Genomic DNA, 115343 nt, shown 5'->3' with positions numbered 1-115343 from the left:
TATGAGGCTTCCACACCACTATGGAAAAATCCTGTCATTCTTATCATCATACTTGTCGTTGGTGTCCTTGGTGCACTCGCTACCTTGAAATACCAATCGCAAAAATCTGACGGTGCGATCCTGGCAACTGAAGAAGTGTTAGAACAAGATGCTATTGATGAGCGTCAACAGCAAGATGTGGCCATTGTAATGGTAGATGAAGACGAACCTGACGCTGCAAATACAGAAAAATCTGAGTAAAGCGTTTTACTTTTGAAATAGCTACCCTCAAAGCAACCGTTTTAGCAACCATTTACTAGCCATAAAAAAAGAGACCCTATCAACATAGAGTCTCTTTTTTGTTGTGCGATCTAAGTTACGAATTGACTATAAGCAGCCCAAAAACTTACTTAGATAAATCGCGACCACGGCTAGCTTCGATAGCTAAACGTAGGCCATTTAGACGGATAAAGCCTTCTGCGTCTTTTTGATCATAAGCGCCCGCATCATCTTCGAAAGTGGCGATTTTTTCATCAAATAATGAATCGTCAGATTTACGGCCGACGACGCTCACGCTACCTTTATAGAGTTTTACGCGTACCGTACCGTTGACGTATTCTTGTGATTTGTCAATCAATGCTTGTAGCATCATACGTTCAGGGCTGAACCAATAGCCATTGTAGATGATTTTTGCATAGCGTGGCATTAGCTCATCTTTTAGATGGGCAGCTTCACGATCAAGCGTTAACGACTCAATACCTCGATGCGCTTTTAACATAATAGTACCCGCTGGCGTCTCATAGCAACCACGTGACTTCATGCCTACGTAACGGTTTTCAACGATATCTAAACGGCCGATACCGTGTTTGCCACCGATTTCGTTCAGCTTAATCATGACTTCATAAGGCTTAAGCGCTTCGCCATCGATAGCAACGATGTCGCCTTTTTCGTATTCTAGTTCTAGATACTGTGCTTCATCAGGTGCTTCTTCTGGGCTGACAGACCAGCGCCACATGTCATCTTCTGCTTCGGTATACGGTTCTTCTAGAACACCGCCTTCATAAGAGATATGCAGTAAGTTAGCATCCATTGAGTAAGGAGACTTTTTCTTATTGCCCGCATAATCGATTGCGATATCATGCTCTTCAGCATACTTCATCAAGCTTTCGCGGCTTGATAGATCCCACTCGCGCCAAGGAGCAATAGTTACTACGTCTGGTGATAAGGCGACTGCACCTAGCTCAAAACGAACTTGGTCATTGCCTTTACCAGTCGCACCATGACTGATAGCATCGGCGTTATGCTCTTTAGCAATCTCAACCAAACGCTTGGCAATCAATGGACGAGCAATAGACGTACCTAGCAAGTACTCACCTTCGTAAATGGCGTTAGCACGGAACATAGGGAATACATAATCACGAGCGAACTCTTCGCGCAAATCTTCGATATGGATATGCTTGATACCCATTGCTTGAGCTTTGGCTCGTGCTGGCTCAACTTCTTCGCCTTGACCGATATCAGCGGTAAAGGTGATTACTTCCGCATCATAAGTTTCTTGTAGCCATTTAGCGATGATTGAGGTATCAAGACCACCTGAATAAGCCAAGACGATTTTATTGATATTTTTTGGATCAAGTTGAGCCATGAAGAACTCCCATTATGAAATATAGTTTTAGAAAAGGCGACGATCAAATCGAAAGCAAGTCGAACGATAATTACCTGCTCAGTGTACATCATATTTACTATGGGCAAAAGTCTAACTGCCATAAGGCGTGCGCTTTTGACTTAAATTCTAGTCAACCTCATTTTTGCCACTAGGATTTAAACATCGTTTAAAGATAAGATATTAATCTTAGCTCGATGAATTATGTACAGATATCTAGCCTTATATTTAGTCAAGTGGGCAAATCTGTTATGATAGACCCACAGTATCACTCCCTTTTGTTTCCTTTATTTGACGATATAGAGCGCTTTGACACTATGACTGATTCGATTAGAGAATTGACCATCCTTCAGCCAGATGACTGGCACATTCATTTGCGTGAGGATCTCGCTTTGAGCACGACCGTACCTCATGCAGCAAGCAGTTTTAACCGTGTCATCTGTATGCCTAACCTGGTGCCTCCAGTCAAAAATGCACAAGAGGCTATTGCCTACCGCGCACGTATCATGGAGCAATTAGCAGCAAGTAACTTAAGTCTTGAGCGCAAGTCAGCTTTCGATCCGCGTATGACTCTATATTTAACGGATAATACCACTGCCCAAGATATCGAGTTGGCAGCGCAGTCAGGTATCGTACAAGCTGTCAAACTCTACCCTGCTGGAGCGACTACCAACTCCGCAGATGGCGTCACCAATATCAATGCCTGCGTCGATGTCTTTGAAGCATTAGAAAAGTACAACTTGCCACTACTGATACATGGCGAAGTGACACAAGACCATATAGATATATTTGATCGCGAAAAGCGTTTCTTAGATGAAGTGCTGGCACAAATTATCGTGAAATTCCCTACGTTGAAAATAGTAGTAGAGCACATCACTACCAGCGATGCGGCAGATTTTGTATTGTCACAAGGTAACCATGTTGCTGCCACTATTACGCCGCAGCATTTGATGTTTAACCGCAATCATTTATTGGTTGGTGGCATCAAACCACATTTTTATTGCCTACCTATTTTGAAGCGTGAAAGCCACCAAAAAGTGCTATTAGATGTGGCCACTAGTGGTAATCCAAAGTTCTTCTTAGGTACTGACTCTGCGCCACATGCGACAGACAAAAAAGAAGCCGCTTGTGGCTGTGCCGGTTGCTATAGTGCAGCCACGGCGCTGCCGTTATATGCGACTGCTTTTGATAGTGTTGGAAAAATAGATAAGTTAGAGGGCTTTGCTAGTCGTTTTGGTGCCCAGTTCTACGGTTTACCTCTGAATGAAAGTACTATCACGCTTGTTAACACGCCTATGCAAGTACCGACCGACTATCCTTATTTTGATGGTGCATCATTGACGCCCTTGATGGCAGGTGAGACGCTACCTTGGTCGATTAAGGCTTAATGCTCACAAAGCTTAGTATTCAAAAATGACCTATTATTTTATCCTATGATACTAATGATACCTTTGTAGTAAATTTCTTTGTACTAAAGGTTCAGTTAGTATCATAGGATGCTTATTTCTTATTCAATATATTAGTACGACTGATAAAAGTGATTTAACTTTATATGACCAATCAAAACATAGCGACCTTGCCTGACAAAGACCTATCAAACCCTAAATCTGCCAGTCTTGATGCTACTCTAAGCACTTCCGCTGAAGATGCAGCTTCAGCGACAGATGAGCAAGCGCCTATGGCCTTAAAAGACCGCTTTCGTAAGTTCTTGCCTGTCGTCGTCGACGTGGAAACAGCAGGTTTCAATGCCCAGACAGATGCCCTGTTAGAAATTGCATGTATTCCCGTCTTACTTAATGAGCAAGGTGTATTTTATCCAGGTGAAGCTTTTAATGCTCATATCGAGCCTTTTGAAGGCGCAAACTTAGAACCAAGTGCGCTTGCCTTTACGGGTATTGATCCTAAAAACCCAATGCGTAAAGCCATTGCAGAAGATGAAAAGACAGCATTGCGCCGCATCTTTAAAGGGTTAAAAGACGTACGCCGTGACGAAGAATGCCGTCAATGTGTCTTAATTGGACACAATGCCCATTTTGACTTGGCTTTTTTAAATGCAGCTGTGCTACGAACCAATAGCAAAAACCACAATCCATTTCATAACTTTTCAGTATTCGATACCGTAACCTTATCAGCATTAGCCTTTGGTCAAACTGTCCTAGCACGCGCTTGTAAAGCAGCAGGGTTAGAGTTTGATGGTAAGAATGCTCACTCAGCCTTGTATGACACTCAAAAGACTGCTGAGCTATTCTGTCATATACTGAATAACTACCCTATGTTGGCCAATGCGCTGCATAATGAAGACGCGAAAGAAGAGTCAACTGATAGCGACAGTCAATAAGTCACATATCCTATATTGCCAATCATACATAATAGTGTTATTTGTAATACTTGATGACTTTAACATCTTGATTTGGCAATCAATAGGGATATGATTGATATCATAATAAATAGACGGAACTATTTATTGATTACAGAAAGGTTGTTTTATTCGATATGAATAACGGTCTGATGATAAAATATCACTCTTAAGCGATGTAGTTATATCCTATAGATGGTTTAAGTTGCTCACACTGTCTTGATAGCAAGCACTATCAAGATTAATAGGAGGGACTTTATTATGGATCCACAGCTCAAGTTATGGGGCACCATTCTCGGTTATATGCTGCTTGCATTGACGATTAGTGCCTGTACTTCTTTATGGATTCGCTATCATTTAAAGCGAAATGACCTACATCCTCGTCGCGCAATTAAAAAAAGATATTTAATTTTAAAAAGACGTAGAAAAAGGCTTGACAGGAAGCGCCGTCGCTATTAAAATACGCACCACTTCAGCATAAATGGTGAAAGCAGTTGAAGTGTTGTTACTAGTCCCCATCGTCTAGAGGCCTAGGACACCGCCCTTTCACGGCGGTAACGGGGGTTCGAATCCCCCTGGGGACGCCACTATTTGGCGTCACTTGTTAGCACTATTGCTTAGCATTAGATTAGACTAACAAGCGTACCACCAAAAACCCAGTTCATGATTTATTATGAACTGGGTTTTTTTATGTCTGTCATTAAAAGCCAACTTATTCCTTTAAATAAAAAAGCCAGCATCAATTGAATGCTGGCTTTTTTATTTGGTTGTCTTATTAATTATAAATATAGCTTGGCTCAATGGGAAATTTATTCATATCTATCGATTACAAGAGTAACCATAGCAACGTAGCCACTATCATCAATCCCAATATCGTCTGGATTAAAAAGAACGCCTGATGCTGCCCTACAACTTTACTTAGAGTCACCCCTAGCGTGCTGTATTTGACAGGAGGCGTATCAACGTTACCTGTTCTCGTTTGCTCTTCATAGTAGCCTTGCAATATGTCTAAGAACTTCTGCCACTCATTAGAATCCCATTCATACGGCTTAAATGGCATTAACTTTTTAAGCTCAGGCTCTTTAGTCATCCAACGCTCAAGGGTAATCGAACGTAATGACCAACCGGCAAAACGGCGTTTGGTAATTTCAGAAAAATCTAAAATCTTTAATTCTTTATGTCGATCATCTACCAACAAACGATTTTTTAGATTGGTTAGTGCCTGCTCTGATCCTTCGACACACTGTAAAAAGTAGCCATTGCCATAGCAAAGAATACCCGTGACATTATCTATTTTATTGCGTTCAACCGCGGTCTCTGAGATATCATTAAGCGTGCTAGGACTTGAAAGACCAGTAGAGGTAATCCGGCTTATATATACAAGCTGGCAGAGATCTGTCGTTACTGGATTTGTTGAATCGTTGATTGTTGACAATCAGCTTCTCCCTATTATCAGGTAAATGTCGCTAAAACAATCATACTAACTTCAGAAAAAATATAGAGACAACATAACTAAGCGTAATTAATCGGTCTAATATATTATTGATTTTATAAGTTTTTATATTAATTGTATTAAGTTAGTTACATCATAGGTTAGTTTGGTCATTAAAGCAACCTATTACTGGACATAGGCCCGCTCAGACACAAAAAACATATGTAATAACCATATTATATTTCAAAGTAGATTATATATATTCTTGGTATAGGCTTTAGTAATAGTTAATTTTTTAGAATAGTACAGAAAAGTATAACGAGGATATAGTGGCTACTGAAGCCATAATACTTATCATGACCATTATTAAGCATAAAAGGAGTAAAACTGATGCTCGTTAACAGAAGTAGGATTGAGGCTAAGACTGAAGCCCCATAATCGCTGTTAACAGTACCGCATCATCAGGATAGGTCAGTTTTATATTCTGGCGACTACCAGAGACTAAGCGTATTGGTAAATCTAGTTGTTCAAAAGCACTGGCTTCATCTGTGATGCTTAGCTGATGTTCAAACACATGTTTTAAGACTTTTTTTAATTGACCTAAGCGGAATACTTGCGGGGTTTGTGCTTGCCACATGTTGCTACGATCAATGGTAGATTTGGTATAAGAATGTGGACGACTCTCTTCTACGGAGGTAGCTTGCTGATAGGAAGCTTTTAACGTATCGGCCACTGGTGTCGCTAGAATAGCGCCGTAAGGCTCCAACATCGCTGCTTCAATCACTTGATCGATATCTACATTCGGTACAGCGGGACGTGCTGCATCATGTATAAGCACCAAATCCGAATCATCAGCACCTGTCTGACTAATCGCTTCAACACCTGCCTGTACTGACTGCCAACGCTCTGCTCCGCCGACTGCATAGCGTACAGGAAGTGCAAACTCTAATTGTTGAGCCGTGCTGTCATCGGCTGATATGACCAATAGACACCTATCGATGTAATCACTACAAGCAAGTCGTGCCACGCTATGCTGCAACAGCGTCTGACCTTCTAGCATTGTATATTGCTTGGCAATAGACGCACCAAAACGGCTACCGCGACCAGCTGCGACGATCATGGCATGTATATTAGGGGTTGTATTCATAGTGGTGTACTCATGGTTTGAGCCCATGACAGTATATGTAAAGAGGAATAAAGCAGGTGTTAAGTATGATGAATGATGTCAGATAACAACATTATGATGCTGCATCATGAAAATTAATTCATGTCGTGAAAAATAGTGTATTCGTGAAAGCTAGTGTATTTATAAAGCTAATAGTTGCTGTGCGTGGTTGGTGCGGTGGATACTTGGACAAAAGTCTCATTGGGTTTGATTAAACCCAAATCTAAGCGAGCATGCTCTTCTACAGCCTCAAGTCCCGTTTTTAAATCTTGAACATCGGTGCGTAGTAAGTTGTTTGCTGCAACTTGATTGTCATTCAAACGTTGTTGCTCTTCGATTTGAGCTGTCAACTTATTGTGTTCAAAACGGCCATTTTCACCCAACCAATACTGATATTGCAATCCTAAAAGCACTGCAACGGCTAAAGCAAGTAGTATAAATTGGCTAAAATATTTCATAAGGTGATAACGCCAAACGGTATAAAAGAGGATAGTAAAATTTAAGCTGATTAGGCGATATACAAATGATTATATATCGCCCAAATATTGACTTCAGCTGATGAGTTTAGGCTTTTTAGCGTACATTACTTAACATATATTGCACGCCAAAGGGCCTTTCAGACTCTTAGCCACGTAGACCGATAAATTCTTCACGGCCACGATAGCTTGCGCGTACTTGCTGCTCAATACGTAGCAATTGGTTGTACTTCGCTACGCGGTCTGAACGGCATAGTGAGCCAGTTTTAATTTGGCCTGCAGCAGTACCAACTGCCAAATCTGCAATGGTGCTGTCTTCAGTTTCACCTGAACGATGTGAAATGATAGTTGCATAGCCATTTTTCTTAGCCATATAAATCGCATCTAGCGTTTCTGACAAGGTACCAATTTGGTTAAATTTAATCAAAATAGCATTGGCAATATGCTTATCAATACCTTCTTGCAAGATTGCAGGATTGGTTACAAACAAATCATCACCAACCAATTGGACTTTATCGCCAATCTGCTCGGTCAGATATTTCCAGCCATCCCAATCCGACTCATCAAGACCATCTTCGATAGAGATAATAGGATACTGACGTGCCAGCCCAACTAGATAGTCTGAGAACCCTTGGCTATCAAAGGCCTTGTTACCTTCGCCTGCCAAAACGTATTGACCGTTTTTGTAAAACTCACTAGCTGCACAATCTAGCGCAAGGTGGATATCTTCGCCAGCTTTGTAGCCGACTTGTTCTATCGCTTGCATGATAACCGTAATGGCTTCTTCGTTGCTACGTAGGTTTGGTGCAAAACCACCTTCGTCACCAACGGCAGTGTTGAGACCTTGTGATTTCAACACAGACTTTAAGCTATGGAAAATCTCTGCACCAGCACGTAGTGCTTCTGAGAAGCTTGTGAAGCCTACAGGCTCAATCATAAACTCTTGGATATCAACCGTGTTGTCCGCGTGCTCGCCACCGTTCAAGATGTTCATCATCGGTACAGGCATGGTCAACGACGTTTGATTGCGTAGATTAGCGATGTATTGATGTAATGGCAGATTCTGTGATTTGGCTGCCGCTTTGGCCGTAGCAAGTGACACAGCTAGCATAGCATTAGCACCCAAGCTTTCTTTGTTTTCTGTACCATCTAGCACAATCATGGCATCATCAATCGCCTGTTGCTCAGTCACATCTTTGTCAATCAAGGCACTGCGGATTTGACTGTTGACATTAGAAACGGCTTTTTTGACGCCTTTACCCATAAAGCGGGTCTTGTCGCCATCACGTAGCTCAAGCGCTTCACGTGAGCCTGTTGATGCGCCACTTGGAGCAGCAGCACGGCCGACAGTACCGTCAGCTAAGATAACATCAGCTTCGATAGTTGGGTTGCCGCGCGAGTCTAAAATTTCACGAGCGCGAATGTCTTTAATTGCGGTGACGTTGTTGGTTTCTTCAGCGTACATAATGTCTGTTAATTCCTTTGGTCATGCCAAGTTTGTGAGATAAATAACGGCAGCTAGCATACAAAAAAGATAAAGCAAAATATCATATAGCGCGTAGTCCTAAAAACCCTTTATACCTTTCTATTTTTTGGCTATCGTTACTTAGCAATTAGAGGGATATAAAGCAGATTAATAGTCGGCTATAGTGCTTGGCATCATAGCATATATTTTACCAAACTTCTCTTATCTTACACCGACTTGCCGTCATAAAAACAATCTTATAGATACATATATGCGATGGTCGCCTCTTTTATATTTGTAGAATACCTAAGCAAATATGATAGCTACTATTTCGCTATGCGCTTATTATCCGTATGAGAGGTTGATACCGTATTATCTAGCTCAACCTCTGTCTTAAACCGTGTCAATCGTAGTGCATTCATGAGTACTGAGATGGAGCTAAGCGCCATAGCAGCGGCTGCAATCATCGGATTTAAAAACCCAAATGCCGCAAGCGGAATACCAAGACAGTTATAAATGAAGGCAAAAAATAGATTTTGTTTAATATTGCGTAGCGTTGCTTGAGCGATTTTTTGTGCCGCATCGATATGCATGAGCGACTCACCCATTAGACGTGCAGAGGCACTATGCTGAGCGACATCAGTCCCCTCAAACATCGCAAAACTGGCATCGGCAGTAGCCATCGCTGGCGCATCGTTGACGCCGTCTCCTGCCATCGCTACCTTATGACCAGCAGTTTGCAATAGTGCAATTTGACTGGCCTTGTCACGCGGGCTCATTTTGCCATAAGCCTTATCAATGCCCAACTGCCCTGCTACATGATCGACGACGGACTGCTTATCACCACTCATCAAAATGACATTGATACCCACATCTTGTAGCGCAGTGATTGCTTGCGGCGTATCTGCCTTTAAGTCATCAGCTAGGGCAAACGCACCTAATGGCTCATCATTGATACTAATCGCAACGGTACTGGCAATTTGCCATACTTTTGGCATGAATCTTGGCAACGTCAAGTTCGCAAACTCTGCCGTACCCACTTTTACTAATCCAAGCCCTTCGATATTTGCTTGTATACCAGCGCCTTTTGTCACACTGATGTCAGTCACATTAAATAGAGACAGTTGACGTTCTTTAGCTGTGTTTACCAGAGCAGTTGCTAATGGATGACTGCCATGCGCCTCGACACTGGCCGCAATCTGCAATACATCGTCCACAGCAAGCGATTTATCCACCATGACATGATCGACGATAGTAGGCTTGCCAATGGTCAATGTACCTGTTTTATCGAGTACTACCGTATCTATATTACCTGCTGCCTCAAGACTTTGTGCATCCTTGAACCACACACCATGACGCGCGGCAACGCCCATACCAGCCATGATCGCCGCTGGCGTGGCCAAACCAAGCGCACAAGGACAAGCAATAACCAACACCGATACTGCGTGCATTAGTGCAGTATCAACCATACCTGTCAGCCACCATGTGACTCCAAAGGTAACCAACGCAATCGTTACCACTACAGGGACAAAAATAGCCGTTACTCGATCCGCGAGACGCGCTAGATTGGCTTTTGAACCTTGTGCATCACTCAATGCTTGCACCATATCACCCAGCTTAGTATCACCGCCCTTCGCACTGACACGGTATAGCAGACTGCCATTCTCTACCAAAGCGCCTGCCAGCAACCCATCGCCTTGCTCTTTTTTGAGGGCTACCGACTCACCAGTTAAATGACTCTCCACGCACCAACCGCTGCCTTCTATGACGGTACCATCTGTAGCGACGCGGCTTCCTTGCTTCGCACGTAGGACGTCACCTACTTGTACATCAGATAACGCAATATTATGAAATTCACCATTTGGCTGCTGCTGCTCTACTTCATCAGGTGTCAATGACAATAATAAATCAATACTGTTTAGGCTGTGCTTCTTGGTACGTTCCTCAAGATATTTACCTGTACGTACAAAGGCAATGACCATCACCCCTGCTTCAAAATATACGGCTGGGCTATTACTCGCACCGTGTTCGCCCAAATGCCCACTTTGCAATAGACTGTTTAAAGTACCATCGCCATGCGTGAGCCAAAGATAAGTCGAATACGCCCATATCGTCACTGTACCAATGACCACCAACACATCCATATTGGCAAGGCCGCCCTTTATAGATGCCCATGCGCTCTTATAAAATGGTAACGCTAAACCAAACTGTACTACAGTCGCTAAAATAAATTGAACCCAGACTGGCGGCATCCACGCCATGCCAAAACCCGTCAACATACCTGCCATACCCACTAAAAATGGCACCAAACAAACCCATAATCCGATCAAACGCCATGGGTATTGAGTGGCGGTATCTTCGTCAGTCTGAGCAAATAAGCTATCGGCTGCCTGCACATTAGCGACAAAGCCTGTTTTATTCACCCACTCCGTCACCTGTTCGGGCGTCGTTTGGGTCGGATCATAATCGACATTGGCAGTCTCGCCAGCAAAACTTACACTTACCTCGTACACCGAAGGCTTTTTGTTAAGTACTTTCTCGATTCTCGAGGCGCAGGCCTGACAAGTCATGCCATCAATCGCCAATTGCAAATGCGCGCGTTGCGGTGTCAGTGGCGTGTTGGACTCAACATCAGTTTCGACATCATAAGACTCATCTTTGGTAGTACGGGTGGTATCGTTCATAAATAAAACTCGTCATGGTGCCTATAAATTTGTAGGAACCACGATAAAATATCAGTGGGTGGGCAAACAATTCAAATAAAGCAATTGGGTTATATTGTATTCAGTATGAGTATTTTAGACAAAGTAGCAATGTAGCAATGTAGCAATGTAGCAAAATATTGAGGCTGAATACTCATAATCGTTAATCATTAAAAAACCAGCTATCATGCTTGTAATAACATGTTAGCTGGTTCTGTAAATAAGTGATGAGATTTATGAGTTAGCAACTGTCGCCTCAAATCCCGCATCTTCAATAACTGAAGCAATAGCCTCTGCACTGGTTTTGCTATCATCAAAGGTTATCGTCGCTAGGTTATCGGCAAGGTCAACAGTAATAGTCTCTAATCCATCAATATCGGCTGTTGCCGTATGTACGCTTGCTACGCATCCGCCACAAGTCATACCGTCAATTTTAATAATACGTGTTTGATCTGCCATATTGGGCTCCTTATTTTTATTAGTAATGAGCAACTCTAATAGTGATTCTGTTAATACTTACTTTGACACCTTTTAAGTTATCAAAGTAAGAGCAACTATCAAAGCTACATTAAATAAGCATAAGCCCTATTATCCTCGACAACAAGACTGTTTGGTTGTTGCTTTATTAACGAGATGCTATTAACGAGACAGTAACTTATTAATAAAAATGTAAAAGAGCGCATCAACAAATTTATAGCAATAGCTATTTTTAATTATAAATCGTTATGGTGCGGGTTCGGGTTCTGTGGTGAATCAATCGGAAATGGCTGAGTCACATAGTCCACCATACTAATCGCTGCCGTTAAGGCATGGATACTAGTATCTGTATCATCATAGCTTACCGTTGCAACATTATGCTTAGGATCCAAATTAATAGCCGTCACGCCTGAGATGTTCTTAAGCACAGTCATTATGCTATTTAAGCCTTCTACATCATCGATATTTTCTATGCTTACTTGCGCCATCTGAATTGCCATTGTATAGCCCTCTTATCACGTACCGTATCAATGAGTATCCAATACTTCAAAACCTTTGACCAAATCATCAATTTGCTTAAGCTGACGTAAGAACGGCTCTAGTTGACTCATACGCAACGCACATGGACCATCACATTTTGCAGTTTCTGGGTTTGGATGCGCTTCTAAAAATAAACCTGCCAACCCTGTGGCCATACCTGCACGGGCAAGCGTTGTAATCTGCTCACGACGTCCACCAGCACTATCACTACGTGCACCTGGTTGTTGTAAGCTATGCGTCACGTCAAAGAATACGGGGATATCCATCTGCTTCATGGTATCAAAACCAAGCATATCCACGACCAGATTATTATAGCCAAAAGCACTACCACGCTCACAAAGTATCAATTTATCATTACCACCCTCTAGGCACTTATTGACGATATGACGCATCTCATGAGGGGCCAAAAACTGCGCCTTTTTGATATTAATAATGGCATCTGTTTTTGCCATCGCATGCACTAGGTCTGTCTGACGTGACAAAAATGCAGGTAGCTGAATAATATCAGCCACTTCAGCAACTGGTGCTGCTTGATGTGGCTCATGCACATCAGTGATAATCGGTACTTGGAATTTTTCTTTGATCTGACCTAACCAATCGATACCCTGCTCTAAACCAGGACCACGATACGAATGCAGACTTGAACGATTGGCTTTATCAAAGCTCGCTTTAAAAACATAGCCGATACCCAAGCGCTTGCAAATATCAACATACTGTTCAGCGATCTCAAATGCCAATTCTTTAGACTCTAAAACATTCATACCACCGAACAATACAAACGGCTGGTCGTTACCAATGTTAATCGTATCGTTGTTAGGAGTGTTGAGCGTGATATGTGATTGTGCGGTCAATAAATTTTCCATGAAGCCACTACCTCTTATTTTGTTATTAATATCTCTATCCCATATTGTAACCGATAGGCTGATTAAAAAAAGTATACAAGCGTAATTAGAGATTATTAATGAGGATATTGACTGTTTAATAATGTCCAGCAGCTTGGATTAAGCAAAAAAAAGACCAATCCGAAGATCAGTCTTTTTTATAATAAACGCTTTCAATATAGATTACATTTTGAGAGCTATTTTGCTTCGCTATGGTTCTTCGCGGCTTTTACAAAGCTATTAAACAATGGATGACCACCACGTGGTGAGCTAGTGAACTCAGGATGGAACTGTACAGCAACAAACCATGGGTGCTCAGAAATCTCAACCGATTCTACCAAATGCTGCTTGGCAGAATAACCAGATATGGTCATACCTGCTTGCTCTAGCGGCTCGATATAACGGTTATTCATCTCATAGCGATGGCGATGACGCTCAGTGATATTACTCGCACCGTAAATTTGGCTTAGCTTACTGCCAGAAACCAGCTCTGCTTGCTGTGCGCCTAGACGCATCGTGCCACCCAAGTCTGAATCATCACTACGAATCTGTAGCTCGCCGCGCTCATCTAACCACTCAGTGATCAGACCAATGATAGGCTCAGCTGTCTTACGATCAAACTCAGAAGAGTTGGCGTTAATATTAAGTACGTTACGTGCATACTCAATCACAGCCAACTGCATACCAAGACAAATGCCCAAATACGGAACGTTGTTTTCACGAGCATAAGTGATGGCTTTTATCTTACCCATCGTACCGCGCTCACCGAAACCACCTGGCACTAATACCGCATTGGCATTGTTTAACTGTGCCAATAAGCTATCATCACTCTCTAGACGCTCCGCATCGATATAATCAATCTTGACGTCTACTTTATGAGTGATACCTGCGTGAAGCAATGCTTCGTTAATAGACTTATAAGCGTCTGGAAGCTCGACGTATTTGCCAACCATCGCAACAGTAACTGTTCCTTCTGGATTCAACTGTGCTTCAACCACTTTGTCCCAATCGCTCAAATCAGCTTCAGGCACATCAAGACCGAAACGCTCACAAATTAGATCATCAAGATCTTGCTCGTGTAATGTACGCGGTATCTGATAGATACTTTGTGCATCTTCACACATAATGACCGCACGCTCTTCAACGTTGGTAAATAGTGCGATCTTGCGACGGTTGTCTTGTGAGATATGATGATCAGAGCGGCAGATCAGGATATCAGGCTGTAGGCCGATAGAACGTAGCTCTTTTACCGAATGCTGCGTTGGCTTGGTTTTGGTCTCACCCGCACTAGCAATATAAGGTACTAAAGTAAGATGCATTAGCATGGCTCTATTACGGCCAAGCTCTACTTGCATCTGACGTACGGCTTCCATAAATGGAAGTGATTCGATATCACCAACGGTACCGCCAATTTCGATAATAGCGATGTCATACCCTTCGCCACTGGCAAGGATTTTGTTTTTAATTTCATCAGTAATATGCGGAATAACCTGTACAGTACCACCTAGATATTCACCACGGCGTTCTTTATTCAACACATTCTGATAAATACGGCCACTGGTAAAGTTATTACTCTTACTCATTTTTGAGTGACGCAAGAAGCGCTCGTAATAACCCAGATCTAAATCGGTCTCTGCGCCATCTTCAGTGACGAATACTTCACCATGCTGAAACGGGCTCATCGTACCTGGATCAACGTTAATATACGGATCCATTTTGGTCATCGTGACAGTCACGCCACGTGCTTCTAAGACCGCTGCAAGAGAAGCTGCGGTGATACCTTTTCCTAGTGAGGACACTACCCCACCGGTCACGAATATAAACTTGGTCATAGTACTCTGTCGGTAATTGGTAAAGAAGGATTTTACTAAAAATACGCCATAAAATATAGGGCAAAAATGCAAACTGTCTGAAACTCTTATGTTTTCGTGCTGGTAGCAAACATTTTTCTATTATTAAAACGCTGCACAACAAAAAACTCACCCCGAAGGATGAGTCTTTATGAATAACTTTACAACAATCTAATTTAGAATTTGTATTCTAAACCGCCGCCGATAGCGAGTAGATCGTAGTCAGCACCACCAAGGTCAGCTGAGTTTTGACCAACATAAGCATGAGCAATCATATTAGGCTTATAAGCATATTCACCACCAACTACGATTTGATCAGAATCAGCGTCATCAAAGCCAAGCAAGTTGTCAGTGTTATTGTATTGAATATAAACAGCAGCTGGCTTAGCGAAGTTATTTAGGCCCATCTTAGCACTAACAACTAGACCTTTTTCTTTATCATCGCCTCTGTTAGCTGCATCACTATCAAAATCAGCTACTTGATATAGAGCGCCAAGTACTACAGGAGCTGCCATATACTTGCCTAGATCAACAGTAGCCGTACCACGGATTAAGTCGCCAGAAAGGTTAACATCTTTATCATAAGCAACACCAAATGTAACACCAGTACCAGCATCATACATTGCTGCAGCAGCAAAGCCATTGTCACGATCACCGCTATCAGAGACAAAAGACTCATCAGCTTTATACATAAGTGCAACATCTAACGGTAGGTTGTTATATTTAGGCGCTTTCCAGATAACTGAATTATTACGGCGACCGCTATCAACCATGTTATAGCCGTTTTCGTTTTCTTCAAGCTGATTTGAGCCTAGGTTATCCCAAAAACCACTACCAGCAGTCACAACGTTATTTACGTAATCAACAACTGATGTATTACGACCAACGCGGATTTCACCATAGTTATCATTATTCAAGCCTAAGAAAGTATCACGGCTTTTGAATGCAATATTGTTATCATCACCATCATTACCATCAATATTGATACCCACTTCGTACTGATAGATTACATCAGTATTAGCAGTAATTGCTTCAGAACCCTTGAAACCAAGACGTGAAGAATATGAGTTGACTTGGACGGCGTCCATATCGTCATCAGTACGAGACTCATCATCTAAATTAACGTAGTCCATACCGACAAATGCTTTACCATAAACGGTTGGTGCGGCATTGGCTGCTGATACAGATAGGGCTGCGATTGCTGTAGCTAAAAGTAGTTTTTTCATGGGGTATCTCCACTTTACAATTGTAGTAATGAGCAAGCTGTTATTAGCTGGCGCCCATAATGGTATCGTCACAAATCCTCAAAGATATAATGTGTAACTGGCTACCGAGATTAGTCAGAAACAAGTGTGGCGAAGTTCTATTACAGTAAGATGAAAAAAACCATGATTTACATAACTGGGATTAAAAAAGTAACTGCCATGTAATCTTTAGTTTTTATCCTTCCATTGCGTAACATCCGTTACCAAACTCATACTTCGAATACAAGCATAACAACTTTGACATAATTTGCAACATATTTTTTTGCCTTTTCGATACAACTATTATCAAATAACAGATACTTTATTTTATTTGAACGATTGTTAAAAAACTTCCGCTTACTCAATTAGATACGAATAATATTGGTTAATATGATTACTAATATTCTTAAATTTTTATAATAAACATCGAATAATAGTCCAAAATAAAGCGCTATTTACTAAAAAATAAATAGCGCTAATTAAGAAGTTAATAATCTATTTGAACAAATATATCAGTTACAAATGAGCGAGACTGAGTGGCATACTTGCTCATCAAGTATGCTCAAATGCCTGTCATATTTAGTCTATTGTTCTAAGCGTTTGCTTTAAGATCCAAACGTGCTTGATGCAACAATGGCTCAGTATAACCACTAGGCTGTGCGCGGCCTTTGAATACTAAATCACAGGCTGCTTTGAACGCGTAAGAGCTATCAAAGCTATCTGCCATTGATTGATAGTCATCATCGCCTGCATTTTGCTCATCGACGACCTTGGCCATGCGTTTCATCGTATCCATCACTTGCTGCTCACTAACCACGCCATGATGCAACCAGTTGGCAATATGTTGGCTTGAGATACGCAAAGTAGCACGATCTTCCATGAGACCGACATCGTTGATATCAGGCACCTTGGAGCAACCAACGCCTTGATTTACCCAACGTACGACATAACCCAATATACCTTGAGCATTGTTTTCAAGCTCTTGCTGCTTCTCTTCATCAGTCCAGTCGGTATTTTTCGCTAATGGGATGGTCAAGATGTCATCCAAGCTAGCACGCTCGCGTGATTTTAGCGTGTCTTGTACATCAGCTACGCTCACTTGATGATAGTGTATGCTATGCAAGGTAGCGCCCGTTGGTGATGGTACCCATGCAGTGCTAGCACCAGACTTAGGATGAGCGGCCTTAGTATCCATCATCTCTTTCATTTCATCAGGCTTGGCCCACATACCCTTACCTATTTGCGCACGACCTTGTAGGCCTGTCTCTAGACCGATATCGACGTTCCACTGCTCGTAAGCAGGCTGCCATGCTTGCGACTTCATCTCGCCTTTTGGTACAAATGGACCTGCATTCATGCTGGTATGCATCTCATCACCAGTACGGTCTAAGAAACCTGTGTTAATAAAGATAACGCGCTCTTTGGCTTGGCGGATTGCTTCTTTTAAGTTCACCGTCATACGGCGCTCTTCGTCCATGATGCCGATTTTAAGCGTATTGCGCTCTAGACCTAATAGATCCTCTGATGCATTAAATAAGTCATTGGCCATTTTAACTTCTTCAGGGCCATGCATTTTTGGCTTCACAATATACATTGAGCCTTGACGCGAGTTTGATAGCTCGTTTTTGCCTTTGATATCATTAAGTGATAATAGTGGCGTGATTAAACCATCCATTAAGCCTTCAAATATCTGCTCTTGACCATCGCCCAAATCGACTAAGATCGCAGGGTTCTGCATTAAGTGACCGACGTTACGAATTAATAATAACGAACGACCTGGCAAGATCAGCTTGCCACCGTCTGGTGTGTTATATTCACGATCTGGGTTTTGCTTACGTGTACGCGTTTTGCCGCCTTTTTCAAAGGTTTCTTGTAGGTCGCTATTCATTAAGCCAAGCCAGTTACGATAGACTTCGACTTTTTCTTCTGCATCTACAGCAGCGACTGAATCTTCACAATCCTGAATGGCTGTCATGGCTGACTCAAGCAGTACGTCCTTGATGTTTGCTGGATCGTCTTTACCCACTGGATGATTACTGTCGATTTGAATCTCAGCATGCAAGCCGTTGTTCTTCAACAGTACACCTGTAGGAGCTTCAGCGTCACCGACAAAGCCGACAAACTTAGCCGTATCTTTTAACTCGGTACTGCTATCACCTTGTACGACCTCGAGCTTGCCATCGACTACTTTAAAGCCAGTCACATCATTGTAAGAACCTGATGCTAGTGTGAAGTGCTCATCTAAAAACGCTTTGGCGTAAGCGACAACAGCAGCACCGCGAGTAGGATTATAGCTACCACCCGCTTCTTGGCCATTATCACTGCTAATAACATCGGTACCATACAACGCATCGTATAAGCTACCCCAACGTGCGTTGGTCGCGTTAAGCGCATAACGAGCATTACGAACTGGTACAACTAGCTGCGGCCCTGCGATGTGCGCGATTTCATCATCAACGTTTTTGGTATCAACCGTAAACGCTTCGCCTTCAGGTAGCAAATAACCAATTTCTTGTAGAAATGTCTTATAAGCTGGATAGTCGATTTCGCCATCTTTTGCAGGATTATCTAGATGCCATTGGTCAATTTGCGCTTGAATCTTGTCACGAGTCGCAAGTAACGCTTTATTGCGCGGGGTAAACTCTTTAATAACCTTTTCGAAACCTGACCAATAATCGTCTGAATCCACACCGACTTTCGGTAGTACTTCGTTTTCAATAAAGTCATATAACTGCTGATCGATGGCAAGACTGCCTTTTTGAATACGATTGGTGTTAGAAGACTGGCTCATATTGTTATCCTTATCTGTTCGTGAGGGGTACTAATACTGAGTTGTGACAGTAACTGTTTAAGAGTTTTTAATCTTGTGAGGTTTAAACGTTCATATCTCATTCGTTGTGGAATCTTTGATTCTCTAATTTTTCTAAGAAGATATATCTACAAATTTGATGTTCTAGTAAAAGGCAATCTATTGATATTAGACTTACCCTTTACTAATAGTGAATCATAAAAATAAGACGAAATGCTTAAAGAGCAAAATCTCATCCTACTATCAAATAATAAAATTAACAAGGAAACACCATTCACTAAGTAAATACTTAGGCTGTTTAATAATGATAATGTATAAGTGGCCTGCTCTAGGAGCTATAATCATTATCTAGGAATTAGATGCAGCAAAATTAATATAAACAGTAAGTAATCATTGACACCTTTAATTATGCTTAAACGTTATCTATTAATAAACACTTATTGATGACTGTCAGTTATTTAGCATCGTATCTAGGTCAGACTAACGATATAATTACTCGTAACACCATTCATAAATAAAGCTTCCTTAAACTATGACTATCAATCAACAAGACCTCGCAACATTACAATCAATAGCAAATACTATAGATAACGATAGTATCGAAAAAAAATCTGTCGAAGAAAATGTTTCTCAAACTGTAAATAATAGTACTAGAACAGATTTAATCGAAAAAGAGCTGCCTGAAGAAGACAGTATCGATATTACGCATCTGCGCACTCCTATAAAGGTAGACTTATCTCCTGTTTATAACTTTTTAGGTGCTCGAACCACGCAATCTTGGGTAGATGCCGCGATTGCAAACCTACCTATGATCATTCAAGACCACGCTAACTGCGAAAAAAAGGCCGCTGGCACTGCCATGAATTTGATATTTCGTTATGAGTTCTCGTATGACTTGCAACGTAAACTGGCGCAGCTGATACGTGAAGAGATGCTGCACTACGAGCAAGTACTAGGTATCATGAATGAGCGCGGTCAAGAGTGGAAATATCTGAGTGCTGGGCGCTATGCTAAGGGTATGTTGAAGCACAAACGCACTTACGAGCCAGCAGCGATGGTTGATGTATTAATAATTGGGGCATTTATTGAGGCACGCTCTTGTGAACGTTTTGCCGCGTTGGCCGAAGTCATTGATGATGAACGCTTAGCGAAGTATTATCGTTATCTACTCAAGTCAGAGAGTCGTCATTTCGAAGATTATCTTGCACTCGCTCAATCATTATCAGATGAGAATATCGATGAGCGAGTTGCTTTCTTTAAGGAAGTAGAGGCTGAATTAATAAGTAGCCCAGATGCTGAGCTACGTTTTCATAGTGGTACACCTGCTTAAAACCCACGCCTTACCTAAATATGTCTACCTATATAATGTCGAAAGTAAAAATATAGTAAGCAAAAAAGGCACTGTGTTTGATACGAGTTATATACTCTTACCAAACACAGTGCCTTTCTGTTTATGTACAAATGCGTATTTATGTACAAATACTAATAGCTATTGATGTAGTGAGTTTTTACTTTTTATCTTCCATCAATGGACTGTCATACTGTTTATTACTTTTAGCGACATTATGCGGATCATGATCTTCCGTAGCCTTTTCTGCTGCGGCTGGATTTGCTTTTTGTAACGCATCATCAGGGACAATACCATTATTGTCATCTGCATCTTTTAAGTTATGATCACTATTGACGCTTTCATTATGTGAGTTATTCATTGGTACTCCCTACTATAATAATTACTCGTCTAACCCAAGAAACGCTATATATCTTTCGAAATTTAAACCTATCTAATCTTTTTCATCAGGATTTAAAATACGTGTTTGCGCATTATCAATATTGGCATAACGATTTAAATCATTAATACCTTCACTCTTGGGTGCTGCACTACCGACAGTATCTTCATTAATATTGTCATCGAATGCGGTACTACCTTCTTGATCACGACGATCTGGTTGGCGCGCTGGATTGTCATTATCATTCACGTGTTCTGAGTCAACCACAGATTCATCAAAAGTATCAGTTCCTTTGTTCTCAGTGGTATTTTTCTCAATTGCCCTATGATCGTCAGATCCTAGTACTTTTTTCTTGTCTATTGCTGAGTCTTTGGCTTGCATTATCATATCCTCTTTTTATATTTATAATTTTGTCGATTTGGTTAGCCCGCTATTATCTATAGTCCTTTACTCGTTACCTTTTTGGCTCAGGTCGTAGGCACTTAGTTCTGCTGCATTCTTGCCACCAGCTGGAAGATTCTCTTCTTTACGTGGATCAGCATAAACTTCGTCGGTCTCTTGTGAGTCTTGCTCAGGGCCATCGATTTCAGGCTTGTGCTTACGGCCTGCGTAGCTATCTTTAGGGTTTTCTAATTCGTTAGCAGCAGGGTCATCCACGATTACCTTTTCTTCTATTTCCGTTGCTTCTGTTGCTATAGGTTCTTGCATAGTCATGGCGCGTCCCTCGCTTTATTATTTATTATTGTCGTATATTAGGTCGGTGATTAATATTAGAAATTACTTATCAGTACGTAAGTCATCATCGATAAAAGGTGTTTGCTCTTCTTCGCTTAATGATTCAGGATCGTCGACTTTTTTATTCTCTGCTAAGTTCTTCTCAATTTCCTGACCATTTACCTGTTCTGCAGCTTGCTTGATATCTGAATTGTCATCGTTAGTAGTACTCATGGTTTATTTCCTATTCTTGTGATTTGATTAGACGGCTTTAGACAGTCAAATAGATATACATTTTGAACTTATACTAACGCCCAAATGAGTAACCAATACTTATCAAGTAGCGTCATAATTGATATTAATTATAGGTATGACCTTGGGTAATGCACCAGTGTACTGCCGTATCAATATGTGAATAATTGTGAGGTTGCAAGTCAGTTTGTAACTTTTGCAATTGGTGAGCACAAAAAACCAAGCACCAGTATTTACCAGTGCTTGGTCAGATAGATAATTGAATAGTTGATTATCACCTAAAGGTATCTTTGCAAATTAACTAGACTCTTCGACACGATTAATCGTTTTTAATAAATGCTCTTGTGCGACATGTGGCTCCTCACCTGCTGCTGGCTGTAGCTGCTGCCAAACGCCAGTGCCATCAAGTGTCCACGCTTGCGTATTATCCTGTAAGTAGTTAATCAAGCCATCTTGATAAATTTGCTTAAACAGTTTCTTGTTCTCAATCGGGAACGCCACTTCTACGCGATGGAATAGGTTACGATCCATCCAGTCTGCACTACCGCAGTATAAACGCTCATCGCCATCGTTATAGAAATAATAAACGCGCGTATGCTCCAAAAACCGTCCGATAACAGAGCGTACCGTAATATTTTCGGAGAGTCCTTTTACTTGCGGACGTAGACAACACATCGACCGAAGAATCAATTCAATCTTAACGCCTGCCTGCGAGGCATCATATAACTTATCAATGAGGCGGCGCTCAGTGAGCGCATTGGCTTTGATAATAATATGAGAACGTTTGCCCGCTTTGGCATGAGCGATTTCATCATCGATAAAGCTCATCAATTTCTCATGCAAAGTAAAGGGTGCATGTAATAGTTTTTTGAGGTTGGCAGGCTTACCCATGCCGGTTAGCTCTTGGAATATTTTGTGGACGTCTTCTGAGATATCAGGATCAGCGCTAAACAGACCATAATCTGTGTAGACCTTGGCATTGGCTGCGTGATAGTTACCAGTACCTAGATGGACATAACGACGGATTCGATCGTCCTCGCGGCGTACGATTAGCATGAGCTTGGCATGGGTCTTGTAACCAACGATACCGTAGACCACGACCGCGCCTGCTTCTTGTAGATAGTTGGCAACTGCGATATTAGACGCTTCATCAAAACGCGCACGCAGCTCGATGACGGCCGTGACTTCTTTACCATTGCGAGCTGCGGCTGCAAGTGCTTTGACGATTTCCGAATTGGTGCCTGAGCGATATAAAGTCTGTTTAATAGCCAATACTTTGGGATCGCTTGCTGCTTGCCAAAGTAAATTAATAATCGGAGAAAAGGCATGAAAAGGATGATGAACCAACACATCGCTTTTACGCATGGCAGCAAACATACTGGTCGATTTATCGGACTTATCCATTTCTCGGCGAAATGCCTTTGGCACGACATGAGTAAATGGCTGGTAGCGTAGCGCAGGAATATTAAAGTCAAATAGCAAACGCGTTAGATTGACAGGACCATTGACACGGTATAGCTGATTGTCATGCAACTCAAACTCATTAAGCAGATACTCACTGATATGTGTTGGGCAATCGGTTGTGACCTCAAGGCGTACCTTATCACCAAAGCGACGGTTTTCAAGCTCGCCTTCTAGTGCTTTGGCAATGTCTTCGACATCATCAGCCAAGTCTAAATCGGCATTACGTGTCAGCCTAAATTGATGACAGCCTGTCACACTCATCCCAGGGAATAGCTCACCGATATGCTCATGAATAATAGCGGATAGCATCACATGATGCTCTTTACCACCAGTTAGCTCATCTGGCAGACGAATCACACGCGGTAGACTGCGCGGCGCAGGCACAATCGCCAAGTTGATATCACGTCCAAAGGCGTCTTTGCCTTCTAATGTAGCGATAAAGTTTAAGCTTTTATTTACAAGACGCGGGAATGGATGCGCAGGATCAATACTAATCGGCGTCAATACGGGTACGACTTGCTCCGTAAAATAACGCTTCATCCATGCAGACTGCTCAGCGTTTAGCTCATCACGTTTCAAATAACGAATATCTTCGAGCGCAAGTGCTGGCAGGATATCCTCATTGAGAATACGGTACTGCTCACTGATAGCCGCATGAGTAATAATAGATATCTCGTTTAACACTTCGCTAGGACGCATGCCGTGAGCACTGGTCGATACATCACCGATGTTAAGCTTTTGCATGATACCAGCGACACGAATCTCAAAAAACTCATCAAGATTGGATGAAAAAATAATCAAGAAAAATAAGCGCTCAAGCAGTGGGTGACGCGAACTGGAGGCCTGCGCCAATACACGCAGATGAAACTGTAGTAAAGACAAATCACGATTGATATAACTGCTCGGTGAATAGCTGCCATCTGCTGAGCGTTGCCATTCAATTTCGGCCAAGTCATTCTGGCTATTATCTACACTAATCTCTTCACTAATATTGTCATTAGCGCCATCTTCAACATTATTAACGTCAATCATATCGTTAACATCACTACTGCCCTGATTACTAGTCATTTCTACCACGTCACTACTCCTTTTGCGTTATCGATACGCCGTCGTCTTTATACTATCGTCTTAAAGGTTATTAACTATTATTCTTTCCCGTTATTCTTGTTGTTAAGGCTTCTTTTAAAAGATTAAGACGCTTGCGGTAATACCGCATTTTTCATGCGTTTTTTGATAATACGTTGCTTGTTGCGCAAGCCTCTGTCACCTTGATTGTCTTCGTAATACTTCGGATTGGTAAGCATCCCAATGAGGAGCGCTGATTCGTCTCGGTTCAGATTGGCCGCAGATTTATCAAAATAATGATGCGCGGCGGCATCGATACCATAGATACCATTACCAAATTCTGCCACATTAAGATAAGCGGTCAAGATACGCTGCTTGTCCCACAAGGTCTCAATCATCACAGTAATGACAGCCTCTTCAGCTTTACGCACATAAGAACGATGCGAAGTTAGGAACAAGTTCTTTGCCAATTGCTGAGTAATCGTTGAGCCACCAGCAGACATTTTGCCTGTCTCTTCATTTTTCTTTTGCGCCGCTTTGATACCTTTAAAATCAAAACCACTGTGCTGACTAAACGTCGAGTCTTCACTTACAATCGCCGCTTGCTTGGCAGATTTGGCGATGGCATCGTACTCAGCCCATGTCTGCGTGACCGTGCCACCCGTTAGGCGATGCGTCAACATAAACATGCTGTTGTTAATCGGCTGCGTTTTCCAAATTAATAGTAGCCCAACGACCAATATATGGAATGCGACAACCAATAGCATAATTGCCAATAACAGACGTTTGATAAATGTGCCAAAACTTGCCATGCGCGATATCCGATTGGTTAAAAGGTAATAAGGTAAAATAGGTGACCTGTTGGCAAGTGTGAATCCGTGACCCTAAGCCCGTCATCAGTAATCACCAACAGCAGGTCATCTTACCTAATCTCACAATCGCTGTCATTATTTACCCCACTTCTTTATCATGTAATGAGCTATAAACAGTATTCACTTTTTATTTAAGGGTTTAAGATAAGTACTTTATAACAAGCATAAAAATAAGAGAATAAATATGCATAATGGTAATAATATAAAAGCACTGCGCGCACGTATTATTGAAGCGAGCCCAAATCTTTGCAGCGCTGAAAGTTCTGATAAGTGGTGGCTACTAGGGACCTCTGGTTGTCATTTGTGTGATATCGCTGAGCAAATACTTGCACAGTTTCAGTCGGTACAGCCAATCACTTACCAAAATGTCGATATTGCAGAATTTGATGAGGCGCTTATGATGGATTTTGCCACGTCTATCCCTGTGATTTTGACTCCATCAAAACGATTAGACTATCCATTTTCAGTCATGGATTTACAGCAACTGTTAGCTCACAACTAACGGCACTTTGTTTTGATGTTATAGAGCTTTTAAATTTCTTATATTAGAATATCTACCGCTAATTTTAGCTAGTATGGTATTTCAATATTTGCTAGACTACTTTTATATTCTGTTTGGTAAACTGATTATACTAATGCTAATGATTTACTGATCAATAATCTCAACTCTCTAACCTTGCACTCTGTTAAATCATATACATACAATTCTCAGCGAAAGCACCTAAGAGCAACTATTAGGGCGTGTTTAACACGCCTTAATAAATATAGTTAGCTGAATGTAAAACTGTTATGGATTTAAACGCGCTACTGGTATAAATTTTACTTGCGTGCTGCGTTCCCAGAGGCTGCGCAAAATTCATCCCAGTAGCGCTATGACATTTTTAGAGTGTATCGACTATAGTAATAACTTAGTATGACTTTAAAACCAGTAAAAAATAAGCTGGTATACACAACAATAAGGACTGTTAATAACAATAAGGACTGTTAATTATGTACACTTTCTTAGCCTTAGCGCCAATTCTCGTTGTATTCATACTACTCATAGTTATGCGCCTGCCAGCTAAGATAGCTATGAGTATTGCCTATTTGGTGACAGCTCTGCTAGCCTTTTTCATTTGGCACGCTAGTGGTGCTCAGGTAGCGGCTGCTACTGTTAATGGGATTATTGTGGCACTTACTATTTTATTCATTGTATTCGCAGCTATTTTACTGCTGAATACGCTGAAAGAAAGCGGCGCTCTTGTCGCCATACGTAAGGGCTTTATGGATATTTCACCTGATAGGCGCGTCCAAGCGATCATTGTGGCATGGTTGTTCTGCTCTTTAGTAGAAGGTTCATCAGGATTCGGAACACCATCTGCAGTGGGTGCTCCGCTGTTGTTGGCTTTAGGCTTTCCAGCGATGGCATCGGTCATGGTTATTCTTATCATTCAATCTACACCCGTATCATTCGGTGCAGTTGGTACGCCTCTACTACTTGGCGTTTGGTCTGGTATTACTGATAAACAAGATTTAGCACAGTCCATTGCCCCTACTACTGCCGAAAATTATTTATTACAGATTACAGCTAACGTAGGCCTTGTACATGCGCTTATTGGGTTTTTGATACCTTTAATTTTAAGTGCTTTTTTGACAAGGTTCTTTGGTGAAAAACGCTCCTTCATAGAAGGGCTTAAAGTATGGCCATTTGCCATTTTTGCAGGTCTTTGCTTTACTATTCCTTATTTTTTGGTTGCTAAATTTCTAGGGCCTGAGTTCCCTTCACTCATTGGCGGTTTCATTGGGTTGTTAATTGTACTTCCCGCTGCTAAGCGTGGTTTTTTGATGCCTAAAGATACTTTTGATTTTGCCCCTCGCGCAAAATGGGACAAAGACTGGCTGGGTACTTTAGACGAGGTAAAATATGATGATTCAGCAACCCCAAAGTTCTCTTTAATTCGTGCATTTTCGCCCTATTTCATTGTGATTGCCTTATTGGTCATAACTCGAGTGATTGCACCACTCAAAGCTTTTCTGGTAGGGGATTTAACAACCATTAGCCTTACTAATCTTTTTGGTACAACAATCTCTAGTAAGATACAGCTCGCCTATTCTCCTGGTAGCATTCTAATTATTACTTCTTTATTATGTATTTTACTGTTCAAAATGAATAGCCAAGCGGTAAAGCGCAGTTGGAGTAACTCGGCAAAGACCATGGTTGCTGCCGCACCAGCTTTGCTATTCTCGGTGCCTATGGTACAAGTATTCATTAATTCAGGCTCAGCCGCTGAAGTCGCTACTGCGCTACCGGCTATGCCAATATTACTGGCTGAAAGTGCTGCCGATGCTTTTCAAAATGCGTGGCCGCTAGTGTCTCCATGGATTGGGGCAATGGGTGCTTTCATCGCCGGTTCAAATACTATTAGCAATATGATGTTTTCATATTTTCAATGGTCAACAGCCAATCAGATCGGACTCAATAGCGACCTTGCAGCACAAGTAATAGCCTTGCAAGCTGTGGGTGGTGCGGCTGGTAACATGATTTCGGTGCATAATGTGGTAGCTGCTTGCGCAGTAGTCGGCTTGGTGGATAAAGAAGGCTATGTGATTCGCAAAACACTGCTAGCGATGATTTATTATGTCGTGCAAGCAGGTTTGATCGGTATGGCTATCATCTTCGGTCAAATATGGTGGTGGGCTTTAGCCGTTCTCTGGCCCATAACATTCTTTGGACTGATGTCTTTTTGTGGCAAATTTTCCCGTAGAAAACTGAATGGGCGATAATCAGGCAAACTGACGCTATTAAACTAGATCTAGTAGCGTTAGGTTAAGGTTGCCTTCTAGTTAAAACATAACAGCAATAAGAGATAAACCTATGAAAGACTTAACTAAAATCACCGAAATCGAAGATCTGCGCCGCGTTGCTGAGCGTAAAGTGCCGCGTATGTTCTATGACTATGTCGATTCAGGCTCGTGGACTGAGACCACCTATCGTAATAACGAGACTGACTTTGACCGTATCAAGCTGCGCCAGCGCGTATTGGTCGATATGGATAACCGCAGTCTGGCAACGAGTATGATCGGTGAGCCAGTCAAGATGCCTGTAGCCATCGCCCCAACGGGTTTTACCGGCATGATGTGGGCAGATGGTGAGATACATGCCGCACGCGCCGCTGAAAAATTCGGCGTGCCCTTTTCACTATCGACCATGAGCATTTGCTCTATCGAAGACGTCGCTGAAAATACCAGTGCGCCGTTTTGGTTTCAGCTTTATGTCATGCGTGATCAGGACTTTATGGCCAATTTGATTCGCCGTGCCAAAGCAGCAAACTGTTCTGCGTTGATTTTGACTGCGGACTTACAGGTGCTGGGACAACGTCATAAAGACATCAAAAACGGTCTATCCGCACCGCCAAAACCCACATTGGCTAATATTTTAAATTTAATGACCAAGCCAGAATGGTGTCTTAATATGCTCGGCACCAAGCGCCGCACCTTTGGCAACATCGTCGGTCACGCCAAAAATGTTGAAGATATCTCATCGCTGTCAGCGTGGACTGCAGAACAGTTTGACCCTCGCCTAAGTTGGGATGATGTGGCACGTATCAAAGACATGTGGGGCGGTAAACTTATCATAAAAGGTATCATGGAGCCTGAAGATGCTATTATGGCAGCTCGCAGTGGCGCGGATGCCTTAGTCGTCTCAAACCATGGCGGTCGTCAATTGGATGGCGCGTTATCTTCTATCTCTGCCCTCGCAGACATCGTACAGGCAGTACAAGCCGAAAACAGCGATATCGAGGTATGGCTAGACAGTGGCGTTCGCTCTGGTCAAGATGTACTAAAGGCTATCGCATTGGGCGCAAAAGGCACGATGATCGGTCGCGCTTTTCTCTACGGATTGGGAGCGTATGGTGAAGACGGGGTGCGCCGCGCGCTTGAGATTATCTATAAAGAGTGTGATATATCTATGGCATTCTGTGGTCATACCGATATCAATACTGTCACGGATAATATCTTGGTAAAAGGCACGTATGAAAACCTCAAAGTGGGTCGTTTTTAGAGCGGCTGATTGTAGAACAATCAACGTTTAAAACCGGCTACACATAACATAATTTGCTCATACCCTTTATACTGTCTCTATAACTTTTTGATGACAGTTAGCCTTTATGACCATTCAACAATTATTAAAAACAGCGCCCGTCACTACCCTGCTATTAGCCAGCTTTATCGGGCTATTTGTCATGCAGCTAGTCACGGGCGTCGATGCCAATAACCCGTCAACTGAAGCGTTAGTTAAATGGGGTGCCAACGCCTTACCCTTAACGATGATGGATGACCCATGGCGCTTGGCCAGTAGTGCGTTTTTGCACATTGGTCTCATGCATCTACTATTTAATGGCTTTGCCATGTATTTCTTTGGGCAGATTGCCGAGCCGCTGTTTGGCTCAGCCAAGTTTTTGGCATTGTTTTTGTTGGCAGCCATCGGTGGCAACTTGCTCAATAACTATGTCACATGGCAAAGTATATTAGATGGTACAGGACAGCCCGGCCTATCAGCGGGAGCTTCTGGTGGTATCATGGGCATTGGCGCGGCATTATTAATTGCGGCACTGTTTAAAATATCGGTCAATGGCATGGTGCTTAACCTCAAAAGCCTGATATTTATTATGGGCATCAATCTCGTCTATGGGTTTGCTGTACCGGGTATTGATAATGCTGGTCATATCGGTGGCGCAATCACGGGTCTAATAATTGCATTGGCTTTTGCCATTGGCTACCGTCAGCGATTGGCAGTCGCTATACAAAACGCAGCGATTCAGCAGCAGCGCACGTTTAACGCTTATCAAACCAACTACTCATATAGTGCTCACGACAACCCATCATTTAATAGTCAGTATAGTGGCCAACACGATAATCAAAGTCCGTATGATGCCACTTCTATCGACCAATCGCCTCATCTTAATTCTGATTCGACTGAGCAAGATACTGTGCTTGCTAACAATGAAACGAATGTGTCTGATATAAATGCTAACAATAGTGCTGAAAGCGTTACTGCTAACAATTCACCGTTAAGTAATGAAGCTGTTCATAATAGTATTGAACCCAAAGCACTTAAAAAACCTTCTATTATTTGGCAGCTATTACCATGGCTTGCGATGTTACTTATAAGCATTGGTTTCGTCTGGTGGTGGCAAGATATTCATCAGCAATTACTGCAAGTACTAAAAGCCATTGAGTAAATGCTCATACTTATCTATCATTGCTATATAAACTCCAAAAACAGCATACTGACCGACATTACTGATTCGTTTTATCGCTTGTCCTTTTGAACACGTTTTGCCTAATCGCACCACTCAGTTATTTATACTCACTTACGAGATCCAATTATGTTAAAACTTGCAGCGCTACCTAATATCTCTACACGTACTATGTTTAGCGCGTTCACCGCTACTGCACTATTTAGTGTGGCTAGCATGTCTAACGCCGCACTTTTTAATGACAACTTGCCGACTGACAAAGATGCTGAGCTCAGCGTTGGGGTCAATGTCATGGCAGTCAAATCGGCCTATGATCTCGAAGACAGCACTGAAGTGCGCGTGCTACCAGGTGCATTTTATGACAACAACAAAGTCTATGTACGCGGTGCGCAAGCTGGTGCGTATCTGATCAATGATGGTGTCAATCAGCTGTCTGCTTATGCCAAGCTTGCGGGTTCTGAGTTTGATCCTGATGATGCCAATGGCGCACTACAAGGTTTGGATGAGCGTAAATCATCAGCAGAAGCAGGTCTAAGCTATCAGCGTCGTACGGCTATTGGTGGCATCCGCGCACAGATAGGTGCTGATGTATTAGATCGTAGTGGTGGTAATACAGCTCGCTTGACCTACCTTTCTAGAATCACTAAAGGCAAGCTAACGGTCTATCCAAGCATTGGCTTTGAATATCATGATGCTGACTACAATGAATACTACTATGGTGTTAGTGAAAAAGAGGCTGCTAAAACAGGCGTTGATGCGTATAAATCTAACTCAAGCTTGAACCCATATATCAATATCAGTGCCAACTATGACTTTAATGAACGCTGGGCAGGATTTGCCAATCAAAGCGTGAGCTATGTACCAAATGAGCAATACGATAGCCCAATGGTTGACTCACGTACTGAAGCAGCGACGACACTTGGTTTGCTTTATAAGTTTTAATTAAGCCTAAATTGTCATAAAAAAGACCTTGTCATATAACGTGACAAGGTCTTTTTATTCAATAAATTTATAGATTTGCGGGTTACCACCCACACTACAAACTCAATGGAATCTAAGCGTTACTTTTTAAATACGCTAACATAGTGTCCGCATCTGATACTTCAAATGGGTCTATTGGACAGTTGTCGCCAAAGTCAGCTTCCTTAAACACTTTCTTAACTTCTTTATTATCGACAACCATCGAATAACGCCATGAGCGCATACCAAAGCCAACATTGCTTTTGTCAACAAGCATGCCCATTTTGCGCGTAAACTCACCATTACCATCAGGAAGTAAGAAAACGTTTTCACGGTTTTGCTTTAGACCCCATTGGTACATGACGAACGCATCATTGACAGAAATACAAACTACTTCATCTACGCCCAATGCCTTAAACTCATTATAAAGCTCTTCATAACGAGGGAGATGGCTGTTTGAACAAGTTGGTGTAAAGGCACCTGGTAGAGAAAACACAACCACTTTTTTATTGGCAAATAACTCATCTGTGGTTAGATCATACCATGTGAACGGGTTGTCTCCGCCAATAGAGTCATCACGAACACGAGTTTTAAAAGTCATATCAGGAACATGGGTAATCATTATTTACTCCGATTTAGGTTATTGTCTTTTTTTCTAAAATCCTGCAGGTATATGATAATAGTTATACTGGTCCATAAGCAATCTTTGAGATTATGTCCCCTAGATAAAATATAGCGCTAACTTGAAAAATATAGACAAAAAGACCTTGCCACATTCTCTTATAACTCTTATAAGAAGTGACAAGGTCTTTTTATCTCTAAATTCTCAGTCGAACAAATATGACGCTGCTACCAGAAAGACGAGTGTAAATGGTACTTATCGTACATTAAGCGAGCCTGAAGCCGTAGCAGGTCACTACTTGATCTACTGCTTACTTAGGATGTACCATATCAGCAGGAATTACCCACTCATCAAACTGCGCTTCAGTTAGTAGCTCTAGCTCAACCGCCACTTGCTTCAAAGTTTTGTTTTCTTTATAAGCAGTCTTAGCGATTTTAGCCGCATTTTCATAACCAACATGACGGTTCAATGAAGTCACTAGCATCAATGAGTTATGCAAGAAGTCATCGATTTTGTCTTTTACTGGCTCGATACCCACTGCACAGTTTTCGTTGAAGCTGTTGCAAGCATCGCCAAGCAGCTTGATAGATTGTAACAAGTTAAACGCGATAACTGGCTTATACACGTTTAGCTCAAAGTTACCTGATGCGCCAGCCATGCTAATAGTCGTGTCGTTACCCATGACCTGAGCGACAACCATGGTCATTGCTTCTGACTGAGTTGGGTTTACTTTGCCTGGCATGATAGAAGAGCCTGGCTCATTTTCAGGAATCGTCAATTCACCCAGACCACAACGAGGGCCAGATGCCAACCAACGTACGTCGTTAGCGATTTTATTTAAGCTGCCCGCTAGCGTTTTTAATGCGCCTGACGCAAATACTTCTGCATCACGAGCGGCTAGTGCTTCGAATTTGTTCGGTGACGTGACGAATGGCAAGCCAGTCAAAGTCGCTAGTTGCTCAGCTGATTTTACCGCATAATCAGGGTGGGCATTTAGACCAGTACCAACCGCAGTACCGCCTAGTGGCAACTCATATAGACCTTGTAGCGCGTTGTCGATACGAGTCAATGAATGGTCAAGTTGGCTCACATAGCCACTAAACTCTTGGCCTAAAGTCAAAGGCGTCGCATCTTGCAAATGCGTACGACCGATTTTTACAATGCTATCGAATTCTTTGGCTTTTGCCGCTAGCGTATCGCGTAGTGCTGTTACCGCTGGAATCAACAAGCTGTTGATTTGACGCGCAGCCGCCACACGAATCGCCGTTGGGAAGCTGTCGTTGGTAGACTGTGCATGGTTTACATGGTCATTTGGGTGAATCGGCGTGTAGCTGCCACGCTCAGAACCAGCGATTTCGTTAGCACGGTTGGCCAATACTTCGTTCATGTTCATGTTTGACTGGGTGCCAGAACCTGTCTGCCATACAACCAATGGAAACTGATCGACCAGACCACCATTGATGATTTCGTCAGCGGCTTGTACGATGAGATCACGCTTGTCGCCTTCGATACGCTCTAGGCTTGCATTGGTAATCGCAGCGGCTTTTTTGACCAGTGCCATCGCTTCAATCATTGGACGCGGCAACGTCTCGCCACCGATTTTAAAGTTTTCGCGGCTACGCTGAGTTTGCGCACCCCAATAAGCATCAGCTGGGACTTCTACGTTGCCCATGGTGTCTTTTTCGGTACGAGTTGCCTGATTCTGTGTCGACATAACTACCCTCTTTACTGGTTTGTTGTTAGAGAACTGAACGATAAAAAGTGCAACAGCTGCTGCACATAAACGGAAATACGATGTAAAGTGGCGTTATGATAGCATGACTAAGGCGTGTTGAATATTCACAAATAGCCTTGAGCAATACCTAAAAACGAATGTCTAAAAACGCCTGTCATCACCAATCTGATACTTCATTGGATAAGATACCTATGCACTCTAAAATTATGCACCCTAAACCAATACGCCCTGAGCCAAATAACTTTGATTCAAACAACCTTGTTCCAAATAATTCGGACTCAAAAAACGCTGAAACATCTGAATCTGTCATCAGCAATCCGCCTAGACGACACTTTACTCGCCAACGCCGTCAGTTGAGCGATGGAGAACGTAGACAACTTGCTCAGTCTGCGAGCTTACATCTAACCAAACTACAGCAGCGATTGCCAACGAATGCACGCATTGGCTTATATTACGATGGCTTTGGTGAGCTACCTACTCAGCCAATTTTAGATTGGTGTCAACGCTTAGGCTATTTTCCTTATTTGCCAGTTGTTGGTTCACTTGGTCGTACTAGCAATGGCAATGATGATAAACACCTGCGCTTTGTACCTGTTTATCACTCAAAACTGATCAATATCCCCACTCGCATTCACCAATTAGGCATGAAGCAAAACCACAGCCGCGCTCTGCTATGGGCATCAGAACTAGACGTGATTATTTGTCCACTCGTGGCGGTCGATGAACATGGCAACCGCATGGGCATGGGTGGCGGCTTTTATGATACGACGCTTGGAAAAATCTATCGGTCAGGGGCCAAGAAACCTTTAAAGATAGGCTGGTGTTATGACTTTCAAGTGGTTGAGCAATTAGCGCGTCAACCGTGGGATGTACCATTAGACGGCTTAATTACCCCAAGCAGCATAAGGTGGTTTTAATGAAAGACGATAAACAATTTGAAAAAGACTCTAGCGCTGCTGATTCCAGTGCAGACAGTGTGGATGAGTATTTGCAGACATTAGGCAATGAGGACGCTAGAGAGCAACGCTACTACAGTCAAGAGCAACCGTTTAGCGCTGAAGAAATGACACAGCTCGTCAATGAAGAACGCTTAAATGAGCTGCTTGCGCAAAGTGATGCATTTTTGAGTAGTTTGAATAGTGAGATTGGGGATTTTGATGAATAACATCTATAAATGATAGAGCACAATTTGAATAAACGCGGTTATATGTTAGTTTGATTTGATCGACGTTTTCTTTTTATTGCCAAACTATTGTTTCTATATAACCTATAAACTATACTTATCGCAAATAATTATCATTACAGTATAGGTCGTTGATCGTGGACAAAGTAAAAAAAGAGTTTATGTCGCCCGCTTCGCTACAAGTTTGTTTTTATTTGTTCGTGCTATTACTACTGGCCACGCCTGCGGCTTATATTTATGATTACGACGGCTTTGATTTTGCTGAACTAAGAACCTTTTTGCTAGCGCTTGCAGCATTTTATACCTTCGCGCTTAGCACTCACATTGAAATGCGTCATATAAAGTCCTCTAGCAGCACATCTTTTCTACATTTTTTGATCCCTATATCTCAATGCTTTTCTTTGATTCTACTATCTTTGTTTGCGTTGGCCACTATTGAATACATCAACGGTGATTTGAGGCTAGATCGTGTTTATGACCCATTCATTACACTGTTTTTCGTATACCTGTTGCGCAAAAATATAGAAAGTATAAAGCAAGATATCGGTACTTAAGATAACCGTCTAATTTAATTATTCTAACAATCCTATAACTAATGCAAAAAAAAGACGCTTACCGATAAGCGTCTTTTTTGTTAGATACTTGGATTGAGTTAAAGGGCTGACCAAATCACTTATAACACCATCGCTGCAATCCAACCAAATGCGAGTAGCGGAATGTTGTAGTGTAAGAAAGTCGGTATCACACTATCTTTGATATGGTCATGCTGTCCATCGATGTTTAGACCAGAGGTTGGCCCCAATGTCGAATCTGACGCAGGCGAACCCGCATCACCCAGCGCGCCAGCCGTACCGATAATCGCCACAGTAGCCAACGGCGAAAACCCTAAAGAGATACACAGCGGCACATAAATCGCAGCCAAAATAGGAATGGTCGAAAATGAAGAACCAATGCCCATGGTCACAATCAAACCGATTAGTAGCATAATAAATGCCGCCATCGCTTTGTTACCAGCGAACAGTGACGCTGCCCCATCGACCAATGGCTGAATTTGCTCAGTGGCTTTCATCACTTCAGCGAAGCCTTGCGCGGTAATCATAATAAAGCCAATCATCGCCATCAGCTTAATACCGTCATTAAAGACGCCGTCAGCATCACGCCACTTCACCACGCCAGTCGCCATAAACACACCAAAGCCAAACATTGAGCCAAGTAGTAGCGAATCAGTATATAACTGCACCACAAAAGCAGTCACGATAGCAGCCAGTGCAACCAGCGTCTTTAGCTTGCTTTGCGACTGTGCGCCAGCAGCCGTTTTGCTTAATGCATCACCTTCTACTACTGCATCATGCGCTTGCTGATCTAACGCAATCTGCTGATACGCACGTGGCTTACGGTAGCTGATAAATACAGCAACCAGCAAACCAATTAGCATACCCAACGCAGGAATTGCCATGGCTTGCACCACAGAGATATTGGCAACATCAATACCCGCTTCACCCACGTTTTTTAGCATAATCTGATTCAGATAAATATCACCAAAACCATAAGGAATAAACATATAGGTGGTGACCAGTCCAAACGTAATCAGACAAGCAATTAGGCGTCTATCAATCTGCATGCGATTGAATGCTAACAGTAGTGGCGGTACCAGTAGCGGAATAAAGGCAATATGAATAGGGATTAAGTTTTGGCTAAAGCAGCTCATGGTAATGAGGCCTGCAAACAGCATATATTTAATCATGCCACTCGTGCCCGCGGCATCAATGCGTCTAATCACCGCCCCTGCCAATGACTGCGGCAATCCCGAGTGCGCGATCGCCACGGCAAACGCCCCTAGCAAGGCATAAGACAGCGCAATCTGTGCGCCATTACGGATACCTTCTTGGAAGGCATTTAACGTATCGGTAATACCAAGCCCTGCCAGCAGTCCACCTGCCAGCGCGCCGATTAATAAACTGAGCACCACGTGCACTCGCGAAAGTGACAGTCCTAGCATGATAATAACTGCTAGCAATACTGCATTGATGGCCATGTGTTGCCCCTTGTTCTTTATACTTTAGTCTTAATGAGACCTATGAATATTGAAACTAATGAATATCGCCCTGTTGTCTAAAACGTCTCAATATGAGAGCCTGTTTTAGACGCGCGCCAGTTTACCTTATTTTGGGTATAAAGCCTACGCATAGAACCGATTAGCCATCAATACAGACAGCCAAATGCTACCTATACATCCAAACCCTCTTCTATAATTTCTGACTGTCTTTATCACTCATAGACCAGTCACACTATTGACGACACATCGTTATCCACATTAATTGCATTAATAACTGGACGCTCAGATAACTATTTAACAAAGATAAGCAGACGACTTCACCAATCAGCCTTGCAATTTTTTTCCTGAGCACCATTTATCTAAACATGAACCACGAACTTGACTTTACAAGTCTGGGGAACGAGGAAAAACATATGAGTGAACATAATATTGATAAAGACAACATCGACATCGATGTATCATCTGCCCTGAACACTGACACGACGTCTGATGCAAATACTGACACTGACGCTAACATCAGTGCTGACGCGAATAATGAGACAGAAAGCTCATCTACGGATGCGTTAAATGCCTCATCCAACGTTGTCAAAGACGATGAAGATGAAAGCTATCTGCCACTGCTGGCATTACGCGACGTCGTCGTCTATCCACATATGCAAATTGCATTGTTTGTGGGACGTGCGCCATCGGTGAAAGCGGTCGAGTTGGCACAGGCTGAGTATGGCAACAAAGTACTGGTAGTCGCGCAAAAAGACTCACTGACCGAAGATATTGATCAAGATAACTTGTATCAGTACGGTACGGTGTGTCGCATCGTCAGCACTATGCCACACGATAGCGATGAGAACTGCATTAAAGTATTGATCGAAGGTCAATACCGCGCTCGTGTCGATAATATAGAAGGCCATGATGATTTATTGATGGCGAGATTTGAGCGTGCCGATCTTGACGTCAGCATGGATGAGAGTCAACAGAAAAACACCATTCAAGCATTAACTACATTATTCGAAAGCTATGCAGATGCGCGACTTCGTAATGCACGTGAGCTGACTCGTGTGGCCAAACGTATTGACGACTTGCTTGAGTTGGTTTATTTCATCTCAACTCGTGTGTCGATGGATCTTGATATCAAGCAGTCTTTCCTAGAAGAAGACGATATCAAAACGCATATCAATACTTTGACTGAATATCTAGTCAAGCAAAGTGCTGAGCAAAACATCGAACAAGATATCCAAGATGCTGTCCGTCAGCAAATGGAAGACAATCAGCGCGAATACTTCTTAAATGAGAAGATGAAAGCCATCAAAAATGAACTGTCAGATATGAATGATGGCGCGTTCGACGGTGAAGATGATGTGGCTGAGCTAGAGCAGCGTTTAGAAGATGCTGACTTGCCAGAAGATGTGCGCAAGAAAGCGGAACAAGAATTCAAAAAGCTCAAAATGATGCCACCTGCATCAAGCGAATCGTCAGTGGTGCGCAACTATATTGAATGGATTTTGGACACGCCGTGGAATGCGACGACCAAAGTATCTATCAATCTAGACAAAGCCAAAACAGTATTAGACGAAGACCATTATGGTTTGCAAGATGTAAAAGACCGCATCTTAGAGTACCTCGCCGTGCAATCACGCGTGAAGAAACTTCGTGGTCCAATTCTATGTCTCGTCGGTCCTCCAGGTGTTGGTAAAACTTCATTAGGCGAATCTATCGCCCGTGCCACGGGTCGCAAGTTTGTACGTATGGCGCTTGGCGGCGTACGTGATGAAGCCGAGATTCGTGGTCATCGCCGTACTTATATCGGTGCAATGCCAGGTAAAATCGTTCAGTCACTTGCAAAAGTAGAAGTCAAAAACCCACTATTCTTATTGGATGAAATCGATAAGATGGCGCAAGACTTCCGCGGTGATCCAGCGTCAGCATTGCTTGAAGTATTGGATCCCTCACAGAACGATACATTTAACGACCATTATTTAGATATGGACTTAGATTTGTCGCAAGTGATGTTTATCTGTACCGCCAACAGCATGGATATTCCGCCTGCGCTGCTTGACCGTATGGAAGTTATTCGTCTTCCAGGTTATACCGAAGAAGAAAAGGTCAATATCGCACAGAAATACCTAGTGCCAAAAGCAATTAAGCAAAATGGTCTTAAAGAAGGTGAAATTGAGATTGTTGAAGCGGCATTGCACAGCATCGTGCGTAGTTATACTCGTGAAGCAGGTGTGCGTAACCTTGAGCGTGAAGTGAATAAAATCTGCCGTAAAGTGGTTCGCGGTTCGGTTGAAACTCATGGTGCTCGCGCTCCGAAAAAAGCAGAACGTCAGCTAGTGACAGTCGATGACAAAAACATCGATGACTATCTAGGTGTGCATCAGTATGACTACGGTCTGGCTGAAGAAGAGCCTGAGATTGGTCGTATTACTGGTCTTGCATGGACTCAGGTCGGCGGTGAGCTATTGACCATCGAAGCGGTCGGCATGAAAGGTAAAGGCGAGCTTAGCTTTACCGGTTCACTAGGCGATGTGATGAAAGAGTCAATTCGCGCAGCCATGAGCGTGGTTCGTGCTCGCGGTGATAGCTTAGGTATCGACTACGAAACGTTTAAAACAACAGACGTCCATGTGCATATGCCAGAAGGCGCCACGCCAAAAGACGGCCCATCTGCTGGTGGTGCACTGACGACAGCGCTAGTCTCTGCGTTGACAGGTATTGCTATTCGTCCAGATATTGCGATGACAGGTGAGATTACCTTACGCGGTAAAATCCTACGTATCGGCGGTCTCAAAGAGAAGTTGCTGGCGGCACATCGCGGTGGTATCAAGCATGTCTTGATCCCAGCGACTAATGAGCGAGATTTGGCTGATATTCCTGATAACGTGAAAGAAGGCTTAACCATTCAGCCAGTCGCGACGATTGAAGAAATCTTAAAGGTTGCTTTGGTCAGTATGCCAACACCAATTAAGCCTGCCAAAGTGACTGTTGATAAAACCTCTGGTAAAGCACTGCACAATTAATTGAACCTTTATTAAGCCAGTTCTATAGATTAGGAAGCCGCTCATCACTATGGTGAGCGGCTTTTTTATGCCTGTTTGTTATTCATTTGCTTGCAGTTCGTAGCCTTCTTAATAAGGTTCTCACACATTTAAAGCCATTTAATTTCAAAATTATTTATGCTACTTCGTTTTTCAAATCCATACGATACTTACATTTATTAACTGATTGTTGCGCATTTGATGAATAACTATAGAGTTAGCTTGGCTATACTGACTCCGATGTTAACGAATATTGACGCCGATTTTTATAGAACAATAACGAAATATATTCGTGGCTTTAATGAAGATTAAAAATAACAACTCAAACAATTGGAGATAACAATGAATAAGACCTTACTTGCAAGTACCCTATTATGCGGTTCAGCGTTAGCAATGACTGGTTGCCAAACCGTAGAAAGCCAAATGCAAACAGGCAATCCTTTAGCACAGCCAACGCTAAAATCAACCATACAAACAGTAGATGGTGAGAAGAAAGAAGTTGGCCAAGTTTTCTTACGTCCAGTCGATGGCGGCGTCCAAGTTTACGGTAAACTCACTAACTTACAGCCAGGCAGAACTGTCTCATTACATATCCATGAAACGGGTAGCTGTGACGTTATGGGTAAAGCAGCAGGCGGTCACTTCAACCCAGACAACAAGCCACACTCTAATCCAGATGATATGAATGGCCATGCTGGTGACTTGCCAAACTTAACTGCTAATGAAGATGGTGTTGCTACTATTAACTATGTGAATAAGAAAATCGCAGCGACTGAAGCAGGTAAATATAGCGTAAATCGTTTGGCCTTTATCGTACATGCTGGCGTTGACGACTATACCAGTCAGCCTTCAGGTAATGCAGGCGATCGTATTGGTTGCGGTATCATCGTAAAAAACTAATACTGTCCAAACCTATGAACTTAGGCTAAGTCTATAGACGTAAAAATAGCTTAAAAGAAATATTATAAGTACAAAAAAAACCCTCTTAAATTATAAGAGGGTTTTTTATTGGAAGTAACTATTATGTTTGTTTAAGCCAATACAAGAAAGACCAATGCAAATTGTACCTGTAGTACATTAGATGAGTCTGACGCTATAAAAGCACTATATTGGATTTAACAATAGTTACTCCTCTACCCATTCACCTTTACGCCAGTAAACACCCCAACGTGTGGCCTTGCCGTTTTTTTCAGAGCCAATATACTGCTCTTTTTTCTTACGTGACCAGCGCAAGATGGTTGGGTTACCTTCAGGATCTTCATCTGGCCCTGCAAACAGATACTGGAACTTGTCTTCCATTTTATCTTTGATTTCTCGTAGCTCAGCCAGCTTTGGCGGACGTGTCTCGCGCACTTTCGGGAACTTAGACGCTGCCAAGAACATCCCAGCCGCCCCTTCACGCAAAATGAAATAATCGTCATGCTTGGTCGACTTTAGCTCTGGCAGATGGATTGGATCCATACGTGGCGGCGCAGCTTCACCTGTTTTTAGTACCTTGCGCGTATTATCGCAGTTTTGACAAGCAAAGTACGGACCAAAGCGTCCCGTTTTAAGCTCCATCTGCCCATCGCACTTGTTACAGTCAATGGTTGGTGCATCTGAGCCCGGTACTTCAAATTTGCCTTCTTCTAGGATATAACCATCGCAATCAGGGTTGTTACCGCAAATGTGTAGTTTGAGGCCACCATCTACGATGTAACCATTCATCGCCGTGCCACATTTCGGACAGCGTTTTTTCTCCATCAAATCTTTAACTTCTGCCGCTTCGTCATCACCTTCCGCATCATCTAGATTGGCGAATGCTTCGACTGGCATTAGATTTTTGGTGCCTTTACAACGCTCTTTTGGCGGTAGATTGTAGCCAGTACAGCCTAAGAATACACCTGTTGACCCTGTACGCAATTGCATCGGACGATCACAGATATCACAATGGACATCTGGCACGTCAGTTGGATCGTTTGGACGCATACCATCTTTTTCTTTGGCACGCTCTAGAGTGGTTTTGAACTCGCCATAGAAATTATCAAGCACATCTTTCCAGTCTTGCTCACCTTCTGCCACATGATCGAGTTTGTCTTCAAGCGCAGCAGTAAAGGTATAATCCATTAAGTCTGGGAAGCTAGCTGTCAATCTATCCGTAACGATATCACCCATCTTTTCAGCAAATAAACGCTTGTTCTCTAACTTCACATAACCACGATCTTGAATGGTTGAGATAATGGATGCATACGTCGATGGGCGACCAATGCCTTTCTTCTCAAGCTCTTTTACTAGACTGGCTTCAGTATAGCGAGGCGCAGGCTTAGTAAAGTGCTGACTTGGATCCAGCTTATCTAGATTTAACTTATCGCCTTTTTTGACATCAGGCAGTAAAGTGTCGTCAGTCTTGGCCGGTGGCATAACTCTTGTGTAGCCATCAAACACCATGGTACGGCCACGGGCTTTTAGCTCGATATCATCTGCGCCTACAAACAGGTTCACTGATAAATATTTGGCAGGTAACATCTGACACGCTACAAATTGACGCCAGATTAGCTCGTATAGACGTATTGCATCACGCTCAACACCTTTGAGCTGCGTTGACTTCATATTGACATTAGAAGGACGAATCGCTTCATGCGCCTCTTGTGCGCCTTGCTTGTTACCATAGAAGTTTGGTTTTTCTGGCACGTATTTTGCGCCATAGCTGTCTTCGATATGACCACGGACAGCTGCAAGCGCGTCGCCTGATAAGAACGTCGAATCAGTACGCATATAAGTAATATGACCCGCTTCGTATAGACGCTGCGCCAAAATCATGGTTTTCTTAACAGAGAAACCTAAGCGCGTACTAGCAGCCTGTTGCAAGGTCGAAGTAATAAATGGTGCGCTTGGACGTGATTGTGTTGGTTTTTCTTCACGCTCTTTAACGATAAAATCGCTTGCCTTGAGCACTTCTAGAACTTTATCGGTCTGCTCTTTATTACCAAGCTTTAGGGTTTTGCCGCCTTGTTTGGTCGCCTCTAAGCGTATACCGATTTGCTCAGCGTCTTTTTTTCCATTAGCAATGTGCGTATCAGCATGAATCTGCCAGTACTCTTCTGGAATGAACGCGCGAATCTCATGCTCACGCTCAACGACCAAGCGCATAGCGACTGACTGTACACGGCCTGCAGACAGTCCGCGAGCAATCTTTTGCCACAATAATGGCGATACCATAAAGCCAACAACACGGTCCAAGAACCGACGAGCTTGCTGCGCGTTCACGCGGTCAATGTCTAATTTCGAAGGCTGCTTAAATGCACTTTGAATAGCTGACTTGGTAATCTCGTTAAAGACCACACGTTGATACTTGCTATCCGGGCCACCGATGACTTCTTTTAGATGCCAAGCAATCGCTTCCCCTTCTCTATCCATATCCGTTGCTAGATAGATTTTGTCAGCGTCTTTGGCTAATGCTTTAAGCTCTTTGATGACTTTGGTTTTGTTGGGTAATACTTCATAGACTGCCGCCCAGTCATGCTCTGGATCTACGCCCATGCGGCGTACCAGTGCTTGCTGCGCTTTTTCTTCTTTGGTCAGACTGTCATCTTTTTTAGCGGTTGTTGCTTTTTTTGCGCTTTTGCTCGCACTGACCGGCAAATCACGGACGTGACCGATACTTGAGCGTACGATAAAGTCATCACCAAGGTATTTATTAATCGTTTTTGCCTTGGCTGGCGATTCTACAATCACCAAAGACTTACCCTTTGGGCTGTCCGCAGCTGGTGCTGGACTTTTTTTGGTTGTGGTTTTTGCCATGTTTGACGACACCATAATATAAGTAAATTAAAAGTAAGGTTAAATTCAGCAGCACGGCAATTTATGGAAGCTAATACTCATGGTTTGACCATGGTTCAGCTATTTATAGTAATAATCGCTGCTGATAAAAAAGGTTATAAAACAAATAATAACCATAAAATAAAGATATAGTTATAAAGACGTTACACTGCTAAGCGTTAAACTGTCAACTTTAAATAATTTGAATATGACAAACCGCTTGCATATTGCCCTTTAATGGAGACGAAAAAACGCTTTACTAGGTTTATGCTTGTTTTTGCATCTGTAGCGCCCACTTCTCAAGGTTTTCTTTGAGCACTAATAAGTCCGCTTCGATCCGTTTTTGATGATACGTAGGATTAGATGCTGGACGTACATAAGCAATATCTTCCCAATAAATAATAATGCTATTTGCCTTGGTCAATAGACCTTTAACAAACGGCTCGATACTTACTGGCAGCTCTAACGGCACTTGATCCAAGCTAAAATCAGTCTTTTTGACCGTCGGATTATTGCTGATTTGACTAGAACGAATCGCACTGGGAATAGTAAGCGTCTTATCGTCTGTACTGGTATCGACAAAACTGCTGTCTGGTCGCCACTGTCCATCAATCACTTGATAACGGGTATGCGGCAGTTTAGTGTCTTCAAATATCAGGCAGTACTGTCCAAGCATACCGCGGCCATACTCATTGTCACGGCCTTTGATCCAATCAGGGCACGAAACGAGTTTTGGATTGAGCTGTAAACGACGCGCGGTCATACGCAGCTTATCCAAACGCTGATCGATACCGTTCGGTTTGAGCGCCATCATACTCCCTAATACGAATAGTACAATGATAACGCCAATCAATGTTCCCATGATGGTCTGGCCTTTTGACTAAATGAAAAAGATACTAAGAGATATAGAGTGAAATATCGCTAATGAACCGTTATTTATACATATAGATTTGCGGTTAGCACGATAATAAACAACGATATATAAGGGCTTATAATGAGCACGAACCATTAAAAATCAAGCGTTGTCGTCCAATCGAGGTGCAACAGGTGCTTTTAAAGCATATGACAATTTAGCAAGTTACGCTATTAAATCAGCTATTTAGCGTATATAAACTTACCGAGTACAGTACGCTATAAAAACCAGATACGAAAAGTGGTCAGCGCAAAAAAGTGCTATGATAAACCATAATTTTAAACGCGCGCAGGTTTATTATGAATTATCTTATTGAGTCAAACTCATCGGGCGCTTATCACGCTCGCAAGCTGATGAGTAAAGTCATGAGCAAAACAGGCATGAGCCTATCGCTACTTGGCGCGGTCGTACTGACATTATCAGGCTGTGCCACGACTCAGAGCCTAACCCCGCAGCAGTGTCAAAGCAGCAACTGGCAAGAAGTCGGCTACGCTGATGGCTCGCAAGGACGTTCAGGTGCCTACTTCGGTCACTATACCAATAGCTGCGCCAGTATAGGCGGTGCTAGCCCTAACCGTATCCAATGGGAGCAAGGCCGTCAAAAAGGTCTCAAAAACTACTGTACCGAGCTGAGCGCTTATAAGCTCGGTCGCGAAGGCTATGACTGGCAACCTGTTTGTCCGTTAGAAGGTATTGAGAAGTTAGAAGAAGCTTACTCTCAAGGGCGCTACTACTATATCCGTCAGCGCGATCTCGACTACTTACGCTCACCTTACCCATTTGGCTACAGACATGCAGGCTTCGGTTACGGCTATCGTCCGTTTGGCTATGGCTGGTAAAAAAAGAAAACCTCACTAACGACTTAATTTGAGGTTTAAGTAGTTAATGAGGTTGGAGAAAATTTTATTATTTTAATTGTTTTTATTATAGTGGTGCTAATTGTCTTGCTGGTTGGGCTATTGATTTATCTAGCCAGTTTTCTCATCTAAAGCCAAAGCTACTAGCACTGACTCACAGTGCTTAAACTATTCAGTGCTTAAACTATTCAGTGCTTAAGTTATTCAGTATTTAGCTACTAAGCTACTCATTCACAAACGCGATTTTGGTCAGTCCAGCGTTACTTGCCGCTGCTAAGACTTGAGCAACCGTATCGTACTTGCCTTCTTTATCCGCACGTAACTGTACCGCTGGGTTCTTACCAGTCGCGCCTTGTTGCTGCAAGCGTGTCTCCAACTCTTCCATACTGATTGGATCACTATCCCAGAATATCCCCGCATCTTTATCAATACTGACTTGAATCGCTTCTGGCGGCGTTTCATTGAGCGCGGCACTAGTCTCTGGCAAATCTAAAGGCACCGTCGGATTCAGCACGGTCGCTGTCAATAAAAATATAATCATCAATACCAGCATGATATCGATCAGCGGAATGAGGTTCATCTCATTCATACCTTGAACGTCATCATCACCCAGTTGAAATGCCATAATTATTCTCAATACTTGTGTTTATTGTCATGCCGCCAAGAGTTGCTTTTTTATTCTGCCACAGAGCTGCTGTAGTGGCGCGTTTGCTGTGTGTCTACTGCTGCATCAATAGCATTTGAGCGATTGCCTTTAACCGCCTGCACCGATGTTGCGCCCGCATTCGGGCTGGTAGACGATGGCACAGGCTCAGCAGACCCGGACAACAGATCATGTGCTCTATCATTGGCTTGGTACATCACACGGCGATTGATACGTACCGCAAGGTTGTAAAACACCACGGCTGGAATCGCTACCGCAATACCAAGACCTGTCATAATCAATGCTTCACCGACTGGCCCTGCAACCTGCCCCAATCCTGCCTGACCACTCATACCGATATTGTGCAAGGCATGGAAAATACCCCATACCGTACCAAACAAGCCGATGAACGGTGCAATCGCTGCCGTCGTACCAAGAATCGGCAGACCGCGCTCACTAGCAAAGCGATAGCGACCGATATGCTTGAGCAAAGTCTGCTCAGTCACCAAGCGGCGAGTGGCAGCATCAGTACCAGCCAAGTCAGACTGTTTGGCTTGTAATTGCTGACTCAAATCATCTGCTACATTGGTCGCCAGCTTACGGCTTTGCAATACGCGGACGATACCTGTCACCCAAGAGAGAATAGATAACGCAAGCAACAAAAAGAACAACGTTTTTGTCACCATGTCGCTGATCTGCCAGTATTGCATAAAGTCCATGTCAGACTCCTTAATGTGTAATGCCATTACATGATACTGAGGTAAATATCATGTTTAGTTTTATAATGAAAAATGATTAATAAATACGTTGTTATAAAGTATGAGCTATCAAGGAACCGCGTAACTGATCGGTAGAGTTACATCACCTACCACGGGTACGCCATTCTTAGTAAAGGGTTTGAACTTGCCAGATCGAACTTGACGTCGGGCTTCTTTGTCTAGTAGCGGATTACCTGATGATTGAGCAACTCGCACGTTATCGATGCCGCCTTGTTTGTTGACTCGTAATACCAAGACAACGTTGAGCGTATCACCAGAACGAGCTCTACGGGCAGCGCGCTCAGGAAAACTAAAGTTTGGCGCAGATGCCCAGTTGGCTGAGCTAGCAGTAAAGCTCACAGGCTCATTACTCTGTGCTAAAGCAGCTGCTGCTTCTGCCTCAGCTCTTGCTTGTGCAGCGGCGGCCTCTGCGGCAGCCTTCGCTTGAGCGGCAGCTCTGACATCAGCGACTCTTTTGGCTTCTTGTTCTGCCCTAGCTTGCGCTTCTTGCTCAGCTTTTCTGGCTTGACGCTCTGATTCAGCTTGGGCAGCTGCTTGACGTTGTGCTTCAGCTGCTGAGTTATCAACCTTTGGTTTCGGTAGCGGCTCTTTTGGGGCTACTTTTTGACTGGTATCAGGACGAGGCTTTTCTGACGCTATCACAGGCGTCACTTTCGGCTCTGTATTTTTTACAACAGGCTCTTTTGGTTTTACAGGTGTCTCTGTTGGTTGTTTAACCGACTCTTTAGGCTTTGGTTCAGGTTGCGGCGCTGGCTGAACTTGCACCTCAGGCTGTACTTCTTTTTTGGCTGTGACTGTTTGTTTTTCTACTTCAGTTGAGACCGTTTTTGCCGGTAATGACACAAACTTTATCTCAAGTGGTGACATCTCTTTTTTTGGCTCAGGTTTGAGTTCAGGCGTTTTTATTGCCACTAGTGCAATTGCGGCAAGCACATGGAGTCCTAGTACTGCAACAATAGCTAGCAATAACGACTTAAGTGGTGGCGCGTCTAAATCCGTTGAACTCATAAAAGCCTAATGTTTATTACTCAGAGTAGAATGGCGTAGATAATAATGCAAACGATAATTATTATCAATAATAATTTACAATATTTTCGCTATTTAATACATCTCTGACACATGGCATTGCTTAGTAGTTTTACCTCTCAGAACGCTCATTTCTATGAACATTCACTACTTCACTACTTCACTACTTCACTACTTCACTACTTCACTACTTCACTACTATGAATCTTATCTTTACATCAAATGATACGTTGCGTTTAATATAACAAGTGCTGTTAATAAAAACCATTATCATTTATATTGATAATGAGTCTCAACTACTTTATTATAACCGCTGTACTGTCTATCCATACTATTTTTATAAAAACTATTCGTATAAAAAATTAGTGAGTGGTACTAGAGCGTGTCCTCATTTTAAAAATGGTGATAAAAATGAGATAAATTGCCGTCAAACGAGGAAAATAGTGCAGATAATATCGAGATATTGACCAACTATTTGACGATGTTTGGCAAAATTTAGCTGTTTTTAGCCCATTTAGAGGATACTCGTTTGAATTGAGGACACGCCCTAAGTAGACTATTTATTTTATGCTTTTATCTCAGCATCTTTCAGACTTAATATTTTTAGCGTCATTCATTTGCAATTATTTTAGACAATTGCTTAAACATTTTTTTATAGACCGAGTTCATTATGCCGACACCCTTATTATCTAGCAGATCTACCGCCTCTTCTTTCAAACGTCCATTACTGACTGCTGCCATGACAGCATTGTTAGCTACCGTAGTGGCAGGATGTAGCTCGCCTGAATCTAATGACTCTGAGCCAGCAGACGCCAAAACCGAAAACCCAACGGCTAATGAATCACAGAACGTTGCTAATAACGACGCTGTATCTGCTGAAAAAATCATGGTTAATACCGTAAAAGGTGATGTTGAGCTGGCTATGAACCCATCGCCACTTGTCGTTTATGACATGACATTGATGCAAGATTTGGCTGCACTAGATGTGGCGGTCGATGGTATGCCTGGTGGTCTATTACTAAAGAATCTACATTCAGAAACACAGCCTGATCCAAAATCGGTAGGTACTGTGTTTGAGCCGGATCTTGAAGCGTTGAATGCAATGCAGCCACAAACTATTTTGGTCGGTTCACGCATGGCAGAAAAATACGACGAGCTATCAAGTATCGCGCCGACATTGGACATGAGTATTGATACAGCCAATATCTATGAGTCAAGCAAGCAGCGCCTGCATGATCTAGGTGCATTGTTCGGTAAAAGCGATCAAGCCGCAAAGTTACAACAGAACATCGATGGACTCATCACTGAGACCAAGAGTCTAACAAAAGAAAATAAAGGTACTGGCCTAGTCGTCATGGTCAATGGCAATAAAATGTCAGCCTATGGTGACAAGTCTCGCTATGGCTTTATCCACACTGTGTTAGGTGTACCAATGGCAGATGACAAAATTGCCGATGCGCCTCATGGTCAGCCGATATCATTTGAATATATCCAAAAAGCCAATCCTGATTGGTTATTTGTCATCGACCGTAGTGCCGCAATTGGTGAAGATGGTATTGGTGCCAAGGCCGTATTGGACAATCCACTGGTTGCCCAGAGCAATGCATGGAGCAAGCAGCAAGTGGTTTATCTTAGCCCAGATTCTTACTTAGCATTTGGCGGTTACTACCAGTGGATGCAGGATCTAACGACGATTAAAGATGCTTTTACTAACGCTAAATAATGTCGTTAGTGATAAAAACGATTGTTGTACAAGTAGGTAATTATTACCGTTAACCCTGCTCATTTTTAAGCCAGTAGAGATTATGTCGTTATTTTCACCCCGTACTCATGCTAGGCTCAAATCCAGTACTGCTCCATCAGCGTCAAGCTGGCAGAGCGGTACTGGCAATGCGTTACATCGACGTACTGTCATACCACCATGGTTCATCAATATAGCAAGCCTCATTCTTATGGGGCTTTTGGTGTTATTAAGCTTATCTATTGGTGTGGCTGACTTTTCGTGGTCAGGCATCTTGCAGAGTTTGCTGACTCAGAGTACCAACTCCGATAGCTCATTGCTATTGGTTAGCCGTATACCGCGTACCATCGCCATTATTTTGACTGGTATTGCGATGGCAGTGGCTGGGATGATTATCCAAGTAGTGCTAAAAAACCGCTTTGTAGAGCCATCTATGGTTGGTGCAACTCAGAGTGCTGCACTTGGTTTGCTAGTGGTCAGTCTGCTGTTCCCTGCCAGTGCGCTTATTGTCAAAATGGGCGTGGCAACCATAGCTGCCGTTTTTGGCATGATGCTATTTATGCTGCTCATTCACCGCATTCCGCCCACTGATTTTTTGATGATTCCACTGATTGGCATTGTTTTCGGCGGCATTATTGAAGCAGTCACTACCTTTATCGCCTATCAAACCGAATCGCTACAGATGCTCAGTGTTTGGCAGTTTGGGGATTTTTCGGGCGTATTGGCAGGGCGCTATGAGCTGTTGTGGCTCACGGGCGCGCTGTGCGTATTGGCTTATATTATTGCTGACAAGCTGACCATCGTTGGTTTGGGTGACAATATCGCCTTAAACTTAGGTATTAGTAAGCGTCAGGTCACTTGGATTGGCGTAGGTATGGTAGCCATGATGAGCGCTGTCGTGGTCGTGACTGTAGGCATGATTCCTTTTATTGGGCTGGTCGTGCCAAACATTGTGAGCCGTCTAATGGGAGATAAGTTACGTCGTAGCTTGCCAGCAGTTGCCCTACTTGGTGCTTCAGCGGTGTTGCTATGCGATATTATCGGGCGCTCTATTCGCTATCCATTTGAAGTGCCGGTCGCTACTATCTTTGGTGTGGTTGGTACGGTGCTGTTTTTATGGCTGTTATTACGTGCGCCAGCTGAGCAGTAGCACTATGTTCACTAACTGTGTATTAGTTTTCAACACTCACTTACCGTCGTTCATTTTTTGCCTTATTAGATAAGCTTGGCACCATAGGATTTTTGTATGTTCTCATCAACTAAGCTTACTTCCACCAAGACTGATGCTACCAACACTAGCACAGCGATAGATAACTCATTTTCAGCAGACGGTCAGTATTCAGCCGCTGCACAAGGTCATTTGGCAAAGCTTTGGGCATGGATAGCTGCGCATCCAAAATCCATAGCAGCTATTATTCTACTTATCTCGATGACCTTGTTTATGACACTCAATGTCAATGGCTATTGGGACTTTGCACTACCATTACGCGGCAAGAAACTGCTGGCACTAATGGTGGTTGGCTATGCGATTGGCGTGTCGACGTTACTGTTTCAGACGTTGACTCACAATCCAATTCTAACGCCCTCCCTACTCGGATTTGATTCACTCTATGTTCTGTTGCAGAGCTTACTGGTTTTCTTTTTAGGTGCGATTAGCTTTACCAGTCTCGATCCTATTGCCAAGTTCACGCTAGAGATTGTCCTGATGTTTGGGGCATCTTTATTATTGTTTAAGCTATTATTTTCTAAAAGCAGTCAGGATCTGACGCGCTTGATACTGGTGGGCGTTATCTTTGGCGTGTTATTTCGCAGCTTATCAGCACTCATTGCACGGCTAATAAACCCTGATGATTTTGTGGTCGTACAGTCTGCTAGCTATGCGCAGTTCAATACGGTCAACCCTCAGCTGCTGGGCATCAGCTTATTTATCTGTGCCATCACCGCGATATTTGTATGGCGCTGGCGTTATCAATGCGATGTGTTGATGCTCGGACAAGCACAGGCCGTCAACCTTGGTATCAACTATCAGCGTCTAGCATTTGGTCTATTAACTGTCATCGCTGTACTGGTTGCCACGGCCACCGCCCTGGTCGGTCCAGTGACTTTCTTTGGTCTATTGGTTTGCGCATTGACCAATCGTATCGCGCGACATATGTATCACACTGAGCGGCTGATATTGGTCAGCTTGGTCGCTATGATTTGCTTAGTACTGGGTCAGACTATCTTTGAGCAAGTGCTAGATATGGCAGGCGTGTTGTCCGTCGTGATAGAGCTAGCAGGTGGATTGATGTTCTTAGCATTGATATTTATGTCTCAACGTCGTTCTTTATGATTACTTAGCCGACATTGTTTATTTAGCTGATTCTGTTGATAGAGAAAACCCTAAGACTTTTTAAATAAGACTGACTATGATTAAACTGAATAATATCTCTCACCATATTGGCAAACAAAAAATCTTGCATGACATTACGTTGTCCCTACCAACGGCGCAGGTGATTGCTTTGATTGGGCCTAATGGCGCTGGGAAGTCTACGTTGTTTTCTGTCATGGCTCGCTTGCAGCCGCTACAATCTGGGCAGGTGAGCTTCGCTGTAGATAATGAGGAACGTGACATTGTCAGCTGTCAGGCGCGCACACTGGCCAAAACTGTCGCTATGCTTGGGCAGGACAATCATGTGCAAGGACGTCTGCGCGTACATGAGCTACTGATGTTTGGGCGTTACCCTTATCATCAAGGACAACCGACCGCTGACGATCAGCAAAAAGTGCAAGAAATCCTCGAGCGCTTTGAGCTGGAGCCACTTGCCGAGCGTTTCTTGTCAACGCTATCGGGTGGACAGCGACAGCGCGTGCTGATCGCTATGATTGTCTGCCAAGATACACCCTATCTATTGCTCGATGAGCCACTAAATAACCTAGACATGTATCATGCTGGTCGGCTGATGCGTGAGCTACGTCAGCTTAGCCACAATCAGCAAAAAACCGTGGTGATCGTCCTGCATGATATCAACCAAGCGGCACAGTTTGCAGATACAGTAGTTACGATGAAAGCAGGAGAAGTGATGGCTGTTGGTCGCCCTGCTGATGTTATTACTCAAGAGACAATGAAAGATTTATACAATGTCGACGTCACTGTGCTCAATCATCAGGGTCGTCCTGTGATTGTGGATACGGTTTAAGTAAAGTATTTTGCTAATAACAAAAAGGAGAATAGATGCACAAAATGCTATTAAACAGTCGATGGATAAACTACAAGAACTTATCTCTACTCATTTTAGTAATTAGCTTTTGCTTATTCATTTTTAATGCTTTAAATAAGGAGATATCAAATACCTTTTTTTGGTTAGGAATCACTTTATATGCTTTAAGATTGGTGGTTATTCCTATGGATTTTACTCAAAACATCTCTTCAGTAGACTACATAAAGAACTACGATGAAAATAATACATGGCATAGATGGGTGATGCTAGGTGAGAGATTTTCTTCCTTTATTTTTACTGTCTTGATAGCATACACAATATTTTTGCAATTCAAGTGATAACTAGGGCATGCCTTTAATGCAGTACATAGCTATTTACCGAATTAAAAGCCTACCTTAGAAATCTGGCAATATTACCTACCCTTTTGCAACGCCTTCAATCGACTTTGACGCCCTTTCCACCATAGATAAACACCAGTAATAGACAACACTGTCACAGCCAAACCTATCAATGCTAAAAATATTTGATACAGCAAATGGCCAATACCTTGACTGATATGCCCCATATGTAAGGTCGATAGCCATTGATCGGCTTTGCTGCCAAATGATGAACTTTGATAGCCAAAATTTACACGCTCGATGCTACCAGTCCTTGCATTGACCGTGATGGATGATGCACCGCCTTTTTTACCAATATCCTTATCTGTCTTAAAGCGCAACTGCCATTGACCCTCGTCCTCAATCCAACGTATGCCTAAAAACTCTCGCACTAGCATACCCTTGCTTTGGGCAGCGATGTTTGCTTGCTCACTTAAATAAGCAATGCTATTGGCTTTGTTGACCACATCAACAGCCTCGACAGCGACAACCTCATTGTTTACAGCCTCAACCCTAGTCCCTGTTTCTGCACCAGGCACCTGCTCCGTTTTTTCTGATGGTTTTCTTGAGTTCTCCTGTCTCTCACCTCTTCCTTCAAGCCCTACGACAGCGTGCATCACAGGTTGATAGACCTCTCTTAGGTTAAAACCAACACTAGACCACGCGATGACAAATAAGATCCCCCAAAGCCATAATCCAAAAGCATGGTGTAGATCATAATTCAATTTGAACATATTACTTTTAGTACGGATTTTCCACGCTGGTAACCAACGTTTAAAAAAGGAGGCACGTTTTTTAGGCGAGGTTTTATTCTGTGCTTTTTTCTTTTTGATCGCTCTAGGAAACGTTAAGTAAAAGCCAATAAAGCAATTAATCGTCCACACGAGCGCGACAACCCCTAGTAGCAATTTTCCAATATCACCCAGTAATAAATCGCGATGTAACCAAAACACTTTCCACATGGTGTTGTGCCATGCCCACTCATTTCTATCACGAGTACCAATGATATCGCCAGTATAAGGATGGACATAAACTTGTTGAAACGGTGCTTTTGGCTGGTTTTGGGCGGCTTTTCCTCGTGCTCTATCTACCGAAAATACGGCTGATCTCTCTGCTGCTATCGAAGTTGGCATGCTAGAAAAGTTATATTGAGGGTACGCACTGATGACCTTATCATGAAGCTCAGCAATAGGCAGATGTGATGCGTTCTGCTTCTCAACCTGAGCCAGTTTATGGTTGAAGATATCATCTAGCTCGTCATGAAATGCCAATAATGTGCCAGTAATACCAGTGATAATTAAAAAAGCTGCCATGGCAAGCCCAGTATAACGGTGAATCCAAAGACAGCTATAGCGAAAATTAAATGACATAAATAAATCTGCTGTTATATTGTGATAGTAAGTTATTGAATTATTAAAAATATTTACGGGGGCATGGGCTTATTTTAAAAATGAAAACCTGCCCTAACAACGCAAAAGGTCTAAGCAAATAGCTCAGACCTTTTTCTAACTTAACAAACCCTGTGTCTACCTCCTAAAAATCAACGCTAACGTCGAACACATAAGTACGACCAGGTTCATTGAACGTACGTGCACCTGCGTTCGTAGCGGTACCCTCACGATAAACACCCTCATCAAACAAGTTTTTGATACCAGCTCCAACAGTAATCGCTTTTGTCAAATCATAGCGAGTGCTCACGTTGGCAATGGCATACGGTTCGCGATCAAGCAACGGGTCACCACTATCTTCTCCAGTCGTAACTGAAATCGTAGGGGCTTCAATCGTGCCGTAGTAGCTCACATCAAAGTCGGCATTCCAGCGAGGCGTAATATCCCAATCCACACCCGTGTTCACAGTGAACTTAGGAATGAGTGATAATGGCTCGCCATTGTCTTTTCGCTCTGAGCGGATGTTACTGGTGATATTGGTAGACCACGAAACCTTGTCAGTGACTGGTACTTGTACAAAACCTTCTAAACCTTCGACAATTGCTTCACCTTGATTGTCCCATTGAAAGATAGAACGATTTGTCGCTGTATCTACCGCCACACGATCCGTACCAGCGCCAATGCGGTTATCATAGGCATTATGGTAATAAGTCAAGCCTGCATTCAGTCCAGTACCATCATCATAAGTAAAGGTGATCTCTTTATTCCAAGATGTCTCATTTTCTAGGTCAGGGTTCCCTAATACGTGGCAACCTCTTTCATCAAGAGGTACCCAAGATGGACAACCATTGCCACCAGTATAGTAAATATAGTTTGGATCAAGCTGATATAACGATGGGGCTTTAAACGCACGACTGACGCCGCCTTTCACTGACCAATCAGGACTAAAATGCCAAGTAGTATTGATACTAGGCGACCAATTACTACCAGCCTCGCTATGATAGTCGAAGCGTAGACCTGGAGTCACATACCAGTCAGGTGTGATCTCGTAGTTATCTTCTAGATATACACCAATAAGATAAGCATCTGAAGTTGGATCACGCTGTTCAGGATCGGTCTCTACATCACCAAAATCAAAACCATCTGCAAATGCCAAATCAGATACCACGGGGTTATCTAGCTTTTCGCCGCGAAACTCTGCACCAGCAGTCAAGGTATGACGATCAAAGTAAATATCCCATTCTGATTTGGCATTTAGCGTATCGTAAGTCGCCTCTGTCCACTCAAAATCTTCGCCATCGTCAGGTATGACAATCTGTCCTTCGCCACCACCCGCACTACCTTCACCCAAACGCTCATTAACTGTCCGAGTATACTCAATGAAACTGTTACTACTAGCGTCATCATACTCACCGCGATGTGTGATCGCCGCGCCATAGCGTTGCATTTTGCTCGTTGTTTCACCTTCTAACTCATCTAACAAATTTTGGTTCACGGTTTGGAACAATGAATCACCCGCCCAGCGGTTTTCTTGACGGCTATAATTCACTTCAAAACCGACCGTATTCATCGCATCCATCGCGTATTCAAACAATTGGCGCACATCGATATTTTCGACACCTTCAGTACCTGCCGCTACCGAGGCAGCCGGACCACTGCGCCCGTCAACAATCTGTGCATCTTTGGCATTGATATAAGGATCATCGCCTTCACTATCGTGATAACCAAGAGTGGTACGCGAGGACAGTTTATCCGTCAATGCACCTGCCATATTGATATTGGTACGCCAGCTACTGCCTTCTAGATCGCTCTCTGGTGCCTCATAGTGACCACTGATAGAAAACTCTGGCTCAGTCGGACTCTTAGTAATGATATTTACCACACCGCCCATACTACCAGAGCCATAACGGGCTGCTGCTGGACCACGCAATACTTCGATGCTTTCGATAGCGCCTGGTGGTACCCACTGCGAGTCACCACGCGTGTCTTGCTCACTCCCACGACTAGGTCGTGAGGAATTACGAGAAGTCACAGGACGACCATCGATCAAGATAAGCGTGTTGTTTGGCCCCATACCACGCAAATCGATTTGGCGCTGGTTACCACGTTGACCTGACGTCGATGAACCCGACAAATTCACACCTGGCATCTTACGTACAATCTCTGAAATATCATTAGAAACTGATGCTTTTTCGATGGCTTCTTCACTAATAATAGACAGCCCTGCTGCTTGTTCTAGCTCGTCCCTTGCTGCCCGCACCACAATTGTATCCAATGTAGCTGTAGGCACAGCTTCTTGGTCGGTCGCCCCTTGCACAGCTACCTCATCACCCTCGGCAGCAAAAGCGGTACTACTAAGAATAGAAGTCACAGCGATACTTAGTAAAAGCTTACCAGTCACGACGCGTTGAAGTTTTTTTGGAGAAGTGATGACTGAGAAATCAGAGCAACCTGATTGGTTTGACATAAGTAATATTCCTTGAAGCGCACAATTTCGTTAATACCTGTTTATCTCATCGTCAGTGAATGGTTTTAGCCACTTTTTATGCAATGCTTCGGATGCATTCTCGGTGCAAGTACACATAAATAAACGTCTAAAATTGACATACGATTGTCGGATAGACGTGTCCGTAAATATATGTGTTATAAAAACATGACTAAAATATCGCCAAGAGGCTTAGCTATTGAGAGTAAACGAATAAGGGTATGTACTGAGTAGGGTTAAAAGTTTGATGACGCTGTAACTGTCATTAGTCAACGAATTAAATATTTAGTTTAAAAAGTCTCTATAAATGGAATAGAGCAAAGAGCCATTAACTGTTCTGTAATGAACGAAACACACTTTAGCAAGATACATATAAGAATGCAAACATTAATGATAATTATTATCATTAATGTTTGCATTCTTATTTCTAGTTCAGTTAACGGTTTAATTAATGCTTAATATATTTATAGAAATGCCTGATAGTTTCAGTTGTATAAGCGCTACCCTGTCAAACCTTGTCGATATTCCAATATGATAGTTCGGCCAGTTAGAAACATTATGCGTCAGATTCAAAATTTCGACGTTTGATTACTCTATGCCCATATTCATTCACACTTATTTCCTGATAATTTGAGATATATAAATGAGCTTCGATGATAGCTCGCTGTTGTTTAGAGTATTGGCATAGTGCTCGCATACGACTCGCATACGATTTAACTCATATGCTATTTATACGGTAGCCTCACCTTCTACCAAACGAGCAACTTAACATCTACTCTTAAATAAACTGCACTCTCAAAAATCTCGTAAAAAAAGCCAGCTCCCGTATAAGACAGCTGACTTTATAAGTACGATTAGACTGAAATTCGATAAGCTAGATTAGAACTGATAAGTTAAAGACGTTTTAATATTACGTCCCATTTCAAAATCAGTATAGTCATCATCGATAGAGTTACGTGATGCATGGCTTGCATAAGTCTCATCAAAGATATTGTATACACCTAGCGTGGCCTTCAAACCTTCGATTTGAGTTGGCGTGTAAGTCATGAAGATATCGTGCACGTCATAGCCTGGTTTTTCGTTGTCATCACCAGCGGTATTCGGTGTCACATCGGCGACATAAGTACTGCGCCAGCCAAGCTCAGTAGTATTGGTTGGAGCGTAACCTAGGTTGACCATGTACTTATCGCCAGACTCAGAGCCACTACCACTGACAGAAGAGATATTATAACCCGTATCCTCGCCTTTGCTACGCGCACGAGCATAGCTTAGACCCATGTTGAAGTTATCTGCGCGATAATCGGCTGATAGCTCTACGCCTTTGATTTTGAAATCTTCGTCATTATTAATGACACCTTGGCAGCTACCGTTTAATTGTCCAGTTGCACAATCTAAACCAACTCTACCATTGCCTGCACGTACGAACTCAATATAGTTTTCGATATTGGTTTCAAAGTACTTAGCACTTAATTTTAAAGAGTCATCAGCCATAGTCAGACCACGCAGCGTTGTAGCAATACCGACTTCTGCATTGTCACCTTCTTCTGCTTTTAGGTCATTGTTCACATACGTATCAGCGCCATCAGTGTTAAAAATCGTTTGGCTAAGATCTGGACCATTAAATAACTGAGTATAGCTTGCAAATAGCTGGGTGCGCGGTGCAATCTCATAGCTAGCAGCTAATGCGCCAACGACATTGTCGTAAGTCTTGCCAGCCGATACATACTCTGGAGATTCATAACGGTCATAACGGACGCCTGGCGTTAAACTAAGCTTGCCCATTTGCCATTGGTCTTCCAGATAGACTGAAGTGTTGGTCGCCTCATCGGTGCTCGCCTTGCCAAAATCGCGCGCCATCTCAGATTCTTTTTTGTAATGCTCAACCCCAGCGATTAACTTATGAACCCCTGGCACACCGTTGATAATAGTGCTATCAACGATACTGGTGTTCTGTACTTTGCCGCCTATGGTTTTGACTTCTGCATCAAACTCAAACCCAGGTACGCCATCAGAGTTACGCAAAATCTGCGTGCTGGTCTGATATACATTGGCGTCTACATTGACCAATTGGTTGGCAGGACTGTAAGCGTAGTCAAGCGCATAGGTATCGCGTTTGACTTCCTGCGGGATGATTGGGTTCCAGCCACCAGCAGGAAAATCTGGACGTAATGGGAACTTGCCTTTGTTTTCGGTACGGCTAAAGCTAGCGCCTACATGATGGTCACTACCGACATAAGCACCGGCTTTTAATAGAATGTTTTCGCCTTCGCTATCTTCCGTTTGGATTTTACGGCCTTTACCGTCTTCACCAGCGTCCGCATTGCGTTTGCCATAATAAGCCAGTAAATCAATATTTTCTGTTGGCGCACCATACACAGTGGCTGAAGTTAGCAGTTCATCATTGTTGCTAGCATAACCTGTATGCAGCTTAGCACCTACCTTTTGACCTGGCTTAAGTAAATCTGCCGCGTCGACTGTCTCAAAAGCAACCGCACCGCCGATAGCATCATTGCCTAGCGTCACTGAGTTATTGCCGACTGATACTTCTGCTTGTTTTAGCAGATCTGGATCAATAGTGACATCACCCATATGGTAGAACAATGCGCCTTCTTGACGTGCGCCATCAATTGTTACTTTTAGGTTGGTATCATCAAGACCACGTACACGAATACGTTGGTTGACCGATGAAGTACCGCCCACGCTTACCCCTGGTACAACGTCCAGAAAATCACTCAAATGGCTGGCTTGTGCAGCTGGGGTGTAGTCATCTATGTAGACAGAGTCTTCTTGTACAGCGTCACGTACTGAGCTATTCGCTGTTACAGTGATAGTCTGTAATGTCGTGTTTGGCATATCTGCTGCCGTTGCAGCGCTGGCAGCTTGCGTCCACAATACAGCGGCGACACCGATAGACAATACTGTCAATTGACTAGATAACTTTACTTCGCGCATAACACATTTACTCACTTTGTTTACTGTCAGAAATTAGAATGTTTAGAATTATTTTTAAAGGCTGTCGTCAAACAACCCTTAAAATAGTGCCTACCAGAAGATGGAATATCTTGAAAACGCTTAAGCCTATTGTGCGAATAACATGATTAATATTAATGATAATGATTAGCGTTTAAATAATGAGAGGCATAATAACGAAGTATTAACAATTTGGCAATAATTAATATAATAAATCCTCAATTTTAGCTTTTAATATGCTGACAAAGCGCAAAAATGCTTCGATACTGGTTATAAGATAATCCTTCAATATAATTCTAGCTATGCATTAAGGCTATATGTAGTCAAGCATAGGAACTCATCACGTTTATAGCAGTCTGTTATTAACTTAGCTCATGACTTGTTTTTCTTGTACTACTGTACTAGAATACTGAAACAAGATAGTTCTCAGCGAAAAATTGCTCGATGAGCGAGCTATCTATTTTCTTTGGCTAAGATTACCTATTATGACTACCGATCCTTATCAGAGCTTAGTGAAACATTTGACCAACTGTACTGATAGCGCAGATATCGAAAAGCTGCTCAGTGCCCTGCTGACGGATAAAGAACAGCATGACATTGCCAATCGTATTCGCATTTTTGACTTGCTAGATCGTGGCATCACCCAACGTGATATCTCAGAGCAACTAGGTGTTGGTATTGCCACTGTCTCTCGTGGTGCCAAGGCCAAGCAAAGCCACGATGTCAGCGCGTTACTGGCTACTCATAGAGACTGCTCTTAGACTCTAACGACGATACTATCTAGCTTTTTACTGACGAAACCTATACTTATTAATCGACACTTATTAGTCAACGCTTATTAATCAACACATATTTGAACCATTTCGGACTTTGTTATGACCTCTAGCACTCGCACACAGACCAAACCTGCTCCTATCGATATCCCGAGCAAACCACAACGCATCAAACTGACGCAAGATATCGATTTTTTTGCATTATTCAAACGTATTGAAAGCGCGTTTGATACCTGCTATTTGCTCGAATCATTAGGTGAAGACAGCCACATCTCGCGCCATCATGCGATTGGCTTTGATCCTGTGACGACTATCGCCGCATTAGACCGCAACACGCTTGCGATTACCGATAATAAAACTGCTGAAACCAACCATTATCAGACCGACAACCCTTATCAGCTACTGCGTGATATAACGCCGCAGCATGTCATCGCTCGTGATCAAAGCGGTGGTCTGGTCGGGTATTTAGGTTATGACTGCGTGAACTTCTTTGAACCTAGCCTTAATGCAAAAGCCAGTGAAGACTTTGAGCCATTTAAGTTTGGCGTGTATTTAGATGGGTTGACCCTAGATAAGATGACTGGGGAAATCTTTTATTTTTATTACCCAACTGCTCAACAAGAAAACCGCATCGAGCAAATCAAAGCCCTACTCGATGAGCCAACGCCTAGCTATGAAGCGCCTAAAGTTGAATTTTTAGGTGATGGTATGAGCCAAGAAGAGCATGCCAATGTCGTCATGCAAGTCAAAGAAGACATCATCGCTGGGCGTATTTTTCAGTGCGAGGTAGGCTTTAAATCTAAATATCGTATTGCCGGTGACAAAATGCCGATTTATGAAAAGCTACGTGCCGTCAATCCATCACCGCATATGTATTTTATGAAATTTGCTCAGCAGTGCATCATTGGCGCTTCTCCTGAGCTGCTATTCCGCTTGCGTCAGGGTGAAATGGAAACCTATCCGCTCGCAGGGACTGCCAAGCGCGGTGCGGACGTAATCGAAGACCGTAAGCTTGCCCGCGCCTTGCTCAACGATGACAAAGAGATTGCCGAGCACAACATGCTAGTCGACCTACATCGTAATGATATTGGCCGTGTGGCTCGATTTGGTACAGTAAAAGTACGTAGCTTAATGGATATCAAACGCTTCTCTCACGTGCAGCATATCTCTTCTGAAATCGTTGGTATCTTGCATCCTAACGAAGATATGTTTAGTGCCCTTGCCAGTAACTTCCCTGCTGGGACACTATCAGGCGCGCCCAAGGTAGAAGCCATCAAAGTCATCAACGAGCTAGAGCCTGATGGTCGCGGTGCTTATGGCGGTGCATTAGGCTCGTTCAATTTTAATGGTGATTGTATCTTTGCCATTCCTATTCGCAGTCTGTTTATCAATGGCGAGTCTGCCTACGCTCAAACTTGCGGTGGTAACGTTTACGACTCAAACCCAGCCGATGAGTACTTAGAGATTCAGCGTAAACTGTCGGCGATGAAAGTTGTGTTGGACAGCTTTATGCAATCATAATTGCTACCAGAAGTACTGTGTACATTGACCATATTTTACCTAGCACTATTTTTACAAAAGAGTTTATGACCCATGAATGTTTTAATTATCGATAACTACGACTCGTTTACCTTCAATCTCTACCAATATGTGGGTGAGATTTTGCAAACCTTAGACAGTGATAAAGAGGCCAGCGTCATCGTTAAACGCAATAACGAAATCACCCTAGCAGATGTGCAAGCGATGAATCTTGATAGAATTATCATTTCACCTGGCCCTGGCTCCCCTGACGATCCCGCGTACTTTGGTATCTGTAGCGAGGTCATTGAAACACTAGGCAAAACTGTGCCGCTACTAGGCGTTTGCTTGGGTATGCAAGGTATTGCTCATGTATTTGGCGGTGATGTGGTACGCGCTAGTGTGCCGATGCATGGCAAAGTCTCATCGATTCGCCATGATAATTCAGGTATCTATCAAGGCTTACCACAAGAGCTTGAGATCATGCGCTATCACTCACTGGTGGTAAAAGCCGACACCATCCCAAGCTGTCTGACGATTACCTCAGTAGTCGCCAATGATAGCTGTGCTGAATTGAGCTTTGCTGAGTCAGCATTGACTGGTGATGAGATTATGGGACTGGCGCATAAAGAGTACCCAATCCAAGGCGTACAGTTTCATCCTGAGTCGTTTGCCACTGAAGGCGCTAAGCGATTGCTAGGTAACTTTTTGCTACAGGTATAAACCTATATGGCCGTCTCCATGTCTAGCTCAAGCCTAAATACCTCCAGCTTACTCAGACGTACTACATTGCTCTCAAGCTTAATGCTAATGACCTCTGTCAGTTCGGCTGTAGCACCTGTACAGGCAAACTTTACCATGGGCATGGACATCCAAGGTCAACGTCTTAACCTTTATGAGAGATGTGCAGAAGGAAGCGTTACTTGCAACAATATGCTACTGGTCGCTCCCGATTTAGGACGACTATTGCAGACAACACCAGAATCTAGTAAGTCGCCCTACGCTGTCAAATACTACTCTGCGGAAACCAAGCATAGCTTATGTAAAGATGGCGTGACCCCGTGTCGATTTCAGGGTTATACCTTTGAGGGCGAAGATTTTGATGGGTTTATAGATACCTCGAACCATGAGATATCTATAAGAAGTAAATGGACAGTCGATACCTATAGTGCCACCTACAAAGAAAACGAGACTTATCTGCCATTAGCCTCACAAGCTGATTTGGTTGATCAGATATATAACACGTCTGATAAAGCATTGAATGAAAGCTACAGAGTAACGCGAAATGAAGTCAGACGCCTGTACGGTGAGGATATGGCGGCTAATCTTCAAAAAGAGCAGACTCAGTGGATAAAACAGCGCTCAAAAAACTGCGGGGCTGATACGGATCATTTACCAAGAACCCAATTGGAAAAAGTGTGCTTTATTCAGCGAAATGCTCTCCGAGAGCAAACATTCTTTTTATGGATTGATTAACAGAGACTGTAGAAAGAAAAAATGACGCGAACACGAATATGATATGAGTTAATAATTCGATATTACTTAGGTTATTTAGCAAACGCTAGCCATTTTTTAGCCATTTGAATAACTATTGATTGAATTTATCATACGACCTAGTAGCCACTTATTATCTTTTAGTGATAGACTCAAAAGAACAAACAAAAGACAGCCTTTAATCAGGTTGTCTTTTCTTATTTCAGTATTGTTTGGAGAGATTGTATCAACAGCAATCTTACAACATCTTGTGTCACTTAGATCGTAAGAAGAAAACAGTATGGCAAATATCGACAACGGAATGACGAACCATTCGCATCAATCATGGCTAGGCACCATTCAAATCATTACGGCTGCTATTTGCTGGGGCACGTTGGGTATATTCTCGACTTACCTAAACCAAATTGGATTTAGTGGTTGGCAGGTAACGATATTACGCATCGTCACGGCAGCCTTTATCATCTTAGCCATGCTACCAAAACTATGGCCACACCTTATCAAATTACAGCCAAAACAGTGGTTTGGTTTGGCGATGCAGTCGTTGATAGGTGTCCTTGGCATGTCGGTCTGCTATTTTTTTGCGGTAAGCTACGTTGGTGCCGGCCCTGCCGTTGCCTTACTCTATACCGCACCCGTATTTAGCTTATTGTTCTCAAAATTCTTACTGAGTGAGTCCATTACTCGCAAATCAGTTTTACTAGCATTGATGGCGGTGTTTGGCGTAGGCTTAACCATGTTAGGTGAGCAAGCAAAAGTTAACTGGGGAATTTTACTCGGTCTGTCAGCAGGGATGTGCTATTCGTTATATGGTGTACTGGGCAAGCGCGCGATGCATTACGCTCACCCTGCCCCTCTGGTATTTTTCACTTCCATTATCATTAGTGCTGGCGTACTACTGCTCTTGCCTGAGACCTATAACACTTATGATCAGCTATTGAGTCTGCCCTTAATGACTTGGGGCTATGTTTTAGGATTATCATTATTGGGAACCGTCGTGCCATTTGGGCTATATATGAAGGCACTAGAGAAACTGCCCGCCACTCGTGCATCGGTATTTACGATTTTCGAGCCATTGACTGCGATTGCGCTCGCGATGCTATTACTGCATCAATCTTTGTCTTGGATTCAATATTTGGGCGTGGCGCTTATTTTGCTGGCGGCTTTGTTAAATGCTGTATTAAATGGTACTGCTACTCGTGTACCTCGCTGGTTAAAGCAACGACAAAGGGCATAGTTTACTGTCTGTCCATTTAAGATACGTCCCATTTATTTCGATAAAAAAAGCCCCAACCATAGCATCATGATTGGGGCTTTTTTTATCGCTTACGCAAAAACAAACGTTTTTACTGCTCAATACGTTGCAGAAATGCCTGTGTACGAGGATGTTTTGAGTCCTCAAACAGCTGCTTGGCACTGCCTTCTTCAACCACATGACCATCTTCAATCAGTACAACATGATCGGCAACGTCGCGGGCAAAGTTGATTTCGTGAGTCACTACGACCATCGTCCAACCTTCGGAGGCGAGCTGCTTCATTGTCTCTAGCACATCTTGCACCAACTCTGGATCAAGCGCAGAGGTTGGCTCATCAAATAGTAACAATGACGGTTCAATAGCAAGCGCACGAGCAATACCAATACGCTGCTGTTGACCACCAGATAGCTGAAACGGATACAGATCTGCTTTGTCCGACAGTCCAACTTTCTCCAGTAGTACCAATGCCTGCTCACGGGCTTGCGCTTTGCTCTGCCCTTGTACGACCGTAGGCCCAAGCATCAAGTTTTCAATGGCTGTCTTATGTGGAAACAAGTTATAAGACTGAAACACCATACCTGACTTACGCTGTAAAGCTAGTAGCGTTTTTTTGCTTGGCTTAGTTGCAAAGTCGACACTTAAGCTATCGTCATCAAAAGCAATCACACCTTGGTCAGGAATCTCTAACGCATTTAAACAACGCAAAAAGGTGGTTTTACCCGATCCTGAAGGTCCTAATATTACGACTACTTTGCCTTTATTAATGGTCAAGTCGATGCCTTTTAGCACCTGATTGCCACCGAAGGCTTTATGAATATTAGTGACTTTGATCATAAAAATTCCTGTTGGGCTAGGGCGTGTCTATTGAGCCATAATTTATTTTACTACGTAGCTTATTTTGCCACATAACGATCTAGCCTAGTTTCAAGCTTGCCTTGGATAAAGGTCAAGAACAGACAGATACCCCAGTAGATAATTGCCGCTTCGGTATAGACCAGCATAAACTCATAGTTACGAGCTGTGATAATCTGCGCTTGTTTGAATAGCTCAGTGACCAGTACCAGTGAGGCAAGTGAGGTATCTTTTACCAGACTGATAAAGGTATTAGACAACGGCGGCACCGATACTCGAAGCGCCTGCGGTAAAATCACATGACGAAAAGTCTGTAGATACGTCAAACCAACCGTCGAGCCTGCTTCCCACTGCCCTTTTGGTATTGACAAAATCGAAGCACGCACTGTCTCCGATGCATAAGCACCGATGTTCAGTGAGAACGCGATAATCGCTGAGGGAAAGGGATCAAGCTTCACCCCGACACTTGGCAGACCATAGAAAATAATAAACAGCTGAACCAGCATCGGTGTACCGCGAATCGCGGACACATAGACGCGAGCGAGCCGATAGATGATTTCATGGAACCAAGTGGCACGCGGAATGATACGAATCAATGCCACTGTCAGTGCAATGGCCATACCAATCGCAAATGAGATCAATGCCAGCGGTATCGAATAATAGATACCGCCTTTGAGCATTGGCCAAAACGACGAGATGACAATCTGCGCTCGATCAGGACTCATAAATGGCAATACTGCCAATAAGTCTGCGAACCATGATGTAGACATTACAGAAGCTGACATGATAGAAACTGACATTATTTTTGTTGACTTATATCAGCACCAAAGAACTGTTCGCTAAGCTTGGTTAGCGTGCCTTCAGCCGCCAATTCAGCCATTGCTTCATCCAGTTTCGCTACAACTTCATCATCACCTTTGATAAGCACTAGGCCTGAACCACGTAACTCACTAGCAGGTGCAGTCAGTTTGATCTCAAGATCAGAATCTGGGAATTTCTTTAGATAATCCAATACCGCCAGATTGTCATTCATCGTAAAGTCAGCACGATCTTGCTTTACTAATTGAATCGCTTGCGCCATACCATCGACAGGAACGATCTCTGCACCGTAACGCTCTGCAAGCTCACCGTAGTTACTGCTAAGTGATTGCGCAGTACGTAGACCTTTTAGACCTTCCCACGAGCTATAACGGTTGTCATCAGTAGGTGCCAATACAACCGCACCTGACCAGCTATAAGCCATTGCTTTGTCATACTTTGCTTTACGCTCAGGCGTGGTCAAACTAACTTGGTTAGCCACCATATCAAAACGTTTTGAATCCAAACCAGCCAGCATCGCATCCCATTGGGTTTCTTTAAACTCAACGTCTACGCCCAGTTTATCAGCTACTGCACGCGTTACTTCAACATCATAACCCGTTAGTTTGCCGCTCTCATCATGGTATGTGAACGGAGGATAAGTACCCTCTGTACCAACGTTGATGGTGCCGCCGTTGTTGATACGTTGTAGCAAATCAGAACCGCCTGTTGCAGCGCTGTCAGTTGCACTGGTATCGGCTTCGTTGGTAGTAGATTGACCACAAGCGGCAAGGAACATAGTGCTGGCGGCAAGGGCTAAAAGAGTACGACGTTTCATAAGACGTCCTTATAAGAGTGAATGAATAAAGTAAAAACGCATAATGCTAATAAGACACACAGCACTAATAAAATATACGGTGCTAATGAATAGGACAAGCCGATACAGAAGAACAATATAAGCTCCTCTATGATATTCGGCTTTGGTTGCCCGATTTGAGGCTATTTGGGCTATTTTTCAATACTGTTTCTATATTATATTTTAATTTTTAACGATTGTTCAAATATTCTGACAAGTTTAATTAACACCAATTGCTATCTTATTAAATAGCAACTTATGGATATAGTATCTCACTTTAGACAGAAAAACGTACACAATCAGTGAGCATACGTAAGCTTAAGCTATAGTCAGTTCAATATAATTTCGATACAAGGAAACCGAGTGCAAGTTATACATTGGTATGCTTAGCGAGGATGACGATGTAGCGGATTTATATAGGCTTGACTATATCTGCTACAACTCGCCTGAGAACTGATAGCGATCACCCGCATGCCACATTTTTACAAAGGTAACGACCTGACCAGCCGAATAGGTCTGTCGACGCAACACAAGCGTTGGTGACTGCGGCGCAATTTGCAAAAACTCAGCAATCTCATCTGGCGCTGCCAATGCTCGGATGGTATAGCTGCCACTCTCTAGAGGACTTTTGGCAATCAAGTAATCACTGGTATTGACCACACTAAAATCCTGGTCGATAAACTTCGGCACTTTTTTAGCATCGACCCAACGTTCTTCAAACTGTATGGGCTGACCATCGGCAAAGTGAATAATTTTTACTTCATACAGGACAGCTTCATCACTAGCATCTGTCTGAGCGCTTGTATTAGCAGGCACAGACTCTTCATCAATACCAAACTTACGACGCAACTCATTATCGAGCATAGCAGCAGTCACGGCGCGCTTGCTGACGACCTGTGCCTCATAATCACGATTGGCAGACTTTAAATCCTCAGCGATGTTGCGTACCTCAACAAAGGTATGATTAAACTGCTGCTGCGCGACAAACGTGCCCGACCCTTGTCGACGCTCTAACACCCGCTCCTCGCTCAGCTCTTTTAGCGCACGGTTGACCGTCATTCGTGACACACCAAATTCTTCAGCCAGTGCCATTTCTGTCGAAATCGCATTACCCGCTTGCCACTTACCAGAATGAATATTGTCTAGTATGGCGTTTTTTATGCGTTGATACGCCGGAATCGTCTTTGTCATATCCGCCTTTGACCGTCAGTTTTGCTAATAGGAATGACCACATAATATCACGAGACCACCGTGCAAGCCTTAGTCAAAATGTCTGAGCGTTCAGTATTGACTAGGGGATTGTTCAACTCACTCGATGTTATCTAAATTGGCTAAATGAATAACAAAAATAATCAGCTCATGAAAAAAAACCTTGCATGAAAAAAGCATCTTTGATAATTTGTATATACAACTTTACAGCGGTGCTAGAAAATTTGTTTTATCGATTCGATATTTCTATGAATTTAGATGAATGCTTAGTAGATAAATACTTAGTAAATGAATATCTAGACTGACTGTAAGACACTTACTTTGATGACTTTATCGCCCTATTCGCTATCACAAGGATATGATCATGACTACTGACAACGGAACCAACAAAGAAACTAAGCTGACTCGCCGCGATGAGAGCCGTAATATTGCTGCGCCTACCGGTAGCACGCTACATTGCAAAAACTGGCTGACCGAAGCCCCTTATCGCATGCTGCAAAACAACCTGCATCCTGATGTGGCAGAAAACCCAAAAAGTCTGGTCGTCTACGGTGGTATCGGACGCGCAGCCCGTAACTGGGAAAGCTATGATCAAATCTTAGAGTCATTAAAAGAATTAGAAGATGATGAGACGTTGCTAGTACAGTCTGGTAAGCCAGTCGGCGTGTTTCAAACACACGAAAACGCACCACGCGTATTGATTGCCAACTCCAACCTTGTACCGCGTTGGGCAACGTGGGAGCACTTCAACGAGTTGGATCGCAAAGACCTGTTTATGTACGGTCAAATGACTGCTGGTAGCTGGATTTATATCGGCACGCAAGGCATCGTCCAAGGTACGTATGAGACTTTTGTGGAAGCGGGTCGTCAGCATTATGACGGTAGCTGGGCGGGTCGTTGGATTTTAACCGCTGGTCTGGGCGGTATGGGCGGCGCGCAGCCACTAGCCGCGACTTTTGCGGGGGCGACTTCATTAAACATCGAGTGTCAGCAGTCTAGCATCGATTTCCGTTTGCGCACGGGTTATGTCGATAAGCAAGCGGACAATCTTGACCACGCTTATGAGTTAATCAAACAACATACGGACGCTGGTGAAGCCGTCTCTATCGCCCTACTTGGTAATGCCGCAGATACCTTGCCTGAGATGGTCAAGCGTGCTAACGCTGGCGGTATGAAGCCTGATTTGGTCACCGATCAAACCTCAGCGCATGACTTAATCAATGGCTATCTACCAAGCGGCTGGACGGTAGAGGAATGGAAAGCCGCCCAAGAAGATCCAGAGCAACATGCAGCACTGACCAAAGCCGCTGCTCAATCTTGTGCGGTACATGTACAAGCGATTTTAGACTTGCAAGCGATGGACATTCCAGCGACTGATTACGGTAATAACATCCGTCAGGTCGCTTTTGATGAAGGGGTCAAAGATGCCTTTAACTTCCCAGGTTTTGTCCCTGCGTATATTCGTCCGCTATTTTGCCAAGGTAAAGGCCCATTCCGCTGGGTAGCGTTATCAGGTGATCCAGAAGATATCTATAAGACTGATCAAAAAATTAAAGAGCTATTCCCTGAAAATAAACATATCCATCGCTGGTTAGATATGGCAAAGGAACGTATTCAATTCCAAGGTTTGCCTGCCCGTATCTGCTGGTTAGGGCTTGGTGAACGTGACAAAGCAGGTTTGGCATTTAATGAAATGGTCAAAAACGGCGAGCTAAAAGGCCCGATCGTTATTGGTCGTGATCACTTAGACACGGGTTCTGTTGCCAGTCCAAACCGCGAAACAGAAAGCATGAAAGACGGCTCAGATGCGGTATCTGACTGGGCATTATTAAACGGCATGCTCAATGTCGCTGGTGGCGCGACGTGGGTATCACTGCATCATGGCGGAGGTGTCGGCATGGGCTACTCGCAGCACTCAGGCATGGTCATCGTCGCGGATGGTACTGACGCCGCAGCCAAAAGATTGTCACGCGTGCTTGTCAATGATTGCGGCTCAGGCGTCATGCGTCATGCAGATGCAGGTTATGAGTTGGCGATTAAAACAGCGAAAGACTATGGTCTAAATTTGCCAATGATCAAATAATTCGAATCATTTTACTTTATAAAAATAAATAGCCAGATAACTATGCAACTAGGATTACCCTTATGAGCAACATCAAACAACTAACCCTACACCCTCGCCAGCTTAGCTTTGAGATGCTACGTAATATCTACGAGCAGCCTGTCGTATTGACACTGCCTGAGAGTGCTTATGAAGCGATAGATGCATCGCACGAAGATGTACGTACCATCATTGCACGAGACAAAAGCGCTTATGGTATCAATACTGGTTTTGGCCTACTTGCTAAGACACGTATCAGTGATGATCAGCTTGAGCTACTTCAGCGTAACCTAATCGTTTCTCACTCAGTGGGCACTGGTGAAGCGTTGCCAGACGGTGTAGTTCGATTAATTATGGTCATGAAAGTCGCCAGTCTGGCGCAAGGTGTCTCTGGTGTACGCCGCGAGGTGGTAGACAGCCTACTGGCCTTAATCAACAATCAAATCACACCCAATATCCCAGCCAAAGGTTCAGTTGGCGCATCTGGTGACTTAGCGCCATTATCACATATGACACTTGCGATGATGGGTGAAGGCGATGTGTTTGTTGCTGGCAAAAAAGTACCTGCTGCTGACGCTCTAGCACAGCATGGACTTGAGCCTATTACTCTTGCAGCCAAAGAAGGCCTTGCACTGATTAACGGTACGCAAGTCTCAACTGCTCTAGCATTACGTGGTTATTTCTTAGCGCGTGATTTACTTGAGACCGCCACTATTGTCGGCTCACTATCAATTGATGCTGCCAAAGGATCAGACTCACCATTTGATGCGCGTATTCACGAAGTACGTGGCCATCATGGTCAAATCGAAATCGCCAAAGCACACCGTCAATTAATCAAAGGTAGCGCTATTCGTGCCTCACATGATGGTGAGCAAGACGATAGAGTGCAAGACCCTTACTGCCTGCGTTGTCAGCCGCAAGTCATGGGTGCCTGTCTTGATATCATCAACCAAGCAGGAAAAACCTTATTAATTGAATCCAATGCAGTAACTGACAATCCACTTATCTTTAATAATGAGGATGGCCCTGTCGCCATATCGGGTGGTAACTTCCATGCTGAGCCAGTCGCTTTTGCCGCGGATATTTTAGCCTTGGCAATCGCTGAGATTGGCTCGATGTCTGAGCGCCGTGTCGCTTTGTTGATCGACGCGACTCTATCAGGTGGCTTACCGCCATTCTTAGTGGATAATGCTGGGGTAAACTCAGGCTTCATGATTGCTCATGTGACCGCCGCAGCACTGGCCTCAGAAAATAAATCTATCGCTCATCCCGGTAGCGTCGATAGCATTCCAACTTCTGCCAACCAAGAAGACCATGTATCTATGGCCACCTATTGCGCACGCCGCCTATACGAGATGGCGCAAAACACCGCCACCATCATTGGCATTGAGCTATTGGCTGCTGGTCAAGGCATTGACTTCCATCGAGGACTCGAGACATCAGAGCCTCTGTCAGTAGCGCATCAAAAACTACGTGAAAAAGTGACTTTCTATGATAAAGATCGCTACCTCGCACCTGATATTGAAGCAGCTAAGCAGTTGGTATTAAACGGTACGCTTGCTGAACATTGGCAGTCACTACGCATCGATTGGTACGAGTCTAAATAAAGATTAGTGTGCGAACGGAGAAAAGCGATGACAATAGCGAGAACAACAACGACTACCACTCACATTAGCCATACACCTGCTGATATGACCCAGTGGATAGGACGTGAAGAGCCATTTGAGACTACGCGCGCCCGTTATTGGTATCAGCTTGCTCAGCCTTATGAGGCTCAACATATTGGGCTAATTGGCTTTGCCTGTGATCAAGGCGTCAGACGCAATCAAGGCCGCGTGGGTGCTAGAGCTGCACCGTCATTGATTCGTCGAGCATTTGCTACGCTGCCAGTCATCGCTGATTTACAACAACGTTCTGATAGTCAATTATCAACCTTATTGGGTGATGCTGGTGACATTCATTGTGATGATAATGACGACTTTGCCGAGAGCACCCTTGAGCAAGCTCAGCTCAAATATGCTGATGCAGTGAGTACTATTGTCAAGCAAGGTGGTTTGCCCATCGGACTTGGTGGCGGTCATGCCATCGCTTATGGTAGCTTTTTAGGATTATGGCAGGCTCTAGAAAGTCAAAAAAATGCAGATGTCACGCCTACTATCGGAATTATTAATTTTGATGCTCATCTTGATATTCGTCAGTCTGATGTAGCGACCTCTGGTACACCGTTTCGCCAGATTGCCGAGCATCTTGACGCACACGATCAGCCTTTTCACTATTGCTGTATTGGCGTCAGTCGCTTTTCTAATACGGCGGCGCTTTTCGATCGTGCCGAGCAGTTGGGCGTACAGGTCATTAGTGATGAAGACTGTCATTATCAGCCTTGGGATATACTTGCTGAGCGGGTCAAAAGCTTTGTAGGTCAGGTCGATATCGTATATTTAACCGTCGATATGGACTGCTTGCCATCTAGTGTCGTGCCGGGTGTGAGCGCACCTGCCGCTTACGGCATTGAACTAGGTTTCGTTGAGCGCATGGTCAAAACCATCATGGCATCAGGCAAAGTAAAAACGGTCGACATTGCTGAGATTAACCCTACTTTTGACGTTGATAGTCGTAGCTGCAAAGTTGCTGCTCGCTTACTAGCGACTATTGTAGAGCAGCATTTACTTAGCGCTTAAAAACATTAGCCTCCCAATAATTAGGAGCATATTATGAATGAATTAAAGAACTCCGTATCGAAAAACTCTACAGAACAGATGCTAGACGAGTCTACTATGACATCGTTTGATCAACTCATTATCAATGCCAACATTGCGACGTTTTCAGCGAACTATGGTTTCGATATTTACGATAATTCAGATGCTAATAATATCCCATACGGTCAGTTAGAGAACGCGGCTATCGGTATTAAAAACGGCAAGATTGCTTGGATTGGGGCACAGGAGCAAACCGCTACTCATCTGCCTCATTATCAAGAAAATCAAGTCATAGACGTCGATGGTAAATGGATAACGCCTGGGCTCATCGATTGTCATACGCATATCGTTTATGGCGGCAACCGCAGCAATGAATTCGAAGCGCGTTTGCAAGGTGCCAGTTATCAAGACATTGCTACGCAAGGCGGCGGTATTGTCGCAACCGTGAGCGCGACCCGCGCGGCCAGTATTGAATCGCTATTTTCCCAAAGTGAAAAACGCCTAGTCGCACTTATGAAAGAAGGAGTTACCAGTATCGAAATCAAGTCTGGCTATGGCTTGGACTTAGACACGGAGCGCAAAATGCTTAGGGTCGCTCGTCAACTGGGAGAAAAATACGACATTCATGTGAGCACCACTTATCTAGCAGCGCATGCCCTACCCACTGATTACAAAGACCATGCAGATGACTATATTGAGCAAGTCTGCGAGTGGCTACCCATTCTGCATGCAGAGGGCTTGGTCGATGCGGTCGATGGGTTTTGTGAAAACATCGCCTTTAGCACAGAGCAAATCAGACGAGTGTTTGAGGTCGCGCGCTCATTAGATCTACCAGTCAAACTGCACTCTGAGCAGCTGTCCGATATAGGTGGTAGTGCCTTAGTTGCTGAATATAAAGGGCTATCGAGCGATCATCTAGAGCATTTGTCAGAAGAAGACATCAAAAAAATGGCCGCTAGCAATACGGTTGCCGTGATATTACCTGGGGCGTTTTATACACTACGTGACACTAAGTTGCCGCCAATTAAAGCCTTGCGCAAACACAAAGTTCCTATGGCAATTTCAACCGATTGTAATCCTGGCACCTCACCGTTGACGTCGCTGTTATTGACGATGAATATGGGCTGCACACTGTTTTACCTCACGCCTGAAGAAGTACTGGCAGGCTCAACCGTTTATGCAGCACAAGCGTTAGGGCTGTCCAACAAAGGAAAAGTGGAAGTGGGCTGTGATGCTGATTTAGCGCTATGGGATATCGCTCGTCCTGCTGACTTGGCCTATCAGATGGGACTAAATCCTACCCAAGGCATTATGGTTCAAGGACAATGGCGCGAGACACTGTAATCAACCTACCTTTGTTTATCTCAATTAAAAAAGCCCCAATCATTCAGTGACTGGAGCTTTGCTATTTGTCCGTATGAACCAACCGCTAAGGCTTGTTTACCACTTATAAGTAAGACTAGTTCAAAATACCAAAAGCAACCAACGCATCAGCCACACGTTTGAAGCCAACCATATTGGCACCAGCCATATAATCGATATACCCATTGTCAGTTTGACCATATTGTTCTGAAGCATTCGCAGCACTGTCGTGGATATCTTTCATAATACCTTTTAGACGCTCATCGACTTGCTCAAAGGTTTGATATTGACGGACAGAGTTTTGCGACATTTCAAGCGCAGATACCGCAACCCCGCCCGCATTAGCAGCTTTACCAGGTGCATAATGAACACGGTGCAAACGGATACAATCAATTGCTTCCGCAGTGAGCGGCATATTAGCGCCTTCCACCACATACTTCACGCCATTTTCGACCAATAATTTGGCATCAGCTTCATTGACTTCATTTTGAGTAGCGCATGGAATCGCAATATCAGCTTCAAACTGCCACGGTTTCTGTTTGGCAAGCCACTCGCCACCATAAACATCAACATACTCTGCTAAAGGCTTGTTTTGCTGCTTTTGTTTTTTGAGCCAATCAATTTTTTCTTGATTGAGACCATTTTCATCATGCAACGTCCCTTGTGAATCAGAGACAGTTATTGCCATACCACCTAGCGCATTCACTTTTTCGGCAGCATGTAATGAGACATTACCTGCTCCTGATATCAGCACCCTTTTGCCTTGAAGCGTATCGTTCTGAGCGATGAGCATATTTTCTAAGAAGTAGACTGCACCGTAGCCAGTCGCCTCTGTACGCATCAAGCTGCCACCAAAGCCCACGCCTTTGCCAGTGATAACCCCTGTTGATTCACGCGTTAAATTCTTATACATCGCAAACATATAGCTAACTTCTCGACCACCGACGCCGATGTCACCAGCAGGCACATCCATGTCTTTGCTCACGTAATGATGTAGCTCACGCATAAAGGCATAGCAAAAACGACGTATCTCGCTGTCTGTTTTACCTTTAGGATCAAAATCTGACCCACCTTTACCGCCACCAATAGGCAAGCCAGTTAAGGCATTTTTAAAGATTTGCTCAAAGCCTAAGAACTTCAATACGGATTGATTGACGGTAGGATGGAATCTAAGACCGCCTTTGTAAGGGCCTAGAGCATTGCAAAACTGCACACGCCAACCACGATTGACTTGTACCACGCCTTGATCATCTTCCCAATTGATACGAAAGCCAAATACCCGATCAGGCTCTACCAAACGCTCGAATACCTTTAACGTACTATATTCAGGATGCGCATCGTATAAAGGTTGAATCGTAATTGCCACCTCTTTTACTGCTTGAATGAATTCGGGCTGATGGGCATAACGTGCTTCGACTTTTTGGATGGCTTCACTGATGCTCATGTATTTCTTCCTTAGGATAAAACTGGTGATAGTAATTATTTACATCGACGCTACAATATATTGAGTAAACAAAAGGATTATAAACGTTGATGTAAAACTGAAATTGCCCCTATACAAGATTATGTATAGAGACTGATAGGATCAAAAAAGCTGACTCAATTTGTATTTTTATAACGCATTTAGAAGTGTCAACATTTATCCCCTCATGACTGTATATCATTTTTGAGACTTATAAGTCTAGTAAATATCTTCATCATAAGAATCTATAAGCGATTTTTATTAACTAAATTCCAGCGGCTCCGTTTGATAGCAATGGTGGACATTAATCTATAGTTACAAAGAATACCTCTATTCAAAAAAAATACCAAGGATCTTGCTAGGTCTTCAACCGCTCATCGATTAGACATAATAAAAAACCACCATTTTCCTCGAAAAAATAAAGATAAGGGGTAATGATTTGATGACAAAAGGCACAAAAGTCCAAAAAATTTACTTTTAATTGGGCAAATGTATATCAATATTATTAGTAAGGATTTATAACACCTTTCTTTAAACAAGGATATTTTTGACTAACTTCATTAGTTCATAAATAAAAAACCAATCACCAGTACAGAGAAAGCGATATGCGTACAGATTCATTTCAGCAGATATTGGAAGACTTAAACAGTTCATCAGCAGATGTTGAAGCATCTGCGCTAATCTCTAACGATGGTCTTATGATTGCTTCAGCTCTACCAACCGGCGTGGATGAAGATCGCGTGGGTGCTATGTCAGCCGCATTATTATCATTGGGTGATCGTGCAGGACGCGAGTTGGCACGCGGTGGTATCGATCGCATTATGATTCAAGGCGAGAAAGGCTACGTCATCATGACTTCATCAGGCGATGAAGCGGTACTTACCATCATGGCAAAACCCAATGCCAAGCTTGGCTTGATATTCCTAGATATTAAGCGCGCCTCAGAAGCGTTGGCAAAGCTCATTTGATTGGCGACTGCTTATCGAATTTATTAGCTTTTTAATTACTATAAACATAGTCGGTTCAATATAATTTGGATACAAGAAAGCCGAGTGAAAGTACTACAAGTAGTAGACTAAGCAAGGCTGACACCGTATCCAATTTATAGAGGATTGACTACATAACGACCAACGAAGGAGATAACCATGGGCTCTCCAATCCCTAATGCACACAAACCCGATATGCCTGCTGAGCAAATCACAATGACTTATCATGATGGCACCTCACGGACTGTCTATGATACTGGTATAGAGCGCCCCTACCCAGACGGTAAGCTGATTGTCTCGCGTACCAATCTCGACGGTATCATCACTCACGTCAACGACGCCTTTGTCGAAATCAGTGGCTATCATGTAGATGAATTAATTGGCCAACAGCACTATATTTTGCGTCATCCTGATATGCCAAAAGCCGCCTATAAAGACTTATGGAATACTGCCGAGTCTGGACAAAAATGGCATGGCTATGTCAAAAATTTATGCAAAGACGGAAGTCATTATTGGGTCTATGCCACTGTGGTGCCTAACGTGCGTCGCGGCGAAACTGTAGGATACACTTCAGTACGCCGTAAGCCATCACGCAGTAAAATTGAAGCGGCGATGACTCAATATGCCCAAATGAAACAAGATGAGGAAGGCTAAGTCATGACGACACACAATATGTTAATCGCCCCTGATTTTTCGCCTGATCGCTTTGCAGGCTGGCACATGTTCAACACCTTGATTCAAAAACGTGCCAACTTAAACATGCATCTCAATATTCCTACCTCTCACGCTGAGCAAGAGCAGGTCATTGATGCTGGTGACATTCAAATTATTTACGCCAACCCTTTTGATGCAGCCACTCTCATCCGAGAGCAAGGCTATCGAGCCATTGCGCGACCTATCGGTAAATCTGACGAGATGATCATTGCAGCCGCTGCCAATAGCACTATCAGCCGTTTGGAAGACATTCAAGCAGGGGCTACTGTCGCGATGGCTGACAACCGAGATGTCAAACTGATTGGTTTGCGATTGCTAGAAGCCGTCGATATAGAAGCGTCTGATCTCAACTGGGATGTGACCGAGACCTATCAAGCGGCTGCCCGCAAAGTCATCAAAGGTGAAGCCCATGTCGCGTTTTTCTTGGCAGAGATTTTTCATAGCTTTTCACGCTTGACCAAGACTCAGCTATCGGTACTTATCGAAAGTGACTTGGCTGATATCAGTCATGTACTCCTTGTTAAAGAAGACTTTCCCGATGCGCAAATCTTCCTAGAAGCCATCCTCAATTTGCATAACGATGACGATGGTAAAGAAGCATTGTCTGAGCTGGGCATGCCTCAAGGATTTGAGCCAATGAGCGAAGAAGATGCCGAATTTATGATTGATTTGATGCAAACGTTATTGGACTAATCGCTCAATCATTGTATTGATATCAAGCGCTATTTTGCGAGATGAAGTCATCGTTTGTCGTATGACATCATTATCACTGAAGCAAGCACCGTCGTAATAATAGCGATGACAGGAGGGTATTATTATGTCTGATTCAGACCTGATCAAAGAAAACGAAAGAGTCGCACACCGAGTATTTCGGTTTTACTCTCGTAAAGTATTTTTGGCACCCAATAACCGTCACTTTCATGAGCAGCGTATCAATGCAGCGTTACTGTTGACGGAGAAAGAGCCGTTACAAGGTGCTGTAGCGGACTTTTTTTATGGGTGCTGGTTTGATATCCCATATGATGTAAACAACCTATTTACTCGTATCAAAGATCGTTTGTATCCTCATGTCCAGCAAGGCTTTCGCGATTGCATTGATAAGAAAAGATACATCCAGCGCAATAGTATGTTGGCCACTCGTTGGAGTGTGCTGATATCTCCTTCTCTCAATGAGCAAAAGCAACGACTGCGTATCAGCAGCGACGATGCCCGAGAAATCGCTAAAGACATCACCACTGAGCTGATGCAAGCGCGTGAGAACGAAGACTGGGGTACGATTGAGCAAATCGAAAACGAGTTTTTTGCCCATTGTACTGCACGCAATGATCGTCTCGCATTTTCGCTAGTATGGTTTCGCTTGGGTAGAAGTGATTGGCAGTTCGATGCACGCTGGGACAACTGCCAACAACATCTCGATCAAACTATAGTCAAATCCATATAAATCCGCTACGTCGTCATCCTCGCTAAGCATATTAATGTATAACTTACGCTCGGTTTCCTTGTATCGAAATTATTTGAACTCAACGATATGAAAGCCTAATTTGTCACCTATTAATCACTTTTATCATAATGGTAGTTACTATGTCCTCTTACTTAAATGCTGATAAAACCTATCTTACCCTGACGCCAGCTGGTATTTTTGAGGCGTTTTCACAGAACGAACCAACTGATGAGCAGTTGGCATTACAGGATTTGCTGTCTTATGATCAGACACTGCTCGCTGCTGACTGGCCTCAGCGTTATTCTGAACAATGGCTACAAGGCTTTATCGAACAAGGTTGGATTGAAAAGCTGTCGCTGTTTTTACCAGCGCCTAACTTGCCATTGGACCAGTTTTTGCCTTATGTCGTGGCGAGCTTATCTGGTAAACGCCGTGCCGCGATCGGCTCTGATGAAGGGTTTTGTTTAGCGCGAGTGGGCTATAGTCAAGAAGAAGCAGATATGCTCAGTGTCGCCGCCGCTGATTTTTCAGGATTTATGCTTCGCCAAAAGCAACGTGGATGGGCGGTAGAAAGCCAAGCCATCTCGTTTTTTCAGCAGGTCGACCTACTCATTCCTGAGACCAGCTTTGTGTTTTTATGGATAGATAATGCAGGCTACGTTCTCATCATCGATGGTGAACCTTTGACCAACAGTCGCGCTTTTGTAGAGCTGGTATGGGCACTCAAAACCTCTGGATTGAGATTTCTTAACTAAGGAGATTTCTTAACTGATTTAACTCGCTTAATTCATTCCACTGTATCAACTGATTTGATACCTAATCTCAATCTTTTACGCGAGCATAAGCAGTGCGCTTAGCTCAAATTAAGCGCACTACTTATGCTTATACGAAAATGTTCGTACCATTCTTATCTATATCACTCTCTGATATCAGCCAATTCTACGCAGCAATAACAATACTCTCAGAATTAACAATAACTTGTCAGAATTTAGGTCATACTCTCCTCACACGCTTAAGTATTTTCTTGCCACGACTTAAGTTGCCATAAACCCATAACCATTCAAACATCTACACAGCTTCCAATATTTTCATCATCTTTTCCAACGTCGTACCCTACCGAAATCGGCAACCCCTGCCAAAACTTGCATTCTTGCTTATTTTTTAGGACAGTTTATGACTTCGCTGACCACTGTGCGCGTGCGTTATCAAACGATTGAAATTGGCAATACCGACATTCATATTTGCACCCTGCGTGACAATCAACAATTTAGCGACCCTGACGACGAAGCGTTAAACCTTGGCATATGCTCTGCTTCTTGGCCGATGTTTGGGGTGATATGGCCGTCAAGCTTGGTGCTGGCCAATCATATGCTCGATTATGATATTGCAGGTAAACGTATCTTGGAAGTTGGCTGCGGTATGGCGCTCTCTAGTCTGCTACTGAATCATAGGCATGCAGACATCACAGCGACTGACTATCATCCAACGGTTGAGTATTTCCTTGATAGAAATACCACATTGAATAATAACAAAGAGATTAATTTTGAGCGTTTAGATTGGGCAGAGGATAATAGCCATCTTGGCAAGTTTGATATGATTATCGGCAGTGACTTGCTCTATGAAGACCAACACATTGATATATTGGCTGAGTTCATTGACCGTCATGCTATGCCAACTTGCGAGGTCATCGTGGTCGATCCTGGTCGCGGTCGCAAAAACAAACTAACCAACAAGATGACTGAGTTTGGCTTTAGTAGTAAGCATGTAAAACCTGAAAATACTACTTACCTAGACTTACCGTTTAAGGGACATATTTTGACGTTTTCGCGTGATAATATTAATCAAACAGAGTAAAAGACAACCGTCAATGCAGCTAAGTGAGCACCGTATCCTGCCACTGCTGCCGAGTCATTTTGTATAGCACATGCTCAGCGAGCCGATGGTTAGACTCAAGCATAGGGTGAAAAAAATCCTCCTGTGCATTGGTCATACCAAGGTGCTCCATAACCAATTGTGAGCGCTTATTGATAACGGCAGTAAAGGCAACAACTTCATCTAGTCCTAATGTATCGAATGCAAAACTCAATGAAGCCCTTGCCGCCTCTGTCGCATACCCTAATCCCCAATAATCGTTATGCAGTCGCCAAGCAATCTCGACAGCTGGAGAAATCGGCATATCGGCATGTGCATGATTTAACCCAACCATACCGATAAAAGCATCTGTCTCTTTTAGACTCACCGCCCAAAAACCCCACCCATTATCATCAATCAGCGACTTGCATTTTTTAGCGATAGTATTACTCATCGAAGTAGTTAATAACTTAGGAAAGTATGCCATTACTTCAGGATTAGCATTCATCTCAGCGAATGGCGCAAAGTCGCTCGCTTGCCATTGTCTGAGGTACAGTCGTTCGGTTTCTATCGTATTTATAATTTTATTCTCTCGCATTTCGTTGTTCAAAATGAATACTGTTCAAAACAAATTAAATTAATCATGCTAGCTATCAAGCCAACCTTGTTGTTTTGCATAAGCTAGCTGCTCCGCTGTATCAATATCGTAGCTAAGTTGGTCATTATCGACCTCACCTATTTGATCAGCGGGCAATCCTCTAATGAGGTGACGAAGCCCTTTATCTCCTATCAACTCTGGCTGCCACTGTCTCAGCAGTTTATAGTTAATTGTTAAAGGTAGACCTATGATATCAGTTACCGTTTCATCCAGATATTGATGTTTTTCTAAACGTTGCCAACTGTGATAGCGACTGGCCACTACCGTCTGCTTACCCGCTAGCAAAGCCGTTAAATGTGGCTTATCTAACAATACTTGATCGACTCCCATGATAAGCACTCGTTCGATTAAAGTCGATTCAAAAGCAGCAATTGTCTCAATACCCAAACGTAAACTATGTGCCATACCAGTATCAGCTTGTGAGTTCACCACTATTTGAACCGTTGGATATTGATTGGCCAACGCTGTAATCGCACTAGCAATCAAATGATGATTATCAGGAATGACGACGACGATGGCTTGCGGATTGGTCGTTATTGCCAGTCGTGTCATATAAATAATCAATGGCTCGCCATTCTTAACGAGTAGCTGCTTGGGTTGACCAAGACGCTGACTGAGGCCACTTGCTAAGATAATGACCGCATGATTTTGACTCTGCTGTTCAGTACTTTCTGTATGTTCAGCATCTTCTGTAAATGCACGCTTACTCATACGCCACTCTGGACAGTATTGGCATCCGTATCACTACTCACCGCTGGGATATTTGAAAAATTACTGTGTGAACCATTTATTGGAGCTTTTTGATCATGCATGACTGCATTAATCTCTGCCATAATGCCAAGCGCGAGTGCGTCAGGGCCATCTCCACCCAGCTTATAACCAATCGGATAATGTAATTTATGAGTGCCCGCTTCTAACATAGCAGGATTGCTAAGATTCATGCTGACTTCATTAATCAAGCGTTCGGTACGATAGCGCGGCCCTAATTGTCCTAAGTATTTATAATTGTCTGGATGCTTGAGTAATGTCGCTAAGCGATCGCGATCCTGACTCAAGCTGTGTGACATCAAAGCAACTGCTGCGTTATTGCTCAGCTTAAGCAAAGTCTCACTGTCATCTAAAGATAGCGACATCACAACGTCCGCTTGAGGAAACCGCATACGCGTCGCATATTGCGCGCGACTGTCTACGACCGTCACATGCCAATCTTGTAGCTTAGCCATGGTCACTAGTGGCATCACGTCGTTACCTGCCCCGCAAATCAATAGACGCAATTGTGGTTGCAGGCGTTGCACGAGCCACTCTGTTGTTACCTTGCCGTTTTCCACCGTCACATATTCGGCATTTTTATCAGACAGCTTATATTCTGCTAACTCTTCTACGGTATTGGCAAGTATGCTTGAAAACGCTGTCTTCCCTAGTGCAGAAACGCTTCCCAAACTGCGGTATTCATCTAAATTAATCCGCATCCCGATTTGCAAGTTATCCCTGTTTTGCGATACAGAACCTTGATGCTGATAGTCGTTAGCACGAATCAAAGTCGCTACAGTAATCGGCTGCTGAGTACGTCGAACATTACGGATTGTCTCTAGCAATGGCGTTGCTGTCGTTAGTCGCTCAAACAATACATGCACTCGCCCATTACAGCCCAATCCAAAATTCAGCTCATCAAAGTCCGCTTCATCTAAACCGTCATTTAAATCGTTATCTGGCCCATCATATATATCAGACTTAGTTTCTTTAGCACCTGCTTGCGCTTGGCCATCGTCAGTATATTTAATGTCATCACCCGTCTGATAAACTTGCACATTGGCACCGTTACGAGTAAGCCAAAAGGCACGTTTGATAATGTGCGGCTCCAAGCAACCACCACTAATCATCCCAACTGAGCGACCATCCTCACAGATGAGCATCATCGCGCCAGCACGGCGATACGCTGAGCCTTCAGTACGTACGACCGTTGCCAATACAGCATCAATACCTTGTTGCTTAACTTTGATTGCCAGCTTAAGAATGTCAGCGACCTGATTCATAACGCCTCTTATTTGGTAGTTATTTTTTTGATAATGACGAAATATACTGCTGATTGAGTTATAAAAACCCGCTCATTAAGCGGGTTCCTGTCGTACATATGGCTTAAAAATTTACTCTGGCATCTCGTAAAGCAGCTTATCGAGAGTAATCGGAAAATCATAAACACGTACGCCGACGGCATTGTAGACAGCGTTAGCAATCGCAGCGGCAGCACCGGCAATAGCCGTCTCACCAATACCTTTGATATGCATCGGGTTGGTATAAGGATCATCCTCTTCGACCAATATCACATCTAACTGCGGTACATCTGCATTGACTGGCACATGATATTCAGCGAGATCATGGTTACATAAGCGACCGTCACGTTTATCATGGATGACCTCTTCCATCAATGCTGAACCAATACCGAATACCATGCCGCCATAGCATTGCGAAGTCGCTGTTTTATGGTTAAGAATACGACCTGCAGCAAATGCGCCTGTCATGCGTTTTACTCGAATCTCACCAGTAACTTTATGCACAGCTACTTCAGCAAAGTTTGCACCAAAAGAAGACTGACGATACTTCTTACCATTTTTACCTGGCTTTATCTGTCCTTTGGCACTGACTTTTTGCTCCTCATAGCCTGCGATCACGTCAGCAAGCGCATATGATTCTGTATTGTCAAAATCATATTTTTCTGATACTGACTGTTCTTCTAATACATTCTCTGAAAAAGAAATTCCTGTGGTTTCAGATATTTTATCAATAGTGCTATCAGCGAACGCTTGACCACTCTCTTTGGCTGTCTCTACTGCAGTCAGATCGTGCTTGCCTACTTGCTTAATTTGACCATTGTCTAGCTGAATCGTATCAGGATATAGACCGACTTTTGCTGCTAGCATTTCACGCAGCTGCTCACAAGCAAGATAGACACCACTACCCGCACTCGCAGCACCCCAACTGCCACCTGAGCCTGATGCTGGTGGCAATGCACTGTCACCTAGTTTCATCTCAACATGGTCGATAGGCAGTCCTAACAGGTCTGCCGCTACCTGAGAAAACACCGTATAAGACCCTGTACCGATGTCTGTCATGTCTGTCTCGATAACTGCTTTGATACCAAGTGCTTTTGACTCATCTACCTGTAAGGTTGCACGTGCTTCAGATGGCTGTAATTGGTTACCACGGGCAGCCGCCGCCATGCCTGTACCTATCCACCAGTCACCTTCTAATTGACTGGCAGGCTTGGGATTATGCTTATCCCAACCAAACTGTTCAGCGCCCTTCTCCATACAAGCGACTAGCTGACGGGTGGAGAAAGGAATCTCTTCGGTAGGGTCCTCTTCAGGCTCATTACGGCGGCGCAGCTCGATTGGATCAATGTCCAGCTGTGAGGCTAGCTCGTCCATGGCACATTCAACCGCAATCAAACCCACCGCCTCACCCGGCGCACGCATCGAGCCTGATAATACTTGATTCATATCTACCATCTGATAATGTACACGGCGGTTTTCACCACGGTATAGATAATGGGTAGATAATGCAGTTGGCTCAAAAAAAGCTTCTCCTGGCAAATTACTGGTCGTAGTATCATGAATAAATGTGTTGATAATACCTTCTTTATTACAACCAATAGCGATACGCTGACGCGTGTTTGAGCGTCTGACCGTTGCTTCCATCACTTGTGAACGCGTCATCGTGATTAGCACAGGACGACCCAGATCTTTCGCAGCAATCGCCGCTGCAATAGATTCAGGAGCAATACCGAGCTTGCTACCGAACCCACCACCCACATAGTGTGCGATCAGTTGTACTTGATCTTTATTTAGGTCCAGAGCATCCATGACTTGCTGTTTGCAAGAAGCGATCATCTGATTGGAAGTATACAGAACGAGCTTATCGCCTTCCCAATGAGCCAACGTTGTATGGGGCTCCATCGGAGAGTTGCTTTGACTTGGGGTATGATAAAAGCGATCAACGGTCACTGCCGCATCAGCTAAGCCTTGGTCTGGATCGCCTTGGACATTATTTTTATCAGAGCCTTTTTCTTCATCTACCGCATGTGCGTTAGAGAGCTCTTGGGTAAAGTTCAGTGCCGCTTGGTCAGTCTCATCCTTATAAGTCACTTTCAGCGCTTTAGCGCCTTCTCTTGCCGCCTCAAAAGTCTCAGCAACCACGACAGCAATAGGCTGACCATGATAAAAAATCTCGCTAACCCCTTGCTTGGGTGCTTTAGTTTTTGTCCCTTGTTGAGAGTTACGCAAAAAGTGCTCAGGATCGGTCACGACTTTAATAATATTAGGAATGCCTTTTAGAGAGTCACTATCGATACTCTCAACTTGACCTTTAGCAATGGTCGCGCCTACCAATACACCATAGGCTTGATTGTCCAAGTATATTTCGGCACTGTATTTCGCTTGACCGCTAACCTTTAGGGAACCATCAACACGGTTGATTGGCTTACCGACTAGCTTGCTTGCTGTTGTGCTAAACAAAGACTCAACAGGCTCATCCATGGTCAGTTTTTTGGTTGGTTCTGACTGGGTGATTGATTCTAATAGTGCCATGATTATGCTCCCTCGCCCGCTAGTGCGCGCTGAATGACTTGTTTTAGTAGGCGACGCGTCAACGGTATCTTAAAGTCGTTTTGACCATTACCTTTGGCATCATTCAATAACAGATCGGCAGCTTGCGCGATAACGTCATTATTGCCATCAGTATCCGTCAACAGTGCCTCCACCGCTTCGTTACGCCATGGCTCAGTACCGATACCACCAAATGCCAATCGCACCGTTTTCAGATTACCGTTATCATCAGCGTCTATCACTGCGGCACAGGACACGAGCGCAAACGCATAAGAGGCGCGATCTCGCACTTTGTCATAAGTATGCATACCTTTGACAGGTGCAGGTAATACAACGTGAGTAATCAGCTCACCTGCCTCTAATACGTTTTCAATATGCGGCGTGTCTTTTGGTAAGCAATAAAAATCCTTCACATTGATAGAACGAGTCGATCCATCCGCTTTAACTGTCTCGATAGTGGCATCAAGCAAGCGCATTGCTACCGCCATATCAGATGGATGCTGAGCAATACAGGCATCGCTCGTGCCCAAAATAGCTAGCGTACGGTTCTCGCCATTGATAGCTGGACAACCTGTTCCCGGTTCACGCTTGTTGCAGGCGCTGTCTGTCTGATAAAAATAATAACAACGGGTGCGCTGTAAGAAATTACCGCCAGTCGTTGCTTTATTACGCAGCTGGCCAGTCGCTCCTGCCAAAATCGCTCGGGATAATACGGGATAATTGGCAATAACTTCAGGATGCGCTGCCAAATCGCTGTTGGTCACAAGCGTACCGATACGCAAACCACCATCGGTAGTGGTTTCGACCTGTTCTAACGCTAAACGGGTAATATCAACCAATTTAATTGGCGTCTCAATCTCTAGCTTCATTAAGTCTAATAAGTTAGTACCACCTGCGATAAAAGAAGCATCTTTGGCATGGGCAGATATTGCGGCTTGCTCTGGTGCATCGGCACGACTATATTCAAAGCGTTTCATGAGCGGCCTCCTGTCGTAGCAGTTGCTGTCTTATTATTTGCTGAGGCTTTGCCGAGTTGCGCCTCGCTCGGTGGTGGCGACCAGATACCTGTGACACTCGAGTTTTGCACTGCGTTGTCTGTTGGTTGAATACTAGATTCTAATACCTGACTCTCAAGCACTTGCGAGATGGCTTTGATAATATTCGGATAAGCAGAACAACGACAGATGTTACCGCTCATGCGCTCAGCGATTTCTTGTACAAGGAAACCATCAGGATTTTTTAAGTCTGTGCTGACATGGCTTGGCCAGTTTTGCTTTACTTCCTCTATCAACGCTGTCGCTGAGCAAATCTGACCGGGCGTGCAATACCCGCATTGAAACGCGTCATTGTCTTTAAACGCTTGCTGCAATGCCGATAGTGACTCTGGCATTCCAATACCTTCGATCGTTGTGATGTCATCACCATCATGCATAACGGCGAGTGTCAGACAAGAGTTAACCCGTCGTCCATTGATGAGCATGGTACATGCCCCACATTGACCATGGTCGCAGCCTTTTTTGGGTCCAGTAATTTGTAGGTGCTGACGACAGACGTCGAGCAGTGTCGTACGGGCGTCAAGATTCTCGAGCTGATAATCTTGCTTATTGATTGTTAAGGTCAAAGTAGACATGCTGGCTTCTCGCTGGCAGATGAATATAATGGAATGGTGAAATACGCTTCAAAATGACAGCGTCAATAAATTTATTATGACGTATGAAAACAGTTGTTTTGTTTTTACTTTGTAGGGATTCCAGTGTAGTTTCTAATCTAAAATCGCATTAGGGTATTAGTCCTGCTAACGACTGCTACTTTATTGAAAACTATTTTCGTTCCAATGTACTTTTATTTTTTTCATATAAAACTATGCTATAAACAATCCTCTATGGAGGAGTTGTACATACCCTAAAACATGTTGAAGATAGGTTATGCTTATTGAATATTTCTCTCTTTTTCTTATAGTGTGACAATGCCTAAACAATGATCACCTCTTTGTTAAAGCGAGACTCGGGCGGCCCTGTGTTAAAGCCATCTTCATGACGATAGCCAAGTGGGATAATTGCACCGGCTGTATAGCCCTTTTTACGTAAATCGAATTATTCATTCAGTACCCTTAGACCCACCCCTTCCATCAACAATCCGTCAATACCTAACATTGATTATTGATACTGATTTTTTATGTTTTCTTCGATTCTTACTTTTTAAATTTTCGTCTTTTTGACTGTTATCTCTTGGAGTATGGTTTCAACGAAGCCACTTTAAATAAAAAGCTATTTTATAACTATGCTTGCTTGGTTAAGTATTCGTAGGTTTTGTTATGACTGAGTCAGCGTATTGCAAAAACGCCTACTTTCTTATTAGTAATGGTTACAATTACGCTACCGAATTGGCGACGCCGACTGCGCAGACTACATTGTAATCACTTAGTCATTCTCTTAGTATGAACTGACTTGATACATGGTAACTAGCTATAGTTGTCTGATAACTAGGTATATCTGCTTGATTCCAACTGATATGCCACTATCTATACATCCCAAATAAAACATACATAATAATACCCGCGAGGAAATATGAGCACATCAGAAAAACCACTCCGAATAGATATCGTCTCAGACGTCGTCTGCCCTTGGTGCGTCATCGGGTATCGCCAATTGGCAGCAGCGCTTGAGCAGACTAATACCGCTCACACTATCCACTGGCATCCGTTTGAGCTAAACCCAAATATGCCAAGCGAAGGGCAAAACCTACGTGAGCACATCATCGAGAAGTATGGCTCGACTAAGCAAGAGTCAGATGCTAGTCGAGTCAGAATGACTGAAGCTGGACAGGAAGTTGGCTTTGAATTTAACTTCAATGATGACACACGTATGCACAACACCTTTAACTTGCATCAGCTGCTACATTTCGCTGATCAACAAGGCCGCATGCATGAGTTAAAGCAAGCCTTATTTGCCGCACATTTCACCAATAACAGAGACATCTCAGATATTAATGTGCTTGCCGATATTGCAGCAGAGACTGGGCTTGATCGTAGTGAGTCATTAGCAGTGTTGGAAGGTCAATTCTTTGCAAAAGAAGTACGAGCAGAAGAGCAGCATTGGCAACAGCAAGGCATCCAAAGTGTACCAGCGATTATCTTTAATGAGCGGCATCTGGTCAGCGGTGCGCAAGGGGTCGAGAACTACATCAGTATCTTAGAGCAATTGGCCAACATGACTGAGTAAACCATACGACGTTATAAAAATGTCACTCTATAAAAGGATACTGTATGTCTTCTGAACGCTTTCCCTCGATTATTGTGTTCGACGTCAACGAAACATTGCTCGATATCGACACGCTAACGCCTTTATTCACGCGCGTCTTTGGTAAGCAAAGAGTGCTGCGAGAATGGTTCGCTCAGCTGGTCCTGTACTCGCAAACTATGACGTTATCCGGCCTTTATACGCCTTTTGGTGAGCTTGGTATTGGTGCATTACAGATGACGGCGGCTATCCATAAAATCGTGTTAACAGATGACGATATCGATGAATTAAAAGAGCGTATGAGCAAAATGCCTGCTCACCCTGATGTAGTACCAGCATTAACCAAGCTGCGTGAGGCAGGGTTTCGACTGGTAACGTTGACCAACTCAGTAAATAGCGCTTCCCCGACCCCGCTTGAAAAAGCAGGACTAAGCCAGTTCTTCGAACGACATTTCAGCGTTGAGACTGTTGGCAAATTCAAGCCAACACCTGATACTTATCAACTGGTGGCTGATACGCTAGCCGTTGATATGTCAGATTTGTGCCTTGTCGCTTGTCACCTCTGGGATACTATAGGTGCACAAGCGGCAGGTTGTCGCAGTGCGTTTTTGACCCGTCCCTATAATGCGATGCTAAACGCGCCCAATGTACCAGTTCCTGATTTGATCGCATCAGATTTATCGACACTAGCGGATCTAATCATTAGCAAAAAGAATGCTTGATACATTTAACCTTTAAGCTATGTCTGCAAATAACATTAAAAAAAGGCTGCCTCAATATTGAAGCAGCCTTTTTATTTTTAATAAAGTATTTCTAAGACAATAACCTCGTTGCTGCTGTCATTAATTACTCTGAGAAATGTACAACCGTACGGATACTTTCGCCTTTGTGCATCAAATCAAACGCTTCGTTGACGTCTTCTATTGGCATCGTATGAGTGATGAAGTCTTGTAAAGGAATCTCGCCCGCTAGATAACGCTCGACATAACCTGGTAGTTCTGTGCGACCTTTTACACCGCCAAATGCTGAGCCCTTCCAGACTCGACCAGTCACTAACTGGAATGGACGGGTTGAGATTTCTTGTCCAGCACCAGCGACACCAATGATGACTGACTCGCCCCAACCTTTGTGGCAGCACTCTAATGCTGAGCGCATAACATCGACATTACCGATACATTCAAACGAATAATCAACGCCGCCATCGGTTAGCTCAACGATCACTTCTTGAATTGGTTTGTCGTAATCTTTCGGATTGATGCAGTCAGTTGCCCCTAGCTTTTTGGCTAACTCAAACTTGCTCTCGTTAATATCAATCACAATGATACGGCTGGCTTTTGCCATCGCCGCACCGATGACTGCGGATAGTCCAATGCCGCCTAGACCAAAGATAGCAACGGTAGCGCCCTCTTCGACTTTAGCCGTATTCATGACCGCGCCCATGCCCGTGGTCACACCGCAACCAAGCAAGCAAACTTCTTCTAGTGGCGCTTCTTTATTGACTTTAGCCAAAGAAATCTCTGGTAAAACCGTGTACTCAGAGAAAGTCGAGCAACCCATATAATGGTAGATAGGTTCGCCGTCTTTGTAAAAACGCGTCGTGCCATCTGGCATCAAGCCTTTGCCTTGAGTCTCGCGTACTGCCGAGCAAAGATTGGTTTTGCCTGAGCGGCACATTTTACAGACGCCGCACTCTGCCGTGTATAACGGAATGACATGGTCACCGACCTGAACGCTGGTCACGCCTTCGCCAACTTGCTCAACGATACCGCCACCTTCATGACCCAAAATCGCAGGGAATACGCCTTCTGGGTCTTCACCAGATAAGGTAAAAGCATCTGTGTGACAGACACCACTGGCGACGATTTTTACCAATACTTCGCCTTTGCGCGGTAGCATGACGTCCACTTCTTCAATAGATAATGGCTGCTTTGGACCCCAAGCGATGGCGGCTTTTGATTTGATAAATTTATCTGACATAAAAATCTCTCTTTTTAATTGATTGTTATTTATGGGTGATGACATGACAGTTGCGTTATAAGTACAAGCAGTTTTAAAAGTTTGCTAACCCATCTTATGGATTTTAGCGGTCACTATATCTACAGTTAAAACAAATAAAGATAGGCTGAGCTTATCTTGCCTGCCTTCTATAGGCAAGCATCGATGACAGTAAAACACCATCTATTTACATTAATACTAACCATTATATTTATTTCTGAGCGGATAACAATATGCTATATTTGCAAATATCTTTTACATATTGGTAATAATCATGCGCTGGGAAGGAATTAGTGAGTTTGTCTATGTCGCAGAATATGAGAGCTTTACACGTGGTGCAAAAGAGCTAGGTATCTCGACTGCACAAGTCAGCCGTCAGATCAGCGCGTTAGAGAAACGCTTAAGTATAAAGCTGCTATATCGAACCACACGCAAGGTCTCACTGACCGAAGAAGGACGTGTATTTTATCAGCACTGCCGCAGTGTGCTCGACGGTTTGGATGCCGCTGAGCAAGCCGTAAGCAACTTACAATCAAAGCCCCAAGGCAGGATAAAACTAACAGCGCCCGTTACTTATGGTGAGCAGCAGTTATTACCACTCATCAATGATTTTATGATGCAGTATCACGATATCGAAGTGACTGCCTTTTTGAGTAATCAGAAAATTGATTTGATTGAAGGGGGTTATGATTTGGCCATTCGTATTGGCAAATTGCATGACTCGACGATGATGGCAAAGAAACTTAGCCTGCGTACTAATTTTGTCTGCGCTGCTCCCTCTTATCTGAGAAAACATGGCATACCACACCATCTAAGTGATTTAAGTCAACATAATTGTCTACTAGGTACTCGTGATTACTGGCATTTTATAGATACTGCTAAGATAAAAGAGAACAGTCATACTCATGGTAAGACGGATAACCAACAAACGAGCGTAGAAAGAAACCTGCGTGTCTCTGGTACGGTGCAATATAACAGCGGCTATAGTCTGGTCGATGCTGCACTAAAAGGGCTGGGTATCGTACAGCTGCCTGATTATTATGTACAAAAGTATTTAGCGTCCGGCGAGTTGGTCAGTTTACTTGATGACTATAGAGAGCCCGAAGAAAGCATTTGGGCCATTTATCCACATAACCGTCATTTATCACCAAAGATTAGACTGCTCGTAGATTATTTGGCAGAACATTTGGTTTAACGTTCTGTTAAGACGTATTGCAATCACAAACCTGATTGCGCACAATGAATATTCGATGTTGCTCATTATAGTTAGGACTGACCATACTACAGACAACTTAAAGGTATCATTATGATTAAAATCGTCTCTATCGCTGCACTAGCAGTGGCCGTTTCCTCTTGTGCCAGTATCGATACGCTGCTAGATAAAACCAAGAGCACTGGTGCTATGACAGACACTACTACCTCTATCAATGCCGAAAAAGGCTTAGTAACTATGCAAAGCAATCACTCCGTCAAAGATACCGCAGACAAGCTGGTCTCAGTGATCGAAAGCAAGGGTATGAAAGTATTTGCACGAGTCGACCATCAGAAAAATGCACAGAGTGCCGACTTATCATTGAGACCAACGCAAGTCGTTATGTTTGGTAACCCTAAAGCGGGTACGCCATTAATGAACTGTGAGCAAACTGTTGCCATTGATTTGCCGCAAAAAATCTTAATTAGCGAAGATGCCGATAAAAAAGTATGGCTGTCATACAACAACCCTGACTACCTCAAGACACGTCACAATATCAAAGGTTGCGATACCGAGATTGCTAATATCTCAAAAGCACTTAACGCTATCAGTACTGCAGCAATAGCAAAATAATGCGATCGATATAGTTGAATAAATATACATTCGAGTAAATAAGTGAAATGTGCTACGGAAGTATTACTTATTTACTTAAAAAGCTTTCATATCAAGAATGACTAGATTGCTCTATCTGGTCATTCAGCTCTACTTTTAATTTCTTTGCGCACTCGATAATCTTTTTTCTATCGGCAGGAATAGCACCTTGTGCAATAGCGATTTCACGCATTTGAACCGTGATATCATAATGAGGATAGCTGGCATTACGATGAAATAGACGCGCATCCACATCAATAAATGCCGCAAAATCATGCAGCTCTTGCAAGCTATCCGCCAGCATATGACACCACTTATGGCCTTTGAATTTTATCTGCACAAAATCTACATATATCGCCATATAACCGCCTCTCTACTTATTCACTAATTCGCTTATCTATTTTTTAATTAGCTCAAAACACCTTAGCAACTTAATAGCACTATCACCAAAAACCTCTATAACAATGCGCGCACATCTTTTTTAAGTTGTTTGAGTCGTTCTTGATACTCGCTATGACTGCTATCAAATGTACTCAGTCGTCCATAGCGTAACTGACGGTAGTTTTGTCTAATTTCAATAAGCTTTGTTTGAATAACGATTGGGTCGCTACTATCTGTTAGCTGACTCGTAGCAGAATGAGCATTGTCACCCTGACGGCTATCAGTAGCCGATGCCAAACGTTCCAGCCAAGCTAGCTGCCCTTCGTTATCATTGCGAGCTAATAATTTATCATGTTTGGCAACACGTTTTGAGAGCTGAGCAAGAGGTAAGTCTGCTGGATGCCAACGTTTGCGGCGGCGATACCAAATGACAAATACTAAGATAGCCATAACGGAAACCGCACTGGTGGCTAACCAAACGACTTGCTGCATGATTGAGCTGATATTGAACCATTTGAGTAGCGAGTCGGCCTGTTTGTCTTGATCATAGCCGACTACGTCTTTTTGCCAGTAGTAGCTCGCTTGGTCTGATAGTCGGCGTAGCATTTGTAGCATCTGATACTGCTGATAGCTGATTTGTGCACTGGCACCATTGCCAAACATAGCTGCCCCTTGCTGCTCGGTCATCGTATTCATGCCTTGCTCTACTCGCTCAGGTGCCACAAAGGCTGTCGGATCCACACGTACCCAGCCTTGGCCCTCAAGCCAAACCTCAGTCCATGCGTGCGCATCCATTTGCCGCACTTCCCATACGTTGCCATTGCGACTCGGCTCACCGCCTTGATAGCCCGCTACTACTCGTGCAGGAATACCAGCGGCGCGTAGCATAAAGGTAAAGCTTGACGAATAATGCTCACAGAACCCTGCTTTGGTTTCAAATAAAAACTCGTCAACCCGATTGGTATTGAGCCGTGGTGGCGACAGCGTATAGCGAAACTCGGTTCGATTGATCCATTGCTCGATAGCCGCTATGTAGCGCACAGGGTCTGAACCTGACTGCTCAAATAACTGCTTAGCAAGCGCGCGTGCTTGTGGATTACCTTCATTAGGCAAGGCAAGGTTCTCACGTCTTGATGCCTCTGTTAGAACCGGATCAATACGCATCTGTGCAAACTGCAATACATCATAGCGAAGTTGCTGCGTAACAGGTTGATCCTTTGATAAGGTAAATTCAGAGGTAGTATTGATATCTGGCTGCTCAGAGAACGGATAATCAAGACCAAATAGCCAGTTTTGCTGAGTGGGTTCTAAGATAACCTTGTAATTGACAGGTGCCGCCCTTGATTCATCAGGGACAGTAGAAAAGGCATTTTGAATCCATGCAGGTGCTTGCAATCTCGACGACCATTGATCCCTTCGAGAGGCTGGTCGCCATGTAACCCCATCGAAATCACTAAATACCAAACCGCGCCAATACAACTGCTGTTGCGGCGGACGCTCATCAGTAAACTCTACCCGAAAGGCTAGCTCAGTCGACTGTCCTAAATTGGCAAAATCACCAGGGGACATGCTATCAGAGACACCTGTAGTTGCTTGCTGACCTGAGAGCTGTACGGACCACAGTGGCGGCAGTCTCGGAAAAAACAAAAATAGCACCACCAATAATGGCAACGCGCCAACCCCTAACACACCTAATGTCCGCAAGCGTCCATCACCGCTAGCATTGCTATCATCATTAAGCGCAATAAATGCTAGCAATACAATGATTGCTCCAACGATCACTTCTAAAGTAGTCAGTAAACCTTGGTCCATCAAAAACAATGCCGCAAGCACGAACAATGATAAATTCAATACGACATAGGCATCGCGGCGCTTATACAGCTCCCATAGCTTACTAACTAGGCATAACACCAAAAATGCCACACCCATATCAAGCCCAAATGCCGTACTGTAGGTCAGCCACAGACCTAATAGCCCCAGCAGAAAGCCTAGCATTTGCATACTTTGATAAATACGCTTTAGATGTGAGAGTTTTTTGAATTTAGCTTTGATATGAGGCAATTGAGCGGCGATACTGACGGCGGCAAATCCTATCAGCCATAATGGCAAATGTGCGGCATGCGGTAACACAACAACGACTTGAGCAATTAATACCCAATAATAAGCTGGCAGTGCAAATAACTTACGATACCATTTAGCGTCATTTCGCTCAGGTTGAAACGTGACTTTTTGACCTAAAGCCAACTGCTCAAAGCTTGCCGTTTTTGTAGCATCGAGCGCAGAATACTCTGTGGACAGTGTATCAACATCAGCAGAAGATGAGCGCTTAGAGTTGGTCATGGTGCTTTCGCAAGCCTTAGCAAGCATGCTTGCGCAAAGGGTTCCCCGTTACCCATCTCCGCAGTAGCAGGAGTATCACTAGGTAAACGCATTTGAAACGGCACGCCTAGCTGACCGAGCGTCAATGCCCCATAAGCCAATTGTGCAAGTTTTTGCTCGTGATGTGCAGCTGGCATATCTGCATAATCAAGCGTTTGCTCATGACCGACTGGATCAGCGAAGTGCTTGGTCAGCATACCTTGTCCCCGCGCTACATGCCCCCAAGATACTCGAGCCAATGACTCACCCTCGACATAATTATCTAATCGCGCAAAGTCGTCCTGACCCTGTCTATACTGCCCACCTGTTGGTAAATCCTCTAAGCTTGCGATTGCATACTTTGCTTGCCAGTCAAAAACTTCAGGTTTTGGATATACCCAAGCTGTACGCGCAAAGTAAACGTAAGACCATGCACGCATGATACCTAAAGGATAAACTGTTTTTATTTTTAACCGTGGCAGTTCAAGCTGACCACGGTTGTAAGTCTGGACAGGCAGTCGAATGACTTGCTCGCCTTGTAATCGCGTGATGAGCACTGAACTTTGCGCGTTTGTGACATTTTTGGTTTTCTTATTGGCTAACTGTTCAAATTCAAATAGCAACTGACGCCGTGGTTGACGACTATCACTATTTAGTTGTAGCGTCATCCAAACAGGCGCACCTGCCTCTGTCATAGTGACTTCTAGCAGACGCACTTGCAGACCAGATATATGAGCAAAAGTAACATGAAAACTAATTAGCCAAATACTGACCAGATAAAAGCACAAACCAAGCACTAAGTTGTTGCCATAGTTGATACCCGCGATAAAGGTAATTACTAACAATACGGCGAATAGCATTCCTTCACGACTAAAGAAAATATAGACATTGCGCAAATTAAGCGTAGCACTGTCACTCTTAGGTGCGCGCGCGGCAAACCAGCGGCTCAGAGCTGATTTTATTGGTGCGGTTAATGTCTTTGGTAACAAGCTCATGACTACCCTATTATTACCATCTAAATAATAATGCTGTCAGTATTTGTATTTATATCTAACTGACAAACAAACTCACGAATAGAACGATACAGTTGATTCAGGACAATTTGAATACAAGAAAAGCGGGTGAAAATACCGTAAATAGTAAACTGAGTGACTTTGATATTTTCTCTAAGTTATATAGCGTTGACTATGTGTAGAACTACGTTTCACCGATGCAGTTAATCAATACGGTCAAACAGTCTGCCAGCTGCTAAGCAACGACTGACACTTCTGCTAGGATACGTTGGGCGATGGTTTTTGTTGCCTGCCCACCAGTCACATGCGCGGGTACGAAACGCTGACCGAGGCGATGATCAGTGACCGCAGCAAACACCGCTTGGATATCTTCAGGGGTCACTTCCATATATCCCGATACATAGGCATGCGCTTGGGCAGCACGTTGTAGTGACAATACGCCGCGAGGTGATAAACCATGATACTCTTGGCTTGCACGAGTTTTTGCAACCAGTCTTTGCAAATAATCCAATACAGTATCTGCCACATAAACCTGCCTGACACCCTGCTGAGCCAATAGTACAGCTTCAGTATCAAGCACCGTATCCAAATCTTTGAGCAGCTCGCGACGATCTTTACCTTTTAGCAGCTCACGCTCTGCGGCAGGCGATGGATAACCCAATGATAAGCATAATAAAAATCTGTCTAACTGCGACTCTGGGAGCGGATAAACACCTGCTTGTTGCAATGGATTTTGGGTGGCAATGACAAAGAATGGCTGTGGCAAAGGATAAGTCTGGCCATCTTGCGTGACTTGTCGCTCCTCCATCGCTTCAAGTAGCGCACTCTGCGTTTTGGGACTGGAACGGTTGATTTCATCAGCAAGTAATAACTGAGTAAAGATAGGGCCCGGACGAAACTCAAATTGCTGTTTACTTTGGTCATAGATGCTCATACCTAAAATATCAGCAGGCAACATATCATTAGTAAATTGCACTCGGCTAAAGCTCAAACCTAACAACTGCGCCAAGCCCTGTGCCAAAGTCGTCTTACCCATACCAGGCAAGTCCTGCAATAATAAATGACCGCCTGCTAAGATACAACTGAGTGCTAGCCTAACTGCTTGCGGCTTGTCCAATACAATCTGATTTAATTGCGCTAACAGCTGTGCAATTTTTTGCTGATTGCGTTGAAAATCAGCCGTACTAGGGATGGACTGGCTAAGCGGATTCGCTGTTCTCTGAGAGATGGATAATGATCTATCGTTAGCTGCATGGGTCATAGTAGGTTGTTGGCTCATTTTTTAGGTCATAACGATGATAAGTCAGTTCACATCATCTGTAACGGTTGGTGCAGCGGCACGGAGCGTAGATAAATAAGCAATGATATCGGCACGCTCTTTCGCATCTGGCATCGGGTCAGACAGCATTTTGGAGTCTGGCATGGCTTTTTGGGCATCTGCAATATATGGATCGAGTGTCTCTGCATCCCATACCCAACCTGAATCTTCTAGCCCTTTGCTGTATGTATAGTCTTTTAACTTGGCAGCCGGCGCACCATATATATTCATTAATTGTGGGCCTTTTTTATTCAGACCCGCATTACGTTGGTGACATTGACCGCAAGCATCTTTATAAATTATCGAGCCGTTGTCCGCATCGCCGTCAGTATATAAGGGCAGAGTCACAGGAGCACGGTGGTCAGGTGGTGTTTTATCACAAGCTGCGAGCAACAGAACAGCAGCCAAAAGGCTGCTCATTTGAAATCTACTGATAAGGGACATTTTTAGCAATCTTTGGTTAAGGAATATTATCGCCATGACATAAACGATATGAGGTATTGGCCTTTTAACTTGCTACCTTTATCGTGCTACTAGGCTCTTCTAAATAATACCCTTGCAAATAGCGCGCGCCCACACTCCAAGCGACTGACATCGTTGCTGCATCTTCGATATAAGGCATGAGCACATCGACTTTAATATCATTAGTACGTGTGATAAGAGACTTGACCGTCTCTAGATTCTCTGCCGAATTAATATCTTGGATATAGCTGCGTGCCAAGCGTACCATATCAGGCTGGACAAAATTGGCAATTTCAATAGATTTGACAGAAGAGCCGAAATTATTAATCCCAATTTGACAGTTGACATCATTGAGCGCAGAAAATTGAGATTTGGCGACGGTTAAATGATCAGAGATGTCTATTTCATTGAACTGTAATGTTAATACACCGGCTGCGCCGCCTACTGCTTTTATCAACTGGCTGGCAACAATTGGCAACCTTTTGTCAACTAATGAAGCACTGGTCAGTTGTACTAACAATTTGGCTTCAGGATGAACTTTACGGACGTCATTAATTTTCTTACAAGCATTGATAAGCACCCATCGATCGATCTTTTCTAACAGTTGATGTTTTTTAGCCACCGCCATAAATTGATCAGGAGTTAATACCGTATTGTCAGCATCTGACAAAGGTAACCGTAGATACACTTCAAAGAAGTCGCTACGATCGTTATTGATGTCGTATATTGGCTGAAATGATAGATCAAAACGGTTATTAGTAATGGCATCCACTAATGACTCAGCAAGCGCATGATCATCGCTATTGGCATGTTCGCTTGGGTCATATATACGGTAAGATCCACCACTGTTAGAAGTCTCTACCATGATTTGGCTGATAGCATCCATGGCACGTTCTAATATAATGACAGGCTCTACAGGATTTTTTTCAATCTTGACAACAGCAATACTAACTGTTGTATTGGTTGTACGTTTATCAAATTCAATAAACATATCCTTGATAGAGGATCCGATATTTTTAGCAAGTTCTTCAAGATCATTCGTCGTCTTGTTTTTTACTAATATCGTGAATGCAGTATCGCTGAAACGGCTTACATGCCCATCAGGTACTAGCTCAGTCAACGTGTGGGCAACTTGTTTGACCGTTGCATCTATTCCTTGTAGACCTAAACTACTTCTTATTTTTCCTACATTATCAACCTGCACATATAGCAGGGCTGCGGTCATTAGTCCTTGGGACGCCTGCTGATGTATTGCTATCATCTGCTCTTCAAAACCACGACGATTATCTAAGCCAGTTAAATTATCTTTACGTTCAGCTTCAGCTAAACGCTTAGCAACCTCCGCACTATTATTACTATTCTGCTGAATAATAATCTGAATGACTGGCTCGCCCTCTAACGTGGCTGATGCTAATTGTAGTTTCGCTTCAAAAGTGCTGCCATCTGTCCGCACACTTTCAAAATTAAACTCAACGTCTTGGCGACTGCCTTTGTCAAACTGACGTAAAAACTGTTTAAATCCTTTGACACTATCACCACCCGAAATCAGATCAATAATAGGCACGCCTACCGCTTCATTCATTGATTTGAAACCGAATAATTGGAGATAGGGATCATTAGCAAATATATGAATACCCTCGTCTATATAAGCGACCGCGCTCTTAGAGTTCTTAATCAATACATTGGCACGTTGTTCTGCTTCAGAAAGCACTTGACGTAAAGTTTTTAGCTCACGACGACTGCGCAAACTACTATGCTGTAGACAAATGGCCATTACGACTGGCATCTCTTGATCCATTTCAAGCGCTTTGATCATCGTGCCACTAATCACAGTCGGTAGCTCATACTCATTGTAGGCCGTCGACGCTATCTCTTCATTCATTAAACAGATCATTGGCAGATCGATATTTTGCTCTTGTACGATGCTCACCACATCTGTAAAGCTCATATTATAAGCTTTGCCAAATACCAGTACATCCCACGGTTGGCGCAGAAGTTTTAATAGCTCTTCTTTATCGTCCAAAAACCCCAAATTCACACTATCATAATAAGGACTCAATAACTGAACAAGACGTTCAGCATAGAGCTGATCATCATTGATCACCAACAAATTTAAAAGAGATTGAGAGCGCATAAGGAGCCTTTTAGTCGTACGTATTGTTATCTTTTATTCTGTTACTTTACATCTTTGCCTAAAACTAACCTAGCACATAAAACATGCTAGCGTTAATATTCTATTAACCCTATCAGTATAGACTGAGTTTTCACTATGATAATTATTTTATAGTTAGAGATATCATAAAAGTCAGAGTAACAATATTTATCATTATAGACAATAATTAGACCAACTGCAGATTAACTTATGCCCTTTGTCGCCTACTATATTACTGACGAAAATCTGTATAAACTCTCCGTTATGGCCTGAAATACTTGTCGCATCTAAGTACCTCTAAGCGCTATAACTGCGCCACCTCATATTGACTAAACTTATCAGTCATCATTAGCCTGCGTCCTAATCGTAGAGTGGTTTGTTTATTACCAATACGCATGACGACTCTATCATCAGCTTGAAAGTAAAAAGGCGGTACGATTAGCGTGCCAGTCGTCTGTAGCTGTTCATCTTTACCGAGAATAAATACCGGTACAAAATGATGACTTCGCGTTTTACTGCCTTCCAAACGTAATCCACATGCCACAATTTTATGCCCGAGTATTTGCCATTCCACTTCTGGATTTTTAGTATCTACATTGAACCAGCGTACCACCCCTATTGACCAATCAGGTTGTTCTGTATTTTCAGAGCCATAGACCAAAATTAAACTCATTATGTGTAAGGGCTGCGGTGCCGTTAGAGAAAGGTCAGAGTCATGTTTTTCTACAATAAGCCTCTCTTTATTGAAAATATTTTTGTCTGCAACCTTCTCATTAGGCTTACCATTTTTTGGCAACAAATGCAGTTTGCGATATGCTGAAGAACTTTCATAGTCGTCAAATATCTCAATATTTATAACGCTACTGCGACTACGCTCGCTGTCAAATGTATCGTATAAAGGCCTGTCCTCTTCTCGTAAATTTTTGATAGCGATCAAATTGGCAAAAATTTTTGAATGACCTACTTGGTAGTGTATATCATTAAAATTGGTGATTAACTTTGCCTGCTGCTTGCTAGTATATTTGGTTGCCAAGGTAAGTGGCGGCTGCAAATAGCGGTAGCTGATGGTCATCGAAATAGCATTAAGCAGACTATATTCTGCTGTACTACCTTCCTCGATAAAGGCTTTTTTGCGTGACTCAAAATACTCAACTATCGGTGTCAGTTCTATAAATAGACAGTCATGATGATCTTCATAGGGGTTGATATGAGAGTTGACGGTCAGATAGCTTGGTGGATTACTACTATGAAGATCAACAAAAACCTTTGTCTCGGTGGCAGGCTCCATTGTCGCGACCATGTGTTTAGCCCATTCAGGCAATAGACGCTGTACGAGTAAGATATTCGGGCGCCTCATAGCACGCAAATTTAACAAGTGATGCAAACAAATTTGGCAATATAGCTGATGAATACTGTTTGTTTGGTTCGTGACAGTATGTATGCTTAAATCAATATCAGCTACTTTTCTCTGATGAGCCAGATAATATAACTGATTGACTTTAGACCACAGGTAATCTGATGGCTTTCGATAGCACAGTGCTTCTTCTGCTAATAGTTTTTGGTATCTTAATAGTGATTGATAAATCGCAATGGCAAGCGTGCTATCAGGTTTAGTTTCAGCACCAAAAAAACGCTGCCAACCTTTACCAGAAGATTGGTTTAGGGAGGCTTCTGACAACTGCGTCTCACGACGTATGACTTTGTCGTAAACCATGATAATTAAATAATGTAGCGATTGCATTTGAGCGATATAAGACATCTGATCCTGACTAAGCGCGCCTGTCTCATAGATATAGTGCTGCCTAAAAGCTGCAATCAGTCGGTCTGAGGCATCAACGACTGTTGCCATTAATTTAAGACGCTGTTGTTCATCCATATTGGATTCACGTAATACTGTCAGTAGACTCTCTAAATGTTCTGTTTGCTGCTCTTGGCTGAGCGCCGGTAGCGTTGCCAACATTTTTAACAAGTAACGTTCTTGACCATTTACTGAGCGATTAGATAGCGGAGGTAGTGGCTCTGTAGAATCTAAATGCTCTTGAAGCATTGATAACGTTATCATCAGTATCTTTACTCTCTATTAGTCACTCTGAGGCAATCAGTAATATGCAGCAGTACAAATACATGTATGGCATAAAAAATGTTTGTTAAGCTCGACTATAGAAAAGTGATGATATCTATTTATTGTGAGCCTAAATCTAGCAGTACGCTCTGACAATACCTACATACTGGCAAAGTTTTGTATTTAACGTTATATGCTTTTTAGTTAGATTACATACTGACAGTCTATATTCTGTTCCAATCATATATCTATTTATACTTATAAAAAAGCATAAATCCTAGATTTTAGTTTCTAAAGATACTATCCGCATCTTTTTTTAAGAGCCGCTCTTTGTTTACTAATTCTCCTAAATTGATATAGTGCCCTACATTAGCTATTGCTGTAAATATCAATCGGCACTTTAAAAGGTTTATTAGGTAACTCTCTAACCAACTTAGGGACAAGATAGCCTGGCAATGATGCTAGCAATGACCAATAAAGCTCAATCGCTGCTTGCTCACTACTATCGAAATGCGCCGCACCAGCCACCTTGTCCAACACATGTAAATAATATGGTAGCACGCCAGAAGCAAACAAACGCTGACTAAGCTGTACTTGCGCGTTAAGGGTATCGTTGACACCTTTTAGCAACACGGCTTGGTTTAATAGCGTAACTCCAGCTGCTCTAGCACGTTGCAAATACTCAGCAGTTGGTGCATCTAGCTCATTGGCATGATTACAGTGAATGACCATGACAATATGGCAGCGGCTTTGAGATAACCTCTCTAACAATGCAGCGTCCAAGCGTGCAGGTATCACCAATGGCAAACGCGTATGCAATCGAATGGTAGTAATCTGCGGAAGAGACTCCAAAGTATCTAACCATGAAAACAAACGTCTATTAGTCACATTTAGTGGGTCACCACCACTCAAAATCACCTCATTGACCTCAGGATTTGCATTAATATAGTTGATGATATTTTCTTTTGCATCGGCAGTTGGCATGTTGGCACTATAGTCAAAATGCTGGCGAAAGCAGTAACGGCAGTGAATAGCGCACGCACCCGTAATCGTTAACAACACTCTCGACTGATATTTATGGAGCAAGCCTTTCACAGGGTTTTGAGTGTTTTCGCTTAGCGGATCTGCTACGTAGCCTGTGACGTTGATTTGCTCTTGCTGGTCTGGCAACACTTGTTTAAGCAAGGGATCATTACGGTCGCCAATAGCCATTTTTGCCACAAAGCCACGCGGCACACGCAGTTCAAAATGCTTAGGTACGTAAACTTCTGCACGCATTGATTCAAGCTGTAGGATACTCAATAGCTCATCAACAGATGTAATAGCTTGCGATAATTGCGTTTGCCAGTTTTTTTGTGTGATTAAATGGTTTATCATGACAGCCTATTACCTGTGCCCAAAATCCGATATTATACGCCCTTAGTGTCTAGCCTATCAAAGTATCCTCGTTAATCCGTAAATACTTGGCATAACAGAAAATTTTGGTACAGTCAGCCCTATGTCTTACTATTATATTTACAACCCCTAGGAGTTTCTTGTGGCAAGTTTTTCTACTAATGAATTTAAAGCTGGTCTAAAAGTGATGCTTGATGGCAACCCTTGTGCCATTCTTGAAAACGAATTTGTCAAACCTGGTAAAGGTCAAGCCTTTAACCGTGTTAAGTTGCGCAATCTTCGTAGTGGCAAAGTACTGGAACAAACTTTCAAGTCAGGTGACAGCCTAGAAGCTGCTGATGTGATGGATACTGAAATGAACTATCTATACAACGATGGCGAGTTTTGGCATTTTATGCATCCTGAGAGCTTTGAGCAGATTCAAGCGGACAAAAACGCAATGAGTGACTCAATCAAGTGGTTAAAAGAGAACAGCAATGCTCTATGTACCATTACGTTATTTAATGGCGCTCCTCTGTCAGTCACGCCGCCTAACTTCGTTGAGTTAGAAATTGTAGAAACAGATCCTGGCGTACGCGGCGATACTTCAGGCGGTGGTGGCAAACCTGCTAAATTAGAGACAGGTGCTGTTGTACGTGTACCATTATTTGTGCAACAAGGTGAAGTGGTACGTGTTGATACACGTACTGGCGACTACCAAACTCGCGTGAACTAATATCGCTCTAAACATGACTGGTAGTTGATATTTACTGATATCTTTATCATCAATAAAAAAGCTTAACCACCATATAGGCGGTTAAGCTTTTTTTATATTTACCGATCATAGTTACATTAAAATGCTAATCAATGGTGCCAATACTAATCACTCTTGCTCCAATGATTGCTTCTGTATCAGCCAATACTGTACCAAGGCATTCAACTGCTCTTGCTTAAAAGGTTTGGTGCAATAATCCTGCATACCAACTTTCAGATATTTCTCACGCTCGCCGTCCATTGCATTGGCAGTCAAGGCAATAATAGGCGGCAATACTTGGGGATCATATAATTCATGCAGTTTAATAGTTGCCTGTACTCCATCCATAATCGGCATATGATGATCCATCAATATCACATCATAACGGTCCGGGAATAAAGCAAAAGCCTCAATTGCTTGCTGACCATCTGTAACATGGGTGACGGTATGTCCGCTGCTGGTTAGTGATTTCTTGGCTATAATCGCGTTGACAGCATCATCCTCGACCAACAAGATATGCCCAGACCGCTCATGCGTAGGTTCAATCATGGTCGTATCGTTAGAGTCTTGCCATGTCTCATACTTGTCTTCATCAATAGTAGTTAACGGTAATAAAACACTAAATGTCGTACCGACTCCTACTTCACTGTTCACATGTATATGACCACCCATCAAATCGACTAGGGACTTACAAACAGATAGTCCAAGTCCAGTACCACCATAAATACGATGAGTAAATTTATTCGCTTGGTCATAAGCGTCAAATATCGCCTCTAACGACTCTTCTTTGATACCAACACCCGTATCTTTCACTTCTATACACAAAGTTATATTCTGACCAGTTTCATCGCATTCTATTTTGCTTGCTTCTTTTTCTTGACTCGTACTCACGAATTTTTCGTTAATGTTATTTGGACAGTAGCAATTGTCCATATGTTTAACATCGATACTTACTTGACCACCTTCACGCGTGAATTTAATCGCGTTATTGACCAAGTTTGCAATAATCTGTTTTAGACGTACAGGATCACCGTTTACATAAGGTGATAGTGTTTCAGTATAATGATAATCTAAGGTCAGGCCTCTTTGACGTGCCTTTATTGCAAATAAACTGACGACCTCATTGCATAAACTAGATAAATTCAATGGAATAGAATCAATCGTCATTTTTCCAGACTCAACTTTTGATAAGTCCAAAATACCATTAATGATGACCATCAAATGCTCATTGGAGACTTTAATGTTATCAACGTATTCTCGCTGTTCATTACTGAGTTGGGTATCGCCTAACATCTCTACCATACCGATAATACCGTTCATCGGTGTGCGAATCTCATGACTCATATTGGCCAAAAAGCTCGATTTCATCTCATTAGCACGCTTAGCATCACGCTGCTTATCTTGCAACTGCAAAGCATCAGCTGCCATTTTTGCAAACTCTGCCAAGATCTCTGATTGTTGCTCACTAAAACTATGATTAGGTTTCGTATCCATAAGGCATAAAGTACCTAGACGATACCTTTTATTGTCTTCATATAAGATAATAGGAGCACCAACATAAAATCGTAAATATGGAGAACCTGTGACCATGGGATTCTGGCTAAAGCGATCGTCGTTCCAAGTATCTGGCACTATAAAAACGTCATCGGACAATATCGTATAGTTACAAAAAGCAATGTCACGTGATGTCGTGCATACACTTTCAGGTTCACTATCAAATTTACAAGCTGGTTTTAAATACTGTGTTTCCTCATCCATAAAAGTGATCGTAACGACTGGCACATCAAAAAACAGTTTTGCAAGTGCAACCAGTCGATCGAACGCAGGCTCATCATCTTCGTTGAGTACCTGGTACTTCTTTAGCTTGTTGACACGTTCTAATTCATCTACCGCGACAGGGTAGCTCTGCTTGGGCGAGTTAGATATAGACAAGGTAAACTCCATTAAATAATATCAGACGTATTAGTTACGACTCGTCTGTTTTATTAATAATTGTAATGCTTCACTCACCATAATCATCGCCACCACTGACGTAACGACCACTGCTGAGCCATAACCACCGCATTGCAAACCGCCTGTTTGACAGCTTTTATCTATAATTGGCGGCTCTGTCGAATAGACACATTTGATACCAAATTTTTCTTTTAAAGTACTGTTAATACCTTTTTCGTGGCGTAACTTGTTGCGTAACTTGGCAAGCAGTGGGTCTTGATAACAGTCACGCAAATCACTTACTCTGATTTGACTTGGATCTATTTTGCCACCTGCACCGCCCGCACAGACCAACTTTAGTTTATTAAATCGACAGTGTAAAGCAATTGCTAATTTAGCATTCATATCGTCTACGCAATCTAAAATAACAATCGGTCTCCCCTGAGCAGTAGCGGACTTGACTGCCTCACGACTTGGCAGAAGTGTGGCGACATTATCTACTGTCAAAAAATCATCGACTAAACTTAACGTTACTGTGGGATTAATCTCTCTAATACGGGCTGCCATTGCTTCAATTTTGCTTTGACCAAATGTGCTGTCTAGTGCAGGCAATTGGCGATTGACATTAGACGCAACCAATACATCCAAATCAATCAGCGTAATCGTTCCCACTGCTGTCCGAGCCAGCGCCTCTGCTGCCCAAGAGCCCACTCCTCCTACACCAATAATGTAGACATGAGCTGCCGAAAAAGTATCAACCGCTGAGGTACCATAGAGTGTCCGTGTACCTTGAAAACGACGATCGTACTGCTCATCTTGTTGGCGCGATTCGTCTTGTGCAAGACTGTCTTCGACGGATTCTGGTTGTTCAAATTGTCGCGTGTCACTCATAACAGATCAAATTCTCTTTTCAAATATTTTGGTTGTCATTTATACGGCTCATACTTTTTAGCTTCTAATTACAACGATGCTTTTCTTATAAATAGCACAGTTACATTTAGTAAGCCCAGTCTACTTTCAGAGCATCACAGCTATTTTGCCATAACTGCTTAGCAAGTTTATCATGTGGTATTTCTAATAGCTCACTCAAGCTTGCTAATACCCGTGGCAGATTGGCTGGTACATTTCTATTATGTGAATCAGTATCATCCGTTGTCTGACACATAATAGGTGTCATATCTGGACAATCCGTTTCAATGACCAAGCATTCGATGCCATGACTTTCAACTGCTACTTGAATAGCATGGCGCAGTTTCTTGGCATTCGGGTTGGTTATCTGACCCGTAACACCAAGCTTAAACCCCAATTTTACAAAAGCCTTCGCCTCTTGTTCACCACCGCTAAAGCTATGGGCAATACCGCCTAATTTACGCGCATCGTATTTATGTGCTTTTAATATCGCAAGTGCTTCAGCATGCGCTTTACGAATATGTAGCATCACTGGCAGATTATGGGATACTGCTATATCCAACTGCGCCGCAAAGAACCTTTTTTGTTTAGCAAATACATCAGGCTGCTTCATTGCATTGGTAAAGGTGTCTAACCCAATCTCACCAATGGCTAATGGACGTTGCTCTATCACCATTTGTTCAAGTTGTATTAAATGATCATCGGTATGTTGCTCAATATAAAATGGGTGTAAGCCTAGCGCGACATGGGCTGCAACATCGCATTTATCTTGGTTGTTTGCTTTCGTCGCAGACGATTGCGACAGTTCATTGATAAAATCTTGAGTATCGTACATTCGATCAAAATACTGGTATAAATAACCTACTAGCACTAAGTGACGAATACCTTGACTATAAGCCTGCTCTACCTGTTGTCTGCGATCATTGTCGAATACTGGAGCATCAAAATGTGTATGCGTATCTATAATAGGATAGACATTTCTTAAAACTTCTCTAGCATCTGTTCTCTCAGCAATGGTCACTGATTCGTTGCCACACATTAATAAACTCCAAAACTAACTTTTCAGAACATAAAATTAAATGATAGATTGCTATAGACGCATTTTTAATCTTCTACTTTTTAATTACTAGCTTCTATTTACTAATTACATTCTCACGAGCATCATTAATACTGCTCTCAGATACGGTATCATGGTTACTTACTATCTTCGTATTGTCCTTTCGGCTACTGCGCCTAGGGATGAGCAATAGCGCAGTTGCAGCCACACTCAGTAAAAACCACTTTTTTGTATTCTTATAATCTGTCATCTTAGTTTCTGATTTACTATAGTGAAAAACATGATACGTAACTCATTATTCTATTAGTAACCAATATACCTAAATATAAAAGCAGCTATGTTTATCTGTGTTATGAATACGCAAGCTAATGTACGATGTAACTAGTATCTATCACATCGTACATTAATTTATGTCAGTTGAATCATATTAACCGTTATATATAAGGCTAATATTTTAACGATTAAGAGGATAGGTCGTGATACCACTATTCGGGCTATCTACTCTCGTAAAACCTTGCGAAGTAGATTTTGGCGCTTGATCACGTTTAGGGATAAGGGGGTTGAGCGGCATGAGCTCGTAATCCGCACTGACATTACCATTCCAACCTTCAGTGCCACTCAATGGTAATTGCTTAATCGTACCGTTTTTATCAATGACCAGCTGCAACACTCGCATTTGATTGAATTTGCGTTCAGTCACACTCGCTACCGCGCCGCCATCACGTAAGATAGTTGGCTGTAAAAAGATAATCAAATTGCTCTTTTGGGTGCTGTCATTGTCAGAACGAAAGAGTCTACCGATGACTGGAACATTACCCAGTCCAGGAACTTTCTGTTGACGTGTAGTGGTGTTGTCACGCATCAATCCGCCCAAGGCAATCGTCTGCTGATCATCCGCTAGAATGGTCGTATTAATAAGGCTTTTATTGGTAATTAGTCCACTGGCATTACCCGTACTGCCTGGCACGACTGACGAGACTTCTTGCGATACCTCTAAACGTACTGTGCCATTGTCACCAATATGAGGAATAACATTCAGATTAATACCAATGTCTTGACGATCAATTGTCTGAAATGGGTTGTTTGAATTATTGCCACTAGTGGTAAAAGAACCCGTGACAAAAGGTACGTTTTGACCAACTAAGATACTGGCTTTTTCATTATCCAATGTCAAAATCGATGGCATGGACAATAGATTAGCACTGGTAGATGAGTCAAGCGCCTGTAAAATAGCGCCATAAAACTCTGTATTGCCCTGACTGTCTTTGCGACTGTCTCCAATACCTATCAATGCACCTGCGATAGAGCTGGCAGCAGCGCTAATACCTGCCGTACTTGTACTTGTCCCTGCTAAAGCCGCCGCCGCAAGTGTCGTCGCGCTGGCTCCCACATTATTAAAGTTGACCACTCCATAGCCACTGTTGGCGTTACCTAGTGCCCACTGAACGCCTAGCTGAGTGGCATCATCGCCTGACACTTCAACAATAGCGGCTTGAATTAATACTTGTGCGCGGCGACTGTCTAATTGGTTGACCGCATCTTCAATCTCGAACATTAGCTCAGGTGCGGCGTTGACGATAACGGCATTTTGAGTTTCATCAGCGATAATACTAAACGGACGACCGCCCACTCCTGTGCTTGTTCCATTTGTGCTGCTAGTCGACACAGCGGCCGCACTGCTACCTAGGCTATCGCTAGCTGCATTATTAATTGCGGCGCCTGTGCTACTTACATCATTTAGCGAAGCGGATTCTAGTGTCGAGGTCGCGCCAGCACTATTGATAGATTGATTAGCGAGTAAGCCGCGTAACATATCGGCGATATGACCAGCACTAGCATACTTTAATCGAAAGACACGTAGACCACTTAAACGTCTGGTCGGCGTGGTATCCAATTGATTGACCATTTCTTGGACTTTAGCAATCATTTCAGGACTACCTTTGACTAGCAGTCTATCGCTTGACGTATCAGCAATCACCTTTAGCTGATTGTTGCCACCTTGGGCTTGTCCGCTACCCGCACTTGAGACTAAGGCGCTAATCAACTCCATCATACGTTCGGCATCGACGTGGCGTAGTGGTATCACTTGCAAACTGTCATTCACATTGCTGTCTAAATCACGGATAAGGGCTGTCAGTTGGTTAAGGCTGTCTGCTCTATCAGACAATACTAGCGCATTGACACCAGGTACAGCGGCCGCGTGAGCCGACTGCGGCATCAATGGGCGAATAACCCCTAATACTTCTGCAGCTTGGGTGTTAGTCAAATAAATAACTCGAGTAGCGAGCGACTCGCCAACACTATCACCGCGTAAATCAACCGCCACACCAGATTGCTTAGCAATATTATCCGGTACCAGTTTTGTCGTCGTTCCTGACTCAATCGCAGCGATACCATTCACTTGCATCACGCTCAGAAATAACTGATAAATCTCATCACGGGACAAGGCTTTGTTAGAGATGACTGTGACATTGCCATTGATACGCGGATCAAGCACAAAGTTTTGATCTGTGATGGTCGCAACTTCATTGATAAAAGCTTTGATATCAGCGTCTTGCAAATTGACTTTCCAGCTCTCAGCATTGGCAAGACCAATACCAGCAGCCCATAATGGCACTGCTAGACAAAGTGGACGACACAGGCGCATCAAACGCTGCAGGCTACAGTACAAAGGCGTGGCTGAAAAATTCTGAAAACTTACCATATTGATGATTACCTACAGTGATATTGCTTACTATGTGCTGATTTTTTAAGGAGCAATTTTGCTAAAAACCTACCTTGCTAGAACTGCTGGCGAATCGTAATAACTTGCTCACCACGTTGAACCTCTATCTGCGCTTCACCTGCTTGCTGTACTTGCTGAAGTACACCAGCATCTTGTGCAGGGTTATTACCTACGCTCTGTCCGTTGACGGTCAGTACTTTATCGCCTGGCTCAAGCCCTAAACGATTACGTAGGCCAGCAGGCATCGCCTCTGTGACTTGATAACTCTCACCTGATGCCATCACTCCCATCCTACTTAGATAACTGGCGGGGTTTTCTTGCAAGGCCGTAACCGCTTCTTCGATAGCTGACTGTGGATTACTTGAAGTGTCTGCGCCAGTTGCCTTTTCTGTCTCAGGAACAGCGTTTTGTACTGGCTGGGGCGCTGTAGGCAACATGCTATTATTTGGCAAACGCTGATTGCTTATTCCGCTTGCTAGCATATCACTTTGGTCTAATGGCATCGCCTCTGGCATTTTAATAACGGTTTCTTTATCGTTAGCATCAGCGATGATAACTGAATTGCAGTCAACAGCCACGAGCATATAATCGCTGTCTTTTAATTTATCACCAATGCGGTAATTTTTGACTTCGCCATTGACATTCAATAAGGCGGAAGACATGCTCTCAGGTATGGCTAGTAGTACGCCTTTGAGCTCAATGTTGGGAGGTGGTTGCACGGCTGCGGTAATAGGATCGGGGTCAGCGAAGATTGCAAATAAGCTGCTATAATCTTTGGTGGATTTGGCACTATTCTGTAGAGGCGCTAAAGGCAATGCAGGCGCTAGAGGTGCTGCTAGTAATAACCATAAAAGACGGGCGGCTGTCCAGCATAGCCAAGCAATAGCTAACAATAATAGCCAAGCTGAAAGGCGATTGAGAGTATTGATAACAGGTTTTAAGCTTGCGGCGATATTAAGCATTTAGTTCGCCCCCAAACCAGCTAGCAATGGCTGGCGCACACTGACAACTGGCGTATCTTGAGGGGCTTGTCCTTTATACTCAGGCATGTTCTCTAGCAAACGCTGCGTCAAACTGACATCGAGCATATTATCGCTATCGAGATACAGATCTCCCAAACGCTTATCTTGATTATTCAATAAATTGATATGCAGCAAATCTCTATTGTTTTTTTGCTCTGTACTAAGCTCGGCTCTTAGAGCAGGCATCGTAATATAAAAAACTTTGCCACCACTAGGATAGCCTACCTCACCACCAACCCAAGTCAATTGACCATCCGCTGCACTAAATCCGCCAGCGTCTTTAGCAGGATCGCTACTAGATGCGTCATTTTTATCAGACTGGCGCGTTAGCGATACATTGTTTACTTGAATAGGGGTATTTGGCAGCTGCCAGTTGACTACACTCGCTAGCGTCTCAGGTGCAATTTTCCCACTAATGCTGTCAACTTGCCATGAGTTTAGCCCAAGTTTAACTTGCCCATTCAAACGTGTCTGTGATGAGTGAATATTGACGTCCGCACCTAGCTTACCTATGAGTAGCTGCCAAGGCTTCCATGACCATTCTGCCATACCTGTAAGCGACGTTGATGACATAGGCAATTGCCAAATAGCAGCGCCTTGCCATACATTGCCGGATACATGCTGGACATAGGGCGTATCTGGCGCGTATTTCTCAAGTAACCATGCTGCTGGCATTTGCAATACAGCAAATAGCGCAAACAACACAAACCCAACCAGCCACCAGAGCTTACGGGGACGTTTATGAGAAAACTCAGATACTTGGGCCACAGTCGTATAACTCTTATATAAGACAAAAACGTCATTATCATAACAAACAATGGCATATAGATGACAGAAAAAAAGCCAGTATCTTTTTGCCAAAATACTGGCAGTAAAGATACTGGCTTTTATTTTCTCGAAAGCAGCTATGTCTGTCGCTAAATGGTTGTAAATACACCATTATAAATAGCAACTTCAAACTGGTTCACAGAAAGGTATTTTATAAGAAAACAGCTAATTAAATAGCAAAATCTTCGATATCACGACCTGCTGCTAGCGCTTCAACCAACCACGTTGGCTTACGGCCACGGCCAGTCCAAGTTTCACTATGATCATCAGTATTACGATATTTAATACTGCGTTTTTTCTCTAATTTTTCGCCAGCTTTCAGTATCTCTTCGATCGTTGCATTGCTATCTTCTGCAATCTTCTCGAACTGCATATAGGCATCATACAAACGTTGATGCTGTTTTTTGGCGATAAGTTGTTGAGCGTTTTCAGTGATAGCACGTAACTCATCTACGTTCAAATTTTCTAAATCAATTGCGTTATTTTTGCTCATAATAAATCCAACTATAAAATAAGAGTGTGGCCTCTATTGAGGTATTGTTTTTCGTGAAAACATGCGGGGAACAAATCGTTCATTGGCCATTAAATCTATGTATAAAATATCATTAATTCTAAAGAGTATTTAATTTCTAATAACAGCCCGAACAATCCATTATAAATAGAAAATATATAGCGATAAATGCTCATTGTATCCATTTTAAATAGAATTAGTTTTAGATAAATCTGAACACACAGGTCATCATTCTTTATATATTGCTATTATAGCTTTGAAAGCATCTTCTAATAATAAAACAAAATTCTAGTATTTTGATTATTGCAAAAACTTCATAGTAATATTTCGATAAAAATCTACTGTTAAAATAATAGAGCAGTAAGTCAATGCACTATACTCTCAAATACTGCTAATCTTGGAGATAGTTTTGCATTAGCTCTGTAACTTGCTATGTCGTTCCTATGGTACTTTCTGAATGAGTTAACCATTTCATATAAAGATCTATTATCCAAATAGCTTTCGATTTATTAATAAGAAACAAGTAAAACTTTGGCTATTATCATTGAAATTTATTTAAAGACGATCAAGATACATTAACTATACGCCATATAAAGTTAGTATAGCAATTTTTAAAACTAAACGTCACTAATCATAATTATT

At 43.1% G+C, this 115343-nt stretch carries 97 protein-coding genes and 1 tRNA gene (1 of these 98 cut by a window edge); 41 read left to right on the top strand and 57 right to left on the bottom strand.

What is annotated here, in order from left to right; all coding sequences use genetic code 11:
* A protein-coding gene (locus tag HCZ91_RS02380; RefSeq protein WP_179797850.1) for a hypothetical protein crosses the window boundary here: on the top strand, positions 1-240 show its end. 1029 nt of this gene lie to the left of the window's left edge; only the last 240 of its 1269 coding nucleotides appear in the window; the start codon falls outside the window, past its left edge; the stop codon is at positions 238-240.
* A gap of 145 nt (positions 241-385) precedes the next feature.
* Here HCZ91_RS02380 and HCZ91_RS02375 read toward each other — a convergent pair whose 3' ends face one another.
* The gene (locus tag HCZ91_RS02375; protein ID WP_057761167.1) at positions 386-1624 is read right to left on the bottom strand and encodes an argininosuccinate synthase; all 1239 of its coding nucleotides are present in this window, start codon (positions 1622-1624) and stop codon (positions 386-388) included.
* Positions 1625-1959: 335 nt separating this feature from the next.
* On the opposite strand from HCZ91_RS02375, the gene pyrC reads away from it, so the two are divergent.
* The 4 genes from pyrC (at position 1960) to HCZ91_RS02355 (ending at position 4585) form a co-directional block, all read left to right on the top strand.
* Complete coding sequence (pyrC, locus tag HCZ91_RS02370; RefSeq protein WP_179797848.1) at positions 1960-3030, top strand: dihydroorotase; 1071 nt, start codon at positions 1960-1962, stop codon at positions 3028-3030.
* Positions 3031-3320: 290 nt separating this feature from the next.
* Complete coding sequence (rnt, locus tag HCZ91_RS02365) at positions 3321-3980, top strand: ribonuclease T (RefSeq protein ID WP_179797889.1); 660 nt, start codon at positions 3321-3323, stop codon at positions 3978-3980.
* Between the two features lie 279 nt (positions 3981-4259).
* Positions 4260-4457 carry a hypothetical protein gene (locus tag HCZ91_RS02360; protein WP_134292217.1) on the top strand — a complete coding sequence of 66 codons (198 nt, stop codon included), beginning with the start codon at positions 4260-4262 and terminating at the stop codon, positions 4455-4457.
* 52 nt (positions 4458-4509) lie between these two features.
* A tRNA-Glu gene (locus HCZ91_RS02355) sits at positions 4510-4585 on the top strand.
* A gap of 239 nt (positions 4586-4824) precedes the next feature.
* Here the strand turns inward: HCZ91_RS02355 and HCZ91_RS02350 are convergent.
* From HCZ91_RS02350 to HCZ91_RS02300, 11 genes are all read right to left on the bottom strand, one after another.
* Positions 4825-5433 carry a BLUF domain-containing protein gene (locus HCZ91_RS02350; protein WP_179797846.1) on the bottom strand — a complete coding sequence of 203 codons (609 nt, stop codon included), beginning with the start codon at positions 5431-5433 and terminating at the stop codon, positions 4825-4827.
* Between the two features lie 415 nt (positions 5434-5848).
* Complete coding sequence (ispD, locus tag HCZ91_RS02345) at positions 5849-6577, bottom strand: 2-C-methyl-D-erythritol 4-phosphate cytidylyltransferase (protein ID WP_257019946.1); 729 nt, start codon at positions 6575-6577, stop codon at positions 5849-5851.
* A 167-nt stretch (positions 6578-6744) separates the two neighbouring features.
* Positions 6745-7053 (bottom strand): septum formation initiator family protein, encoded by a 309-nt coding sequence (locus HCZ91_RS02340; RefSeq protein WP_057761172.1) that lies wholly within the window; start codon positions 7051-7053, stop codon positions 6745-6747.
* Positions 7054-7219: 166 nt separating this feature from the next.
* On the bottom strand, positions 7220-8536 hold the full coding sequence (gene eno, locus HCZ91_RS02335; RefSeq protein ID WP_179797842.1) for a phosphopyruvate hydratase: 1317 nt from the start codon (positions 8534-8536) through the stop codon (positions 7220-7222).
* A gap of 326 nt (positions 8537-8862) precedes the next feature.
* Complete coding sequence (locus HCZ91_RS02330) at positions 8863-11220, bottom strand: cation-translocating P-type ATPase (RefSeq protein ID WP_179797840.1); 2358 nt, start codon at positions 11218-11220, stop codon at positions 8863-8865.
* A 252-nt stretch (positions 11221-11472) separates the two neighbouring features.
* Positions 11473-11697 (bottom strand): cation transporter, encoded by a 225-nt coding sequence (locus tag HCZ91_RS02325; protein WP_179797838.1) that lies wholly within the window; start codon positions 11695-11697, stop codon positions 11473-11475.
* A 254-nt stretch (positions 11698-11951) separates the two neighbouring features.
* Positions 11952-12215 (bottom strand): heavy-metal-associated domain-containing protein, encoded by a 264-nt coding sequence (locus HCZ91_RS02320; RefSeq protein WP_179797836.1) that lies wholly within the window; start codon positions 12213-12215, stop codon positions 11952-11954.
* A 27-nt stretch (positions 12216-12242) separates the two neighbouring features.
* Positions 12243-13118, bottom strand: a complete 876-nt coding sequence (gene kdsA / locus HCZ91_RS02315) for a 3-deoxy-8-phosphooctulonate synthase (RefSeq protein WP_102092253.1) — start codon at positions 13116-13118, stop codon at positions 12243-12245.
* A 215-nt stretch (positions 13119-13333) separates the two neighbouring features.
* Entirely contained in the window at positions 13334-14968 is a 1635-nt protein-coding gene (locus tag HCZ91_RS02310) for a CTP synthase (RefSeq protein WP_179797834.1), read from the bottom strand.
* 194 nt (positions 14969-15162) lie between these two features.
* Positions 15163-16212, bottom strand: a complete 1050-nt coding sequence (locus tag HCZ91_RS02305; protein ID WP_179797832.1) for a porin — start codon at positions 16210-16212, stop codon at positions 15163-15165.
* A gap of 610 nt (positions 16213-16822) precedes the next feature.
* Complete coding sequence (locus tag HCZ91_RS02300; protein ID WP_179797830.1) at positions 16823-19021, bottom strand: malate synthase G; 2199 nt, start codon at positions 19019-19021, stop codon at positions 16823-16825.
* A 550-nt stretch (positions 19022-19571) separates the two neighbouring features.
* Here HCZ91_RS02300 and HCZ91_RS02295 point away from each other — a divergent pair.
* Entirely contained in the window at positions 19572-20369 is a 798-nt protein-coding gene (locus HCZ91_RS02295) for a tRNA-(ms[2]io[6]A)-hydroxylase (protein ID WP_257019945.1), read from the top strand.
* Positions 20370-20547: 178 nt separating this feature from the next.
* Here the strand turns inward: HCZ91_RS02295 and HCZ91_RS02290 are convergent, their stop codons facing one another.
* From HCZ91_RS02290 to mtgA, 6 genes are all read right to left on the bottom strand, one after another.
* Positions 20548-20748 carry a hypothetical protein gene (locus HCZ91_RS02290; RefSeq protein ID WP_057761189.1) on the bottom strand — a complete coding sequence of 67 codons (201 nt, stop codon included), beginning with the start codon at positions 20746-20748 and terminating at the stop codon, positions 20548-20550.
* Positions 20749-20820: 72 nt separating this feature from the next.
* Entirely contained in the window at positions 20821-21147 is a 327-nt protein-coding gene (locus tag HCZ91_RS02285; protein WP_257019944.1) for a hypothetical protein, read from the bottom strand.
* Between the two features lie 66 nt (positions 21148-21213).
* The gene (locus tag HCZ91_RS02280) at positions 21214-21480 is read right to left on the bottom strand and encodes a hypothetical protein (RefSeq protein ID WP_179797829.1); all 267 of its coding nucleotides are present in this window, start codon (positions 21478-21480) and stop codon (positions 21214-21216) included.
* 63 nt (positions 21481-21543) lie between these two features.
* Positions 21544-21714 carry a hypothetical protein gene (locus HCZ91_RS02275; RefSeq protein ID WP_179797827.1) on the bottom strand — a complete coding sequence of 57 codons (171 nt, stop codon included), beginning with the start codon at positions 21712-21714 and terminating at the stop codon, positions 21544-21546.
* A gap of 315 nt (positions 21715-22029) precedes the next feature.
* On the bottom strand, positions 22030-24228 hold the full coding sequence (ppk1, locus tag HCZ91_RS02270; protein ID WP_179797887.1) for a polyphosphate kinase 1: 2199 nt from the start codon (positions 24226-24228) through the stop codon (positions 22030-22032).
* Between the two features lie 158 nt (positions 24229-24386).
* Complete coding sequence (gene mtgA, locus HCZ91_RS02265) at positions 24387-25073, bottom strand: monofunctional biosynthetic peptidoglycan transglycosylase (RefSeq protein WP_179797825.1); 687 nt, start codon at positions 25071-25073, stop codon at positions 24387-24389.
* 244 nt (positions 25074-25317) lie between these two features.
* On the opposite strand from mtgA, the gene HCZ91_RS02260 reads away from it, so the two are divergent.
* From HCZ91_RS02260 to HCZ91_RS02240, 5 genes are all read left to right on the top strand, one after another.
* Entirely contained in the window at positions 25318-25635 is a 318-nt protein-coding gene (locus tag HCZ91_RS02260; RefSeq protein ID WP_179797823.1) for a glutaredoxin family protein, read from the top strand.
* A gap of 488 nt (positions 25636-26123) precedes the next feature.
* The gene (locus tag HCZ91_RS02255; protein WP_101205167.1) at positions 26124-27896 is read left to right on the top strand and encodes an L-lactate permease; all 1773 of its coding nucleotides are present in this window, start codon (positions 26124-26126) and stop codon (positions 27894-27896) included.
* Positions 27897-27987: 91 nt separating this feature from the next.
* The gene (locus HCZ91_RS02250; RefSeq protein WP_179797821.1) at positions 27988-29175 is read left to right on the top strand and encodes an alpha-hydroxy acid oxidase; all 1188 of its coding nucleotides are present in this window, start codon (positions 27988-27990) and stop codon (positions 29173-29175) included.
* A gap of 106 nt (positions 29176-29281) precedes the next feature.
* The gene (locus HCZ91_RS02245; RefSeq protein ID WP_179797819.1) at positions 29282-30355 is read left to right on the top strand and encodes a rhomboid family intramembrane serine protease; all 1074 of its coding nucleotides are present in this window, start codon (positions 29282-29284) and stop codon (positions 30353-30355) included.
* 147 nt (positions 30356-30502) lie between these two features.
* The gene (locus HCZ91_RS02240) at positions 30503-31315 is read left to right on the top strand and encodes a MipA/OmpV family protein (RefSeq protein WP_101205170.1); all 813 of its coding nucleotides are present in this window, start codon (positions 30503-30505) and stop codon (positions 31313-31315) included.
* A gap of 112 nt (positions 31316-31427) precedes the next feature.
* Here HCZ91_RS02240 and HCZ91_RS02235 read toward each other — a convergent pair whose 3' ends face one another.
* On the bottom strand, positions 31428-31955 hold the full coding sequence (locus tag HCZ91_RS02235; protein ID WP_101205171.1) for a peroxiredoxin: 528 nt from the start codon (positions 31953-31955) through the stop codon (positions 31428-31430).
* A 310-nt stretch (positions 31956-32265) separates the two neighbouring features.
* Positions 32266-33669 carry a class II fumarate hydratase gene (fumC, locus tag HCZ91_RS02230; protein ID WP_179797817.1) on the bottom strand — a complete coding sequence of 468 codons (1404 nt, stop codon included), beginning with the start codon at positions 33667-33669 and terminating at the stop codon, positions 32266-32268.
* 212 nt (positions 33670-33881) lie between these two features.
* Between fumC and HCZ91_RS02225 the strand changes: the two genes are divergently transcribed.
* The 3 genes from HCZ91_RS02225 to HCZ91_RS02215 all read left to right on the top strand — a co-directional run bounded on the left by HCZ91_RS02225 (position 33882) and on the right by HCZ91_RS02215 (position 35427).
* A complete protein-coding gene (locus HCZ91_RS02225; RefSeq protein WP_257019943.1) occupies positions 33882-34607 on the top strand; it encodes a 5-formyltetrahydrofolate cyclo-ligase in 726 nt (241 codons plus the stop codon).
* Positions 34607-34855 carry a hypothetical protein gene (locus HCZ91_RS02220; protein ID WP_179797815.1) on the top strand — a complete coding sequence of 83 codons (249 nt, stop codon included), beginning with the start codon at positions 34607-34609 and terminating at the stop codon, positions 34853-34855. Before HCZ91_RS02225 ends, HCZ91_RS02220 begins: the two co-directional genes overlap by 1 nt.
* A gap of 155 nt (positions 34856-35010) precedes the next feature.
* Entirely contained in the window at positions 35011-35427 is a 417-nt protein-coding gene (locus HCZ91_RS02215) for a hypothetical protein (RefSeq protein WP_102093054.1), read from the top strand.
* A 119-nt stretch (positions 35428-35546) separates the two neighbouring features.
* Here the strand turns inward: HCZ91_RS02215 and HCZ91_RS02210 are convergent, their stop codons facing one another.
* Positions 35547-36908 (bottom strand): Na+/H+ antiporter NhaC family protein, encoded by a 1362-nt coding sequence (locus HCZ91_RS02210; protein ID WP_179797813.1) that lies wholly within the window; start codon positions 36906-36908, stop codon positions 35547-35549.
* Positions 36909-37342: 434 nt separating this feature from the next.
* On the opposite strand from HCZ91_RS02210, the gene lon reads away from it, so the two are divergent.
* Together lon and HCZ91_RS02200 are read left to right on the top strand one after the other, a co-directional pair.
* A complete protein-coding gene (gene lon, locus HCZ91_RS02205; protein WP_257019942.1) occupies positions 37343-39946 on the top strand; it encodes an endopeptidase La in 2604 nt (867 codons plus the stop codon).
* 360 nt (positions 39947-40306) lie between these two features.
* The gene (locus HCZ91_RS02200) at positions 40307-40864 is read left to right on the top strand and encodes a superoxide dismutase family protein (protein ID WP_179797811.1); all 558 of its coding nucleotides are present in this window, start codon (positions 40307-40309) and stop codon (positions 40862-40864) included.
* 225 nt (positions 40865-41089) lie between these two features.
* Here HCZ91_RS02200 and topA read toward each other — a convergent pair whose 3' ends face one another.
* A complete protein-coding gene (gene topA / locus HCZ91_RS02195) occupies positions 41090-43744 on the bottom strand; it encodes a type I DNA topoisomerase (RefSeq protein WP_179797810.1) in 2655 nt (884 codons plus the stop codon).
* 283 nt (positions 43745-44027) lie between these two features.
* Positions 44028-44624 (bottom strand): hypothetical protein, encoded by a 597-nt coding sequence (locus HCZ91_RS02190; RefSeq protein ID WP_179797808.1) that lies wholly within the window; start codon positions 44622-44624, stop codon positions 44028-44030.
* A 350-nt stretch (positions 44625-44974) separates the two neighbouring features.
* Here HCZ91_RS02190 and HCZ91_RS02185 point away from each other — a divergent pair, with 350 nt between their 5' ends.
* Positions 44975-45514 (top strand): DUF2799 domain-containing protein, encoded by a 540-nt coding sequence (locus HCZ91_RS02185; RefSeq protein ID WP_257019941.1) that lies wholly within the window; start codon positions 44975-44977, stop codon positions 45512-45514.
* A gap of 241 nt (positions 45515-45755) precedes the next feature.
* Here the strand turns inward: HCZ91_RS02185 and HCZ91_RS02180 are convergent, their stop codons facing one another.
* From HCZ91_RS02180 to HCZ91_RS02170, 3 genes are all read right to left on the bottom strand, one after another.
* Positions 45756-46157 carry a biopolymer transporter ExbD gene (locus tag HCZ91_RS02180; RefSeq protein WP_179797806.1) on the bottom strand — a complete coding sequence of 134 codons (402 nt, stop codon included), beginning with the start codon at positions 46155-46157 and terminating at the stop codon, positions 45756-45758.
* A 50-nt stretch (positions 46158-46207) separates the two neighbouring features.
* Positions 46208-46894, bottom strand: a complete 687-nt coding sequence (locus tag HCZ91_RS02175; protein ID WP_257019940.1) for a MotA/TolQ/ExbB proton channel family protein — start codon at positions 46892-46894, stop codon at positions 46208-46210.
* A 108-nt stretch (positions 46895-47002) separates the two neighbouring features.
* A complete protein-coding gene (locus tag HCZ91_RS02170) occupies positions 47003-47962 on the bottom strand; it encodes an energy transducer TonB (protein WP_179797804.1) in 960 nt (319 codons plus the stop codon).
* Positions 47963-48650: 688 nt separating this feature from the next.
* Here HCZ91_RS02170 and HCZ91_RS02165 point away from each other — a divergent pair.
* The 4 genes from HCZ91_RS02165 (at position 48651) to HCZ91_RS02150 (ending at position 52900) form a co-directional block, all read left to right on the top strand.
* Positions 48651-49703 carry an ABC transporter substrate-binding protein gene (locus HCZ91_RS02165; protein ID WP_179797802.1) on the top strand — a complete coding sequence of 351 codons (1053 nt, stop codon included), beginning with the start codon at positions 48651-48653 and terminating at the stop codon, positions 49701-49703.
* Positions 49704-49932: 229 nt separating this feature from the next.
* Complete coding sequence (locus tag HCZ91_RS02160; protein ID WP_257019951.1) at positions 49933-50871, top strand: iron chelate uptake ABC transporter family permease subunit; 939 nt, start codon at positions 49933-49935, stop codon at positions 50869-50871.
* Between the two features lie 96 nt (positions 50872-50967).
* Positions 50968-52053 (top strand): iron chelate uptake ABC transporter family permease subunit, encoded by a 1086-nt coding sequence (locus HCZ91_RS02155; RefSeq protein ID WP_179797796.1) that lies wholly within the window; start codon positions 50968-50970, stop codon positions 52051-52053.
* 76 nt (positions 52054-52129) lie between these two features.
* Positions 52130-52900: an ATP-binding cassette domain-containing protein gene (locus HCZ91_RS02150; protein WP_179797794.1), complete on the top strand. Its 771-nt coding sequence runs from the start codon at positions 52130-52132 to the stop codon at positions 52898-52900.
* A 433-nt stretch (positions 52901-53333) separates the two neighbouring features.
* Here the strand turns inward: HCZ91_RS02150 and HCZ91_RS02145 are convergent, their stop codons facing one another.
* The 3 genes from HCZ91_RS02145 to HCZ91_RS02135 all read right to left on the bottom strand — a co-directional run bounded on the left by HCZ91_RS02145 (position 53334) and on the right by HCZ91_RS02135 (position 60123).
* Complete coding sequence (locus HCZ91_RS02145; protein WP_179797793.1) at positions 53334-54668, bottom strand: PepSY-associated TM helix domain-containing protein; 1335 nt, start codon at positions 54666-54668, stop codon at positions 53334-53336.
* Positions 54669-54831: 163 nt separating this feature from the next.
* Positions 54832-57153, bottom strand: a complete 2322-nt coding sequence (locus tag HCZ91_RS02140) for a FepA family TonB-dependent siderophore receptor (protein ID WP_179797790.1) — start codon at positions 57151-57153, stop codon at positions 54832-54834.
* Between the two features lie 897 nt (positions 57154-58050).
* Positions 58051-60123, bottom strand: coding sequence for a TonB-dependent receptor (locus HCZ91_RS02135; RefSeq protein ID WP_179797788.1), 2073 nt, complete (start codon positions 60121-60123; stop codon positions 58051-58053).
* A 503-nt stretch (positions 60124-60626) separates the two neighbouring features.
* Here HCZ91_RS02135 and HCZ91_RS02130 point away from each other — a divergent pair.
* The 5 genes from HCZ91_RS02130 to HCZ91_RS02110 all read left to right on the top strand — a co-directional run bounded on the left by HCZ91_RS02130 (position 60627) and on the right by HCZ91_RS02110 (position 65160).
* A complete protein-coding gene (locus tag HCZ91_RS02130; RefSeq protein WP_114700514.1) occupies positions 60627-60902 on the top strand; it encodes a Trp family transcriptional regulator in 276 nt (91 codons plus the stop codon).
* A 114-nt stretch (positions 60903-61016) separates the two neighbouring features.
* Complete coding sequence (locus HCZ91_RS02125; protein WP_179797786.1) at positions 61017-62435, top strand: anthranilate synthase component I family protein; 1419 nt, start codon at positions 61017-61019, stop codon at positions 62433-62435.
* Positions 62436-62507: 72 nt separating this feature from the next.
* Positions 62508-63155, top strand: a complete 648-nt coding sequence (locus HCZ91_RS02120; protein WP_179797784.1) for an aminodeoxychorismate/anthranilate synthase component II — start codon at positions 62508-62510, stop codon at positions 63153-63155.
* Between the two features lie 18 nt (positions 63156-63173).
* Entirely contained in the window at positions 63174-63908 is a 735-nt protein-coding gene (locus tag HCZ91_RS02115) for a lysozyme inhibitor LprI family protein (protein ID WP_179797782.1), read from the top strand.
* A gap of 298 nt (positions 63909-64206) precedes the next feature.
* Complete coding sequence (locus tag HCZ91_RS02110; RefSeq protein ID WP_179797780.1) at positions 64207-65160, top strand: EamA family transporter; 954 nt, start codon at positions 64207-64209, stop codon at positions 65158-65160.
* 109 nt (positions 65161-65269) lie between these two features.
* On the opposite strand, the gene HCZ91_RS02105 is transcribed toward HCZ91_RS02110, so the two are convergent.
* From HCZ91_RS02105 to HCZ91_RS02090, 4 genes are all read right to left on the bottom strand, one after another.
* Positions 65270-66013 (bottom strand): amino acid ABC transporter ATP-binding protein, encoded by a 744-nt coding sequence (locus HCZ91_RS02105; RefSeq protein WP_057761251.1) that lies wholly within the window; start codon positions 66011-66013, stop codon positions 65270-65272.
* Positions 66014-66072: 59 nt separating this feature from the next.
* Positions 66073-66816: an amino acid ABC transporter permease gene (locus tag HCZ91_RS02100; RefSeq protein WP_057762590.1), complete on the bottom strand. Its 744-nt coding sequence runs from the start codon at positions 66814-66816 to the stop codon at positions 66073-66075.
* A 14-nt stretch (positions 66817-66830) separates the two neighbouring features.
* The gene (locus HCZ91_RS02095) at positions 66831-67667 is read right to left on the bottom strand and encodes an amino acid ABC transporter substrate-binding protein (RefSeq protein WP_057761253.1); all 837 of its coding nucleotides are present in this window, start codon (positions 67665-67667) and stop codon (positions 66831-66833) included.
* A 453-nt stretch (positions 67668-68120) separates the two neighbouring features.
* A complete protein-coding gene (locus HCZ91_RS02090; RefSeq protein WP_179797778.1) occupies positions 68121-68876 on the bottom strand; it encodes a UTRA domain-containing protein in 756 nt (251 codons plus the stop codon).
* A 382-nt stretch (positions 68877-69258) separates the two neighbouring features.
* On the opposite strand from HCZ91_RS02090, the gene hutU reads away from it, so the two are divergent.
* The 4 genes from hutU to hutI all read left to right on the top strand — a co-directional run bounded on the left by hutU (position 69259) and on the right by hutI (position 75035).
* Entirely contained in the window at positions 69259-70977 is a 1719-nt protein-coding gene (hutU, locus tag HCZ91_RS02085; protein ID WP_179797776.1) for a urocanate hydratase, read from the top strand.
* Between the two features lie 62 nt (positions 70978-71039).
* Entirely contained in the window at positions 71040-72602 is a 1563-nt protein-coding gene (gene hutH, locus HCZ91_RS02080; protein ID WP_179797761.1) for a histidine ammonia-lyase, read from the top strand.
* 27 nt (positions 72603-72629) lie between these two features.
* Entirely contained in the window at positions 72630-73673 is a 1044-nt protein-coding gene (gene hutG / locus HCZ91_RS02075; protein ID WP_179797760.1) for a formimidoylglutamase, read from the top strand.
* Positions 73674-73751: 78 nt separating this feature from the next.
* Complete coding sequence (hutI, locus tag HCZ91_RS02070) at positions 73752-75035, top strand: imidazolonepropionase (RefSeq protein ID WP_179797879.1); 1284 nt, start codon at positions 73752-73754, stop codon at positions 75033-75035.
* 115 nt (positions 75036-75150) lie between these two features.
* On the opposite strand, the gene gdhA is transcribed toward hutI, so the two are convergent.
* Positions 75151-76497 carry an NADP-specific glutamate dehydrogenase gene (gene gdhA, locus HCZ91_RS02065; RefSeq protein ID WP_179797758.1) on the bottom strand — a complete coding sequence of 449 codons (1347 nt, stop codon included), beginning with the start codon at positions 76495-76497 and terminating at the stop codon, positions 75151-75153.
* Positions 76498-77120: 623 nt separating this feature from the next.
* Here gdhA and HCZ91_RS02060 point away from each other — a divergent pair.
* The 6 genes from HCZ91_RS02060 to HCZ91_RS02035 all read left to right on the top strand — a co-directional run bounded on the left by HCZ91_RS02060 (position 77121) and on the right by HCZ91_RS02035 (position 81510).
* Positions 77121-77483, top strand: coding sequence for a roadblock/LC7 domain-containing protein (locus HCZ91_RS02060; RefSeq protein WP_179797756.1), 363 nt, complete (start codon positions 77121-77123; stop codon positions 77481-77483).
* A 177-nt stretch (positions 77484-77660) separates the two neighbouring features.
* Positions 77661-78155, top strand: a complete 495-nt coding sequence (locus tag HCZ91_RS02055) for a PAS domain-containing protein (RefSeq protein ID WP_179797753.1) — start codon at positions 77661-77663, stop codon at positions 78153-78155.
* Between the two features lie 3 nt (positions 78156-78158).
* Entirely contained in the window at positions 78159-78908 is a 750-nt protein-coding gene (locus tag HCZ91_RS02050) for a PhnD/SsuA/transferrin family substrate-binding protein (protein ID WP_179797752.1), read from the top strand.
* A gap of 124 nt (positions 78909-79032) precedes the next feature.
* Entirely contained in the window at positions 79033-79656 is a 624-nt protein-coding gene (locus tag HCZ91_RS02045; protein ID WP_179797750.1) for a hypothetical protein, read from the top strand.
* A 140-nt stretch (positions 79657-79796) separates the two neighbouring features.
* Positions 79797-80411 carry a hypothetical protein gene (locus tag HCZ91_RS02040; protein WP_179797748.1) on the top strand — a complete coding sequence of 205 codons (615 nt, stop codon included), beginning with the start codon at positions 79797-79799 and terminating at the stop codon, positions 80409-80411.
* Positions 80412-80829: 418 nt separating this feature from the next.
* Positions 80830-81510 carry a histidine kinase gene (locus HCZ91_RS02035; RefSeq protein ID WP_179797746.1) on the top strand — a complete coding sequence of 227 codons (681 nt, stop codon included), beginning with the start codon at positions 80830-80832 and terminating at the stop codon, positions 81508-81510.
* A 19-nt stretch (positions 81511-81529) separates the two neighbouring features.
* Here HCZ91_RS02035 and HCZ91_RS02030 read toward each other — a convergent pair whose 3' ends face one another.
* The 6 genes from HCZ91_RS02030 to HCZ91_RS02005 form a co-directional block, all read right to left on the bottom strand.
* Entirely contained in the window at positions 81530-82105 is a 576-nt protein-coding gene (locus HCZ91_RS02030) for a GNAT family N-acetyltransferase (protein ID WP_179797744.1), read from the bottom strand.
* A 48-nt stretch (positions 82106-82153) separates the two neighbouring features.
* On the bottom strand, positions 82154-82876 hold the full coding sequence (locus tag HCZ91_RS02025) for a nucleotidyltransferase family protein (protein ID WP_179797742.1): 723 nt from the start codon (positions 82874-82876) through the stop codon (positions 82154-82156).
* Positions 82873-84198 (bottom strand): XdhC/CoxI family protein, encoded by a 1326-nt coding sequence (locus tag HCZ91_RS02020; protein WP_179797740.1) that lies wholly within the window; start codon positions 84196-84198, stop codon positions 82873-82875. Before HCZ91_RS02020 ends, HCZ91_RS02025 begins: the two co-directional genes overlap by 4 nt.
* 111 nt (positions 84199-84309) lie before the next feature.
* Positions 84310-86748, bottom strand: a complete 2439-nt coding sequence (locus HCZ91_RS02015) for a xanthine dehydrogenase family protein molybdopterin-binding subunit (RefSeq protein WP_179797738.1) — start codon at positions 86746-86748, stop codon at positions 84310-84312.
* 2 nt (positions 86749-86750) lie between these two features.
* A complete protein-coding gene (locus HCZ91_RS02010; RefSeq protein WP_179797736.1) occupies positions 86751-87743 on the bottom strand; it encodes a xanthine dehydrogenase family protein subunit M in 993 nt (330 codons plus the stop codon).
* On the bottom strand, positions 87740-88396 hold the full coding sequence (locus HCZ91_RS02005; protein ID WP_179797733.1) for a 2Fe-2S iron-sulfur cluster-binding protein: 657 nt from the start codon (positions 88394-88396) through the stop codon (positions 87740-87742). The genes HCZ91_RS02010 and HCZ91_RS02005 overlap by 4 nt, the downstream gene beginning before the upstream one ends.
* A gap of 937 nt (positions 88397-89333) precedes the next feature.
* Here HCZ91_RS02005 and HCZ91_RS02000 point away from each other — a divergent pair.
* Both HCZ91_RS02000 and HCZ91_RS01995 read left to right on the top strand, forming a co-directional pair.
* Entirely contained in the window at positions 89334-89987 is a 654-nt protein-coding gene (locus HCZ91_RS02000) for a DsbA family oxidoreductase (RefSeq protein ID WP_057761286.1), read from the top strand.
* Between the two features lie 44 nt (positions 89988-90031).
* Complete coding sequence (locus tag HCZ91_RS01995) at positions 90032-90727, top strand: haloacid dehalogenase type II (protein ID WP_179797731.1); 696 nt, start codon at positions 90032-90034, stop codon at positions 90725-90727.
* A gap of 124 nt (positions 90728-90851) precedes the next feature.
* Here HCZ91_RS01995 and HCZ91_RS01990 read toward each other — a convergent pair whose 3' ends face one another.
* A complete protein-coding gene (locus HCZ91_RS01990) occupies positions 90852-91982 on the bottom strand; it encodes an S-(hydroxymethyl)glutathione dehydrogenase/class III alcohol dehydrogenase (protein WP_102093853.1) in 1131 nt (376 codons plus the stop codon).
* Between the two features lie 292 nt (positions 91983-92274).
* Between HCZ91_RS01990 and HCZ91_RS01985 the strand changes: the two genes are divergently transcribed.
* Together HCZ91_RS01985 and HCZ91_RS01980 are read left to right on the top strand one after the other, a co-directional pair.
* Positions 92275-93195 carry a LysR family transcriptional regulator gene (locus tag HCZ91_RS01985; protein ID WP_179797729.1) on the top strand — a complete coding sequence of 307 codons (921 nt, stop codon included), beginning with the start codon at positions 92275-92277 and terminating at the stop codon, positions 93193-93195.
* A 111-nt stretch (positions 93196-93306) separates the two neighbouring features.
* Positions 93307-93825, top strand: coding sequence for a DUF302 domain-containing protein (locus tag HCZ91_RS01980; RefSeq protein ID WP_179797727.1), 519 nt, complete (start codon positions 93307-93309; stop codon positions 93823-93825).
* 91 nt (positions 93826-93916) lie between these two features.
* Here HCZ91_RS01980 and HCZ91_RS01975 read toward each other — a convergent pair whose 3' ends face one another.
* The 8 genes from HCZ91_RS01975 to epmB all read right to left on the bottom strand — a co-directional run bounded on the left by HCZ91_RS01975 (position 93917) and on the right by epmB (position 104966).
* Positions 93917-94204, bottom strand: a complete 288-nt coding sequence (locus tag HCZ91_RS01975) for a DUF4031 domain-containing protein (protein WP_057761296.1) — start codon at positions 94202-94204, stop codon at positions 93917-93919.
* Between the two features lie 95 nt (positions 94205-94299).
* The gene (locus HCZ91_RS01970; RefSeq protein WP_179797725.1) at positions 94300-96564 is read right to left on the bottom strand and encodes a DUF3488 and transglutaminase-like domain-containing protein; all 2265 of its coding nucleotides are present in this window, start codon (positions 96562-96564) and stop codon (positions 94300-94302) included.
* The gene (locus HCZ91_RS01965; RefSeq protein WP_179797723.1) at positions 96561-97577 is read right to left on the bottom strand and encodes a DUF58 domain-containing protein; all 1017 of its coding nucleotides are present in this window, start codon (positions 97575-97577) and stop codon (positions 96561-96563) included. The genes HCZ91_RS01970 and HCZ91_RS01965 overlap by 4 nt, the downstream gene beginning before the upstream one ends.
* A gap of 253 nt (positions 97578-97830) precedes the next feature.
* The gene (locus tag HCZ91_RS01960) at positions 97831-98874 is read right to left on the bottom strand and encodes a MoxR family ATPase (protein ID WP_257019939.1); all 1044 of its coding nucleotides are present in this window, start codon (positions 98872-98874) and stop codon (positions 97831-97833) included.
* 24 nt (positions 98875-98898) lie between these two features.
* On the bottom strand, positions 98899-99333 hold the full coding sequence (locus HCZ91_RS01955) for a c-type cytochrome (RefSeq protein WP_257019938.1): 435 nt from the start codon (positions 99331-99333) through the stop codon (positions 98899-98901).
* 88 nt (positions 99334-99421) lie between these two features.
* Positions 99422-101509, bottom strand: coding sequence for a GGDEF domain-containing phosphodiesterase (locus HCZ91_RS01950; RefSeq protein WP_179797719.1), 2088 nt, complete (start codon positions 101507-101509; stop codon positions 99422-99424).
* Positions 101510-101831: 322 nt separating this feature from the next.
* Positions 101832-103589: a hypothetical protein gene (locus HCZ91_RS01945; protein ID WP_179797717.1), complete on the bottom strand. Its 1758-nt coding sequence runs from the start codon at positions 103587-103589 to the stop codon at positions 101832-101834.
* Between the two features lie 369 nt (positions 103590-103958).
* The gene (epmB, locus tag HCZ91_RS01940) at positions 103959-104966 is read right to left on the bottom strand and encodes an EF-P beta-lysylation protein EpmB (protein WP_179797714.1); all 1008 of its coding nucleotides are present in this window, start codon (positions 104964-104966) and stop codon (positions 103959-103961) included.
* A 160-nt stretch (positions 104967-105126) separates the two neighbouring features.
* On the opposite strand from epmB, the gene efp reads away from it, so the two are divergent.
* Entirely contained in the window at positions 105127-105699 is a 573-nt protein-coding gene (gene efp / locus HCZ91_RS01935) for an elongation factor P (protein ID WP_160022040.1), read from the top strand.
* Positions 105700-105846: 147 nt separating this feature from the next.
* On the opposite strand, the gene HCZ91_RS01930 is transcribed toward efp, so the two are convergent.
* From HCZ91_RS01930 to HCZ91_RS01895, 8 genes are all read right to left on the bottom strand, one after another.
* Positions 105847-107649 carry a GAF domain-containing hybrid sensor histidine kinase/response regulator gene (locus HCZ91_RS01930; RefSeq protein ID WP_257019937.1) on the bottom strand — a complete coding sequence of 601 codons (1803 nt, stop codon included), beginning with the start codon at positions 107647-107649 and terminating at the stop codon, positions 105847-105849.
* A gap of 30 nt (positions 107650-107679) precedes the next feature.
* Positions 107680-108540, bottom strand: a complete 861-nt coding sequence (locus HCZ91_RS01925; RefSeq protein ID WP_179797710.1) for a tRNA threonylcarbamoyladenosine dehydratase — start codon at positions 108538-108540, stop codon at positions 107680-107682.
* 106 nt (positions 108541-108646) lie between these two features.
* Positions 108647-109597 (bottom strand): TatD family hydrolase, encoded by a 951-nt coding sequence (locus tag HCZ91_RS01920; RefSeq protein ID WP_179797708.1) that lies wholly within the window; start codon positions 109595-109597, stop codon positions 108647-108649.
* Between the two features lie 94 nt (positions 109598-109691).
* The gene (locus tag HCZ91_RS01915) at positions 109692-109865 is read right to left on the bottom strand and encodes a hypothetical protein (RefSeq protein WP_179797706.1); all 174 of its coding nucleotides are present in this window, start codon (positions 109863-109865) and stop codon (positions 109692-109694) included.
* Between the two features lie 204 nt (positions 109866-110069).
* Positions 110070-112319: a type II secretion system secretin GspD gene (gspD, locus tag HCZ91_RS01910; protein ID WP_179797704.1), complete on the bottom strand. Its 2250-nt coding sequence runs from the start codon at positions 112317-112319 to the stop codon at positions 110070-110072.
* A gap of 77 nt (positions 112320-112396) precedes the next feature.
* Complete coding sequence (locus HCZ91_RS01905; RefSeq protein WP_179797702.1) at positions 112397-113302, bottom strand: type II secretion system protein N; 906 nt, start codon at positions 113300-113302, stop codon at positions 112397-112399.
* Positions 113303-114130, bottom strand: coding sequence for a type II secretion system protein N (gene gspN / locus HCZ91_RS01900; RefSeq protein WP_179797700.1), 828 nt, complete (start codon positions 114128-114130; stop codon positions 113303-113305). It abuts the gene before it with no gap.
* Between the two features lie 229 nt (positions 114131-114359).
* The gene (locus HCZ91_RS01895; protein ID WP_179797698.1) at positions 114360-114683 is read right to left on the bottom strand and encodes an H-NS histone family protein; all 324 of its coding nucleotides are present in this window, start codon (positions 114681-114683) and stop codon (positions 114360-114362) included.
* Between the last annotated feature and the right edge of the window lie 660 nt (positions 114684-115343).

It is taken from the genome of Psychrobacter sp. BI730 (assembly GCF_013414195.1).
Taxonomy (GTDB): Bacteria; Pseudomonadota; Gammaproteobacteria; order Pseudomonadales; family Moraxellaceae; genus Psychrobacter.
Note: the sequence above shows the minus strand (reverse complement) of the source record. Positions and strands in the feature narration are given on the sequence as shown.

Coding starts and splice junctions, on each gene's coding strand:
- HCZ91_RS02030 (WP_179797744.1), bottom strand. CDS start 82,105: ATGCGAGAGAATAAAATTATAAATACGATAGAAACCGAACGACTGTAC.
- HCZ91_RS02250 (WP_179797821.1), top strand. CDS start 27,988: ATGAAAGACTTAACTAAAATCACCGAAATCGAAGATCTGCGCCGCGTT.
- HCZ91_RS02135 (WP_179797788.1), bottom strand. CDS start 60,123: ATGCGCGAAGTAAAGTTATCTAGTCAATTGACAGTATTGTCTATCGGT.
- HCZ91_RS02120 (WP_179797784.1), top strand. CDS start 62,508: ATGAATGTTTTAATTATCGATAACTACGACTCGTTTACCTTCAATCTC.
- ppk1 (WP_179797887.1), bottom strand. CDS start 24,228: ATGATTGACGTTAATAATGTTGAAGATGGCGCTAATGACAATATTAGT.
- hutI (WP_179797879.1), top strand. CDS start 73,752: ATGCTAGACGAGTCTACTATGACATCGTTTGATCAACTCATTATCAAT.
- HCZ91_RS02275 (WP_179797827.1), bottom strand. CDS start 21,714: ATGAGTACTACTAACGATGACAATTCAGATATCAAGCAAGCTGCAGAA.
- HCZ91_RS02325 (WP_179797838.1), bottom strand. CDS start 11,697: ATGGCAGATCAAACACGTATTATTAAAATTGACGGTATGACTTGTGGC.
- HCZ91_RS02255 (WP_101205167.1), top strand. CDS start 26,124: ATGTACACTTTCTTAGCCTTAGCGCCAATTCTCGTTGTATTCATACTA.
- HCZ91_RS02190 (WP_179797808.1), bottom strand. CDS start 44,624: ATGGGAACATTGATTGGCGTTATCATTGTACTATTCGTATTAGGGAGT.
- fumC (WP_179797817.1), bottom strand. CDS start 33,669: ATGTCGACACAGAATCAGGCAACTCGTACCGAAAAAGACACCATGGGC.
- HCZ91_RS02290 (WP_057761189.1), bottom strand. CDS start 20,748: ATGAATAACTCACATAATGAAAGCGTCAATAGTGATCATAACTTAAAA.
- lon (WP_257019942.1), top strand. CDS start 37,343: ATGAGTGAACATAATATTGATAAAGACAACATCGACATCGATGTATCA.
- HCZ91_RS02225 (WP_257019943.1), top strand. CDS start 33,882: ATGCACTCTAAAATTATGCACCCTAAACCAATACGCCCTGAGCCAAAT.
- HCZ91_RS02340 (WP_057761172.1), bottom strand. CDS start 7,053: ATGAAATATTTTAGCCAATTTATACTACTTGCTTTAGCCGTTGCAGTG.
- gspD (WP_179797704.1), bottom strand. CDS start 112,319: ATGGTAAGTTTTCAGAATTTTTCAGCCACGCCTTTGTACTGTAGCCTG.
- HCZ91_RS02125 (WP_179797786.1), top strand. CDS start 61,017: ATGACCTCTAGCACTCGCACACAGACCAAACCTGCTCCTATCGATATC.
- hutH (WP_179797761.1), top strand. CDS start 71,040: ATGAGCAACATCAAACAACTAACCCTACACCCTCGCCAGCTTAGCTTT.
- HCZ91_RS02260 (WP_179797823.1), top strand. CDS start 25,318: ATGCATAATGGTAATAATATAAAAGCACTGCGCGCACGTATTATTGAA.
- HCZ91_RS02105 (WP_057761251.1), bottom strand. CDS start 66,013: ATGATCAAAGTCACTAATATTCATAAAGCCTTCGGTGGCAATCAGGTG.
- pyrC (WP_179797848.1), top strand. CDS start 1,960: ATGACTGATTCGATTAGAGAATTGACCATCCTTCAGCCAGATGACTGG.
- HCZ91_RS01960 (WP_257019939.1), bottom strand. CDS start 98,874: ATGAGCCAACAACCTACTATGACCCATGCAGCTAACGATAGATCATTA.
- HCZ91_RS02015 (WP_179797738.1), bottom strand. CDS start 86,748: ATGGCACTATTAGAATCAATCACCCAGTCAGAACCAACCAAAAAACTG.
- HCZ91_RS02025 (WP_179797742.1), bottom strand. CDS start 82,876: ATGAGTAAGCGTGCATTTACAGAAGATGCTGAACATACAGAAAGTACT.
- HCZ91_RS01990 (WP_102093853.1), bottom strand. CDS start 91,982: ATGTCAGATAAATTTATCAAATCAAAAGCCGCCATCGCTTGGGGTCCA.
- HCZ91_RS01950 (WP_179797719.1), bottom strand. CDS start 101,509: ATGCGCTCTCAATCTCTTTTAAATTTGTTGGTGATCAATGATGATCAG.
- mtgA (WP_179797825.1), bottom strand. CDS start 25,073: ATGGCAAGTTTTGGCACATTTATCAAACGTCTGTTATTGGCAATTATG.
- HCZ91_RS02220 (WP_179797815.1), top strand. CDS start 34,607: ATGAAAGACGATAAACAATTTGAAAAAGACTCTAGCGCTGCTGATTCC.
- HCZ91_RS02185 (WP_257019941.1), top strand. CDS start 44,975: ATGAATTATCTTATTGAGTCAAACTCATCGGGCGCTTATCACGCTCGC.
- HCZ91_RS02010 (WP_179797736.1), bottom strand. CDS start 87,743: ATGAAACGCTTTGAATATAGTCGTGCCGATGCACCAGAGCAAGCCGCA.
- HCZ91_RS01905 (WP_179797702.1), bottom strand. CDS start 113,302: ATGCTTAATATCGCCGCAAGCTTAAAACCTGTTATCAATACTCTCAAT.
- HCZ91_RS02305 (WP_179797832.1), bottom strand. CDS start 16,212: ATGAAAAAACTACTTTTAGCTACAGCAATCGCAGCCCTATCTGTATCA.
- HCZ91_RS02005 (WP_179797733.1), bottom strand. CDS start 88,396: ATGTCTACTTTGACCTTAACAATCAATAAGCAAGATTATCAGCTCGAG.
- HCZ91_RS02155 (WP_179797796.1), top strand. CDS start 50,968: ATGTTCTCATCAACTAAGCTTACTTCCACCAAGACTGATGCTACCAAC.
- HCZ91_RS01955 (WP_257019938.1), bottom strand. CDS start 99,333: ATGAGCAGCCTTTTGGCTGCTGTTCTGTTGCTCGCAGCTTGTGATAAA.
- HCZ91_RS02150 (WP_179797794.1), top strand. CDS start 52,130: ATGATTAAACTGAATAATATCTCTCACCATATTGGCAAACAAAAAATC.
- HCZ91_RS01895 (WP_179797698.1), bottom strand. CDS start 114,683: ATGAGCAAAAATAACGCAATTGATTTAGAAAATTTGAACGTAGATGAG.
- HCZ91_RS02180 (WP_179797806.1), bottom strand. CDS start 46,157: ATGGCATTTCAACTGGGTGATGATGACGTTCAAGGTATGAATGAGATG.
- HCZ91_RS02055 (WP_179797753.1), top strand. CDS start 77,661: ATGGGCTCTCCAATCCCTAATGCACACAAACCCGATATGCCTGCTGAG.
- HCZ91_RS02200 (WP_179797811.1), top strand. CDS start 40,307: ATGAATAAGACCTTACTTGCAAGTACCCTATTATGCGGTTCAGCGTTA.
- HCZ91_RS02170 (WP_179797804.1), bottom strand. CDS start 47,962: ATGAGTTCAACGGATTTAGACGCGCCACCACTTAAGTCGTTATTGCTA.
- HCZ91_RS01920 (WP_179797708.1), bottom strand. CDS start 109,597: ATGTGTGGCAACGAATCAGTGACCATTGCTGAGAGAACAGATGCTAGA.
- HCZ91_RS02245 (WP_179797819.1), top strand. CDS start 29,282: ATGACCATTCAACAATTATTAAAAACAGCGCCCGTCACTACCCTGCTA.
- HCZ91_RS02375 (WP_057761167.1), bottom strand. CDS start 1,624: ATGGCTCAACTTGATCCAAAAAATATCAATAAAATCGTCTTGGCTTAT.
- HCZ91_RS02140 (WP_179797790.1), bottom strand. CDS start 57,153: ATGTCAAACCAATCAGGTTGCTCTGATTTCTCAGTCATCACTTCTCCA.
- HCZ91_RS02050 (WP_179797752.1), top strand. CDS start 78,159: ATGACGACACACAATATGTTAATCGCCCCTGATTTTTCGCCTGATCGC.
- HCZ91_RS02095 (WP_057761253.1), bottom strand. CDS start 67,667: ATGAAACGTCGTACTCTTTTAGCCCTTGCCGCCAGCACTATGTTCCTT.
- HCZ91_RS02060 (WP_179797756.1), top strand. CDS start 77,121: ATGCGTACAGATTCATTTCAGCAGATATTGGAAGACTTAAACAGTTCA.
- HCZ91_RS02045 (WP_179797750.1), top strand. CDS start 79,033: ATGTCTGATTCAGACCTGATCAAAGAAAACGAAAGAGTCGCACACCGA.
- HCZ91_RS02310 (WP_179797834.1), bottom strand. CDS start 14,968: ATGACCAAGTTTATATTCGTGACCGGTGGGGTAGTGTCCTCACTAGGA.
- HCZ91_RS01970 (WP_179797725.1), bottom strand. CDS start 96,564: ATGACCAACTCTAAGCGCTCATCTTCTGCTGATGTTGATACACTGTCC.
- HCZ91_RS01985 (WP_179797729.1), top strand. CDS start 92,275: ATGCGCTGGGAAGGAATTAGTGAGTTTGTCTATGTCGCAGAATATGAG.
- HCZ91_RS02000 (WP_057761286.1), top strand. CDS start 89,334: ATGAGCACATCAGAAAAACCACTCCGAATAGATATCGTCTCAGACGTC.
- HCZ91_RS02040 (WP_179797748.1), top strand. CDS start 79,797: ATGTCCTCTTACTTAAATGCTGATAAAACCTATCTTACCCTGACGCCA.
- kdsA (WP_102092253.1), bottom strand. CDS start 13,118: ATGGAAAATTTATTGACCGCACAATCACATATCACGCTCAACACTCCT.
- HCZ91_RS02210 (WP_179797813.1), bottom strand. CDS start 36,908: ATGGCCATCAATGCAGTATTGCTAGCAGTTATTATCATGCTAGGACTG.
- HCZ91_RS02360 (WP_134292217.1), top strand. CDS start 4,260: ATGGATCCACAGCTCAAGTTATGGGGCACCATTCTCGGTTATATGCTG.
- hutU (WP_179797776.1), top strand. CDS start 69,259: ATGACTACTGACAACGGAACCAACAAAGAAACTAAGCTGACTCGCCGC.
- HCZ91_RS02115 (WP_179797782.1), top strand. CDS start 63,174: ATGTCTAGCTCAAGCCTAAATACCTCCAGCTTACTCAGACGTACTACA.
- HCZ91_RS01975 (WP_057761296.1), bottom strand. CDS start 94,204: ATGGCGATATATGTAGATTTTGTGCAGATAAAATTCAAAGGCCATAAG.
- HCZ91_RS02330 (WP_179797840.1), bottom strand. CDS start 11,220: ATGAACGATACCACCCGTACTACCAAAGATGAGTCTTATGATGTCGAA.
- epmB (WP_179797714.1), bottom strand. CDS start 104,966: ATGATAAACCATTTAATCACACAAAAAAACTGGCAAACGCAATTATCG.
- gdhA (WP_179797758.1), bottom strand. CDS start 76,497: ATGAGCATCAGTGAAGCCATCCAAAAAGTCGAAGCACGTTATGCCCAT.
- HCZ91_RS02160 (WP_257019951.1), top strand. CDS start 49,933: ATGGGGCTTTTGGTGTTATTAAGCTTATCTATTGGTGTGGCTGACTTT.
- HCZ91_RS02165 (WP_179797802.1), top strand. CDS start 48,651: ATGCCGACACCCTTATTATCTAGCAGATCTACCGCCTCTTCTTTCAAA.
- HCZ91_RS01995 (WP_179797731.1), top strand. CDS start 90,032: ATGTCTTCTGAACGCTTTCCCTCGATTATTGTGTTCGACGTCAACGAA.
- HCZ91_RS02285 (WP_257019944.1), bottom strand. CDS start 21,147: ATGCAAGCCAAAGACTCAGCAATAGACAAGAAAAAAGTACTAGGATCT.
- HCZ91_RS02130 (WP_114700514.1), top strand. CDS start 60,627: ATGACTACCGATCCTTATCAGAGCTTAGTGAAACATTTGACCAACTGT.
- HCZ91_RS01915 (WP_179797706.1), bottom strand. CDS start 109,865: ATGACAGATTATAAGAATACAAAAAAGTGGTTTTTACTGAGTGTGGCT.
- HCZ91_RS02235 (WP_101205171.1), bottom strand. CDS start 31,955: ATGATTACCCATGTTCCTGATATGACTTTTAAAACTCGTGTTCGTGAT.
- HCZ91_RS01945 (WP_179797717.1), bottom strand. CDS start 103,589: ATGATAACGTTATCAATGCTTCAAGAGCATTTAGATTCTACAGAGCCA.
- HCZ91_RS02020 (WP_179797740.1), bottom strand. CDS start 84,198: ATGAATCAGGTCGCTGACATTCTTAAGCTGGCAATCAAAGTTAAGCAA.
- HCZ91_RS02320 (WP_179797836.1), bottom strand. CDS start 12,215: ATGGCAATTCAGATGGCGCAAGTAAGCATAGAAAATATCGATGATGTA.
- topA (WP_179797810.1), bottom strand. CDS start 43,744: ATGGCAAAAACCACAACCAAAAAAAGTCCAGCACCAGCTGCGGACAGC.
- HCZ91_RS02295 (WP_257019945.1), top strand. CDS start 19,572: ATGACTATCAATCAACAAGACCTCGCAACATTACAATCAATAGCAAAT.
- HCZ91_RS02280 (WP_179797829.1), bottom strand. CDS start 21,480: ATGACTATGCAAGAACCTATAGCAACAGAAGCAACGGAAATAGAAGAA.
- HCZ91_RS02300 (WP_179797830.1), bottom strand. CDS start 19,021: ATGAGCCAGTCTTCTAACACCAATCGTATTCAAAAAGGCAGTCTTGCC.
- HCZ91_RS02035 (WP_179797746.1), top strand. CDS start 80,830: ATGACTTCGCTGACCACTGTGCGCGTGCGTTATCAAACGATTGAAATT.
- HCZ91_RS01965 (WP_179797723.1), bottom strand. CDS start 97,577: ATGAGCTTGTTACCAAAGACATTAACCGCACCAATAAAATCAGCTCTG.
- HCZ91_RS01925 (WP_179797710.1), bottom strand. CDS start 108,540: ATGAGTGACACGCGACAATTTGAACAACCAGAATCCGTCGAAGACAGT.
- rnt (WP_179797889.1), top strand. CDS start 3,321: ATGGCCTTAAAAGACCGCTTTCGTAAGTTCTTGCCTGTCGTCGTCGAC.
- eno (WP_179797842.1), bottom strand. CDS start 8,536: ATGTACGCTGAAGAAACCAACAACGTCACCGCAATTAAAGACATTCGC.
- HCZ91_RS02175 (WP_257019940.1), bottom strand. CDS start 46,894: ATGGACTTTATGCAATACTGGCAGATCAGCGACATGGTGACAAAAACG.
- ispD (WP_257019946.1), bottom strand. CDS start 6,577: ATGAATACAACCCCTAATATACATGCCATGATCGTCGCAGCTGGTCGC.
- HCZ91_RS02100 (WP_057762590.1), bottom strand. CDS start 66,816: ATGTCAGCTTCTGTAATGTCTACATCATGGTTCGCAGACTTATTGGCA.
- HCZ91_RS02145 (WP_179797793.1), bottom strand. CDS start 54,668: ATGTCATTTAATTTTCGCTATAGCTGTCTTTGGATTCACCGTTATACT.
- HCZ91_RS02110 (WP_179797780.1), top strand. CDS start 64,207: ATGGCAAATATCGACAACGGAATGACGAACCATTCGCATCAATCATGG.
- hutG (WP_179797760.1), top strand. CDS start 72,630: ATGACAATAGCGAGAACAACAACGACTACCACTCACATTAGCCATACA.
- HCZ91_RS02090 (WP_179797778.1), bottom strand. CDS start 68,876: ATGACAAAGACGATTCCGGCGTATCAACGCATAAAAAACGCCATACTA.
- HCZ91_RS02240 (WP_101205170.1), top strand. CDS start 30,503: ATGTTAAAACTTGCAGCGCTACCTAATATCTCTACACGTACTATGTTT.
- HCZ91_RS01980 (WP_179797727.1), top strand. CDS start 93,307: ATGATTAAAATCGTCTCTATCGCTGCACTAGCAGTGGCCGTTTCCTCT.